The 115343-nt window shown below is 69.0% G+C and carries 89 protein-coding genes and 1 tRNA gene (2 of these 90 only partly in view); 38 read left to right on the top strand and 52 right to left on the bottom strand.

Translation table 11 applies throughout. From position 1 onward, the window contains the following. The 4 genes from LR394_RS03320 to purB all read right to left on the bottom strand — a co-directional run. Positions 1-2067, bottom strand: the 5' portion of a protein-coding gene (locus LR394_RS03320) for a heavy metal translocating P-type ATPase (protein WP_231438826.1). It extends 96 nt beyond the left edge of the window; 2067 of the gene's 2163 nt are visible here — the first part of the coding sequence; the start codon lies at positions 2065-2067; its stop codon lies beyond the left edge, outside the window. Positions 2068-2069: 2 nt separating this feature from the next. Next, positions 2070-2291 (bottom strand): heavy-metal-associated domain-containing protein, encoded by a 222-nt coding sequence (locus tag LR394_RS03315; RefSeq protein WP_231438825.1) that lies wholly within the window; start codon positions 2289-2291, stop codon positions 2070-2072. Between the two features lie 71 nt (positions 2292-2362). Beyond that, the gene (locus tag LR394_RS03310) at positions 2363-2644 is read right to left on the bottom strand and encodes a metal-sensitive transcriptional regulator (RefSeq protein ID WP_231438824.1); all 282 of its coding nucleotides are present in this window, start codon (positions 2642-2644) and stop codon (positions 2363-2365) included. Between the two features lie 139 nt (positions 2645-2783). Then, positions 2784-4166: an adenylosuccinate lyase gene (gene purB / locus LR394_RS03305; RefSeq protein ID WP_407936973.1), complete on the bottom strand. Its 1383-nt coding sequence runs from the start codon at positions 4164-4166 to the stop codon at positions 2784-2786. A gap of 150 nt (positions 4167-4316) precedes the next feature. Between purB and LR394_RS03300 the strand changes: the two genes are divergently transcribed. Then, positions 4317-4763, top strand: a complete 447-nt coding sequence (locus LR394_RS03300; RefSeq protein ID WP_231438822.1) for a cupin domain-containing protein — start codon at positions 4317-4319, stop codon at positions 4761-4763. A 60-nt stretch (positions 4764-4823) separates the two neighbouring features. Here LR394_RS03300 and LR394_RS03295 read toward each other — a convergent pair whose 3' ends face one another. Beyond that, positions 4824-6659 (bottom strand): ABC transporter permease, encoded by a 1836-nt coding sequence (locus LR394_RS03295; RefSeq protein ID WP_231438821.1) that lies wholly within the window; start codon positions 6657-6659, stop codon positions 4824-4826. A 207-nt stretch (positions 6660-6866) separates the two neighbouring features. Here LR394_RS03295 and LR394_RS03290 point away from each other — a divergent pair, with 207 nt between their 5' ends. The 3 genes from LR394_RS03290 to LR394_RS03280 are packed head-to-tail and all read left to right on the top strand — an operon-like array spanning position 6867 to position 11251. Next, a complete protein-coding gene (locus tag LR394_RS03290; protein ID WP_231438820.1) occupies positions 6867-7787 on the top strand; it encodes an AAA family ATPase in 921 nt (306 codons plus the stop codon). A 15-nt stretch (positions 7788-7802) separates the two neighbouring features. Continuing rightward, complete coding sequence (locus LR394_RS03285) at positions 7803-8831, top strand: DUF58 domain-containing protein (RefSeq protein WP_231438819.1); 1029 nt, start codon at positions 7803-7805, stop codon at positions 8829-8831. 5 nt (positions 8832-8836) lie between these two features. After that, complete coding sequence (locus tag LR394_RS03280) at positions 8837-11251, top strand: transglutaminase-like domain-containing protein (RefSeq protein ID WP_231438818.1); 2415 nt, start codon at positions 8837-8839, stop codon at positions 11249-11251. Here LR394_RS03280 and LR394_RS03275 read toward each other — a convergent pair. From LR394_RS03275 to LR394_RS03265, 3 genes are all read right to left on the bottom strand, one after another. Continuing rightward, complete coding sequence (locus tag LR394_RS03275; protein ID WP_231438817.1) at positions 11209-12681, bottom strand: UDP-N-acetylmuramoyl-tripeptide--D-alanyl-D-alanine ligase; 1473 nt, start codon at positions 12679-12681, stop codon at positions 11209-11211. The genes LR394_RS03280 and LR394_RS03275 overlap by 43 nt on opposite strands. Before the next feature lie 42 nt (positions 12682-12723). Beyond that, positions 12724-13590 carry an MBL fold metallo-hydrolase gene (locus tag LR394_RS03270; RefSeq protein ID WP_231438816.1) on the bottom strand — a complete coding sequence of 289 codons (867 nt, stop codon included), beginning with the start codon at positions 13588-13590 and terminating at the stop codon, positions 12724-12726. A 181-nt stretch (positions 13591-13771) separates the two neighbouring features. Next, positions 13772-14548 (bottom strand): GntR family transcriptional regulator, encoded by a 777-nt coding sequence (locus LR394_RS03265; RefSeq protein ID WP_231438815.1) that lies wholly within the window; start codon positions 14546-14548, stop codon positions 13772-13774. A 158-nt stretch (positions 14549-14706) separates the two neighbouring features. Between LR394_RS03265 and LR394_RS03260 the strand changes: the two genes are divergently transcribed. Genes LR394_RS03260 through LR394_RS03245 form a run of 4 tightly spaced genes read left to right on the top strand, consistent with a single transcriptional unit; the run spans position 14707 to position 18717 of the window. Further along, complete coding sequence (locus LR394_RS03260; RefSeq protein WP_231438814.1) at positions 14707-15684, top strand: substrate-binding domain-containing protein; 978 nt, start codon at positions 14707-14709, stop codon at positions 15682-15684. Then, a complete protein-coding gene (locus LR394_RS03255) occupies positions 15684-16739 on the top strand; it encodes an ABC transporter permease (RefSeq protein WP_231438813.1) in 1056 nt (351 codons plus the stop codon). The genes LR394_RS03260 and LR394_RS03255 overlap by 1 nt, the downstream gene beginning before the upstream one ends. Positions 16740-16750: 11 nt before the next feature. Beyond that, positions 16751-17545, top strand: coding sequence for an ATP-binding cassette domain-containing protein (locus LR394_RS03250; RefSeq protein ID WP_269328626.1), 795 nt, complete (start codon positions 16751-16753; stop codon positions 17543-17545). Continuing rightward, positions 17542-18717: a Gfo/Idh/MocA family protein gene (locus tag LR394_RS03245; protein WP_231438811.1), complete on the top strand. Its 1176-nt coding sequence runs from the start codon at positions 17542-17544 to the stop codon at positions 18715-18717. The genes LR394_RS03250 and LR394_RS03245 overlap by 4 nt, the downstream gene beginning before the upstream one ends. 251 nt (positions 18718-18968) lie before the next feature. On the opposite strand, the gene LR394_RS42670 is transcribed toward LR394_RS03245, so the two are convergent. After that, positions 18969-19574, bottom strand: a complete 606-nt coding sequence (locus LR394_RS42670; protein ID WP_231438810.1) for a TetR/AcrR family transcriptional regulator — start codon at positions 19572-19574, stop codon at positions 18969-18971. 97 nt (positions 19575-19671) lie between these two features. On the opposite strand from LR394_RS42670, the gene LR394_RS03235 reads away from it, so the two are divergent. Further along, entirely contained in the window at positions 19672-21081 is a 1410-nt protein-coding gene (locus LR394_RS03235; protein ID WP_231438809.1) for an MFS transporter, read from the top strand. Here LR394_RS03235 and LR394_RS03230 read toward each other — a convergent pair. After that, on the bottom strand, positions 21039-21803 hold the full coding sequence (locus tag LR394_RS03230; protein WP_231438808.1) for a hypothetical protein: 765 nt from the start codon (positions 21801-21803) through the stop codon (positions 21039-21041). The two genes, LR394_RS03235 and LR394_RS03230, sit on opposite strands and share 43 nt — an antisense overlap. Before the next feature lie 331 nt (positions 21804-22134). On the opposite strand from LR394_RS03230, the gene LR394_RS03225 reads away from it, so the two are divergent. Genes LR394_RS03225 through LR394_RS03215 form a run of 3 tightly spaced genes read left to right on the top strand, consistent with a single transcriptional unit; the run spans position 22135 to position 26788 of the window. Beyond that, positions 22135-23352: an ATP-grasp domain-containing protein gene (locus tag LR394_RS03225; protein ID WP_231438807.1), complete on the top strand. Its 1218-nt coding sequence runs from the start codon at positions 22135-22137 to the stop codon at positions 23350-23352. Further along, positions 23349-25133, top strand: a complete 1785-nt coding sequence (locus LR394_RS03220) for an IucA/IucC family siderophore biosynthesis protein (protein ID WP_231438806.1) — start codon at positions 23349-23351, stop codon at positions 25131-25133. The genes LR394_RS03225 and LR394_RS03220 overlap by 4 nt, the downstream gene beginning before the upstream one ends. 35 nt (positions 25134-25168) lie before the next feature. Then, entirely contained in the window at positions 25169-26788 is a 1620-nt protein-coding gene (locus tag LR394_RS03215; RefSeq protein WP_231438805.1) for an IucA/IucC family protein, read from the top strand. Positions 26789-26959: 171 nt separating this feature from the next. On the opposite strand, the gene LR394_RS03210 is transcribed toward LR394_RS03215, so the two are convergent. The 3 genes from LR394_RS03210 to LR394_RS03200 all read right to left on the bottom strand — a co-directional run bounded on the left by LR394_RS03210 (position 26960) and on the right by LR394_RS03200 (position 30941). Next, on the bottom strand, positions 26960-28579 hold the full coding sequence (locus LR394_RS03210; protein ID WP_231438804.1) for a M949_RS01915 family surface polysaccharide biosynthesis protein: 1620 nt from the start codon (positions 28577-28579) through the stop codon (positions 26960-26962). A 161-nt stretch (positions 28580-28740) separates the two neighbouring features. After that, complete coding sequence (locus LR394_RS03205) at positions 28741-29118, bottom strand: phage holin family protein (protein WP_231438803.1); 378 nt, start codon at positions 29116-29118, stop codon at positions 28741-28743. A gap of 164 nt (positions 29119-29282) precedes the next feature. After that, a complete protein-coding gene (locus tag LR394_RS03200) occupies positions 29283-30941 on the bottom strand; it encodes an MDR family MFS transporter (RefSeq protein ID WP_407936972.1) in 1659 nt (552 codons plus the stop codon). Positions 30942-31171: 230 nt separating this feature from the next. On the opposite strand from LR394_RS03200, the gene LR394_RS03195 reads away from it, so the two are divergent. From LR394_RS03195 to LR394_RS03175, 5 genes are all read left to right on the top strand, one after another. After that, entirely contained in the window at positions 31172-31984 is an 813-nt protein-coding gene (locus LR394_RS03195) for a carbon-nitrogen family hydrolase (RefSeq protein ID WP_231438801.1), read from the top strand. Positions 31985-32048: 64 nt separating this feature from the next. Further along, the gene (locus LR394_RS03190) at positions 32049-34091 is read left to right on the top strand and encodes a cytochrome c oxidase assembly protein (RefSeq protein ID WP_231438800.1); all 2043 of its coding nucleotides are present in this window, start codon (positions 32049-32051) and stop codon (positions 34089-34091) included. A gap of 13 nt (positions 34092-34104) precedes the next feature. Beyond that, complete coding sequence (locus LR394_RS03185; protein WP_231438799.1) at positions 34105-36093, top strand: S9 family peptidase; 1989 nt, start codon at positions 34105-34107, stop codon at positions 36091-36093. A 196-nt stretch (positions 36094-36289) separates the two neighbouring features. Continuing rightward, positions 36290-37078 carry a hypothetical protein gene (locus tag LR394_RS03180; protein WP_231438798.1) on the top strand — a complete coding sequence of 263 codons (789 nt, stop codon included), beginning with the start codon at positions 36290-36292 and terminating at the stop codon, positions 37076-37078. Positions 37079-37562: 484 nt separating this feature from the next. Further along, a complete protein-coding gene (locus tag LR394_RS03175) occupies positions 37563-39308 on the top strand; it encodes a hypothetical protein (RefSeq protein WP_231438797.1) in 1746 nt (581 codons plus the stop codon). 93 nt (positions 39309-39401) lie between these two features. On the opposite strand, the gene LR394_RS03170 is transcribed toward LR394_RS03175, so the two are convergent. The 3 genes from LR394_RS03170 to LR394_RS03160 all read right to left on the bottom strand — a co-directional run bounded on the left by LR394_RS03170 (position 39402) and on the right by LR394_RS03160 (position 42822). Continuing rightward, a complete protein-coding gene (locus tag LR394_RS03170) occupies positions 39402-40127 on the bottom strand; it encodes a phosphatase PAP2 family protein (protein WP_231438796.1) in 726 nt (241 codons plus the stop codon). Positions 40128-40494: 367 nt separating this feature from the next. Next, positions 40495-42222, bottom strand: a complete 1728-nt coding sequence (locus tag LR394_RS03165; protein ID WP_231438795.1) for an aldehyde dehydrogenase family protein — start codon at positions 42220-42222, stop codon at positions 40495-40497. Positions 42223-42285: 63 nt separating this feature from the next. Continuing rightward, on the bottom strand, positions 42286-42822 hold the full coding sequence (locus LR394_RS03160; RefSeq protein WP_231438794.1) for a hypothetical protein: 537 nt from the start codon (positions 42820-42822) through the stop codon (positions 42286-42288). 146 nt (positions 42823-42968) lie between these two features. Between LR394_RS03160 and LR394_RS03155 the strand changes: the two genes are divergently transcribed. The 3 genes from LR394_RS03155 to LR394_RS03145 all read left to right on the top strand — a co-directional run bounded on the left by LR394_RS03155 (position 42969) and on the right by LR394_RS03145 (position 46253). Beyond that, complete coding sequence (locus LR394_RS03155) at positions 42969-43244, top strand: GlsB/YeaQ/YmgE family stress response membrane protein (RefSeq protein WP_231438793.1); 276 nt, start codon at positions 42969-42971, stop codon at positions 43242-43244. A 211-nt stretch (positions 43245-43455) separates the two neighbouring features. Continuing rightward, positions 43456-45309 carry an acyl-CoA dehydrogenase gene (locus tag LR394_RS03150; RefSeq protein WP_231438792.1) on the top strand — a complete coding sequence of 618 codons (1854 nt, stop codon included), beginning with the start codon at positions 43456-43458 and terminating at the stop codon, positions 45307-45309. A gap of 125 nt (positions 45310-45434) precedes the next feature. Beyond that, positions 45435-46253 (top strand): MerR family transcriptional regulator, encoded by an 819-nt coding sequence (locus tag LR394_RS03145; RefSeq protein ID WP_231438791.1) that lies wholly within the window; start codon positions 45435-45437, stop codon positions 46251-46253. Between the two features lie 69 nt (positions 46254-46322). On the opposite strand, the gene LR394_RS42665 is transcribed toward LR394_RS03145, so the two are convergent. Next, positions 46323-47390: an App1 family protein gene (locus tag LR394_RS42665; RefSeq protein WP_231438790.1), complete on the bottom strand. Its 1068-nt coding sequence runs from the start codon at positions 47388-47390 to the stop codon at positions 46323-46325. A 148-nt stretch (positions 47391-47538) separates the two neighbouring features. On the opposite strand from LR394_RS42665, the gene LR394_RS03135 reads away from it, so the two are divergent. Then, complete coding sequence (locus LR394_RS03135; protein WP_231438789.1) at positions 47539-48588, top strand: hypothetical protein; 1050 nt, start codon at positions 47539-47541, stop codon at positions 48586-48588. 181 nt (positions 48589-48769) lie between these two features. Here LR394_RS03135 and LR394_RS03130 read toward each other — a convergent pair. Further along, positions 48770-48843 (bottom strand) — tRNA-Gly (locus LR394_RS03130). 122 nt (positions 48844-48965) lie between these two features. Between LR394_RS03130 and LR394_RS03125 the strand changes: the two genes are divergently transcribed. The 4 genes from LR394_RS03125 to LR394_RS03110 all read left to right on the top strand — a co-directional run bounded on the left by LR394_RS03125 (position 48966) and on the right by LR394_RS03110 (position 54571). Further along, positions 48966-50021, top strand: coding sequence for a hypothetical protein (locus tag LR394_RS03125; RefSeq protein WP_231438788.1), 1056 nt, complete (start codon positions 48966-48968; stop codon positions 50019-50021). Between the two features lie 210 nt (positions 50022-50231). Continuing rightward, positions 50232-51827, top strand: coding sequence for a glycosyl hydrolase family 18 protein (locus LR394_RS03120; RefSeq protein ID WP_231438787.1), 1596 nt, complete (start codon positions 50232-50234; stop codon positions 51825-51827). A 92-nt stretch (positions 51828-51919) separates the two neighbouring features. Continuing rightward, positions 51920-53380, top strand: coding sequence for a carbohydrate-binding protein (locus LR394_RS03115; protein ID WP_231438786.1), 1461 nt, complete (start codon positions 51920-51922; stop codon positions 53378-53380). Positions 53381-53416: 36 nt separating this feature from the next. Further along, entirely contained in the window at positions 53417-54571 is a 1155-nt protein-coding gene (locus LR394_RS03110) for a beta-1,3-glucanase family protein (protein ID WP_231438785.1), read from the top strand. Positions 54572-54845: 274 nt separating this feature from the next. Here the strand turns inward: LR394_RS03110 and LR394_RS03105 are convergent, their stop codons facing one another. Next, positions 54846-54998 carry a hypothetical protein gene (locus LR394_RS03105; RefSeq protein ID WP_231438784.1) on the bottom strand — a complete coding sequence of 51 codons (153 nt, stop codon included), beginning with the start codon at positions 54996-54998 and terminating at the stop codon, positions 54846-54848. A 1342-nt stretch (positions 54999-56340) separates the two neighbouring features. On the opposite strand from LR394_RS03105, the gene LR394_RS03100 reads away from it, so the two are divergent. After that, the gene (locus LR394_RS03100) at positions 56341-59571 is read left to right on the top strand and encodes a beta strand repeat-containing protein (protein WP_231438783.1); all 3231 of its coding nucleotides are present in this window, start codon (positions 56341-56343) and stop codon (positions 59569-59571) included. A 187-nt stretch (positions 59572-59758) separates the two neighbouring features. Here the strand turns inward: LR394_RS03100 and LR394_RS03095 are convergent, their stop codons facing one another. After that, the gene (locus LR394_RS03095) at positions 59759-61759 is read right to left on the bottom strand and encodes an HNH endonuclease signature motif containing protein (protein ID WP_231438880.1); all 2001 of its coding nucleotides are present in this window, start codon (positions 61757-61759) and stop codon (positions 59759-59761) included. 777 nt (positions 61760-62536) lie between these two features. Here LR394_RS03095 and LR394_RS03090 point away from each other — a divergent pair. The 11 genes from LR394_RS03090 (at position 62537) to LR394_RS03040 (ending at position 73774) form a co-directional block, all read left to right on the top strand. Further along, on the top strand, positions 62537-63499 hold the full coding sequence (locus LR394_RS03090; protein WP_231438782.1) for a matrixin family metalloprotease: 963 nt from the start codon (positions 62537-62539) through the stop codon (positions 63497-63499). Between the two features lie 163 nt (positions 63500-63662). Next, positions 63663-66095 (top strand): chemotaxis protein CheA, encoded by a 2433-nt coding sequence (locus LR394_RS03085; protein WP_231438781.1) that lies wholly within the window; start codon positions 63663-63665, stop codon positions 66093-66095. Further along, complete coding sequence (locus LR394_RS03080; protein ID WP_231438780.1) at positions 66092-66532, top strand: chemotaxis protein CheW; 441 nt, start codon at positions 66092-66094, stop codon at positions 66530-66532. Before LR394_RS03085 ends, LR394_RS03080 begins: the two co-directional genes overlap by 4 nt. Before the next feature lie 34 nt (positions 66533-66566). Next, positions 66567-66938, top strand: a complete 372-nt coding sequence (locus LR394_RS03075; RefSeq protein WP_269328486.1) for a response regulator — start codon at positions 66567-66569, stop codon at positions 66936-66938. Then, the gene (locus tag LR394_RS03070) at positions 66935-68074 is read left to right on the top strand and encodes a protein-glutamate methylesterase/protein-glutamine glutaminase (protein WP_231438778.1); all 1140 of its coding nucleotides are present in this window, start codon (positions 66935-66937) and stop codon (positions 68072-68074) included. The genes LR394_RS03075 and LR394_RS03070 overlap by 4 nt, the downstream gene beginning before the upstream one ends. After that, positions 68071-68889: a CheR family methyltransferase gene (locus LR394_RS03065; protein WP_231438777.1), complete on the top strand. Its 819-nt coding sequence runs from the start codon at positions 68071-68073 to the stop codon at positions 68887-68889. Before LR394_RS03070 ends, LR394_RS03065 begins: the two co-directional genes overlap by 4 nt. After that, positions 68886-69431, top strand: a complete 546-nt coding sequence (locus LR394_RS03060) for a hypothetical protein (RefSeq protein WP_231438776.1) — start codon at positions 68886-68888, stop codon at positions 69429-69431. Before LR394_RS03065 ends, LR394_RS03060 begins: the two co-directional genes overlap by 4 nt. Further along, entirely contained in the window at positions 69428-69790 is a 363-nt protein-coding gene (locus LR394_RS03055; RefSeq protein WP_231438775.1) for a response regulator, read from the top strand. Before LR394_RS03060 ends, LR394_RS03055 begins: the two co-directional genes overlap by 4 nt. Before the next feature lies 1 nt (position 69791). Beyond that, on the top strand, positions 69792-70283 hold the full coding sequence (locus LR394_RS03050; RefSeq protein ID WP_231438774.1) for a hypothetical protein: 492 nt from the start codon (positions 69792-69794) through the stop codon (positions 70281-70283). A 21-nt stretch (positions 70284-70304) separates the two neighbouring features. After that, positions 70305-71606, top strand: a complete 1302-nt coding sequence (locus tag LR394_RS03045; protein ID WP_231438773.1) for an EAL and HDOD domain-containing protein — start codon at positions 70305-70307, stop codon at positions 71604-71606. Positions 71607-71734: 128 nt separating this feature from the next. Continuing rightward, positions 71735-73774, top strand: a complete 2040-nt coding sequence (locus LR394_RS03040) for an NAD(+) synthase (RefSeq protein ID WP_231438772.1) — start codon at positions 71735-71737, stop codon at positions 73772-73774. An 18-nt stretch (positions 73775-73792) separates the two neighbouring features. Here LR394_RS03040 and LR394_RS03035 read toward each other — a convergent pair whose 3' ends face one another. The 3 genes from LR394_RS03035 to LR394_RS03025 are packed head-to-tail and all read right to left on the bottom strand — an operon-like array spanning position 73793 to position 82348. Next, the gene (locus tag LR394_RS03035) at positions 73793-74089 is read right to left on the bottom strand and encodes a hypothetical protein (protein WP_231438771.1); all 297 of its coding nucleotides are present in this window, start codon (positions 74087-74089) and stop codon (positions 73793-73795) included. After that, the gene (locus LR394_RS03030; protein WP_231438770.1) at positions 74086-80304 is read right to left on the bottom strand and encodes a hypothetical protein; all 6219 of its coding nucleotides are present in this window, start codon (positions 80302-80304) and stop codon (positions 74086-74088) included. The genes LR394_RS03035 and LR394_RS03030 overlap by 4 nt, the downstream gene beginning before the upstream one ends. Then, complete coding sequence (locus LR394_RS03025; protein ID WP_231438769.1) at positions 80288-82348, bottom strand: flagellar biosynthesis protein FlhA; 2061 nt, start codon at positions 82346-82348, stop codon at positions 80288-80290. Before LR394_RS03025 ends, LR394_RS03030 begins: the two co-directional genes overlap by 17 nt. A 328-nt stretch (positions 82349-82676) precedes the next feature. Here LR394_RS03025 and LR394_RS41195 point away from each other — a divergent pair, with 328 nt between their 5' ends. Further along, entirely contained in the window at positions 82677-82808 is a 132-nt protein-coding gene (locus LR394_RS41195) for a hypothetical protein (protein ID WP_269328484.1), read from the top strand. A gap of 88 nt (positions 82809-82896) precedes the next feature. Here the strand turns inward: LR394_RS41195 and LR394_RS03020 are convergent, their stop codons facing one another. The 29 genes from LR394_RS03020 to fliD all read right to left on the bottom strand — a co-directional run. Continuing rightward, complete coding sequence (locus LR394_RS03020) at positions 82897-83553, bottom strand: sortase (protein ID WP_231438879.1); 657 nt, start codon at positions 83551-83553, stop codon at positions 82897-82899. Between the two features lie 45 nt (positions 83554-83598). Next, positions 83599-88173 (bottom strand): beta strand repeat-containing protein, encoded by a 4575-nt coding sequence (locus tag LR394_RS03015; RefSeq protein ID WP_231438768.1) that lies wholly within the window; start codon positions 88171-88173, stop codon positions 83599-83601. A 387-nt stretch (positions 88174-88560) separates the two neighbouring features. Beyond that, a complete protein-coding gene (gene flhB / locus LR394_RS03010; protein ID WP_231438767.1) occupies positions 88561-89739 on the bottom strand; it encodes a flagellar biosynthesis protein FlhB in 1179 nt (392 codons plus the stop codon). Between the two features lie 9 nt (positions 89740-89748). Further along, a complete protein-coding gene (locus tag LR394_RS03005) occupies positions 89749-90510 on the bottom strand; it encodes a flagellar biosynthetic protein FliR (RefSeq protein WP_231438766.1) in 762 nt (253 codons plus the stop codon). Between the two features lie 10 nt (positions 90511-90520). Beyond that, positions 90521-90790, bottom strand: a complete 270-nt coding sequence (locus LR394_RS03000; RefSeq protein ID WP_231438765.1) for a flagellar biosynthetic protein FliQ — start codon at positions 90788-90790, stop codon at positions 90521-90523. 58 nt (positions 90791-90848) lie between these two features. Continuing rightward, complete coding sequence (gene fliP / locus LR394_RS02995) at positions 90849-91697, bottom strand: flagellar type III secretion system pore protein FliP (RefSeq protein WP_231438764.1); 849 nt, start codon at positions 91695-91697, stop codon at positions 90849-90851. A gap of 1 nt (position 91698) precedes the next feature. Then, complete coding sequence (locus LR394_RS02990) at positions 91699-93261, bottom strand: FliO/MopB family protein (RefSeq protein WP_231438763.1); 1563 nt, start codon at positions 93259-93261, stop codon at positions 91699-91701. Beyond that, positions 93258-94031 (bottom strand): flagellar motor switch protein FliN, encoded by a 774-nt coding sequence (gene fliN, locus LR394_RS02985; protein ID WP_231438762.1) that lies wholly within the window; start codon positions 94029-94031, stop codon positions 93258-93260. The genes LR394_RS02990 and fliN overlap by 4 nt, the downstream gene beginning before the upstream one ends. 103 nt (positions 94032-94134) lie before the next feature. Then, the gene (locus LR394_RS02980) at positions 94135-95055 is read right to left on the bottom strand and encodes a flagellar motor switch protein FliM (protein ID WP_231438761.1); all 921 of its coding nucleotides are present in this window, start codon (positions 95053-95055) and stop codon (positions 94135-94137) included. 210 nt (positions 95056-95265) lie between these two features. Beyond that, on the bottom strand, positions 95266-98844 hold the full coding sequence (locus LR394_RS02975; RefSeq protein ID WP_231438760.1) for an nSTAND1 domain-containing NTPase: 3579 nt from the start codon (positions 98842-98844) through the stop codon (positions 95266-95268). Between the two features lie 97 nt (positions 98845-98941). After that, positions 98942-99526, bottom strand: coding sequence for a flagellar basal body-associated FliL family protein (locus LR394_RS02970; RefSeq protein WP_231438759.1), 585 nt, complete (start codon positions 99524-99526; stop codon positions 98942-98944). Between the two features lie 50 nt (positions 99527-99576). Beyond that, positions 99577-100497 carry an OmpA/MotB family protein gene (locus tag LR394_RS02965; protein ID WP_231438758.1) on the bottom strand — a complete coding sequence of 307 codons (921 nt, stop codon included), beginning with the start codon at positions 100495-100497 and terminating at the stop codon, positions 99577-99579. Beyond that, positions 100497-101270 (bottom strand): flagellar motor protein, encoded by a 774-nt coding sequence (locus LR394_RS02960; protein WP_231438757.1) that lies wholly within the window; start codon positions 101268-101270, stop codon positions 100497-100499. Before LR394_RS02960 ends, LR394_RS02965 begins: the two co-directional genes overlap by 1 nt. A gap of 3 nt (positions 101271-101273) precedes the next feature. Beyond that, positions 101274-101588, bottom strand: coding sequence for a flagellar FlbD family protein (locus LR394_RS02955; protein ID WP_231438756.1), 315 nt, complete (start codon positions 101586-101588; stop codon positions 101274-101276). Between the two features lie 302 nt (positions 101589-101890). Beyond that, positions 101891-103093, bottom strand: coding sequence for a flagellar hook protein FlgE (locus tag LR394_RS02950; protein WP_231438755.1), 1203 nt, complete (start codon positions 103091-103093; stop codon positions 101891-101893). Between the two features lie 102 nt (positions 103094-103195). After that, positions 103196-103738, bottom strand: coding sequence for a flagellar hook assembly protein FlgD (locus LR394_RS02945; RefSeq protein WP_231438754.1), 543 nt, complete (start codon positions 103736-103738; stop codon positions 103196-103198). A gap of 15 nt (positions 103739-103753) precedes the next feature. Beyond that, entirely contained in the window at positions 103754-105706 is a 1953-nt protein-coding gene (locus tag LR394_RS02940; RefSeq protein WP_231438753.1) for a flagellar hook-length control protein FliK, read from the bottom strand. Next, on the bottom strand, positions 105703-106686 hold the full coding sequence (locus LR394_RS02935; RefSeq protein ID WP_231438752.1) for a transglycosylase SLT domain-containing protein: 984 nt from the start codon (positions 106684-106686) through the stop codon (positions 105703-105705). The genes LR394_RS02940 and LR394_RS02935 overlap by 4 nt, the downstream gene beginning before the upstream one ends. Next, positions 106686-107138 carry a flagellar export protein FliJ gene (locus LR394_RS02930; RefSeq protein WP_231438751.1) on the bottom strand — a complete coding sequence of 151 codons (453 nt, stop codon included), beginning with the start codon at positions 107136-107138 and terminating at the stop codon, positions 106686-106688. The genes LR394_RS02935 and LR394_RS02930 overlap by 1 nt, the downstream gene beginning before the upstream one ends. Before the next feature lie 19 nt (positions 107139-107157). Further along, on the bottom strand, positions 107158-108483 hold the full coding sequence (locus LR394_RS02925) for a FliI/YscN family ATPase (protein WP_231438750.1): 1326 nt from the start codon (positions 108481-108483) through the stop codon (positions 107158-107160). After that, a complete protein-coding gene (locus LR394_RS42660; RefSeq protein ID WP_231438749.1) occupies positions 108480-109166 on the bottom strand; it encodes a FliH/SctL family protein in 687 nt (228 codons plus the stop codon). The genes LR394_RS02925 and LR394_RS42660 overlap by 4 nt, the downstream gene beginning before the upstream one ends. Then, entirely contained in the window at positions 109167-110186 is a 1020-nt protein-coding gene (fliG, locus tag LR394_RS02915; RefSeq protein ID WP_231438748.1) for a flagellar motor switch protein FliG, read from the bottom strand. Between the two features lie 6 nt (positions 110187-110192). After that, positions 110193-111800: a flagellar basal-body MS-ring/collar protein FliF gene (fliF, locus tag LR394_RS02910; protein WP_231438747.1), complete on the bottom strand. Its 1608-nt coding sequence runs from the start codon at positions 111798-111800 to the stop codon at positions 110193-110195. Further along, the gene (locus tag LR394_RS02905; protein ID WP_231438746.1) at positions 111800-112189 is read right to left on the bottom strand and encodes a flagellar hook-basal body complex protein FliE; all 390 of its coding nucleotides are present in this window, start codon (positions 112187-112189) and stop codon (positions 111800-111802) included. Before LR394_RS02905 ends, fliF begins: the two co-directional genes overlap by 1 nt. 2 nt (positions 112190-112191) lie before the next feature. Next, positions 112192-112590, bottom strand: a complete 399-nt coding sequence (gene flgC, locus LR394_RS02900; RefSeq protein WP_231438745.1) for a flagellar basal body rod protein FlgC — start codon at positions 112588-112590, stop codon at positions 112192-112194. A 1-nt stretch (position 112591) separates the two neighbouring features. Beyond that, positions 112592-112948 (bottom strand): flagellar basal body rod protein FlgB, encoded by a 357-nt coding sequence (locus LR394_RS02895; protein ID WP_231438744.1) that lies wholly within the window; start codon positions 112946-112948, stop codon positions 112592-112594. Between the two features lie 435 nt (positions 112949-113383). After that, positions 113384-113716: a hypothetical protein gene (locus tag LR394_RS02890; RefSeq protein WP_231438743.1), complete on the bottom strand. Its 333-nt coding sequence runs from the start codon at positions 113714-113716 to the stop codon at positions 113384-113386. Between the two features lie 7 nt (positions 113717-113723). Further along, positions 113724-114122: a flagellar export chaperone FliS gene (locus LR394_RS02885; protein WP_231438742.1), complete on the bottom strand. Its 399-nt coding sequence runs from the start codon at positions 114120-114122 to the stop codon at positions 113724-113726. A gap of 117 nt (positions 114123-114239) precedes the next feature. Next, positions 114240-115343: the 3' portion of a flagellar filament capping protein FliD gene (gene fliD, locus LR394_RS02880; protein WP_231438741.1), read on the bottom strand. It continues 801 nt past the right edge of the window; only the last 1104 of its 1905 coding nucleotides appear in the window; its start codon lies off the right edge, out of view; the stop codon is at positions 114240-114242.

Raw genomic sequence — 115343 nt, 5'->3', positions numbered from 1 at the left:
GAACGCCGCCAGCGGAAGGGCCGCCACGTTGTAGCCGAAGGCCCAGGCCAGGTTCTGCCGGACGATCCGCGAGGTGGCCCGGGACAACCGGATCGCCTGCGGCACGCTGGCCATCTCGCCGCGGACCAGGGTGATGTCCCCGGCCTCCATCGCCGCATCGGTTCCGGTGCCGAGGGCCAGGCCCAGCCGGGCGGTGGCCAGTGCGGCCGCGTCGTTCACACCGTCGCCGACCATCGCCACCTGGCGCCCGGCCGCCTGCAGCCGCTCCACCACCGCGACCTTCTCCTCCGGCATCAGCTCGGCGAACACGTCGTCCGGCGCGATCCCGACCGAGGCAGCAACCGCCCGGGCCGTGGACTCGTTGTCTCCAGTGGCCAGCATCGGCGTCAGCCCGAGCGCCCGCAGCTGCGAAATGGCTTCGCGGGCGCCTGGCTTGATTGTGTCCGCGATGGTCAGCACGGCCGCCGGCCGGCCGTCGATCCAGGCCACGACCGCGGTCCGGCCTTCGGCCGCGAGCACTGCCTCGTCCAGAACCGCCGGCCAAACCACGTCCGTTGGTTTCCACGAAGGCCGACCGACCCGCACCCGGTGCCCGTCCACCGTCCCTTCGACTCCCAGGCCTCGCGTGCTGGCGAACTCGGTCACCGCGGGCAGCTGCCCCGAAACCGCAGCCACAACAGCCCGTCCCAGCGGATGCTCCCCGGCGTGCTCGACCGCCGCGGCCAGCCGCAGCACCTCGTCCCGCTCGAACCCGTCGGCCACCGTGACCTCGGCCAGGCTCATCCGGCCCTGGGTCAGCGTCCCGGTCTTGTCCAGCACGATCACGTCCACGTGCTTGGCGTCCTCCAGCGTCTGCGGCCCGCGGATCAGGATGCCCAACTGAGCCCCCCGCCCGGTACCGACCAGCAACGCCGTCGGAATAGCCAGACCCAGCGCGCACGGGCAGGCGATGATCAGCACCGACACCGCCGCGATCCCGGCCGCCTGCCCGTCCCCGGTGAGCACCAGCCACAACACCAGGCTGAGCACCGAAAGCACCAGCACCGCAGGCACGAACACGCTGGAGACCCGGTCGGCCAGCCGTTGCGCCCGGGCCTTGCCCGACTGTGCTTCCTGCACGATCCGGGTGATCCGCGACAGCGTGGTGTCGGCCCCGACCCGGCTGGCCCGCACCACGATCCGCCCGCCACCGTTCACGCAGGCCCCGGTCACGTTCGCCCCGGGCTCCACGTGCACCGGCACCGGCTCACCGGTCAGCATCGACTCGTCCACGTCGCTGCTGCCCTCGACCACCACGCCGTCCGTGCCGATCCGCTCCCCGGGCCGGACCACGAAAAGGTCTCCCACGGCGAGTTCTTCGGCGCGCACCCGAACTTCCTGCCCGTCGCGCAGCAGGTTCACGTCGTGCGCGCCGAGGTCGAGCAAGGACCGCAGGGCAGCCCCTGAACTGCGCCGGGCCCGGGCCTCCAGGAAACGCCCAGTCAGCAGGAAGGTCGTTACCACCGTGGCAATTTCGAGGTAAGGCTCACCGCTGTCGGTCAGCATTGCGACCAGCGACCAGAGCGTGGCCGCGATCACGCCGATCGAGACCAGCGTGTCCATCGTGGCCGCCAGGTGCCGGGCATTGATCCCCGCGGACCGGTGGAACGGCCAGGCCGCCCAGGTCACGACCGGTGCGGACAGCGCCAGCGCCACCCATTCCCAACCCGGGAACTGGGTGGCCGGCACCATCGAGAGGGCCAGCACCGGAACGGTGAGAACGGCCGCCAGAATCAACCGCGGCTTGAGAACCGTTTCCTGGTGGGTGTTCTCGTCGGAGGCCTGGTGCGGCTCGGGCAGCTGGGCGGTGTACCCGGTCGCCTCCACCACCGAGATCAGGGCAGAATCGTCAATCCCCTTGGCCACCAGCACATGTGCGCGCTCGGTGGCCAGATTGACGGTGGCGTCCACCCCGTCCATCCGGTTCAGCTTCTTCTCGATCCGGGTGGCGCAGGCCGCGCAGGTCATCCCGCCGATCGCGAGCTCGACCTGGCGCTGCTGCCCGTCCCGAACCGCTACGTCGGCCATGGTCAGGCCCTCGGGGCGAGCTCGTACCCGGCCTCGTCGACGGCCGCGGCCACCTGGGTGGGATCGAGCTCGGCCGCGCTGGTGATGGTCACCGGGGTGATGCCGCCCGCGTGCAGATCGACCTCGACCTTGGTGACGCCCGGAATGGCCGACAGTTCCGAGGTGACCGCGGAAACGCAGTGGCCGCAGGTCATTCCGGTGACATCGATCGTCGTGGTGCTCATGGCTGGCTTGCTCCTTCAAACTTGGGACGGGGTGCGCACGTCGGTAGGGAACGTCTCGTCGGAGTTGGGCTTCAGCTGCGTACGAGCCGGGCGATCGCGTCCGCGGCCTCGGCGATCTTGACCCGGGCCTCGTCGTCGCCCTGTCGCGCGGCCTCGACCACGCAGTGCGACATGTGATCCTCCAGCAGCCCCAGGCTCACCGCCTGCAGGGCCTTGGTCACCGCCGACACCTGGGTCAGCACGTCGATGCAGTACGTGTCCTCGTCCACCATCCGCTGCAGCCCGCGCACCTGACCCTCGATCCGGCGCAGCCGCTTCAGATAGTCCTCTTTGGTACCGGCATATCCAGGCATGGCATCTCCTCGCGACGAAACCCTACCCCCCTAGGGTATGCCAACCCCCAACGCATACCGGCCGGGGGTATTCCCAGCCTCTACCAAAACCAGAAACGGGCCGGAGTCCAGATGACCCCGGCCCGCCCTGACAAACGTCCTAACGCAGTTGATCCACCAGCTTCGAGGCCACACCCACGTACGTACCCGGGGTCAGCTCGATCAGCTCCTTGGCCACGTCCTCGGGCAGACCCAGGCCGGACACGAACTCGCGCATCACCTCGGCGTCGACCTTGCGGCCGCGGGTCAGCTCCTTCAGCCGCTCGTACGGCTGCTCCAGACCGTGCACCCGCATCACCGACTGCACCGCCTCGCCCAGCACCTCCCACGTCGCGTCCAGGTCACGGGCCAGCGCCGCCGGGTCGGCGTCCAGCCCGGCCAGACCCTTGCGCGCGTTGTCGATCGCCAGCAACGAGTGCCCGAACGCGGTGCCGATGTTGCGCTGCATCGAGGAGTCGGTCAGATCCCGCTGCAGGCGCGAGGTGACCAGGGTGGACTCCAGCACGCCGAACAGGCCGTTGCTGACCTCGAGGTTGGCCTCGGCGTTCTCGAAGCGGATCGGGTTGACCTTGTGCGGCATGGTCGAGGAGCCGACCGTGCCCTGGCCCCGCACCTGGATGAAGTAGCCCATCGAGATGTACGTCCAGACGTCGGTGCACAGGTTGTGCAGCACCCGGTTGAACCGGGCCACGTCGGAGTACAGCTCGGCCTGCCAGTCGTGCGACTCGATCTGCGTGGTCAGCGGGTTCCAGGTCAGGCCCAGGTGCTCGACGAAGGTGCGCGAGACCTCGATCCAGTCGGTGTCCGGGGCGCCGGCCACGTGCGCCGAGAACGTCCCGGTGGCGCCGTTGATCTTGCCCAGGAACTCGGTGTTGTCGATCCGGCGCAGCTGCCGGCCCAGCCGGTGGGCCAGCACCGCCAGTTCCTTGCCGAGCGTGGTCGGGGTGGCCGGCTGACCGTGGGTACGCGCCAGCATCGGCAGGTCGCGCAGTTCGCGGGCCAGGTCGGCGACGTCCTCGTGCAGCGCCCAGGCCCGGGGCAGCCAGACCAGCGCGGTGGCGTCGCGCACCATCAGCGCGTAGGCCAGGTTGTTGATGTCCTCGCTGGTGCAGAACAGGTGGACGATCTCGCCCAGGTCGGCGAGCGAGTTCCCTTCCATCCGCTTCTTCACGTAGTACTCGACGGCCTTGACGTCGTGCAGGGTGACCCGCTCGGTCTCGGCCAGCTCGGCCACGCTCTCGGCGTTGAAGTCGGCGGCGACGCTGCGCAGGTAGGTGATCTCGTCCGGGGTGAGGCGGCGCAGGCCCGGCACCGAGCCGGTCTCGCACAGGTGGATCAGCCACTCGACCTCGACGTGCACCCGGCGCTGGTTCAGCGCGGCTTCGGACAGGTGCTGGGTGAGCGGGGCGACGGCGGCCCGGTAACGGCCGTCCAGCGGCCCCAGCGGCACGTTCTCGCCCAGGACGTTCGGCGGCGCGTTCAGCCGGCCGGGCGCGTGCAGGGACTGTCCGGGGCGCGGGGAGCTGAGCTGGGTCACCCGCCCATGCTCCCACGGCCGCCGACCGCCCGACGCCAGGCCCCAAAGCCCCCTGATCAGGCGCGAAGGGGCATCAGCGGGGATAGCGTGCAGGCCATGCCGACGCTTCCCGAATGGGCCACCGGTCTCAACCTGCAGCAGCATCCCGAGGGCGGCTGGTTCGCCGAGACTTACCGCTCCACGATCGAGTTGCCACCCGAGCACCTTCCCGGCGGTTACGAGGGCCCCCGGTCGCTGGCCACCTCGATCGTCTTCCTGCTGCTGCCCGGTGAGGTCTCGGCCTGGCACCAGGTGCGCTCCGACGAGCTGTGGATCCACCAGCGCGGCGGCCCACTGGCGCTGGGTCTGGGCGGTACCGACGAGGCCGGGCCGGGCGTGGCGGTGGAGTCGATCCTGGGCACCGATCTCGAGCAGAGCCCGCAGCTGCTGGTCCCGGCCGGTACCTGGCAGACCGCCCGCCCAGCCGGTGACCAACCCGTCCTGGTCGGCTGTGTGGTCACCCCGGGCTTCGACTTCCGCGACTGGCGCCTGGCCGCTCAGTAGAACCAAACAGCAGCAGGGGCCCACGGACGTCCGTAGGCCCCTGCTGTTCGTTCAGAACTTTCAGACGGTGGCCGGAGCCTTGTCGTCGTCGAGGTCGACCTCCTGGCGGGCAGCCTCCTCATCGGCCTGGAGCTGCTCCAGCCGCTGGTTGCTGCGGTTCAGCAGCGTGCCCAGAGCCAGCAGCATCAGCCCGACGACGGCCCACATCACCATCACCAGCAGGGCGGCGCGGCTACCCCCGCCCTCGAAGAACGCCATCGAGCGCAGCACCGTCGCGGTCGCACCCGGGGGCAGGATCTGCCCGATCGTGCCCCACGGGTCGGGCAGCCACTCCGGCGGAACGCTCAGCCCGGCCAGCGGAGCGCCGAACACGATGAGCAGCGCCGTACCCACGCCCAGGCCGATCCGCCCGGTCAGCGCGTGGATGCCGAGCAGGATCAGGGTGGTGGCCAGCGTCCCTGCGGCCAGACCGGCCGACAGGAGCACGAAGTTGCCGCCCGCGGTGGAGCCGGAGCCGTAGGTAAGCACAGCGCCGATGGTCAGACCGGTGAACACGGAAGCCAGAACCGCGCCCCCGAGCTGAGCCAGCGGACGGCGCCGGTAGAGCGCGATCAGACCGAAGACCGGCAGCGCGGTGGCGATGGCCAGCGGCAGTGCAGCCGCGGAAAGACCCTTACCCCGCAGGTCGTCGGTGGGCTGCTCGACCACGTCGGTGACGGTGACCGGAATCTGCGCCTGCTGCTGCAGCGCGCTGGCCACGGCCTGCAGAGCGTCCGAGACCTCGATGCCGCCCGCCGTGGCGATCAGCATCTCGGCCTCAGCGGTGTCGACGTTCAGGAAGAAGCCGCCGTAGACCTCGCGGTCCTCGGTGGCCGCCTGAAGCTCGTCCCGGCTGTCGAACTGGCTGACCTTGAAGGTGCCGTCGCCGCCCAGCTGGTCGCCGATCTGCTCCATCAGCGTGGTCAGCTGGCCCCGCAGTTCCTCGTCGGAACCGGCGACGCCGACCGGCACGCCCTCCGGAGCGCTCTTGGCGATGGGTAGGGCCATCGAGCCGATCAGGAGGGCAGCGATGGCGGCCAGGGCCACCAGGGTGCCGACCAAGGGGAAGAGCGTGGAGTGCTTCTCGGTCTGGCCCGCCGGGGGCTCAGAACCAGCGGACGCGGTGGTCGCCTCGTCGGAGGAGATCACCTCAACGCCGTCCGTAGAGTCCGAACCAGCGGTGGTCGCCGGAGCGTCGTTGGTTGCGTCAGAAACAGGGGACGCGGTTGTCGCCTCGGCAGGGGAGGTTGCCGGAGCGTCGTTGGTTGCGTCAGAAACAGCGGACGCAGTTGTCGCCTCGGCGGGAGAGGTCGCCGCAGCGCTGTCGGTCGCGGCAACAGCAGGGGACGCCGTGGTGGCCGCCGCAGCAGAGGTGCCGGTCGTGGCGGTGCCTGCCTGGGAGTCAGCAGCGTCCGAGTCGGCCGCCTTCTGGTTGCCCGGGGCGGTCGGCAGCGGCTTCAGCGTGAGGTCGGGCGACGAGCCGGAGTCGGACGAGTCAGAGCTCGCCGCAGCGTCGGACGAGGTCGTTCCAGCAGCAGCCGCGTCAGCCTTGACCGCGTCGGCGTCAGAGCCGGTCGCAGCAGCATCCCCGGTCTTGGCCTCGCCGGCCTTCGGGTCGGCCGTCTCAGCCGCAGCAACCTCGCTCGCCCCGGACCCAGCGGCGCCCAGCGCACCCTCGTCCGTGGTGTCCTGCGTGTCGCCGGGCTCGTCGCTGGTGGTGTCGACCGCCACCGGCTTCGTGGCTTCGGAGCCCGCAGCGCTCTTGTCGGTACTCGCGTCGGTGGCCTCGGGAGCTTCCGTGACCTCCTTCGCCGGATCGGTTTCGGGTCCCTTGCCGGACGCCGAATCGCGGGTCATCGTCTCTCCTTATTCACCGGTGGATCTCGAAGGCTCGCCGGTCGCGCACCTTAGCCGACTCAGCCATGAGCCCAGCACAGCTGCTTTGCCCGGCTTACCCCAGGTCACACCTGAGACCGGCCCAGGTCACGGCCAGGTCACGCCTTGGTTCACTTCAGGTGACGTCGTTACTTCAAGCAACGCGGTCCGCTGCCGACGCAAGAGTGCATGGACGTCGCGCCCGCCGCCCGCCTGGTGGCCAATATCGAGCAGGTGGTCCGGGGCCAGCACGCCGCGGTGGAGCTACTGTCCATCGCCGTCCTCGCCGGCGGGCACGTCCTGATCGAGGACGCGCCGGGAACCGGCAAGACCACCCTCGCACAGTCGGTGGCCCGAACGGTGGGCGGCGTCTTCCAGCGGGTCCAGGCCACCGCCGACCTGATGCCGGCCGACATCACCGGTTCCGCCGTCTGGGACCCCAGCAGCCGCGAGTTCAGCTTCGTCCCCGGCCCGGTCTTCGCCGACGTCCTGCTGGTCGACGAGCTCAACCGGATGCCGCCGCGCACCCAGTCCGCCCTGCTCGAGGTGATGGCCGAGCGGATGGTGACGGTGGACGGCGTCCGGCACCCGGTACCGCCGAACTTCTTCCTGGTGGCCACCCAGAACCCGGTCGAGCAGCACGGCACCTACCCCCTGCCGGAGGGACAGCTGGACCGTTTCGCCGTGCGCCTGCACCTGAAACCTCTGACCGCGGTGGACGAGTTCACCGTGGTCCGCGAGCAGCTCACCGGCCCGACCGTCGAGTCCCTGGAGGCCGTGCTCGACCCCACCGGCCTGAATCTGCTGCGGGAGGCGGTCCAGGGCGTGTTCCTGGCCGAGCCGGTGCTGCAGTACGCGGTCAAACTCACCCGTTCCACCCGCTCCGACCAGCGCATCCGCGTCGGCGCGGGCTCCCGCGCGGCGATCGCCCTGGCCCGCTGCGCGCAAGCCCGCGCAGTGCTGCACGGCCGGGAGTACGTGACCCCCGAAGACGTCGCCGAACTGGCCGTCCCCGTGCTCGCCCACCGCATCGTCCCGGCGGTGGCCACTGCGGCCGACGTGCTGATCACCGAGCTGGTCCGAGCCCAGCCCGTCCCGGTCCCGGTCTGAGCGGACGGAGATCAGATGGGCATTCTGCGGCCGATCACGCCCGGCGGCTGGCTGGCGATCATGCTGGCGGCGGTGCTGGCGGCGATCGCGGTCCGGGCCCTGAACCCCTGGCTGCTCCTGGTCGCCTTCGCCCTGTTCGTCCCGGTGGTGCTCTCGCAGGTGATGCGCCCGGACCTGAAGTCGGTGTCGGTGGCCTTCCGCTCGCCCGAGCGGATGGTGGTGGACGAACCGGTCGAGCAACTGCTGACCGTACGCAACGACGGCAAACGCCTCCTACCGGGCTTCGCGATCCTGCACGAATGCAAAGGCCTGGCCCCGATCCATCTGGCCGTACCCCCGCTGGCCCCGGGCGACCACGTTCGGCTCGCTTTCCCCCGCAGGCCGGTGCACCGAGGTCAGGCCGAGATCCACGAGGTACACCTCTACGCCCTGGCGCCGTTCGGCATGGCCTCGCACAGCCGAAGGATCCGGGGGCGCGCGGAGATCGTGGTGCACCCGGCCCGGGTTCCGGGGGTAGAGCTGGAGAGCGGACGTAGGTCGATCGAGGACGCCGTCGGGGCCCGGCTTCTACCCCCAGGATCTGAGCCCCACGGCCTGAGGGAATGGCGTCACGGGGACGAGCGCAGGCACGTGAACTGGCGGGCCACCGCGCGTCAGGCCGCGCTGGGCCAGCCCGGACGGCTGATCGTGGTGGTGCAGGAGCCCGAGGTCGAAGTCCGGCTGGTACTGGCGATCACCGGATCGCCGCAGGACGAGGACTGGGAGGAACTCCTCGCCCTGGCCGCCTGGTCGGCCTGCGCAGCGGTCGCCAGCCACGCCGACGTAACCCTCCTGGCCCCGGGCGTACCGGCCTGGACCGGCACCGACGAGCAGCTGATCCTGGACTGGTTCAGCAGCCTGAACAGCGCGAACGCCGAACCCCCGGACGAGGCCGCGATCAGGGAGTTCCGCGAGGCGGTCCAGACCGCCCGCCGGGCCCCGGGCAAGGTCGTGGTGGAGGCCTCGACCATTCCGTTCGGGTTGCAGCGGATCGGGCCCGCGTGAACGACATGAAGAATCCGCCGACCCTGCTCACCCTGATCTCCGCCGCGTTGGCGCTGGGTCTGGCGGGGCTGCTGCCGGCCGTGGTCTGCCTGCTGGTGATGGTGCTCATCGGGCTGGTCGGCACGTTCGTGCCCACGTGGCTCCCGCACCTCACCACCGCTTCCTGGGGGCGCAGCGCGGTCGCCGGGGCGGCGCTCGGCCTGGTGGTGGTGCTGACCGCGCTGACCGGCCCGCAGAACCTGATCACCGGCAACGCCTCCAGCGCCCTAGGTATGGCCGCCAACGTGCTGGCCGTACCGGCCGGGCTACCCCTGGGCCTGCTCGCTGCCCTGGCGGCCGGCTCGCTGATCGCCGTGACGCTGGAGATCGGGCACCGCCGCGGTACCCAGTCAGCCCTGGTCCTGGGCACCGCCGTACTCGGTCTGGCCTGCGTCGCCGCCCCCTCCGGTCTGCGTCTGCTGGTGCCCATCGTGATCGGCTGGCCGTCCGCCCTGCTGGCCCTGACCCGGCTCAACTTCCTGGCCACGCCCAACCCCGAGGTACGCACCACCGTCACCCGCCGCGGGACCGGCCCGGTCGAGTCCACCGAATCGGCGTTGGCCGCAGCCTTCCGCTGGCGGTTGGTGCCGGTGATCCTGGCCATCGCCCTGAGCTCCGGGCTGGCCTTCGTGGCCGGGGGAGCGGAGCTGCAGAACCTGGGCAACGCCAACGCGGCCGGCGCCGCCGCCGACCAGTCCGCCAGCAACAACACCCGAGCCTGGGAGACCAAGTTCCTGGGCGGCCGGATGAACCTGAATTCCCGCGGCCCGCTGGGTGACTACCCGGTGGCCGAGGTGCCGGCCGACAGCCCGAGCCACTGGCGCACCGCCAATCTGGACTTCTACAACGGCGAAGGCTGGCAGGTCACCGGTAACCCGGGCCTGCGCACCACCGTCACCCAGAGCGGCGACCGAGCCCTGCTCACCACCGACGGCGACGACTCGGCCAACACGTCCGGCGAAAACCCATACAGCGAAGACCAAACTGGCCCAGAGACGTCTCAAATTCCGGAACCGAACGCAACGCCACCAGTGAACCCGGACGAAGATCTAACCAACCCCGCTGACCCCGGTGACCTGGGTATCGGAAACGACGACCTCGGGGTAACCGAAGATTTCGGCCTGGACGGCGGAGCCAACACCCTCGACGGCAACACTGTGGACGAAAACGACGCCGACCAGAGCGGAAACACGCGCACCGACCAGGTGGTGATCCGTGGCAACGGTACGTCCCAGCTGATCGCCCCCGGCCGGGTGCTCTCCGCCGACCTGCCCAGCGACTACGCCGAGCGGACGTTCGTCTCCACCGGCGACCGGGTTCTGCTCCCCAGCGAGGACGAGGACTCGTACACGGTGAGCAGCCTGGTCTACCCCGACACCAGCAACCCGGCATCCATCGGCACCGCGTTCAGCGATGACAACACCGGCGTCGACCCTCGCTACCTACAGGTGCCCGAAAACCTGCCCGTACGCGTCCGCGATCTAGGTCAGCAACTGGTCTCCGCCGCCCCCGACCGGCTCGCCGCAGTGAAGGCCGTCGAAGCTCGTCTGGCCGAGACAATGAGCTACACGCTCGACGCCCCCGTACCCCCGCCCGGCCGTGACGCCGTCGACTTCGCCCTCTTCGAATCGCATCAGGGCTTCTGCGAGCACTACGCCAGCGCCGCCGTGATGTTGCTGCGCTCCGGCGGAATTCCGGCCCGGATGGTGGTCGGCTACCTGGCCCAGGGGCAGGAACTGCTGGACGGCGGACGGCAGATGATTCGCCAGGCTCAGGCGCACGCCTGGGCGGAGGTCTGGTTCCCTGGCGTCGGCTGGGTGACCTCCGAGGCCACTCCGCCCGGCGGCCTGCAACGCGGCTTCCTCGACGGCCTGAACCAGACGTTCAACCGCGTGACGAACGACCTGGTCACCCGCGCCTCGGCGTTCTTCAGCGGGGTGCTCGGCCCGGTGCTGCTCGCCGGCGTGCTCCTCGGCCTCTGGCTGTTCCGGCGTTTTCTGCTCCGCCGGATCGCCCAGCTCATCGCCCGTTTCCGCAAGCACGAGCCAATTGGAGACGTCCGCCCGCCTTACGATCCAGCCTTACGAAAAGCGTTCCAGGACTTGGAAACAGCGCTCGCCGCCCAAGGGGCGGCCCGCGCGGACAACGAGACGCTGACCGAACTACGAAACCGCCTGGTCGGCCCGCGTTACTACACCGCCCCGGAACAGAAGGACGCGCTGGAAGGCGCGTTCGACGTCCTCAATCGGGCTCTTTACTCCGCGACCACGCCCGGCAGCGAGGAATGCCGCCGGGCCGCAGCCGTTTTCGAGCAGGAAACCGAGCGGCTGAACCAGGCTCAGCCGGTTGCCAGCTTGGGGCAGTCCGCGCAGTTGATGTAGAGCGGGCACGAGGTCAGCGCGCAGGCCACGGTGTGCCCGGCCAGGCCCAGGTAGACCCGCTCCATGTGCATCGCCCGGGCGCCCTTGGCCAGCACCACAGCCGTCCCGTCATGGTCCTGCAGCACGGCCTTGACCTGCTCGAACGCCTCCATCGCGGAACCCGCGGTATGCACCTGCTCCGCCGCCAGGCCCTTCTCCACGGCCCCGGCCTGCAACGGCGCGGCGTTCGGCCCGACCGTGATCAGGTCGGTGACGCTGGAGGCCGCCTTGTGCCCGACCCGGGTGTGCAGCTCGTGCGAGAAGTCACCGAGCTCGCCCATCTGCCCGAGCACCGCCACCTTGACCTGACCGGGCAGGGCGGCGAGGAGGTCGAGCGAGCCGATCATCGCGTCCGGGCTGCCGTTGTAGCTGTCGTCGATCATCAGCAGCTGGTCGTCGACCCGGCGCAGCGAGGCCCGCCCGGCCGGCGGCTGCACTCCGCGCAACGCCTCGATGCTCTCCGAGGGCGCGATGCCGTAGACCCGGCCGACCGCGACCGCCAGCATCACCGCGTAGCCGAAATGCCGCCCGGCCGCCGCGATGCTGAACGGCAGCGACTGCCCGTCCACCTCGATCACGCCGCGGGTGCCGTGCTCGTCCACCTCGACGTCGACCGCGCGCAGGTCGTTACCGGCCTCGAACCCGACCCGCACCACCGTGGCCTGCGCGGCGCCCGGCAGGGCGAGCGTGGTCCGGGTGAGCAGTTCGTCGTCACCGTTCACGATCCACGTCCCGCCGGGGCGGGTGTGGTTGAAGATGTCGGTCTTCTCCAGCGCCAGTTCCTGCTGGTCGGCGAAGTTGCCCAGGTGGGCGAAGCCGACGTTGGTGACCAGCGCGACGTCCGGGCCGACCAGCCCGGCCAGGTGCCCGATCTCGCCCGGATGGTTGGTGCCGATCTCGGAGATCACGTGGCTGTGCCCGGGCTCGATCTGGGCCAGGGTCAGCGGCACCCCCAGGTGGTTGTTGAAACTGGCCTTGTTCGCCAGGATCTCGAACTTGGCGGTGAGCACCTGCGCGATCAGCGTCTTGGCGGTGGTCTTCCCGGCCGAGCCGGTCACCGCGACCACCGAGGCGGTGCTGCGGCCACGGGCGTGCCGGGCCGCCTCCTGCAGCGCGATCAGCGTGTCCGGCACCCGGATCACCGTGGCGTCGAGATCGGCCAGCTCCGGGGTGTCGGCCAGAGCCCGGCTGATCAGCACCCCGGTGGCACCGGCCCGCACCGCCGCGGCGGCGAAGTCGTGCCCGTCCCGGGTCGGGCCGGGGATGGCCACGAACAGCTCACCACCGGTGATGTCCCGGGTGTCGACGCTCGCCCGGCCGAAAGACTCGGCGTTCCTCCGCACGACCTCGGCATCCTCGATCGCCGCGAGGACGTCGCCCACCTGGATCACAGAACCGTTCCCTCCTGCTTCACGAAGGCACGATCCTACGGTCTACTGGAGCTGGGCCAGTTCCGCCAAGTGCTCCTGAGCCCGGCGCAGCGCGATGAAACCGGCCGCCCCGCCGACCGCCAGCCGGTTGGCGTGCCACTCCAGTTCGGAGTCCTCCAGGCCGGGCGGCAGTTTGCGGGCCAGATCGGCCACCTCGGCGATCTCGGTGCGCTGCCGGCGCACGAAATCCGGGTCCACCGGATTGCCGTGCCCGGGCACGATCACCGGCCCGGCCCGTTCCAGCAGCCGGGTCAGGGTGGCGGGCCAGTCCAGCGGATAGGAGTGGTCGAACGAGGGCGGGGCGCCCTGCTCGACCAGGTCACCGAGGAAGGTGACCCCCGCGTCCGGCACATCGATCACCATGTCGTTGTCGGTGTGCCCACGGCCCGCGTGGTGCAGCACCACCTGCCGGCCACCCAGGTCGAGACTGATGTCGTCGCTGCTCATCGTGCGGTTGGGCAGGATCAGCCGGACCGCGTCGAGCTCGTCGGCCAGCACCTCCTCCCCGGACTCGCGCAGCCAGCCCGAGATCTCCAGCCGCTGCTGCACCCCGGAGACCGCCAGCTCGGCCAGTGCGCGCTCGTGCGACCAGACCTCGCACTCCGGCTGGGCATCGGTGAACACCGAGGTGCCGAAGCAGTGGTCGAAGTGCGCATGGGTGAGCGCCACCGTGTAGGGCGCCGGGGTGATGGAACGGACCGCCCGGTGCAGCTCCTGCCCCTCGCGCTCGCTGCTGCGGGTGTCGATCACCAGGCAGCGCTGATCACCCAGCACCAGCCCGGCATTCACATCGAGTGTGCGGTTGCGCCGCACGAAGACCCGGTCGCCGACCTCGTACCAGCGGCCCCACGGGTTGGTGTCCAGCTTCACCGCAACGGCTCCCTCGTTCCGGCCCTGCACCTGGCGCGCAGGGCTCGCGGCGGTTGCATCTGGCGGAAGCCGGGTCCGGGTTCTCCGGCCGCGACTATCCGCATTGAGCACACAACGCAGCGTACGCCCGTTCTGGCCGAATATTGACACCCGGGGTGACTTGACAATTACGAAGAGTCTGTCATGTGCGCCCCGGTCGCGATGATCCACGGTGGGTCAGCAGGCTCAGCTCGAAGCTGTGCCGCGCGGCCACGTAGATGTGGGTGCCGTACTCCACCGCCCGGCCCCGCTCGTCGAAGGTGAGCCGGTTCATGGTCAGCAGGGCCGCCCCCTTGGCCTCTTCCAGCAGGCGGGCCTCGGCCGCGGTGGCGGTGCGCGCCCCGATGCTCTGCTGCGCGGCCTGCAGGATCACCCCGGCCCCGCGCAGCAACGCGTACAGGCCGTGCTGCTCCAGGGCCGGTGTGCTCAGCCCCGGGAGGTTGCCGACGAGATGGTTGGTCAGCCGGGCGATCGGGCGGCCGTCGGCCGAGCGTAGCCGCACCAGCGACACCACCGGGGTGCCGGCGGGCAGCGACAGGATCTCGGCGATGTCGGGCCGAACCGGCTCTACGGTGTTGGACAGCACGCGAGTCTGCGGTGAACGGCCCCCGGCGGCCAGGTCGTCGTAGAGGCTGGTGAGTTCCAGCGGCCGGCGCACCCGCGGCTGCACCACCCGGGTGCCCACTCCGCGTCGGCGCACCAGCAGCCCCTTGTCCACCAGGTACTGCATCGCCCGGCGCACCGTCGGCCGGGACAGGCCGATCTGGTCGGCCAGCTGGATCTCGTTGGCCAGCATGGTGTTCGGCGCCAGCCGGCCGCTGTCGATGGCCTGTTCCAGGTGCTGGGCGAGCTGGAAGTACAGCGGCACCGGGCTCGCGCGGTCGATCACCAGCGAGCTCAGGGCCGGATCGACCGGCATGGCCGCCACCTCCCCAGACGCCGTTCGGCGCCGGATCCGTCCCGGGGCATTGATCTGGCTGTCGGGCACCCCCGACCGTTATGACTGTAACTACTGACAAGCGAACATAGAAAGATTTGCCCAGCTGAATCCAGACCTGGCGGCGAAGGGGAATTCGCATGCTCAGAACGGGAATTGCGCTGCTCGCGACGGTGGGGCTGGTGGCCTCGCTGGCCGCCTGCAGTGAGGGCGGGCGGGTCAAGGAGCCGGAACGTGAGGCCGGGACGGCGGGGGACAACTCCGGGTACACCATCGCCATGGTCACCCACGAGACCCCGGGAGACTCGTTCTGGGACATCGTCCGGGCCGGAGCCGAGCAGGCCGCGCAGAACGCCGGGATCGAGCTGAAGTACTCCAACGACCCGGATGCCGGCAAGCAGGCCACGCTGATCCAGAACGCGGTGGACAGCAAGGTCGACGGCATCGCCACCACGCTGGTCACTCCCGAAGCGCTGGCCGGGCCGGTGAAATCGGCTGCAGACGCCGGGATCCCGATCGTCGGGCTGAACGCCGGGATCGAGGACTACCAGCGGCTGGGCGCGGACATGTACTTCGGCTCGGACGAGACCCGGGCCGGTGAGGCAGCCGGGGAGCGGCTGGCCTCCGAGGGCGCCCAGCATCCGCTCTGCGTGATCCACCAGGCCGGGTCGGTGTCGCTGGAGGCCCGCTGTGCGGGTGTCGCCAAGGGGGTTCCGGCCACCGAGAACCTGCAGGTCAACGGAGCCGACGACGCCGCCGTGACGGCGACCCTGCAGGCCAAGCTGGCGCAGGATCCGTCGATCGACTACATCGTCAGCCTGGGTGCCCCGATTGCTGCGGATGCGATCAAAGCAAAGGACGCCAGCGGCAGTTCGGCGAAACTGGTCACCTTCGACCTGAATCAGGAGGCCGCTCAGGCGATCCAGGACGGCGAGATCGAGTTCTCCATCGACCAGCAGCCCTACATGCAGGGTTTCATGGCGATCACCTCGCTCTACCTGGCGGTGAAGAACGGCAACGACCTCGGCGGCGGCGAGGCCGTGCTGACCGGCCCGTCGTTCGTGGACAGCGAGAACATCGAGCAGATCCTGCCGTTCGTGCAGAACGGGACCCGCTGATGACCAGCACCCAGGAGGACCTGGTCTCGAGCACCCCCGGCCTGGACGGCTACCTCTCCCGCCGGCTGTTCGCCCGCCCGGAGATCGGCGCCACCGCGGCCGCCGTCGTCATCCTGATCTTTTTCCTGCTCGCCGCCCCGGCCTTCCGCTCCGGCGACTCGTTCCTGACCGTGCTGTACCAGTCGTCCACCATCGGCATCGTCGCGATCGGCGTGGGCCTGCTGATGATCGGCGGCGAGTTCGACCTCTCGGCCGGGGTGATCGTCACCACCGCGGGCCTGGCCAACTCGATGTTCTGCTGGTGGTTCGGCATCGACCTGTGGGTCGGCGCCCTGCTCAGCCTGGCCCTGTGCCTGCTGATCGGCTTCGTCAACGGTTACCTGGTGATGCGCACCGGCATCCCGAGCTTCCTGATCACCCTGGGCACGTTCTTCGTGCTGCAGGGCGCCAACCTGGGGATCACCAAGGCGGTCACCGGCTCGGTGACCTCGCCGGACATCTCGCAGATGGACGGGTACGGCCGGCTGGGGAACGTCTTCTCGTCGAGCTTCGAGATCGGCGGGGTGACGGTCTGGGGCACGGTGATCTGGTGGCTGGCCTTCGCCGCGCTGGCCGTCTGGGTGCTGCAGCGCACCCGCACCGGCAACTGGGTCTTCGCCGTCGGGGGCGGTCAGGACAGCGCCCGGGCGGTCGGCGTGCCGGTGGTGCGCACCAAGATCGGCCTGTTCATGACGGTCTCGTTCCTGGGCTGGTTCGTCGGCATGCACACCCTCTACCGGTTCAACACCCTGCAGGCCGGCAACGGCGTGGGCAACGAGTTCCTCTACATCATCGCCGCGGTGGTGGGCGGCACGCTGCTGACCGGCGGCTACGGCAATGTGATCGGGGTGGCGATCGGCGCGTTCATCTTCGGCATGACCAGCCTGGGCATCGTCTACGCGGGCTGGGACCCGAACTGGTTCAAGGCCTTCCTCGGGGTGATGCTGCTGCTGGCCGTGCTGGTCAACCTGTACGTGAAGTCGCTGGCCGACTCGAGCCGCAGGGGGTTGCTGTGAGCCTGATCCAGATGCAGGGGGTGGGCAAGACCTACGGGCCGATCCGGGCGCTGCAGGGGATCGACCTCACGGTGCCGGCCGGCCGGGTCACCTGCGTGCTCGGCGACAACGGCGCGGGCAAGTCCACCCTGATCAAGATCATGTCCGGCCTGCACGCGCACACCGAGGGCACGTTCCAGGTGCACGGCGAGACCCTGGTGTTCGACTCGCCGCGCCAGGCCCTCGAACGCGGGATCGCCACCGTCTACCAGGACCTGGCCGTGGTGCCGCTGATGGAGGTCTGGCGAAACTTCTTCCTCGGAGCCGAGCTTCGCCATAGATCGTACCCGCTGGCCGGGCTGCGGATCCGCGAGATGCGCCGGATCGCCGACGAAGAGCTGCGCAAGATGGGCATCGCCGTGCAGGACATCAACCAGCCGATCGGCACCCTTTCCGGCGGGCAGCGCCAGTGCGTGGCCATCGCCCGAGCGGTCTACTTCGGTGCCCGGGTGCTGATCCTCGACGAACCCACCGCCGCGCTCGGCGTCAAGCAGTCCGGTGTGGTGCTGAAATATACTGCGGCAGCGCGGGATGCGGGCCTCGGCGTCGTCTTCATCACCCACAACCCGCATCACGCCCACCTGGTCGGCGACCACTTCATCGTGCTGAAACGGGGCCGTACGGAACTGGATTCACCCCGTTCCGAGATCACGCTGGAAGACCTCACCCAGCAGATGGCCGGTGGTGACGAGTTGGCTGCCCTCGCCCATGAGTTGCGTCCTTCTGGTACCCCGACTGCCCCAGCCTCCGAGGGAACGACCGAGTGAAGCAACCGCTGCGGGTGGCCCTGATCGGCTGCGGCAACATCGCCCTGAACGCCCACCTGCCCGCCTTCCTGGCCGATCCGGAGCGCTACCAGGTCGTCGCGGTGGCCGATCCCACCCCGGCCCGGTTGCAGATGGCCGCCGAAGCAACCCACGCGCAGGCCTACGTCGACCCCCTCGAAGCGATTTGCGCCCCAGAAGTGGACATCGTCGATGTCTGCACCCCGCAGCACTTGCGCCGAGATCTGCTGATCGCCGCGGCGGAAGCCGGCAAACACATCATCTGCGAGAAGCCACTGGCCTCCATCCCGGCCGACGCCGAAGCTGCGGTGAAGGCGGCCGAGGCAGCGGGGGTAGTACTCGGCGTGGTGCACAACTACCTGTTCCTGCCCGAGATCACCACTGCACTGCGGATCATTGCCTCGGGTGAGCTGGGCGCCGTACGAGCGGTCACCGTGAACTACCTAGGCGTACTCGATCTCCCCGGTGCCGGCAGTTACCGCCCCCTTTGGCGGCATGACCCGGCCGCAGCAGGGGGTGGCGTACTGATGGACATGCTGCACGCCGTCTACCTGGCCGAGCATCTCCTGGGAGCGCCCTTTGTCCGAGTCTCCGGTTTCGCTGATGCCGACCTACCCGGTTCCCGCGGCGACGGCGTCGAGACCATGGCCCTGGCGCGTTTCGAGGCCGACGTAGGCGAGCGCACCGGCGTGGCGATGGTCAACATGGCCTGGGGGCACGGCCCGGGCGGGGTACAGGTCACCGGCACCGAGGGCAGGCTGATGATCAGCTACGTCGACGACAGCACCCCTCCCTGGGCGCCACTGGCTGGGCTCACGGTCACCACCGTCGAGGGAACCCGCCGCGAAGACGTGCCGACCGGCGTCGAACTCCCGCAGAAGATGTCCGTAAGCATGGCGGACGCCCTGGCTGACATCGCCGACGCAGTGGCTTCCGGGGGCCGCCCGGCCGCGACGGGCAGAGACGCGCTGCACACCCTGGCCTGCACCATGGCCACGTACACCTCGGCCGCGCTGGGGAGAACAGTGCCAATTAAGGACGCCGGTGCCCCCGGAGTCTGGTCCGCGGGGGTAGGTGCCCTGGCCGGTTTGGAGATGCCCGCGCACTCGCCCGTGGCCCGCGGCCGCCTTTTCCGGGGGCAGCAAGTTCGGTGAAGCGGTCCGGCTACCAAAGAAGATCCAGCTGGGCCCGCCCCTGGTAGTCCGGCTGAATCGACCGGTCACGCCACCCAGACCGACCGATCGCGCCGCCTGGACCGACCGGCCACGCCAGTTCGACCGGCCGATCGAGCCGTCTGAACCGACCGGTCACGCCACCTGAATTGACCGAATCGGGCTAGGCCGAGCTGCCGACCGCGCCAGCAGGGCCAACCCATCGCGCCCGGGCCGAGAACCGGGAGGCCGGCTCAGCTCGCGTAGGCCCGCAGGAACGTCTCCACTCCCAGCCGAACTGCCGCCTCGAACTCCTCGGCCGAGATCCGCCGGGTGCCCAGCATCGTCAGATCCGGCAGTTCGGCGTTGACCAGCACCAGGAACTGCCGCCCAGCCCGGGCCGGATCGTCGATCTTCAGGTGGCCGGCGTTGCCCAGCATGGCCATCCGCCCGGCCAGCGCCTCCTGCACCGGACGCACCGCCCGGGTCTGCACCACCTCGTAGATCTCCGGGTCGCGGCCGATCTCGGCGGCGATCATCCGGTCCAGGTACACCGAGCACGGGCTCAGCGAGCAGTCGGCCAGGGCCAGGCCGAGCTGGAACAGGCTCTCGCGCCAGTTCTGAGGGCTCAGGTCGAGGGCCAGGATCGCGCCCAGCGCAGCCTCGTTCTGCTGCCGCGCCGAGTCGGCCACCGACTCCCGGAACAGCTGCTCCTTGCCGCCGAAGTGGCTGTACACCGTGGGCTTGGAAACTCCGGCCCGGCCGGCGATCGCCTCGATGCTGGCTCGTTCGTACCCCTCGTCGCCGAAGATCGGGGCGGCTGCTTCGAGGATGTCGCGCCTACGGTCCCTGGGTGCCACGGAGTTGATTCTAGGTCGAGATTCTTCTGACGCCTAAGGCAGCTGTACCGCACTTAGCGGTTGGATAAATTGAACCAGTGAGTTTAGTTTGGCGGCCATGACAGTAAACAACGTGCGGCCCCACTACCGGCCCGCCGTCGCTGCCGTGGCCGGAGCCGCTCTGCTCGCCGTCCTCGACGGCACCGTTGTGGCAGTTGCCCTGGACACGCTGGCCACCTCGTTCGACGCCCGGCTCGACCAGGTGGTGTGGGCGACGATCGCCTATCTGCTGGCTGTGGCCGCGGTGCTGCCGGTGCTGAACTGGCTCACCACCCGGTACGGCCCGCGCACGATGTTCGTCGTCGGCCTGCTGCTGTTCATGCTCGGCTCCGGCCTGACCGCACTGGCCTGGTCGCTGCCCGCGCTGATCGCGTTCCGGGTGATCCAGGGCATCGGCGGCGGCATGGTCGAGCCGACCGCGATGACCCTGGCCGCCACCTTGGCCCCGCAGAACCGGATGGGCCGGGTCATGGGCGTGATGTCGATGGTGGTCAACGTCGCGCCGGTGGCCGGGCCGCTGGTCGGAGGACTGCTTCTGCAGACCGGCCACTGGCAGTGGATCTTCCTGATCAACCTGCCGCTGGGCCTGCTCGTCCTGGTAGCCGTGCTCGGCGCCACCCGAACGCTGGAGATCCCGGCGCCCACAACGTCCCCAATCAACCGAAGCCGGGCCGACATACCTGGCCTGCTGATGCTGACCGTAGGTTTCGTGGCCGTGCTCTTCGCGCTCAACCGCTCAGGCGAGTCGGGTCCCAGCCTGATGCTGGTCCTGATCGGCCTGCTCGGCGCGCTGCTCCTGGCCGGATACGTGCCCTACGCCCGGCGCCTGACCCGTCCGCCGGCGTTCGATCTGCGCCTGCTCGGCCGCCCGGCCTTCGGGCCCAGCATGGCGATCATGGGGCTGGTCGGGCTGACCATGTTCGCGCTGCTCACCTCGCTGCCGGTCTTCGGCGTCGAGCGCTTCGGCCTGTCCGGGCTGGAGCAGGGCATTCTGGTCAGCGCGCTGGGGGTGGGGCTGCTGATCTCGATGACCTCCAGCGGCCGGCTCAGCGACACGATGGGAGCAAGGCCGCTGGTGATGGGCGGTGCTGCGGTGACCTTGGCCGGCTTGCTGACCTTCGCCCTGGCCCACGACGACCTACCCCTGCCCGCTCTCTACGTCCTCTTCCTGGTCGTAGGTCTGGGTTTCGGGGCCACCGCGGCGCCGACCGTGGCCGGCGCGTACGGGGTGCTGGCGCCAGGGGAGCAAGCGGCCGGGAGTACGGCCTTGTTCATGACCGTGCAGTTCGGGGCCTCAGTGGGAGTGACATTGCTGGGGCTGCTGCAGTCGGTGGCGCAGGACTGGGTGCTTTGGCTGTTCCTGGTGCTCGCGCTGTCTCAGGCCGGTGTTCTGGCCCTGGGGTCACGGCTGGAGCGGGAGGAGGATCACTTGACCAGCGGGCAGCCGCCGCACTTGTCCTTGTCCTGACGGTAGACCAGGCAGCACATACCCCGGACGGGATCGAGTACCGCGCCGCCGGTTTCGCTCTGGGCCGGGCGAACGGTTCCCCGGCGGCGGATTGGGGCCCCCTCAGCAACCAGGGCATCCAGCAACAATTGGCCTATCGAGCGCCCGGCTTCCTGGCTCTGCCCGGCCAGGAGTGGGGCTTTGGTGGCCGGGCTGAGCACCGAGTCGGCGATCTGGTTCCACATCGCGACCCCGCCGTAGCGGGTCTGCGCGTGCACCTCGTCGATCAGCGGGGCGAGCGTGGCGTAGGCACCCCGGGCGGCCCATGAAGCAAGCGCCGCCCGGTCCTCGACAACGGTGACGTCCGGCCGACCGGCCAGCGGATCGTTGGGCAGAACGGCCATTCGCGCCGAGCGCACGGCGATCTGGGCCACCAGCGCGTCTTCGTCCAACCGCAGCATCAGCGAATCCGGGCCGGTGTCGTAGGCCCGGCCGGCCACGGCCATGGCCACGCCCAGCCGCCCAGCTGCCGCGTAGCCCAGGCTTCCGGCCAGGCGCGCACCCATCACGGCCGGCCCGGCCTGGGTGTGCGACGCGCGTGAGGCCAGCATGGCCTGCATCACCTCACGCGGAGTGAACCACTGGGACCCCGGCCCGATCTGGTCGAAGGCGAGTGCCGCATAGCCCGGGTCGAGAATCGTCAACTGCTGGGCCAGCAGCATCACCGGGTTCGCATCGATCACCGCTGGTGACTGACCGGTAGGACGCGAGAGCAGTCGAATGGCACTCTGACCTGCCACTATCAAGCTCCCTTCGAGATGTCCGGGTCACTGCCTGCAGCAACTATAAGGTAAGGCTGTCCTTAATCGCAGGTAGGCCGACGTCGACATTCGCGGGAGATCCGAACGTGCCACGCGTTGTATGCGCCCCCTTCTTCTCGGTGTTCGGGAGCAGCCACTTGAGTAACCCAGAGCAACTTCCGAGTTGCGCTCAGCCAGAGTGGCGTGGGGAGTGCGGTCGCCGTGCACCCGAGCGGCTGTCTGCCGCACAGTGGCTCGTGTTGGAGTGATCCACATGGCCGTGGTGCTGCTTGCCCGAAATCCCACCGACACCGTCACCCACGGGCTGCTCCCCGCCGCCCATGATCTGGGGTTCGCGGTGCGGATCCTGACCGACGAACCGGACGCGCATCGCCGTGCCTACGCAGGTCGCCACGACCGGCTGGGCCGGCCCGAGGTGGTCGGCTGCGCCGTCCAGGACGTCCGCGCCGTGCTGGCCACCATCGAGGCCACCGGCACTCCGCTCGCGGTGATCAGCAACAGCGACCACCTTCAGGTGCAGACCGCTCTGGTGGCGCACTACCTGGATCTGCCCGGCAAGGACTGGCGTTCGGCCCAGCGCGCCCGCGACAAGGGCCTGATGCGGGCGAGTCTGCGCTCGGCCGGCCTGGACGACACCTACTGCCAGCGGCTGGTGCCCGGCAGCGCGCTTCCGGACGAGGCCGAAATCCCTTACCCGGTCGTGCTCAAACCCGCAGAAGGCGTGGCCAGCGAAGACGTCGTGATGGTGCGCGACCGGGAAGAGCTGGTGCAGCGGGTGGCCGACGTCCGCTCCCGCCGCCGGGAGAGCGATCTGCTGCTGGAGGGTCTGCTCGAGGGGCCGCTGCAGACCCTGGAGACCTTCGGCGACGGAACCCGGCTACGCGTTCTGGGCAGCTGGCAAACCCGGGTGTCACCGCCGCCATACTTCATCGAGGAGCGCCTGACCTGGGATCCGCAGCCCGACCCGGCGGTGACCGCAAACGTCCTCAAGCAGTTACAAGTTCTGGGAGCCGGATTCGGGGCCTGCCACACCGAATTCGTGCTCACCGCCGCCGGGCCGCGGATCGTCGAGGTGAACGACCGGCTGATCGGCGACCACTGCGATTTCGCGATGGCCCGCCTGCTCGAGGAGACGCTGTTCCACGACCTGTTCCGGCTCCTGATCGGCGAACCCCTGAAAGAGCCGGATTCAGGACGCTCGACGCACCGGGCGGGGGTGGTGCACTGGGTGCTGGTGGACCGGGGCGGCGTGCTGCACCGGGCGCCGGACGAGTTCTCCGAGGTTCGCGAGTGGCAGGGCCGCAGCTACCGGCTGAACTACCGCCCGATGAAGCCGGTGGGTGCGCAGGTCCAGGTCACCGGCACCAACCGCGACTACCTGGGCTCGGTCACCGTCACCGGTCCGGACCCGGCCGGAGTCGAGGCCGTGACCAGCGAGTTCCTGGCCGGCGGGGATTGGGTGATCGGGTGAGGGCCGCGCGGGCACTGGGCTCGGGGTCGCGGGTCGCGCGCTGGGAACGGGATCTGATCCTGCGGCTGGGCACGGCTCTGCTGCGTGAGGACGTGGCCGGACTGCGCAGCCGGGGCGTACTGCTGCCGGCTGCTGGTCCTCGTCTGGCCGGCTCCCGGCCGCGAATGGCGGGGCGGCGTTCGGCCATTGGCTGGACCCGGCGCACCGAATCGTCGAGCAACGACCTGTGGCTGGCTCTGAACGGCCTGCGGATGCCGGTGCGAGCCGGTTCGGTCGAACGAGGAGACCTGGTCAGCGATCTGGTGATGCGCTCGCCGTTCGTGCTGCAGGTCGGGGTGCGAGGGCGTTCTCAGGCCCGGCAACTGGGGTCTTTCGTGCGCGCGCTGGAGGTTGAACTGCTCACCAGCGTGGCGCCTGAGTTGGGAGAGGAGTTCCGGGCCGGGTTCGAGGCGCTCATGGTCGAGGCCAGGTCCGCAGCCGGGTCTGCTCAGGTGCGGGATCGGCGCCGGGCCACCATTTTCGGACAGCTGCGGGGCAATGCTGATTCTTGGCTTGTCGCCGAGGCTCTCGCCGCCCACCGCGACCACCCGATCTACCCCCTCTCCATCGCCCGCGTCGGGCTCAAACCCGCCGACCTGCCGCGCTGGGCCCCCGAACACGCCCCTCGCTTCGGCCTGCGCTGGGTCAGCGTCCCCACCAGCCACGTCACGGCAGGCGGCGAACTACCCGACTGGTGGCCCGAAGCCGAAGGCCAGCAGGTCTTCCCGGTCCACCCGGCGATGACCAAGCAACTCCTCGCCGAAGCCCTGACCGACGTCCCCTGGCAGCCCTTGCCCGCGCCTAGGCTGCAAGTCAGGCCCACCCTCTCGATGCGCACGGTGGTGCCCGAGGCCGATCAGTCCGTGCATCTCAAGACCCCGCTGCCGATGCGCACTCTCGGCCGGCTGAACCTTCGCCTGGTCAGCCGCGCCTCGCTCGCCGACGGCGCCGTGCTCACCCGCAGCCTGCAGGACCTGCTGCAGCGCGACGAGGAGTTCCGGCACAGCGTGCTGACCGCCGACGAGTCCACCTGGCTGCACGCCGACAATCACCTGGCCGTGCTGATCCGCCGCTGGCCCGACCTGGCCAACGCTCAGGTGCTACCGGTGGCCGCGCTCACCGCCCGCCGCTGGGACGGTCGGTTGCTGGTCGAGGTGCTGGCCGGGCAGTACTTCGCCGGAGACCTCGACGCGTTCCTCGATGCCTACCTGCGCACGCTGCTGACCTGGCAACTCTCGCTCTGGCTGAAGTACGGCATCGTGCACGAGGCGCACCCGCAGAACGTGCTCGTGGTCCTTGACCAGAACTCCGGGCTACGCCTGCTCCTGCGTGACCTGGACAGCTGCCTGGTCGACCCGGATCTGGCCGGACCGGCCCTCGGCGAAGCCGCTCCCACCGGCCTGAGCGATCACCGCCTGATCGCCAAGGACCCGGTGGATCTGGCCGCCATGTTCGTCACCACCACGCTGCACCAGTGCGTGGCCTCGGTACTGATCGAGACCGGCCGGGGACTGGACCGGCCGGTCGGCCCGCTGCTCGCCCGGGTCCGCCCGCTGCTGCAGGAACTCGCCGGCGCGCACCCGCACGCACGCGACACCGCACTCGTGAACTCAGGAATCATCCGGGCGGAGAGACTTCCGGTGAAACGGACGCTGACCGCCGCGACCCTGCTACCCAAATCTCGCACCGGAGCTGCCGACGTGAACAAGTTCTACGGCGCAGACGCGCCCACCTACCTGTGACCGGGCCGATCCTCCAGGGGGAGGGACGTCTGGAAGTGACCGAGCCGGTCAGCGCCGAGGCCGTCACCGTCGTGGCGTTGCTGAACTGCCTGGTCCGCGAGGTCTCCGGCCCGGCCGGCAACGTGGTACCCGACGGCCCGGACTGGGTGATCATCCAGCTGGAGAAATCGGCCCGGTCCTTAAGAGCCCGGCTCCGGCGGCCGATGAGCAATGTTTCCCGTGGAACATTCGAGCCGCCGTTCACCGGCCAGGTGCATCTGGCCGAGGCCCCGGACCCGGCCGGCCTGAGCTGGCGTGAGCTGCTGGCCCTGCTGGACGAGGAACTGGCCGCCATCACCGGAGCCTCGGCCGACCACCTGCCCGCGCAGATCGAGGCCTCGCACGCCCTGATCGCACAGGCGCTGTCCCGGCCGCCGCAGGCCGAGGACGGCTACCTCGATCTGGAACAGTCGCTGCTGACCGGGCACCGGAACCACCCGGCGCCGAAGGCACGTTCCGGTAGGCCGGACGAGGTTCGCCGCTACGCCCCGGAGCTGGGTGCCCGGTTCCAGCTGCACCAGATCGCGGTGCGGGCCGACCTGGTACGTGAAATCCGGATTCCCGAAACCGCTTTGCCCGACGAGGTCAGCGCCCCGGAGGGCTACCGCTTGCTGCCGCTGCACCCCTGGCAGTACGCAATCCTGTCGCGGGGTGAGGAGTTTCCCGCCGCGCTCGCCGACGGCCGGGCGATCGACCTCGGCCCGAGTGGTCCCCTGATGCGCCCCACCTCATCGGTGCGCACCGTCGCGGCCGACGACCGCGAGTTCGTGAAACTCAGCCTCAGCGTGCTGATCACCAACTGTCTGCGGATCAACCCCTGGCACGAGGTGCAGGCCGCGGTCACCCTGGCCGGACTGCTCGAACCGCTGCGCCGCAACCTGGCCACCCGGTTCCCCGGCACCGTGCTGCTGCGGGAAACCTCCGGCCTGACCGCCGATCTCGGCCCAGGCCTGGCCGACCAGCTCGGCGTGATCCGGCGCGAAGGACTGCAGGGCAAGCTGCATCCGGGCGTGCGCGCGGTCCCCGCAGCCGCCTTCACCGAGCCACTGCCCCACCCGGCGCTGGCCCGGCTGCTGCAGCGGATCACCGCCGACCGTGAGCTGCTGCTGGACTGGTGGCAGCGCTACCTGCGCCAGGTGGTGCCGCCGGTGCTGTACGCCTTCGCCCGGCACGGCGTGGTTTTCGAGGCGCATCTGCAGAACGTGATCGTCGGCCTGGACGGTGACGGCATGCCCGCCCAGGTGGTGCTGCGCGATCTGGAAGGCGTGAAACTGGTGCGCGAGCGCCGGGCCGAAGACCTGGCCGCCATGCCCGAGCGGGTGCGGGCCCACGTCGGCACCCCGCGTGAGCGAGGCTGGGACCGGGTGGCCTACTGCCTGCTGATCAACCACGTCGGCGGGATGGTCGCGGCGCTGGCCGACCGCAGCCCGGCGGCGGAGCCTGCACTTTGGGAGGCAGTGCTGGACGTGCTGTCCGGCGTGGAACCGTTCGCCGAGCTGGAGGGCGTGCTGGCCGGGGAACCGGTACCGGCGAAGACGAACCTGCTGACCCGGTGGCGAGGATCCGCCGACCGGGACAGCAGCTACGTGCCTCTGTACCTGCCGCTGCTGCGCTGAAAGCGGCTAGGGCCTGTCCTGCGGATCTTTGCCTACTGCGGGGCACCCGGGGCGCCGTCTGACCGCGTCCGGCGTGGCCCCACGCAAAACCATTGCGAGGGGCCCCACCGGCCACGCCCAGCCGACGCCCCGGGCACCTCCTCGCTACGGCCATGATCCGCAGGACAGACCCTACTGGCTGACCGGGAAGAACTGCTCGGCGTAGCGCTTGCTGACCGTGTCGTAGAACCCGGCCGGCCACTTGTCGATGCCGGGCTCGGGGGTGGTGCTGCCCGAATCGGACTGCAGCACCCCCTCGCCCCGGACGATGTACTTGTCGCCGTTGCTGAGCAGCGCCAGCTTGGCCGTGCTCTCCAGGGTGGCCTTGCGCCCACAGCGCGAGGACCAGCCGACGATCACCTCGGCGTAGCCGTTGCTGTCCAGGTCCTGGATCTGCATCCCGCCCGGGGCGAACTCGGCCGTGCCGCCGCGCTTGTCACAGGCCGGCAGATCCGGATCGGTCATCACCCGCAGCACTCGCGGGTCGCCGTTGTCCTCCAGGCCGACCACGTGGACCACCTTGAGCGTGGTCTTGCGCCGGTCGGCCGCCACCGCGATCGCCGCCACCAGGTTCTTGCCGTTCTTGTCCTGCCACTCGTAGGCCTCGACCACCTGGCCCCCGGGATTGGCGTCGGCCCGCTGCAGCAGCTTGGACGCCGCCACCGCCTTGACCTCGCTCAGGCCGTTCGCCCGCATTCCGCTCAGGCCGGTGGGTGACTCCTCGGGCTCGCTCTCGTCGCCGCTGCTGCCCGGGCCGCCCCCGCTGAGCATCGCGACCAGCATGATCAGCAGCACCACCAGACCACCGGCCACGGCGATCAGCACGAAGCGGGCCTCGGGCACCTGGACGGTGAGGAATCGCTTGAGCGGATTCTGGCCATCGCCGTCACCGCCGGCCTCGGGTTCCGGCCGGGGCGGGGGCGGCGGGGCCGCGGTCTTCTTCTGCGGCGCCTGGCCGCGCTGCGCCAGCACCTCGTCGGGCAGCGGGATCGGGCCGCTGAAGGTTGCCCAGATGTCCCCGTTCTGCGGCGGCGCGTAGGCGTTGCGGTCGGTCGGGACCGCCTTCGGCTTGGCCTGCCGGGCGGGCGTGGCCGGCGGGTCGGGCGCCGCCACCCGGCGGATCACCGGCGGCTTCTTGGGCTTCGGGGGTGCCTGCGGCGCGGGCTGGGTGGCGTCCGGCGACGGCTGACCACCCGGCTCGTCGATCAACGGCAGCGGCATGGTGGCCGCGTTCTGGACCGCCGGATCCTGGGCCACCGGAGCAGCCTGAGGAGGTTGCGGTACCGGAGTCGCGTCCGGCCAGCCGCCCTGCGCCGGAACTCCCGAGTCAGGGGCGCCCGAGGCGGGGGCGCCCGAGGCTGGGGTGTCCGAGCTGGAGGCATCCGAACCGGGGCTGGCGTACGGCGAGGGCTCGTCCGGGGCCGACCGGGCCGCCCGCCGCCCCGACCGGGTGGTGCGGTTCGGCTGGGTCTGCGGCGAGGCCGGTACCGAACCGGTCGGGCCGCCTGGGCCGGCTGGAGCGCCCTGGTCGGGCGATTCCGGCTGGGCGAACCAGGGCGCGAAACCAGGCGCCCCCTCGGCCGCGGAACCAGCCGGCTCGGACGCTGCCGGGCGGTAGATCTCCGTGTCGTACGGGTCGGAGGACTCGTCGTCCTCCAGGGTCGTCTTCGTGTCACGGTCCTCGTCGCGCAGGCTCACCCGCGGACCTGGCTCCGGCGGGCGGGTCCACCAGGGCCCCTGCTCGTCGTCCACGTTGCCGTTTCCCCTTCCACAGCCGTCCGGACCGTCGGCCGCCGGACTCGACTCCGGCAGACGGCTCGCACGGCTCTCGACCGGTCGATCCTCCCACGCTCACCCGGGTCCTGCCGCACACCGCCCGGATCTGCGGCCGGACGCGCTAACTGCAGCTACGTTCAGTCACCGTCCGGGAGAGCCAGATTCAGCACCATGCTCACCAGCGTGACCACCACGGCCGCGCCGATCGCCGACCAGAAGAAGTCGTCGATGGTGAACGAGATGCTGAGCTGGTCCGACAGCCAGGCCACCAGTTCCAGCATCAGGGCATTGACCACAAAAGCGAACAAACCCAGTGTGAGGATGTAGAACGGGAAAGAAAAGAGTTTCACCACCGGTTTGATGACGGCGTTCACCACACCGAAGATCGCCCCGACGACCAGCAGGGTGAGCACGGTCTGCCCGGTGTCCCCACCGGACACCTCGACCCCCGGCACGATCGCGGTGGCGACCCAGATGGCCACGGCGTTGACCACGACTTTGATCAGGATGTTCATCCCGGCAAGCCTGCCAGAGCAAGATGAGGATCACGACGCCCGCATTGTCACGGGCGGTCACCTCTCGGTCATTGAAGACGTTTGCCCGCCCGGTTGGTCGGTTTGATCCAGGTGCGCGCCGCGAGAGCCGCGCCATCACGCTCCGGCGCGCACAACGTCTGCAATTACTCGGCGGCCCGCGCCTGCAGACCCGACTGAGTACGCAGCTTCTCCTCCGGCAGGAACCAGCTGATCGCGAAGGCCAGCACCAGCACTGACGCACCGATCAGGAAGACCAGGTGCATGGACTGCGCGAAACCCTCCAGCACCGGCCGGGCCAGCGCCGGATCGAGCCGGCTCAGGAATGAGGAGTCGTCGATCGAGATGCCTGCGCCCCCGCCGTTCTTCACCAGGTTCACGATCGGTGCGTTGTCCGGGTCGGATGCCACCGCGGGGTCGGCCAGTGCCTTGCTGAAGGCCGAGTCCGGATCCTGGGCCGCCTTGGCGATCTCGTCCGCGACGTTGCCGACCACCGAGCCGAACAGCACCGACAGGAACACCGCGGTGCCCAGCGTCCCGCCCATCTGCCGGAAGAACGTGGCCGAGGAGGTGGCCACCCCCATGTCCCGCGGCGGCACCGAGTTCTGCATCGCCAGCACCAGCGTCTGCATGTTGAACCCCAGCCCCAGACCGAAGAGCAGGGCGAATCCGCCGACCACGACCAGCGGGGTGTCCACGTCCATCGTCGAGTACAGGAACATCCCGAGCGAGAACAGCACCGAGCCGGCGATCGGGAAGATCTTGTAGCGGCCGGTCCGGGAGATGAACTGCCCGGAGACGATCGAGCCGGTCATCATCCCGGCGGTCAGCGGCAGCATCAGCAGGCCGGACTCGGTCGGCGAGTGGCCCTTCACGATCTGCAGGTACAGCGGCAGCGCGGCCAGGCCGCCGAACATCCCCATCCCGATGATGAAGTTCAGGGTGGAGCCGACGGTGAAGGTCTGGTTGTTCAGCAGCCGGATCGGCAGCAGCGCGTCGTCCCCGATCCGCCACTCGGCGCTCAGGAAGCCGATGAAGCCGGACCCCCCGATCACGTAGCAGAGCACGGCGGCGCCGCTGGTCCAGCCCCACTCCCGGCCCTGCTCGGCGACGATCAGCAGCGGCACCAGCATCATCGTCAGGGCCACCGCGCCGGGCACGTCGATCCGGTGCTCGCGGCGGGTGTGCGGGATGTGCAGCACCCGGGCCACCACGCTCAGGGCGATGATCCCGATCGGGACGTTGATCAGGAAGACCCAGCGCCAGCCGCTGACCCACAGGATCTCCTCGGCGCTCGCGAAGAACCCGCCGACCAGCGGCCCGAGCACGCTCGAGGAGCCGAACACGGCCAGGAAGTAGCCCTGGTAGCGGGCTCTTTCCCGGGGCGGGACGATGTCGCCGACGATGGCCAGGGCGAGCGAGAACAGCCCGCCCGCGCCCAGCCCCTGGAACGCCCGGAAGGCGGCCAGCTGGTACATGTCCTGGGCCAGGCCGCACAGCGCGGAGCCGACCACGAACAGCGAGATCGCGGTGAGGAAGAACGGCCGCCGTCCGTACAGGTCGGAGAGCTTGCCGTACAGCGGGGTGCTGATCGTCGAGGTGATCAGGTAGGCCGTGGTCACCCAGGCCTGAACGCTGAGCCCGTCCAGGTCGTCGGAGATGGTCCGGATCGAGGTGGAGACGATGGTCAGGTCCAGCGCGGCCAGCAGCATGCCCATCATCAGGCCGCTGATGATCACCACGATCTGGCGATGGGTCAGCGCGCCGGCGGCGCCGGGCTCCGGCGTGGTGCCCGGATCGGCCATGATCTGGCCGGGTTCGGGCTCCGCAGGCTCCGGTTCGCGGGGTGGCGTGGACATGCAACTCCCTGGGCAGGCCCGGTCCGGCGCACCTGGTCGGTGCCGGACGGGCAGGTTTCCAGGCAAGCATCGGACGAGTCGGGCCGGCAGGTAAGCCTGCGCGCACCAGAGATCAGCCGGGATCGGCCGGGGATCAGCCGGACAGACTGACAGGGGTGCCCCGTACGCTGGCCGTCATGCGCGTACACGTGCTCCAGCTGGCCTATCCGGACGACGAACCGGTTGCCGAGCGGGTGGCCCGCGCCGCCGCACTGGTCGCGGCCCAGTCCGGCGCCGATCTGGTGGTGCTGCCCGAGCTCTGGGCGCCGACCGGTTTCGGCTATCAGGGCTGGTCCGAGGCCGCCGAGCCGGTCGAGGGGCCTACCGTCACCGCGATCTGCCGGGCGGCCCAGGAGATCGGCGCCTACGTGCACGCCGGCTCGATCATCGAGCGGGCCGCCGAGGGCGCCGACCGGGGTCCGCAGGGGCGTGGGCTCTGGAACACCTCGGTGCTGATCGATCGCGACGGCCTGCCCATGGTCAGCTACCGCAAGGTGCACCGGTTCGGGTTCAGTGCCGGCGAGCCCGACCTGATCGAGGCCGGCACCGAGCTGGTCACGGCCGGCCTGCAGACCGGCTCCGGCCACGTCACCGCCGGCCTGGCCACCTGCTACGACCTGCGCTTCCCAGAACTCTTCCGCAACCTGAGCGCCGCCGGGGCCGAGCTGTTCGTGGTGCCCGCCGCCTGGCCGGCCGCCCGGGTGGAGCACTGGCGGGTGCTCGGCCGGGCCCGGGCGATCGAGAACCAGGCCATCGTGATTCAGTGCAACACGGCCGGGACGCACGCGGGCGTCAGAATGGGCGGGCACAGCCAGGTGGTCTCGGCCACCGGCGAGGTGCTGGCCGAGGCCGGCCCGGACGACGAGACCGTTCTGGTGGCGGACGTCGACCTGGAGGCCGCCGCGCAGTACCGGCAGAAGTTCCCCGTGCTGGCCGACCGACGGCTGTGACGATCCGGCCGCTGCGGCGATCGGCGGCCGCGCCGAACGAAGAACAGAAGTGGATGACCACCCAGTGAGCAGCACGACCCAGACCCGTCCCTCGCTCGACACCGGCCGGACCGCCACCATCGGCACCGTCCTGGTGGTGCTCGCCCTGGGCACCGCCGCGCTGGCGGCCGCCGGTTCCGGCGCGGTCAAGCCGAGCATCCTGCAGGACCCGGGCCCGATGGTGCGCTGGGGCCTGATCCTGGCCCGGGTGGTCGCCGACATCGCCGGCGCGCTCACCGTGGGCGTGCTGCTGCTGACCGCGCTGGCCCTGCCGGTGGGCAAGGGCGGCCAGGCGCACCGCCCGGCCTTCCTGATCGCCGCGGCCTCCTCCACCGTCTGGGCGCTGGCCGCGATCGCCCTGCTGGTCTTCAACCTCGCCGACGTGCTCGGCTCACCGATCGACAGCCCGGGCTTCGGCAGCCAGCTGGTCGCCTACACCCGCGACATCGACCTGGGCCGGGGGCTCGGCCTGACCGCCGCCGGTGCCGCGGTGATCGGTCTGCTCGCGGCCGGTGCGGTGAAGACGACGTCGGCCGCCTGGCTGTCCGCCGGGGCGCTGCTGTGCCTGATCCCGACCGCGCTGAACGGCCACGCCAGCAGCAGCGGCGACCACCAGACCGCGGTCACCAGCCTCGGCCTGCACCTGATCGGCGCCGCGGTGTGGGTCGGCGGGCTGTCCGCGCTGCTGCTGCTCGCCCCCACGATCAAGGGCCCGGTGCTGGCCCGGGCCGCGCAGCGCTACTCCACCTTCGCGCTCTGGTCGTTCATCGCGATCGGGCTGTCCGGCCTGATCAACTCCTACCTGCGGATCGGTGGCCCGAGCAGCCTGGGCGAGACCCTGGGTACCAGCTACGGCCTGCTTCTGCTGGGCAAGACCGCGGCCCTGGTGCTGCTCGGCCTGTTCGGCTACCGGCACCGCGAGGCCACCCTGCCCGACCTCGAGGCCGGCAAGCGCGGCGCCTTCACCCGGCTGGCGGTGGTCGAGCTCGGCGTGATGGCGGTCGCCTTCGGCCTGGCCTCGGCCCTTTCGCGCACGCCCCCGCCGACCGCCGGCGAGCGCACCACCGACATCGCCGAGGCGATCACCGGTTACCCGATGCCGCCCGAACCCACCCTGGCCCGCTGGTTCACCCAATGGCAGCCCGACCTGCTGTGGGTCGTGGTGGCCGCGGTCGGCGCCCTGGCCTACTTCGCCGGGGTCCAGAAGCTGCGCCGGCGGGGCGACTCCTGGCCGCTGGGGCGCACCGTCGCCCTCGTCCTCGGCATCGCCCTGCTGGTCTACACCACCTCGTCGGGCCCGGCGGTGTACGGCCGGGTCACGTTCAGCGGCCACATGGTCATGCACATGATGCTGTCGATGATGGTGCCGCCGCTGCTGGTGCTCTCGGCCCCGATCACCCTGGCCCTGCGCACCCTCACCGCCCGCCGCGACGGCAGCCGGGGCCCGCGGGAGTGGCTGCTGATCATCACCGAGTCGCGCTACCTGAAGGTGGTCTCGTTCCCACCGGCGGCGGCCCCGCTGTTCGCCGGCAGCCTGGTGGTCTTCTACTACTCCGGCCTGTTCGAGCTGGCGCTGACCACACACACCGGCCACGTGCTGATGAACGTGCACTTCCTGCTCAGCGGCTACCTGTTCGCCTGGACCATGATCGGCGTCGATCCCGGCCCGCAGCGTTTCGGCTACCCGCTGCGGCTGATCGTGCTGCTGGCCACCATGGCCTTCCACGCCTTCTTCTTCCTGGCGATGATGAACGGCGAGACCGTGCTGCAGGCCGAGTTCTTCGGCAATCTGGGCCGCACCTGGGGCGAGGACCTGCTCACCGACCAGCAGGCCGGCGGTGGCATCGGCTGGGGCATCGGCGAGTTCCCGACCCTGCTGATCGCCGTGGTGCTGATGGTGCAGTGGGCCCGCTCGGACGACCGCGAGCAGCGCCGCTACGACCGCAAGGCCGACCGCGACGGCGACGCCGAGCTCGAGGCCTACAACGCCATGCTGGCCAAGCTCTCCGGCAACAAGAAGATCACGCCTGAAGAGGCCAAGGGGGAGGAGAAGCCCCCGGCTTCGTGATAGGACGAATCGGGTGAATCTGGATCGCTTTCTCGAGCTGTCGAGACTCTCCGGTCTGACCGTGGCCCCCGACGGCAGCCGGCTGGTGGTCGCGGTCTCGGCGCTCGGTCCCAAGCGCACGAGTTTCACCGGTTCGCTGTGGGAGGTCTCGACCGATCCGCAGGGCCCGCCCGCGCGCCGGCTGACCTGGGGCTCGGACAGCGAGAGCGCGCCGGTGTTCCGGCCCGACGGTTCGCTGCTGTTCACCTCGGCCCGCCCGGATCCGGACGACGACGAGGACGAACGCCCGCCCTCGCTGTGGCTGTTGCCGGCCGAGCGCGGTGAGGCTCGCCCGTTCGCCACCCGCCCGGGCGGGATCAGCAGCACCCGGGTCGCCGCCGGCTCCGGCACGGTCGTCCTCACCTCGCCGACCCTGCCCTCCTCGGCCAGCACCGGGGAGGACGAGCGCCGGCACAAGGCCCGCCGGGAACTCAAGATCAGCGCCACCCTGCACGAGAGCGTGCCGTTCCGCTGGTGGGACGAGTTCTGGGGTCCGGCGGCCGATCGGCTCTTCGTGCTGGAACCGGGCGGCACCACCCGCGACCTCACCGGGCCCACCGGGCCGGCCCTGCGCCCTACCCCGCACTACGCGCTTACCCCGGACGGCACCACCGTCGTCTGCGGCTGGAAGGTGGTAGATCCCGGCGGCATCGTGCGCGACACCCTGATCACGATCGACGTGGCCACCGGGGCTCGCCGCACCCTGGTGGACGACCCCCTCGTCGACGTGCTGAGCGTGGCGGTCTCGCCGGACGGTTCCAAGGTGGCGTACCTGGCCGAGGCGCAGAACACGCTGCAGGGGGCGGGCGACCAGCGGCTGATGATCGTGCACCTGGACAGCGGGCAGGTGCACGAGGCCGCCCCGGAATGGGACCGCTGGGCCGTGTCCACCCCGATCTGGACCCCGGACGGCGAAGCGCTGCTGGTCACCGCCGACGACCAGGGCCACAGCCCGGTCTTCCGGATCGACCTGGAGGGCCGCACCGCCCGAAAGCTCACCGAATCCGGCGCTTTCACCGACCTGGCCCTCACCCCGGACGGCGCCTGGCTGTACGCCCTGCGCTCGGCCTTCGACGCGCCACCGGCCCCGGTCCGGATCGACCCGCGCACCGGCGAGGTCACTGCTCTGCGGGGGCCGGCCGAAGAGCTGCCGCTGCCCGGCACACTCACCGAGATCGAGACCACGGCCGAGGACGGCAGCACCGTGCGGGCCTGGCTGGTCCTGCCCGAAGGCGCCGCCGCCAACCGTCCGGCGCCGCTGCTGCTGTGGATCCACGGCGGTCCCTGGAGCTCGTGGAACTCCTGGTCCTGGCGCTGGAACCCGTGGCTGGCGGCCGCCCAGGGCTACGCCGTGCTGCTGCCCGACCCGGCCATGTCCACCGGCTACGGTCTCGGATTCATCAATCGCGGCCCCCTCGGCTGGCCCGAGCCGGTGTTCTCCGACCTGATGGCGATCACCGACGTCACGGTGGCCCGCGAGGACATCGATGCCGAGCGCACCGCCGCGATGGGCGCCTCCTACGGCGGCTACATGGCCAACTGGGTGGCCGGGCACACCGATCGCTTCCGCGGCATCGTGACCCACGCCGGCCTCTGGGACCTGGAGAACTTCCGGGTGACCTCCGACGCCGGCTTCTACTGGCGGCAGATCATGGATGCCCGGATGCGGGCCGAGCACTCGCCGTCCCGGTACGCCGAGGCGATCACCACCCCGATGCTGGTGATCCACGGCGACAAGGACTTCCGGGTCCCGATCGGCCAGGCCCTGGCGCTCTACACCACGCTCGGCGAACTGAACGTCGGCAAGACCGGAACCATGGCGCACCGGCTGCTCGTTTTCCCCGACGAGAACCACTGGATCCTCAAGCCGCAGAACCTGCGGCTGTGGTACCAGACGGTGTTCGCGTTCCTCGCCGAGACCGTCCACGGCGAGCCCTGGAAGGCCCCTGACCTGCTGCGCTGACGCGTGGGGAGGGGTACCGGCGAGGCCCGGACGCACCAGCGGACGCTCGGTGCTCCGGCCGATGGTGCACCGGCGCACCGGACCGAGAAACTTTCCGTTGATTGTGCAACGTTCGACTCCCAGCTGGCGTCTGCCCCGGGGAGGACGCCGACGGGATGCCGGCGCACGGGACCTGAGATGTGAGGAAAGGCGCGCGATGACGGAGCAAGGAGCCGACGACGAGCTCGCAGCGCGACTCGACGTCGCTCTGCACGAGCGGCTGCACGAGTCGTCCGTCGATGTCGGCGCGCTGGCGGCCGGCAGCCGGCGACGTTCGCGAAGACTGCGCTCGCAACGGCTCGGGGCTGCGGTCGGGGCTCTCGCCGTGCTGATCGCGGTGCCGGTCGGCTGGCAGCTGGCCACGGTCGAGAAGAGTCCCACCGGCGACCTCGGGGCGGTGCTGCTGCCCAAGCAGGAACAGCGGGCAGCGGCCGAAGTACCCGACTCGGTGGGGTTCACCGAGTCCGAGCTGCCACCCGGTTCCACCCTCACCGGGGCGGCGGCCGGGGCCAGTTCCGGCTCGGTCGACCCCGAACTGATCGACGGGCTGAGCTGTGCCGGCCCCACCGGTACGGCCGAGCCCGGGGTCACTGACAACGCCCAGCAACGGGAATGGCGCTGGAGCGGAGAGACCGAGGTCTCGCTCACCGTCACCCGCTGGGCCAGTACCGATGCCGCCTCCGACGCGATCACCACGCTGGCCACCAACACCAGTGGCTGCACCTGGAACGACCCGGTCGAGGAGCTGTCCCACGAAGTCAGTGGCTCGCAGCAGACCTGGGCGAGCACCAGCGCCGCGGACGGACGCTCGGTGGTGCGGATGCTGGTCCGGGTGGACGAGTTGGTGGCGGGGGTCCAGATCGCCGGTGACGATGCGGAGGCCGCGGCCGAGCTGGCCGACTCCCTGGCCACCCTCGAGGTGGAGAAGCTCCGGCAGGTCGACTGAAAAACGCCCAGACACAAGCGCAACGCCCTCCTCGGTCCGCCGGGGAGGGCGTTGCGTTTTGGTGCGGAGCGGTGGTGCGTTCACCCTTTCGGAGCAACCACCAAGATGAACAAATGGTGAACGAGGGTTGGCCTCGAAGCGCTTTTTGGTTGCCTCAGGCATCGGTTGCCCGAAGAATTTGTACAGACCAGAGACTAATCCCGACCACTACGAAAGTCGTTAGGTAGAGGTTAATTTCAGGTAAGTCTGGTGGTTTTCCCCGATGCCTGGCCGGTTTTGGATCACTTTTTGGACCAGCGTCCAGTTGCCCGGGTTGCCATGATTCTTGGCTACAAAGCGCGATCGGATGCTCACAACTACCCATAGGTCACGGAACGGCAACAAGCGAATGAGAAGTGAATTGCCACAGCACTCGCTCAGGAAAACCCCAGCGAGGCAGTAACTTCCCAACTCCCTCACAAGAACGAACGAAGGAATCACCTCCGTGCGCAGAGCTCTCGCATGCCTCGGTGCGGCAACGCTGTTGGTTGCCACCCCGGTCGCGGCAAACGCCTTCTCCTCCTCGGACCCCTCGGGTGCCTCGGCCCAGGCCACCGCCGCCGCTTCGGCGAACGTGGACGTCAAGGCCAAGGTGAAAATCCTGACGGACGTGCAGTTCTACGACATCGTCGTGGCCGGTGCGAAGGCCGGCTTCTTCACCGCCGAGCAGCAGGCGCAGCTGGCGACCCGCCCCGACCTGGCGGCCAAGACGCCGGACCCGACCCGGGTCGAGGTGCGCACCACCGCGAAGCTCGTCTACGAGACCGACGTCCGGGCCAAGGCGGCCGCCAAGGCCAAGGTCAGCGCCAAGGCGAAGGCCAAGGCTGAGGCGAAGGTCAAGGCTGAGGCGAAGGCCCAGGCCGAGGTCAAGGTCAAGGTGAAGGCGGACGTCAAGGCCGGCGTCGGCGTTGACGGCAAGGGCGGCGGCAAGGGCCACGGCGAAGGCAACGGTGGCGGCCAGGGTGGCGGCCAGGGCCACGGTGGCGGCAAGGGCAACGAGGGCGGCAACGGTGGCGGCTCCGGCCACGGTGGCGGCAACGGCGGTGGCGAGGGCCACGGTGGTGGTTCCGGGAACGGCGGTGGCTCCGGTAACGGCGGCGGCTCTGGTAACGGCGGTGGCAGCGGTCACGGCGGCGGCTCGGGCGAAGGCTCGGGCAACGGTGGCGGCAGCGGTCACGGTGGTGGCTCGGGCAGCGGCGGCGTTGGCATCGACCTCGGTGCGGGTGTCGGCGTTGGCATCGGTGGCGGCAGCAACGGTGGGCTTGGCCTGGGCATCGGTACCGGCGGCGGCGCTGGTGTCGGCGTGGGCGTCGGTGGCGGCGGCGGTCTCGGTGTAGACCTCGACGTGGACGCCGGTGTTGGCGTGGGCGTCGGCGGTGGCGGCAACGGCGGTGGCAGCGGTCACGGTGGCGGTAACGGCCACGGCGGCGGCTCGGGCGAAGGCTCGGGCAACGGTGGCGGCCAGGGCAACGGCGGCGGCTCGGGTTCGGGCTCGGGCAGTGGCTCGGGTTCGGGTAGCGGTTCCGGCGAGGGCTCGGGTTCCGGCAGCGGTTCGGGTTCCGGCTCGGGCAGTGGTTCCGGCTCGGGCAGCGGCAGCGGCAGCGGCAGCGGCAGCGGTTCCGGCGAGGGCTCGGGCAGCGGTTCTGGTAGCGGCAGCGGTTCGGGCTCCGGTTCGGGCAGTGGCTCGGGTTCCGGTTCGGGCTCGGGTTCCGGCAGCGGCTCGGGTAGCGGTTCGGGTTCGGGCAGTGGTTCCGGCAGCGGCAGTGGTTCCGGCGAGGGCTCGGGCAACGGCTCCGGTCACGGCGGCGGCAAGGGCAACGGCCACGGTGGCGGCAAGCACTCCACCGACCGCTACATCCACGTGCCGACCATCCTGAACCTGGGCGTCGGCTTCGACATCAAGGTCGGCGTCGACTACGCCTGGAAGAACAACAAGGTCAACAAGGTCACGACCGACTGCAGCCTGATCAACGGCAAGGGCAAGTCGCCGGCCGCGCTGTCCATCTCGGCCTGCGCCGACGCCTCGGTGTTCACCCGCGCGAACCACTTCAGCAAGCAGACCGTCGTGCAGACCACCTGGAAGCAGTGCAACATCCCCGGCCACGGCTGCATCACCGGTGGGGCCAACCAGCAGTTCGGCGTCTACGCCAACGGTGACCTGACCGCGTTCGCCAAGGTCCGCGTCCTCTGATCTGATCCGCCCAGCTCGCGCGGATCTGACTGAAACACAAGCGTCGGCCCCACCCTGGAGACCACCGGGGTGGGGCCGACTTCGTCCCCGGCGCTACCGGGCTCCGACCACAACCGAACCGGCACCCACCGGTTCCGTTCGCCGCCGAGCCGACCACCACGTCATCAATCGGGGTGTGAACCAGCAAGCCACGGCGGCCACGGCCAGCCCGGTGACCACGTCGATCACGTAGTGATTGCCGGTGACCACCACCGTCACCGCCACCCCGAACGGGTACAGCCAGCCGTAGCGCCGGGCGAACCGCCCTCCGCTGCGCCGCCAGGCCCAGGCGCACCACATCGCCCAGCCCACGTGCAGACTCGGCACCGCCGCGTACTGGTTGGTGAGGTGCTCGAAGCCGCGCGGGGCACTGGCCCCGCCGCCCCACCAGCCGTAGTCCGACCAGACCTTCAGCATGTCCATCCAGGCGAACCCGGGCAGCAGCCGGGGCGGGGCGACCGGCATCGCGACGAAGACGACCAGGCCGATCGCTGACATCACGATCAGCGAGAACAGCGCCGCCTGGTAGGCCGACGGGTGCCGGCGCCAGAGCCAGACCAGCACCAGCGGAGTCACCAGGTAGTGCAGGCTGGCGTAACCGATCGACAGCGGCACCGCCAGCACACCGTGCTGCAGGGCCCACTCGTTCACGTCGAGCACCCAGCCGAAGCCGAGCGCGTCGTCCAGTCGCAGGATCGCCTGCCCGCGTTCAACTGCGGACTGCACGTCCTGCCCGGAGAACGAGCGGGCCCCCGAATAGGCCAGCCAGGCGCCGACCACCAGAAAAAGCTGGCCGATCACCCCGCCGCGAGGCCGAACTCGTTCCTGTCGTTCGGAAATCCGTTGCCCTGAAGAGATTTCGTCTGGCGAGGCTGGCGAGGCCGACGGTGTGAGAGATTCCGCAGGACAGATCGCCATTACCCGAGCCTGACGTCCGCCGCGCGCAAACCGCTGCCGGTCGGCGTCTTTCCTCGAATGGCCCGCGCACCTGCCCGCATCGGAATGCTCCCGTCCTCGACGAACTACCGCCCTCACCGTGAGGGCAGAAAATCCCTAAGTAAGGTTTATCGCCGAACGGACGTTTTGGCATCCTCCTGGAGTTGTACACCCAGAGCAGTACGGACACGGCCTTTTTGTGAAGTGGGACTCAGCCCTTAAGTGCGGAAAAAACAATCCTCGGCAGCTTGTCCCACGAGGATTTCGCAGCGTAAGAGGTAAGCGCCGCTCCGGTGAGGTGCGCCGTTCGGTTGTTCACGAACCACGGCGGCCGTGACGGCGCAAAAGAGAGCTCCCCACCCAACAATGAGCGAGGCGGGGCCGGGCGGAAAGGCCCGCGGATCACCGAGCGTTCCGGGTTCTGCAGAAACAGCGCGTTGTGCACCATGCCGATTCCGCTGCCCACCTCGGCCAGTTCGTTGCCCGGGAAAGCGCCCCAGGGCACTGCCGGAATCTGGTATCCCAGCCCGATCCAGACATTAACGCCGATGCAGCCGTAACGCATTCTGGCCAGTTCATTCTCGAACTGCGGGCCGAGTGCGCGCCGGGTGGCCGGGTCCACGATCAGGCAGGCACCGAGCGTTCCGCTGATCTTCTCGTTCGCCAGCGTGACCGCCTCCGACAGGAACTCCCGCCCCTCGCCCGGCAGCGTCACCACGGCCAGAGCCGGTCCGAAAACTTCCGCATCGAAAACATATTCGGCTTCGGGCGAGCCAGCCGCCAGCGGGCCGACCAGCACCCGGCCGTGATCGAGGCGCTCGGAGGTGGGGCAGGTGTCCAACACCGCCTGGACCCGCTGCTCACTGCCCGGGTAATAGGCCTTGCGCCGGGGCGCCGCGTTCAGTGCCCGGCGCAGCTCGGCCAGGAACTGATGCTTCTGCGCCCAGTCGGAGCTGATCACCACCACCTGCGTGGCCACACAGTTGTAGCCGTTGTTGTGCAGCCGCTGGCTGACCACATTCTCGGCCTGGAACCGCAGATCGGCCCTGGACCAGCGCCCGGGCAGCACGATCGCCGGCGACACCCCGCCCAGTTCGCTGCTGATCGGCTTGGCCAGCTGCGGGGTACCGGCCTGCTTGCGGGCCGCCCCCTCGGGCCCGGTGCCGAACACGATGGCGTCGTGGGTCTGCGCGCTGCCGGTGATGTGCACGTGTCCGACCAGAGGATGATGCACCAGGTAATGGCCCACCTCGGCGCCGCCGGTCACGATCCGCAGCACGCCGTGCTCGATCAGCGGCCGCAGCACCGCCTGGAACGCCCCGAGCAGCGGGTCCATCACCGGGTTCAGCTTCACCAGGGCCACCCGGTCGGCCGCGAACAGCTCGTGCAGCGCATCCAGCACCGGGATCGAGGAGACGTTGCCCGCCCCCAGCACCGCCCCGATGCCCACCTCCCGCCCGGCCTGGCGTTGCTCCTGCCCGGCCTGAGTACGCACCTGGTCGGCGGAAACCCCCGGCGGCAGCCAGACCTCGGCCGAATACCCGCTCATGATCAGCCGGTCCATGCCGGTCTGCGGCAGCACCCGCAGCGTGGTCCGCCCACCCGGTGCCGTGCCGAAGCGATACCCGTCCACCGGGCTGTGCCCCCGCTGCAGCGCCCGCAGGCTGTCGATCATCGTGGCCAGGCCGGTGAGCATGGTGTACGGCCCGGCCAGCCACTCCTCCCCGGTCAGCGGCGAGTCCTCGGGCAGGCCCTTGATCCCGGCCGCGGCCTGCACCCAGTCGTGCGCGTACAACGCGGTCAGGGCGTGGACCCGGGCCAGTAGCAGACGTCTGGCCGGCAACGACGTACGAGCCCAGATCTCCACGCCCCGGTCCAGATCGGCGAGGGCGGAGTCGACTGCGCTGAACCTCGGGTGCGGGGGCGCCTGGGTGGTCATCCAACCATCATGACCCGGCACTGCACCCGGCCGCGATACTTCCAAAACATCGGCCGCGATACCTCACGAGCTCAGCAGATCGACCAGCTCGTCGGGCCGGGAGGTGCTCAGGACCAGCTCGTTCGCCACCGCGAAACGGCACACGGTGAGCCGCACCCGGGCCGGCCCGCGCAGCGTGACCCGGACGAACGGAACCTGCCCGCCCCGGGTGGCGGTGGCCCGGCCCGAGCCGAACGGCACGTCGATCCCCAGCCCGATCGGGTTCAGCGTGGTGGCCGGGTCGTAGCGCTCGGCCCGGCCGATCAGCCGGCGCGGCACCCGGGCGCCCCCGAGCAGGCCGAAACGCAACGTCAGACCGTTCTGGTCCACCACGATCCGGCCCCTGAGCGCGCTGGCCAGCACCACCAGCAGGACGGCAGAGGGCACCAGCACGAACCCGGTGGCCACCGCGGCGGCATCGTCGGGCAGTACGGCGAAAAGCAGCGCCGCCACCCCCACCACTTCCATGAAACTGATCAGGGCGACTCCGGTGGTCAGGCACCCCCAGGGCAGCCGGGGCCCCAGGTCGAAGACCTGAACCGGATGCCCCGTTTGCTCCATTCAGGGATTATCGCCGTACTTGTCTGCAGAACGTCACTCCAGCAGGGGGTTGACGTCTCAAATTGCAGGCGCCGCCGAGTAGATCAACTCTTGAGTCAGCACCGGGCAGAGGAGCTGCCCGGTTCGGTTCCGGAGGAGTGTCCAGCATGGAAATCGGCGGCATCATTTCCGCGATCATCATCGGATTGGTCATCGGTGCCCTGGGGCGTCTCGTCGTTCCCGGCAAGCAGAACGTGCCGATCTGGATGACCATCGGCATCGGCATCATTGCGGCGCTCATCGGTACTGCCATCGTCGGCCCGATGCGGGACACGAGCGGTATCGACTGGATCGAGATCCTGGCCCAGGTGGCGCTCGCCGCCATCGGTGTCGCGCTGGCCTCTAGCCTGAGGACCGGCGGTCGGGGTCGCAGCATTCGCTGACCCCCACCGGCCCCCGGGCCGGATCCGAAACCGCTTCGGCCGGTTGCCCCCAGGGGCAGCCGGCCGTTCGGTTTTTGCCGGAAACGCCCAGGTCGGTTACGGCACCTGAGGGACACCTCGCGCGATATCCCTGGCCGGGGAGGAAATCCTCCTCTAAAATTATATTACTAAGCAGTAACTTAGTAGGTCTGACGGCCGAGGGGACGCAACGATGAGTCACTACCGCCACAATCTGCGCGACGTCGAGTTCAACCTGTTCGAGGTCTTCGGCCGGGACCAGGTGCTGGGGAGCGCTCCGTTCGAGGACATCGACGGCGAGACCGCGCGCGAGATGCTGCGCGAGATGTCCCGCCTGGCCACCGAGGAGCTGGCCCCGTCCGCCGTCGACAGCGACCGCAATCCGCCGGTTTTCGACCCGGCCACGCACTCCGCCACCCTGCCGCCCGCCTTTGTGGCGGCCTACAACACCTACGCCGACTCCGGCTTCTGGCAGATGGGGGTGCCGACCGAGATCGGCGGCACCTCCGCGCCCAGCTCGCTGCGCTGGGCGATGCTGGAGTTCCTGCTCGGCGCCAACCCGGCGATCCACATGTACGCCTCGGGTTTCGACTTCAGCAACATGCTCTACCGGCTCGGCACCCCGGACCAGCAGCGCCTGGCCGAGCTGCTGATCGACAAGCGCTGGGGCGCCACCATGGTGCTCACCGAGCCGGACGCCGGCTCGGACGTCGGGGCCGGGCGGTCCAAGGCCGTCCAGCAGCCCGACGGCACCTGGCACATCACCGGGGTCAAGCGCTTCATCACCTCGGGCGAGCACAACCTGTCCGACAACATCCTGCACTTCGTGCTGGCCCGCCCCGAGGGCGCCGGCCTGGGCACCAAGGGCCTCTCACTGTTCATCGTGCCGAAGTTCCACGTCGACCTGGCCACCGGCGAACTGGGCGAGCGCAACGGCGCTTTCGTTACCAACGTCGAGCACAAGATGGGCCTGAAGGTCTCCACCACCTGCGAGGTGCGCTTCGGTGAGGTGGACGACGTCCCGGCGGTCGGCACCCTGCTCGGCGACGTGCACAACGGCATCGCGCAGATGTTCCAGATCATCGAAAGCGCCCGGATGATGGTCGGTACCAAGGCCATTGCCACCCTCTCGACCGGCTACCTGAACGCGCTGGAGTACGCCAAGGAGCGGGTGCAGGGCGCCGACCTGACCCAGATGCAGGACAAGACCGCGCCCCGGGTCACCATCACCCACCACCCCGACGTGCGCCGCTCGCTGATGACCCAGAAGGCCTACGCCGAAGGTCTGCGCGCACTGGTGCATTTCACCTCGGTGCAGCAGGACGCGGTGAAGATCGCCCAGGCCCGGGGCGAGCACGACGAGGATGCCGAGCGGCTGAACGACTTCCTGCTGCCGATCGTGAAGGGCGCCGGTTCGGAACGGGCCTGGACTCTGCTCGGCTCGGAAAGTCTGCAGACGTTCGGTGGTTCCGGCTTCCTCCAGGACTACCCGCTGGAGCAGTACGTCCGGGACGCCAAGATCGACACGCTGTACGAGGGCACCACCGCGATCCAGGGCACCGACTTCTTCTTCCGGAAGATCGTGCGGGACAAGGGCCGGGCGCTGTCTGCGGTCACCGAGCAGATCACCGAGTTCGCCAAGGCCGACCCGGGTGACGGCCGGCTGGCGGCGCAGCGCGAACTGCTCGGCAAGGCCTGCGAGGACTTCGGCGGGATGGTGGCGCACCTGCTCAAGGTGGTACGCACGGCCGATACCCGGGTGGAGGGGGCTGACGTCAAGAACGTCTACAAGGTCGGCCAGAACACCACCCGGCTGCTGCTGGCCGCCGGTGACCTGCTGGTCGGCTGGCTGCTGCTGCGCCAGGCCGACGTGGCCCTGACCGCCCTGGAGGGCCGGCCCAAGGCTGCTGACCAGGCCTTCTACCAGGGCAAGGTGGCCGCGGCGTCGTTCTTCGCGGCGCAGGTGCTGCCGCGTCTGGCGGTGGAGCGGGCGATTCTGGAGGGCACCGACAACTCCCTGATGGAGCTGGACGAGGCCGCCTTCTGATCCTCGCCGGGACGGGCGCCAACCGGAAGCGTCCGTCCCGGGTTTCTCCGTTTTCGTCCCTCGGGCGGTGAGTGTGCTGCCAGGCTTGACCCTGACATCGTGTCAGGCCGTAGACCTGGAGCATCATGTTCACCATCGGAGACTTCGCCAGGCACGGCCGGGTATCGGTGCGGATGCTGCACCACTACGACCGGCTCGGACTGCTGCGGCCGGCTCAGGTGGATCCGGTCAGCGGGTACCGGTTCTACCAGGCGGCCCAGCTGTCCCGGCTGAACCGGATCGTCGCCCTGAAAGACCTGGGATTCACCCTGGAGCAGGTCCTTTCGATCATCGACGACCAGCTCGAGGCCGGTGAGCTGCGCGGCATGCTGCGGCTGCGCCGGGCCGAGCTGGAAAGTCAGATGCGCCAGGACGCTGCCCGGCTCACCCAGGTCGAGGTGAGGCTCTCGATCATCGAGAAAGAAGGCATCATGGCTACCGAGGACGTCCAGATCAAGTCGGTCCCGGCCGTTCGGCTGGCCCAGTTGTCCGGCGAGGCAAAGGGTTTCAACCCGGATGAAGTGGGCCCGGTGATCCAGCCGCTGTACGGGCAACTGCACGAGCGGATGCAGAGCGCCGGCGTCGCGATGACCGGCCCGGCGATTGCCTGGTACGAGGAAAAGGCTGACGGAGTACTGGTTCACGCCGGTTGCCCGGTCAATCTGGAGCTCGGCGCGGAGCACGACTTCGAGGTGATCGATCTGCCCGGCATCGAGCAGGCGGCGACCATCCTGCATCACGGCTCGATGGACGGGGTGATGGCTACTGAGCAGCAGCTGGTGCGCTGGATCGATGCCAGCGGGTACCGCGCCGACGGGCTGAACCGGGAGCTGTACCTCAACTACGGCATGGGGGACGAGTCCACCTGGGTCACCGAGCTACAGGTCGCCGTCTTCCGCGACTGACGCAGCCACCGGGCCGCCCACGGCGACACACCCAGAGCAAATTTGAGGACGGTGTGCGCACGTGGGCGCTCAGGTGCCCTTTTCGGGATCTTCGGTTTCGTCGGTGGGGAGCTGCGCGGCCAGGGCCGAACCGTCGGGGCCGCGCAGCCAAAGCACCGGGCTGGGGGCGTTCAGGGCGGCATCCTCCGGGGGCAGCGGCGTACCGTGGGTCAGCACCTGCTCCACCGTGGTCAGCTGACGGATCAGCACCATCCGCAGGGCCTCGGGCACCTCGTCGGCCAGCTCCTCGTACAGCTGCGGGTCGTGCTGGCCGTCGTCGCCGACCAGTACCCAGCGAAGCTGCGGGAAATCGGCCACCAGGCGGCGCAGCTCCCGGTGCTTGTGGTCCCGGCCGGAGCGGAACCAGCTGTCGGTGGTCGGCCCCCAATCGGTCATCAGCAGCGGCCCGCGCGGATAGTCGTGGTGCTCCAGGAACAGCGCCAGCGCCCGGGCCACGTTCCAGGCTCCGGTGGACAGGTAGACCACGAACCCGTCCGGTTCCTGATGCCGCAACCGGCCGTACAACGCCGCCATCCCCGGCACCGGCCGGCGGTTGGTCGCCTTCACCACGAAGGTGTTCCAGAACGCCAGCAGTGGCCGCGGCAGGGCGGTGATCATCACCGTGTCGTCGATATCGCTGACCAGCCCGAACCGCTCGTCCGGGCCGACCACCCGCAGCCGGGCCGTGGCCGGGGGCCGGCCCACCACCGAGACCTGCAGCTCGTGCCAGCCCGGCGTCAGATCGCTGGGCACCACGACGTCCACGTACCCGCCCCGGTCGCTGCTGATCTCGTGGCTGAAACTGCCGACTCGCACCTGAACCGGAACCCCGGAAAGCCCGACCGTGAAGAACTTCCGCCACCAGCGTCCACCGGCGACCTCTTCGGCGGTGGCCCGCTGCGAACTCAGCTTCACCCGGAGCAGAACCCGCACCCAGCCTTCAGACCCGGCCGGGGCGGTGTGGGCCGGCGCCGATCCGTAGGCCGTGAACGGCACCGCCAGCGGGCGCCAGCCGAAGCGGCGCAGCACCCGGGCGAGCCGGGCCATCACCGCATCCTCGATGCGAGCACCACGATGCAGCCGGGTCGAAACGGTCACCTCGTGAATCCTAGATGCGCATCTGCCGCGGTGCGGCTCGAGGCACCCGCTCGCTGCGTCGACCCGCAATCGTGACCCGATCACGGACGTCCCCCATGATCATCTGCCCTACGATCACACCCCTTCATCACGATTTGAGAGGTATGACGTGGCGTCTGCAACAAGGCGACGGCGGCTCCGGCTGCCGATCGCCGTGCTGGTCTCGGGACTTCTGCTGTCGTTGCTCGCCGGTCAGGCCGCAGCAGCGAGCTCCTCCGGGCCCGCACACACCCTGTCCGCCGCGCGCAAGCAGGCTCCGGTCAAGCAGAACTCCTGGCAGAAGGCAGCCCTGGGCAGCAAGAGCCAGCAGAACTGGTACCGCCTGAAAGTGGCCGAGCGCAGCTACCTCTACGCGATGCTCGGCACCCTCCCGGCCGACTACAACCTGCGCCTGTACAACGACGCGGGCAAGCAGCTGAACGCCTCGGACAAGTCCGGTACCAGCGCCGAGAGCATCGGGCGAATGGTGAACCCGGGCACGTACTTCCTCCGGGTGGCCTCGACCAAGGGCTACAGCAAGTCCAAGAAGTACGACCTGCTCGCCCGCGTGGCCCCCGCCTCGGCCGGGGTGAGCATCTTGACCTCGCAGTTCGGCAACCTCCCCTCCAGCACGATCGTCGGCGAGATCGTCAACGCCTCGGACCAGTGGATGTTCGCCGACGCTGTCGACATCGCCTACTACGACGCCAAGGGCAAGCGCCTGCGCAAGTTCGACCGGGAGAGCCTGCGCCCGAACCTGGCCATCGCCCCGGGCCAGCGGGTCCCGTTCCAGACGATCCCCGGCAGCATCCCGCCCAAGGTGTTCGCCAAGGTGAAGTCCTTCAAGCTGACCGGGATCGACACCGACACCACCTCGGCCCAGCCGCAGAAGAGCCTGAAGGTCTCGGGCGTGAAGAAGGTACGCAAGACCCGCAGCGGCCTGGTCTCCTACACCTGGACGGGCAAGGTCACCAGCGCCTCCAGCAAGAAGGCCGCCAACGTGAACGTTGTGGTCCTGGCCCGCGACCGGCGCGGTGTCGTGGCCGGCTACGCGAACGACTGGCTGACCGGCCTGCCGGCCAAGAGCACCCGGAAGTTCGGCCTCAGCTACGGCAACTGGCGTTCCGGCCTGACCTTCAGCGTGAAGGCCTACGACGAGAACGGCCTGAACCGCTGGTGACGCCTGAACCGCTGGTGACGACATTGCGCCAGTAGTAGTAGCAGCGGCCCGGGCCGGAGGGTGCTCCGAGCCGGGCCCGCTGCGGGCTAATGGCACACCAGTGGCACAAGGCGGGGTTCCGGACCCGGAACGACGAAGCACCAGGCAGCGGCTGCGAGCCTCTGACCTGGCGCTTTGCGTGTGGAGCGGGTGACGGGAATCGAACCCGCACTGTCAGCTTGGGAAGCTGATGTTCTACCATTGAACTACACCCGCAGGCCCGAACTGATCGGGCGGACACACAGTATCAAAGTCCGGGCGGCTTGTGGCCAACCCTCCGGCACCCCGTCTCGGTTGCTAACCTTTGCCCCGAGGATCTTCAACGGGAGGCTGCGTTCGTGGCGGGGCGATGGGGACGTGACAAGCAGCAGGCGCCTGCGCCTGCTCCCGAGGTCGAGCAGGGCATCTCGGTTCTGGACCTGGCCGCCCGCCACCTGCTGCTGTGCCCCACCACGGTCGATCTCGAAGTGGTCGACACGCTGGTGCGCGACCGGATCCCGCACAGCGACCTGTACGACAGCGGCGAGGTCCAGCTCGGCCGGCACAGCCAGCTCACCGGCCCCTACCAGCTGTCGATGGAAGACGCGGTGGACGCGGGCGTCCCCATGCCCTGGACGGTCTGTTACTGCCTGGAGGCTCCGGTCGAGCGGGAAGACCCGCCGCTGCCCGGCGTGGACGATCGCGACGGCCTTGCCTACGCCTTCCCCGAAGGTCTGCCCTGGCGCGACGAAGGCCGCGCGCTGCAGCTGATGGTCAGTCTGGCCCGGCGGATCGGCGGCGCGGTGCGCGTCGCGGGCACGCTGCAGCTGATCCAGCCCGACCCGGATCGCGCGGTCGACTACGTGGTGCACTCCAAGACCTGGCTCGAGCCCGACGTCCTGCTCGGCATCGTGAACCGGGAGATGCCGGGGGCGGTGCTCGCGGTCGATGGGGAGGACTGGGCCGGCCCGCCGGCCGAGGCCTACAGCGGGGCGAGCCTGCTGGAGGATGTCGGGCGCAGCCCGCTCAGTCAGCAGGACCTGCAGCGTCTGCACGCCGCCGCCGACGAGCGCGACCGCCGGATGCTCAGCGAGGACGACGTGATCGACGGCTTCGCGATCGTGAACGACTTCGGCCGGCACGGGGTGGTCGAGGTGCTGGTCCACCTCACCGACGCCGACGACCCCACGGTGGCCGGGCAGCCCTGGGCCAACGAGGAACTGGTGACGTACGAGGTGCGCTGGCAGCCCCTCGACCCCTCGGAGCGGGAAATGCGTTACCCGCCGGAGGACTTCCGGACCGGCCGGGCGCACGTCGCGCCGCTGATCGCCCGCACCACCCGCGCGCTGGTCGAGGCGGCCGGTGGAATCGTGCTGGACGAGGACAACTTCGGGGTCGACCGCTACACGCTCTGAGCCGCTCCATCTACCGGCTTTGAGGCGCGGGCGCCAGTCACAACACTGCATCGGCGCTGACACAGGTATGAGCTTCTTTGGCCGTACCTAAATGATTCCTAAACGCTTTCCGGGCGGCGCTCAGGGCCCGATCGGGCTGATACGTTCACGTATCGGCACTTAATTAAAGAGCCTTCATAAATCATGACTCCCGCCCTGAAGGGGATCACCATGAAGCGAGCTCGGATCGCTGCTGCCGGCCTCACGGCCACTGCAGCGGCAGTTGCACTGGTAGCCACGCTCACGCCCTTGGGCGCGAACGCGGTCAACCCTGACAACACGTCCGCCACCACCTGCACCGGCCCCGCCTGGGACAAGGCGTTTGCCTACAACGGCGGCGACGTGGTCACCTACGAGAATCGTACGTACACCGCGAAATGGTGGTCGTACAGCGATGTTCCGGGGGCCAAGGGTGGCGCCGAGGTGTGGGTGGACGGCGGGGCCTGCTCCGGCACCCCCACAGACGAACCCACCGACAACCCAGGCGAACCGACGGACGAGCCCACGGACGTCCCCACGACCGAACCGACCGATGGTTCAAGCGAAGAGCCTACGGACGATTCGAGCACCGATCCCACGGATCCCACCGAGGATCCCACGGGAGAACCCACCGAAGAACCCACTGAGGAGCCCACCGGCGGCACGGGTCCGGCGGCCGGCCAGAAAGTGATCGGCTACTACACCCAGTGGGGCACGTACGCGCGTGACTTCCAGGTGAAGGACGTCGACACCAGCGGTGCCGCCGACAAGCTCACCCACATCAACTACGCCTTCGGCAACGTCACCGGCGGCAAGTGCGTGATCGGCGACTCCTACGCCGACTACGAGAAGAAGTTCCCGGCCGAGCGCTCGGTCAGCGGTGAGGCGGACACCTTCGACCAGGAGCTGGCCGGCAACTTCAACCAGCTGCTGCAGCTGAAGGAGAAGCACCCGGACCTGAAGGTGATCTGGTCGTTCGGCGGCTGGACCTGGTCGGGCGGCTTCGGCGAGGCGGCCAAGGACCCGGCGGCGTTCGCCAAGTCCTGCCACGACCTGGTCGAGGACCCGCGCTGGGCCGAGGTGTTCGACGGCATCGACATCGACTGGGAGTACCCGAACGCCACCGGCCTGTCCACGGACACCAGCGGCTTCGACGCCTACCGCGAGGTCATGAAGGCGCTGCGCGCCGAGTTCGGCGACGACCTGGTCACCTCGGCGATCACCGCCGACGGCACCGAGGGCGGCAAGATCGAGGCCGCCGACTACGCCGGTGCGGCCGAGTACGTGGACTGGTACCTGCCGATGACGTACGACTTCTACGGTGCCTTCAACGCCCAGGGCCCGACCGCGCCGCACTCCCCGCTGACCGACTTCGAGGGCGCCGGTAACCCGGGCTTCGACTCCGAGACGGCCATCGCCAAGCTGAAGAGCCTGAACATCCCGGACGAGAAGCTGCTGCTGGGCGTCGGTTACTACGGCCGCGGCTGGACCGGCGTCACCGAGGACGGCGTCGGCGGCACCGCCACCGGCCCGGCCAAGGGCACGTACGAGGCCGGCATCGAGGACTACAAGGTGCTCAAGGAGTCCTGCCCGGCCACCGGTGAGGTTGCCGGCACCGCGTACGCCAAGTGCGGCAGCGACTGGTGGAGCTACGACACCCCGGAGACTCTGGCCGGAAAGATGGCCTACGCCAAGGAGCAGAACCTCGGCGGCGCCTTCGCCTGGGACCTGTCCGGTGACACCGCCGACGCCGAGCTCACGAAGGCTGTCTCCAACGGTCTTTCCTGATCGGCGCATCCCCTAGACCCGGCGCCCGGCCTGCCCTGATAGGGCCGGGCGCCGGCCCTTCACGTGAACCTGCCCTGAAGAGGATCACTTTCATGTCACAGAAACGTCTTTCGCGTACCCGCAGGACGGCCGTCATCGCTTCCGGAGCGGTCGCATTGGCCGTAGCGGCCGCTCTGGCCGTCGCCTCCCCAGGCAACACCGCCCCCGCTCCCGAAGGATTCAGCACGGTCTGGCAGGACGACTTCGACGGCGCCCAGGGTTCCTCACCGTCGTCCGAGAACTGGCTGTTCGACATCGGCCACAGCTACCCGGGTGGCGCCGCCAACTGGGGTACCGGCGAAATTGCCGCCCACACCGACAGTCCCGAGAACGTCAGCCTGGACGGCGAAGGCAACCTGAACATCACCCCGCGGCGTGATGGCAACGGTGGCTGGACGTCGGCCCGGATCGAGACCCAGCGCAGCGACTTCGCGGCTCCCGAGGGTGGGGTGGTCCGGTTCGAGAGCCGGATCAAGCTGCCCGACGTGAGTGGCGCCGAGGCGCAGGGCATCTGGCCGGCCTTCTGGTCGCTGGGCGAGCCGTTCCGCGGCGTCTACAACAACTGGCCGGGCATCGGCGAGATCGACGTGATGGAGAACGTCAACGGCGAAAACACCCTGCACGGCACCGTCCACTGCGGCACGGCCCCGGGCGGGGAGTGCAACGAGCACACCGGCCTGGGCAACAGCAAGACCGGGTTCAGCCCGAGTCTGCAGGCCGACTTCCACACCTACGCGGTGGAACTCGACCGCAGCACCTCGCCCGAGCAGATCCGCTGGTACGTCGACGGCGAGAACTACCACACGGTCAAGGCCGACCAGGTCTCCGCGGACACCTGGTCCAAGGCCACCGACCACGGCTTCTTCCTGATCCTGAACGTCGCCGTGGGTGGCGGCTGGCCGGGGATGCCGACCGAGCAGACCGCCGAGGGCCGGCCCATGGTGGTTGACTACGTGTCGGTCTCGCAGAAGGGCGGTTCCGAGTCGACTGAGGACGCCGGGCAAACCGAGGAAGCCGGGCAAACTGGAGACGCCGGGGAGACTACGCAGCCCGAGGAATCGAGCGAGCCGGTCGAGTCCGAGGAACCCGTCGACACCCAGGAACCGGGCAACCGCGACGCGTTCAGCACCATCCGGGCCGAAAGCTTCGACACCGAGCGCGGGATCAAGACCGCGGCCAACGGCAACGCGAAGAAGCTGGGCAACATCGCCGACGGTGACTCGGCCGTGTTCAAGGGCGTGAACTTCGGGCAGCAGCCCGCGCACACCTTCGTCGCCCAGGCCGCTTCCGGAGCCGAGAACGGTGTGAGCGGCCTGATCGAGGTCCGGCTGGACAGCGAAAGTGCCGAGCCGGTCTCGACCATCTCGGTCGCCAACACCGGCGGCTGGGACAAGTTCAAGGATATTCCGGGCGAGATGTCCGCGATCACCGGCACGCACGACGTCTACCTGACCTTCACCTCAGGCCAGCCGTCCGAGTTCGTCGACCTTGACTCGTTCACCTTCGTTCGTTGAGTCCCGTTTAACCCTCACACTTTTAGGAATAGAGCCATGCCCTCGTTGAACCGTCGCACCCTGATCCGCGGAGCCATCGGCGGCAGCGTCCTGGGAGCCGCAGGCTTCTTCGGCCTGCCCCAGCTCGTCCACGCCGCCAACGGTCTGCCGCTGAAGATCGTGAACAACACCGGCAAGAGCAGCGACCAGATCTGGGTGCACGCGGTCGGGACCCACCTGAGCACCGGCAAGATGGGTCACATCAAGAAGGACGGCAACTTCGCCGAGATCGCGCTGTCCGACAACAGCAACAACGGCTTCACCAACTACGGCATCCGGCTCAGCGAGCTGAACACCTTGCCGCTGGCCACCCTTTCGGGCCGGGTCTACATCTCGATCGGGCAGCAGCTCAAGTTCAAGGTGGTCGGCACCGGCAGCGGCGTGGGCCTGCAGTACCCGGCCGGCTGGGTCAGCAGCGACCCGTCCTACAACATCGTGCACGACTTCATGGAGTTCACGAACAACGACGCGGGCATGTTCTGCAACACCACCATGGTGGACATGTTCGGCCTGCCCATGTACATCACGCTCGGCGGCAGCAAGACCCAGTCGATCGCGCAGTGGAAGGACGGCGGCCGCGCGAAGGTCTTCGAGGCGCTGAAGAAGCAGGCCGGTTTCGAGAAGCTGGTGCAGGGCAACCTGCGGGTGATCGCCCCCGGCCACGGCATCGACGCCGGCCTGTTCTCCAAGACCTACTTCGACGCCGAGATCGACGGCCGCTGGCAGCACTACAGCACGCGAGACCTGAACATGACGGCCAACAACCAGAAGTACGTCGGCCGGGTCGAGGGCAACAACTTCGTCTTCCGGCAGAACGGTGCGGTCAAGGCCACCTTCGCCAAGCCCACCACCCGCGACGTCTTCTTCTGCAACGGTGCCCTGGTCTCACCCAACGACGGGGTCAGCGGCCCGATCGGCGCCATCCTGGCCGCCTCGCTGAACCGCAGCGTCCTGCTGCAGAACAACCAGCCGATCACCACGCCGGCCTCGTACTACCGCAACAACATCACCAACCACTACTCCCGGGTCCTGCACGAGAACACCGTCGACGGCAAGGCCTACGGCTTCGCCTACGACGATGTCTGCGAACAGGCCTCGTACATCCAGGACAACGCGCCCAAGAACGTGACGCTGACGCTTCAGCCGTTCTGAGATAGGACAATGGGCCCGGTGGTCGTTGCTGACGACCGCCGGGCCTTCCCAGACTCGGCCCCACTCCTACGGGTTTGCGGGAACAACCAGGGATGTACTCGGCCTCGACACCGCCGACGTCGGGATAGCCGCCCCTGGGCCGCCAAAGGCGTAACCCCGGCGATATGGCCTCTGCCAGGGATCGTTCCGGGGTCTTCGCACCTAGAGTGACGGCGTTAGAACCGGATGTCAACTGAGGTTTCCTGCATCTTCTCGTTGGTGACTGACACAGGCGTCAGGGCCAGACAGATGTCATCAGCTGGGCTGATTCGACATGGCTCACGATGGAAAGCGCATACTTGCGCACCGTTTCTGCAAGCATCTCGAGCGCGCTGGCCACCGTTGAACCGGGCTCGACCTCTGCCCAGACCGCGATTCGATCTTCCACGACGACTGCGACTGCTTGGCCTGGGCGCCGGCACCGTGACCACGCTCCGTACCGCGTTGGGGCGCCCACCCGGTAACGCGTAAACAAAGTGTCTCTGACAGCACTTTGTTTACGCGTTAATGGCTTTGGTGGAGTGCAGCTGTCCGGCGCCAGGGTGGCGGAAGCGAGCATGGCGCGTCCTGGATGACTCGGCCTCGACCTCCACGACGCCGCCGACTGCGACGTGGCTCCCTGGGCATTGACGCAATGAACCAGCACTGCACCCGACTTCGGCACCTCTGGTTAACGACTGGGCATGTCGAACCGTCCGAGCCGGAGCAGCGTTCTGTTTTCCTAGCGCACTGGTGACTTCGCTACGAGTTGGCGGCGCAGGGCGATCACCAGCTGGCCTTCGGGCTCTACGAATGGAACGTCGCTACGGCGGCGGCCGTGATGACCACGACCGCGATGGTGGAGGTTGGCTCTTCGTCCGCAACCGCGCCGCCCATCACGAACCCATCCACCGACGCGACCTGATGGCCGACCACCGCTCAGCGGTCCGGGGAGGGCCGGCTGGATCTCGCCCGACTGCGCGGCCTGGATCGCCGACCGATCGCCGATCCCGGCGGTCGTCTCGGCCCGCCCCTGCTGATACACCGCAGCTCTACTTTTGTTGAACGAAAACTCAAATGGGGGACGCGTGCGGGCACCATACGCGTCTGCCATCTGGTTTGCGCTGGATCCGGTTACGACCGGGTAGACCGTCTGGCGTAACCCATTGGGGCTAAGGCGTTCTGCGGAGATTGGAACACCCTACGGCTACTTGATCGCCTCGGGCGTTCGGCCTTATTCGGCCCCGCTGCGGCATCGGAGTGAAGGACGACACGGCCGATCGGGTGACGTCACCTCCCGGAAACGCCCCTCAGATGAGGGGACACTCCGCGCGAGAGTCCTTGAGAAACCACCCGCGCTGATCTTGAGAATCTCTTTTCCAGAGGATCTTTCGTGGCGAAACAGTGCAGGTGGGCGTGCTTACCAAGGCGTACTGCGAAACTTCAAGCCGTTGGCGGCGACTGGCCGGTGATGTCCCGATTCTCGGGTGTTATTCGTGATGCGCCCGACGTCTGCTGATGCGGGTGACACGTCGGGACAAGCCCAGAGCCATGCCCGTCGGTAGTCCTTCCCCTACATTCTGTGTCGGGTCGCAGTCGTCGATCCGTGTCTGATCTCAGTGACAGCCCGGACCCCGCCGAACCCTCCGCGTTAGAAGTGGCGCGGTTGGGGGACGGGAACTTTCACGGTCACGGGTCAAGGAAGCGGTCGCCGCCGTGGGGTGCCGATCGCAGAGGAAGGAACTCGCTTCATGAACCTCAACAGCAAAAAGGCGCGGATCCCGATCGCCGCGCTGGGCGTGACCGCCCTCTGCTCCGCCGGTTTTAGTGTCCTTGCCTCGCCGGCCTTCGCGGCAGGCACGGAGATCGGACTCAACAGCGGCGCGACATCGATCGGCGTCGGCAACTTCGGATCTGCTTCGGCCGCGGCAGCGAACGCGGCCTACGCGATGAAGATCCAAGAGACATCACTGACCAACATGGTGCTGGCGGTCGACAGCGCTCCAACTGGTGGTCACGTTTCGTACCAGAAGGCGGCGAGCAACGCCGCTGCCTCGACCGGCTTTACTCAAGTCGGTGCGGCCGTGAACGTCAGCGAAGTACAGACACTGACCCGCAGCGCCACGCCTACCACGGGTGCCTATACAGTGTCGGTTGACGGTGTTAGTACAGCATCGATTACCACCTATACAGACACCGCACTCGCAGCTGCGCTGAACGCCGTCGTGGGAGATGGCAACGATGTGACTGTCGCGCTGTCAGGGCAGGTCTACACGATCACCTACGGTGGCTCGCTCTCGGGGACGAATGTCGGTCCGATCACTCAGGTTGCGAACACGCTGAAGGACGCGGGAAGCGTCGATGTCACACTCACGTCAGCCACGTCTACTCCGGGGAGTAGCACCCCCGGCGCTGCAGCCGCTTCCCTGGCTACGGTCGCCCAGACCGACAACCTGTACGTAACCGGTGACGTGCCGGGTACCTACAAGCTCCGGCTCTTCCAGGACATCAACGCGAACTCGGTGTACGACTCGGCCGACGAGCGGACTTCGGCCGTGGTCACCCTGAATGTCTTCGACACGGGCGGCACCGGCACCACAACGAGCACCAGCGACGACGTCGACCCGGTCATTGCGGCGACCTCTCCGGCCTCGGCCGGTGATGCCATCCCGGCGGAGATCACCTACAACAAGACCCTTTCCATGTCGGATGCCCGAGGTGGAGTGGCCACCGGTCTCGCTGGTCGGCTCAAGGATCTGACCTGGCTCGATGTAGCTCAGACTGGTACCACCGGAATCGCGGCAGCGTCGGGCGTCCACCCCGACTACTCCACGACCACCAACAAGATGACGTACGCGGTGGGCACGCCGACTGGAGCGGGCTCGGTCACGGTGAAGGGCGACCTTGCGGCCACGGCGCCAGCGAGCTCCGCAGCTTACCCCGCCAGTACGGCGAAAACGGTCACGGTGACGGCCAGCACGGTGGCCGCACTCGCCCTGGCAGCGCCTGCCGTGGACGGCAAGGTGAAGGTCACCGGCTCGGCGGTGGCAGTGAAGGCCGGGACAAACACCGTTGAGTACACTGTTACCGCTAAGGACGGACCGACGCCGGCGGCTCTGCCAGTGGCTGGAGCCAAGGTCACCTTTACGCTGGGTGGCACCGACGCCAACGTCGCCAAGCTGACTGCTGACGGCACTGCTGGCGCGGCGACGACAACCAGCAAGGCCTACACCGCCACGACCGATTCAAAGGGTGTGGCCACACTCAAGGTTACGTCGAGCGATCCGTCCGCAGGCAGCTACACCGTGGCGGCCTCTTCTAATAGTGTCAACGCTACCCAGCTGACCACGACATACGCTGCGGCCGCGGCCACCACGATCGACACCACAAGCACCTCAGCCGAACTCACACCGACAGTTGGCACAACAACGGTTGTGCTCAAGGGTGAAATCAAGGACCAGTTCGGTGGGGCCTTCGTTCCCGGCAGCAGCGACTCGACCCAGGTGACGGTGCAGGTTCCGGACGGTACTCAGGCCGGCTTCGCGCCGCTGAGCAGCACCGGCACCTTCAGCTACACCTACACGGCGCCGACCACGCCGGCTCCGGCCGTTGGCGACACCACCACGTTCGACTTCGTGTACGGCACTATTCCGGATGCGAGCTCCGCGGGCGGCACCATCCGCTGGGCGAGCGCGGCCGCCGTCTCGAAGATCACGCTGACGGCTCCGGCTGCCGGTGCCAAGAGCGTTGGTCTCCTGGGCAATGCGGCCCCGGTTCCGGCGCAGGCCAACACGGGTACGCCGCCGTTCGGTAACACGACGGGCGCCGTCACCGGCACGGTCTACGACGCGGCGAACGCCGTCCTGGCCTACAAGGCAGTCACTCTCAAGGGTGACGAGGGCGTGTGGTTCTCCAAGACCGCTACGCCGGGCGTCGGTTCGGACAAGCTGGTCAAGACCCTCGACGTGGTGAGCGACGCGTCCGGTGTCATCTCTGGCGCCTACGTGTACTTCAGCAAGTCCGGGGACCTCAAGGTCTCGGCCACCTCGGGCAGCACCACGCAGGACACCACGGTCACCGTCAACCCGCCGGCTGCGGCTGCCGGCTGGGAAGTGAGTGTGAACGACGTGTCTGGCGCCCCCGGGTCGACCCTGATCGTCACCGGCAAGGTCATGGACATCTTCGGAAACCCGGTCCCGTCGGCTGTTGTCAACCTGACGGGTGACCCGGCCACGGTGGGGGCTCTGGGCGCTGCTCAGGTCACGACCAACTCGGCCGGTGTGTTCAGCACGACCTTCGTCACTGGCACGAACTCCAGCGGTGACGTCAAGCTCACCGCTGAGATCAACAACAACCCGGCCACTCTGACGCCGAACGCAACCCTCGTCGCAGCTGGCTTCACGGCTCCTGCGTCGAAGGACACCGCGGACAGCACGATCTCGATCGCGGCCAAGAAGCTGACGATCAGCTCGACGGCCAACGTCACGGCCGGCGGCTCCGGTGGGACGGCGAAGCTCTCCGGTACGTTCCTGCCCAACTCCTCGGTCGATGTCTACGCCAAGGAGTCGGGCGAGAAGTCCTACGGTCTGGCCGAGACCGTGGAGACTGACGCCGAGGGCGAGTGGGGCATGGCGATCAAGGTCGACAAGTCGACCCGGTTCCTCGTCCGTTCCAACGGAATGAGCAGCCCGTCCACCCTGACCGAGGTCTGGTCGAAGGTCAGCCTGAGCGCCAAGGCGCTGGGCAAGGGCCGGGTGCAGCTGTCGGCCAACGGTGACCCGAACGTCAAGGCGCCGCTGAACTTCTACCGTGACGTGGCCGGCAGCAAGGACCCGCTGGTCAAGAAGGTCACCTCGAGCAGCACCGGGGTCGCCAAGGTGACGGTGAAGGTGGCCAAGGGCACGCGCTCCTTCTACGTGACCTACAAGGCGCCCGGGACCACGATGGGCAAGAGCAAGGTGGTCAAGCTCAAGGTGAAGTGATCGGTGGGCCGATGGCCCGCTGAAATCCTGAACCGGAAGGCTTGAGCAAGCTCTCACGCCGAAAGGTATGGCACCGAAAGGTGTTGCACCGGCGAAGGGCCGGCATCCCAGAAGGGGTGTCGGCCCTTCGCCATGTCTCGGTGCTTCCCAGCAACGGCTCTCCACAGCAAGTCTCCGTACGATCAGTTCAGAACGGCGGTTCGCCCAGGCCGGGAACTCGTCCTCTTCCTTCGCCCCAAGGTGCATGACGGGGCCTGGGCAGTGGTGGCGGGTTTTCCCGGGCCCGCTGTTCGGCTTGTTGACGCATCTTCGTCTTGTAGCTCGTCCACCAGTCCAGGCCGCTCTGCCACTTGCGGGTGCGTCGGACGGTGCGTTCCTCGGCAGGCATGAGATCGACTCTGGACAGTGGTGAAGGTGCGGGGTCGGAGGGTACGGAGGAGAGTGCCCAGCCAGGCATACCCGGTAGACAAGGTGACGGCGTGTGGTGCTGGCTCCCGTTGGGTGCCGTCCAGACCGTCGAGCCAAATGGATAGGGCTCGTCCGGCCCGGAGGCTCGGGCACTCCAGCTTCCAAACGTCTTCAAGCGATGATGGCTGCGACAGCACGGGCGCATATTGCAGGGACAGGTAACGCCGCCCTGGTCAAAGGGTTTGAGATGATCTAGGTCGCAGCGTGCGGCCGGGGTGGAGCAGCCAGGAAACACGCAGGTCGGGTAGAGAGCGGTGAGCATGGCGGTGAGAGCTCTCCCGGGCCGGTAGCGATTGACTCCAGGCAGGGTGTGATCCAGACCGGCCGGGCAGGGCGCTTCTGACGGGGATCTCCGACGTGCCTTCTCGGCCTGGTCCGAGTTGTGTGCCGGAGGATGAGTGCAGGCATCGGGCAGGACAATCAGGTTGACCTGAGCGGGCTTGATGCCCAGACGGCGCGCCAGGCTGGCCGCAACCGGGCCATGGCCTTCGAGGAGGCCGGGGGTGTTGTCCAGGCCGAGCAGAGTGGCATCGGTGATCGTGACGTTGAGGAGAGTCTTGCGGCTGCGGCCACCGTTCATGGACAGGATCTGCCTCCACGCCTGAACCACCTCGGCGGGCGGAACCGTCGGATTTGGCTGGTCGGCTGCCGGAGGTCGTTCTGACGTAGCGCTCTCGCCGGTTTCCGAGTCGGTAGCCAGCGGAATACGCATGCCGTTGGTTACGGCCTGGACCAGCGAGGCCAGTGCATCGGCACAGCGCTGATCATGCGTGCGGGGATCGACATTGCCCGCCGCCCGGGCACTGTCACGTTCGGCGTCCGCAACGGCGTCAAGAAAGCCGTGCAGCAATTGCGCGATGTCGGCCGGGACCATGGCGCTGATCAGAGCCATGCCATCGTCCAGAGCCTCGAACTGCACGTGACGGCTGCGGCGGGCCTCTTCGTGAGCCGGTACGCCGGCGTCCGGCTGCAGTTCGAGCAGGAGCCGGTTGATCAGCCTTTCCAGTTCCAGGGCGGTGAGGCCGGGGGCCTGGCTGGCGATCATCGTCTCGGTCATCACCCACCGATTGCTGCCGGGTTCGAAGTCATCGATCTTCTCGGTGGCCTGGTGCAGCATCTTGGTGATCAGGACCGCCCGGGCCTGGTCCAGTCGCGCCTGGCCGAAGAGGTTCATGATCGTGGGCAGATCCTCGACCAAGCCCCGGGCATGTTCCAGCAGCGTGGTGGTGCTCCGGGGATGGCAATTCACCTCGGGCGCCACCCGGGCCGAGATCAGCCGCAGCGGAGAGATCCGGGTGGCGGAGTCGACATCTTGCTCAGGGCCCGCAGGCTGGTTGGAGTCTGCAGCCTGGTCGGTATCCGCAGTTCGGTCAGGATGCCTGCCCTGGCCACTGCCGCTGGACTTTCGGGCGAAGCGGCGGGCTGGGGGCATCACTTTGACTGCCTGCGCCAGCGTCCTGACTCGCTGGGCCTGGATCGAGCGGATCATCCACTCCTGCTGAATAGCTAGTTCTACCAGTACATCAGCGTCAGCAGCCGGGGATTCGGATGAGAACACCGCCGGATCCAATTCGTCCAGCAACCACTCGGCCAGCGCTGCCAGCTCTTGTGGCGTGCGCCGGTGCAGACGCCCTTCGGCCAGGTCTCCCACGCGAATCACCCCGTCCCCCAACAGGATCGGTGGCTCTCCCACCGACGAAACCATCATATGCCTCACCACCGACAAAATGGGACGCGAGCTCTACCGGCGGACTCGACGGGCGGCTCGGTGGGGCGGGGTGGGTGCGTGGGGACAAGGCGGGCGGGGATGTCGGTGGGAAGTGAGTACGAGAGGCAGATGGGAGGGGTTGATGGGGAGCCGTGTAGGGAAGGGGCGGCGGGTGAGGTGAGTGGTTCGGAGGGGTTGGTGGGAAAAGTCGGTGGGGGTGAGCGGGGGAGTTGGTGGAAAGGGGCGGTGGGTGATGTGGGCGGGAAGGGTTGGTGGGTGAGGCGAGTGGGAATGGTGGGTCGGAGGGGTTGGTGGGAAAGGTCGGTGGGGGCGAGCGGGGGAGTTGGTGGAAAGAGGTGGTGGGTGAGGTTGGTGATGTGAGCGGGAGGGGGTGGTGGAGGGCGTGGGTGGGAGTGCAGTGTTTGGTGGGTGCGATGGTTACTTGTAGTCAGTTCCGGGTTGTCACTGCTCCGAATGGGTCGAGACTTCAAGATCGGCGCTGAGTTAGCCACGCTGGGTCACCTTCATGCCCTCGGCGCAGTCCCAAAGTCCTTATCGTCCCTCAACTTCCCCTTCTGTCGGCGGCCGAACGAGACGGTGACCAGAACCGTCCGTCATTGAATCGCCCCCTGCAGCAAGGGCCTTCACCCGATCGGCAGGTCCCCCTCGACACCGTGCGTCAGCGAACCTCAAGTCACGGGTGGTGACCACGTCACCCGGACGGCAGCCCCCGCAGGTCCTGGCGAAGAACCGGCCTTGCAGGTGGCTTGAGGGAATGAGGGATGCGGTTTGGCCACCGGTGCACACCGTCGACGCGCAGGGTCCTGGCTGGGCCTGACCATCGCCGCCATCGTTGCTGTGATCGCCATGGTCGCCGCGCAGCTGGCGGCCGAGCGCATGGACCAGGGCTCCTCCTCCAAGAGCCTTTCCAAGTCCGCGTCCTCGCAGCTGAAGATCAGGAACGGCGCCGGTAAGGACACCCCGCCGCTGAGCAGCCCGCTGAGCCTGAGCGACCCACTGAACCTGGGGATCGGGCCTTCGTTCGGTGCGTCCGGCCGGGCCAGCCAGTCGGTCAGCGGCTCCAGCCGCACGATCTCCCGGCCCAGCTCGTACGCGCTGATGAAAGTGCGCCTGAACAGCGGCAAGACGGTCAACGCGCGCTGGAACCCGTGCCAGCGGGCGATCACGTACCAGGTCAACCTCAGCGGTCTGCCCAAGCACAAGCGGGCGGCCATGCTGCGGACCATCAAGACCTCGTTCAAGAAGCTCAGCGCCGCCACCGGGATGACCTACCGCTACCAGGGCACCACCGGTTTCGTGCCGCGGCAGGACAACCTGTCCTGGCAGCCCGCCGAGATCGTGGTGGCCGCGGTGAACAAGAAGCGCACCGACTTCCCGATGACCGACATGAGCCTCGGCTACGGCGGGGTGCTGTGGTCCACCTGGTACGGCAGCCAGGGCGAGGGCGCCGCGGTGATGCGCGGTTACGTGGTGCTCGAGGCCAAGGCGATCCAGAAGCTGAAGACCGGCTTCGGGACGGGCAAGCGGCAGAGCAACGTGATCCTGCACGAGCTCGGCCACGCCAGCGGCCTGAACCACGCCGGCAGCCGCCGCTCGCAGATGTACCCGACGCTCACCGACTCCTCGCCCAGCGGCTTCGCCAAGGGTGACCGGGCCGGCCTGGCCAAGGTGGGCAAGAAGTCCGGCTGCATCAAGATCCCCAGCTACGTCAGCCTGATCGACCTCAACTAGCCGGCCCGACAGCCAGAGCCCAAGAACCGCCAACCAGAGCCCAAGAACCGACAGCCAGAGCCCGAGAGACCGGCATCCCCCGTGGGCCTCCTCAAGAGTGAACCCGGGATGCCGATGGAAAAGCCAACGTCCGGACCCCGTGGTTGTTCTTGAAGGAGAGTCGATGGAGGCGATCGACGAGATCGTTGCCGAGTTCCTGGTCGAGTCACACGAAAACCTCGACCAGCTCGACACCGACCTGCTCGCGCTCGAGCAGGACCCGACCTCGCGTGATCTGCTGGGAAGCATCTTCCGCACCATCCACACGATCAAGGGCACCAGCGGTTTCCTTGCGTTCAACAAGCTGGAGAAGCTCACCCACGTCGGTGAGAACTTGCTCAGCCGGATGCGTGACGGACTGATCCAGCTCAACGAGGAACGCGCCAGCGCCCTGCTGGCCATGGTCGATGCGGTGCGTGGCCTGCTGTCGAACATCGAGGCCACCGGCGCCGAGGGCGAGGTCGACCACACCGAGCTGGTGACCCGTCTGGGTGCGCTGCTCGAGGACGGTGCCGCGGCTCCCGCCCCGCTGATCCCGGCCCAGGCCGGCAGCCCGGACGAGCCCGCAGCCGAGGCCCCCAGCACCGAAGAGGTGGTGGAGGCGGCCGCCCAGGCCGCCGCCGAGCAGGCCATCGAGGCCGCGCACGAGCTGGCCGAGGCGGCCAAGGGGCACCCGGAAGAGATCCCGACCGGTGCCCAGGTGGTCACCGCCGAGGTCTCGATCACCAACGTCCCGGAAGCCAAGCCCGAACCCGCAGCCGCCGAGGCCCCCGCGGCGAAGCCGGCTCCCGCTCCGCCCGCCGACCCCGGCGAGGGCGGTGAGCAGAAGCGCTCGGTGGTGGAGTCGTCCGTCCGGGTCGACATCGGCCTGCTGGACACGCTGATGTCGATGGTGGGCGAGCTGGTGCTCTCCCGCAACGCGCTGGTCTCCGAGCTCGACGAGCAGAACGACAGCGCCCTGGCCCGTTCCGCCCAGCGGCTCTCGCTGATCACCAGCGAGCTGCAGGAACAGGTCATGAAGACCCGGATGCAGCCGGTCGACACGGTCTGGTCAAAACTGCCCCGAGTCGTCCGTGACCTTTCCCGCCAGCTCGGCCGCAACGTCAAGCTGGAGATGGAAGGTCGCGACACCGAGCTCGACCGCAGCGTCCTCGAGGCGATCAAGGACCCGATGACGCACCTGGTGCGTAACGCCATCGACCACGGCATCGAGCCGCCGGACGTGCGGACCGCCAAGGGCAAGAACCCGGAGGGCACGCTCACCCTGCGCGCCTACCACGAGGCCGGCCTGGTCCACCTCGAGATCATCGACGACGGTGCGGGTATCGACCACACCATCGTCGGGGCCAAGGCGGTCGAGCGCGGTCTGGTCACCCAGGCCGGGCTGGAGAAGATGACGCCACGGGAGATCACCCAGTCGATCTTCCTGCCCGGCTTCTCGACCGCGGCCAAGGTCACCAACGTCTCCGGCCGTGGCGTCGGGATGGACGTGGTGAAGACCCGGATCGAGGCGATCGGCGGTTCCGTCGACGTCGTCTCGAACAAGGGTGCCGGCTCCACCTTCCGGCTCAGCATCCCGCTGACCCTGGCGATCATCCCGGCCCTGACCATCGGCTGCTACGGCCACCGGTACGCGGTGCCGCAGGTGAGTGTGCTGGAGCTGGTGCGCCTTTCGGGGGAACACGCCCGGGGCGGCATCGAGCACATCTCCGGTGCCCCGGTCTACCGGCTGCGCGGGGCCCTGCTGCCGCTGGTGCAGCTGGACGAGCAGCTCGGCCTGGTGCCGTTCGGCACCTCCAGCGGCGGCGGCAAGAACGGCGACGGCCGCGGCGGTTTCATCGTCGTGCTGCAGGCCGAGCAGCACCGTTTCGGCCTGGTCGTGGACGACGTCCTGGACACCCAGGAGATCGTGGTCAAGCCGCTGGGCCGGCACCTGAAGTCGCTGCCGATGTACCAGGGCGCCACCATCCACGGCGACGGCAGCGTGGTGCTGATCCTCGACGCCACGGCGATCGCCCGGCAGTCCGACGTGCTGTCCAATCCGGCCGGGGCAGCCAGCTCGGCGGTCACCGAGGAGACCACCTCGATCGACCCGGTGCTGGTGGTCGAGCTGTCCGGGGGCCGGCGCACCGCCATCCCGCTGGACATGGTCACCCGGCTGGAGGAGATCCCGACCGACACGATCGAGCGGGTCGGCGGCCGCGAGGTGGTCCAGTACCGGGGCCACATCATGCCGCTGGTCCGGCTGGCCAACCTGCTCGGCGCCTACGGCGAGGAGGTCGATGCCGAGCGGCTGCAACTGGTGGTCTACACCCGCGGTGAGCGCAGCGTCGGCTTCGCGGTCGAGCGGATCATGGACATCGCCACCGAGCGGGCCGGTTCGCGTTCGGACATCGACGACCACGCCCTGCTGGGCTCGATCGTGGTCGGGGACCGGGTGGTCGAACTGCTCGACGTGCAGGCCGCGGTGCTGGCCGCTGACCCGGCGTTCTACCAGGACTCGGCCGGCGCCACCACGATGCAGCAGCTCGGTGACATGTACGAGGAGGCACGATGAGCCAGTTGTCCACGTTCCACGTCGGTTCCTACCTGTTCGGGGTGGAGGTCGCCCTGGTCCAGGAGGTCGTGCGGATGAACGCCTCCACCCCGGTGCCGCTCTCGCCGCCCGAGGTGGCCGGGCTGATCAACCTGCGCGGTGAGGTGCTGACCGCGATCGACGTGCGCGCCCGGCTCGGCCTGCCGCCCAGCACCAGTGAGAAGCCGCAGGTGAACGTGGTGGTCCGGGTCGACGACGAGCCGGTCAGCCTGCTCGTGGACGAGATCGGCGGGGTGGTCGAGGTGTCCCAGATCCCGTTCGAGACCACCCCCTCGACCGTGGACGCCCAGGTCGGCTCGCTGCTGCTGGGGGCCTACACGATGCCGGAGAAGCTGCTGCTCGCGCTCGACGCCCGGGCCCTGCTGGCGATCAACGAGAGCCAGACCTCCGCGGCCTGAGCCGCATCGGGGGCCGGACGAGAGGGGCGAGCGAATGAGGGCACTGGTGATCGATGACTCGCGTGCCATGCGGGCCATCCTGACCAGGCAGCTCAGCGCTCTCGGCTTCGACGTGGCCCAGGCCTTCGACGGCCGGGACGCGCTGGACCTGCTCGGCACCGGTTACGTGCCGGACGTGGCGCTGGTCGACTGGAACATGCCACGGCTGGACGGCCTGAGCTTCATCAAGGCGGTGCGGGCCCGGCCGGAGCTGCGCGAGGTGACGTTGATGATGGTCACCACCGAGAGCGAGCACGACAAGATCGTCCGGGCCCTGGCGGCCGGCGCGCACGAGTACGTGATCAAGCCGTTCACCGATGAGGTGATCGCCGACAAGCTGGCGCTCCTGGGATTGGTGGGGGTATGAGCGCGACTCGTGTGCGCGTCCTGGTGGTCGACGACTCGGTGGTGATCCGCCGGCTGATCAAGGAGATCCTGGACGCGGACCCCCGGATCGAGGTGGTCGGGGTGGCCCAGAACGGGCAGGTCGCGATCGCCAAGGTCGGGGAGCTGAAACCGGACGCGGTGACGATGGACATCGAGATGCCGGTGATGAACGGCGTCGACGCGGTCCGGGCGATCCGAAAGACCCAGCCCCGCCTGCCGATCGTGATGTTCTCCACGCTGACCGAGCGCGGCGCGTCCGGCACCATGGACGCGCTCGCGGCCGGGGCCAGCGACTACGTGACGAAACCGGCCAATGTCGGCAGCGTGATGGAGAGCCGCAAGAACATCTCCGAGCAGCTGATCCCCAAGCTGGTGGCGCTGACCGGCGCTCGCCGGCTGGCCGGGGCCACCCGCACGGCACTGCCGCCCGCCCAGCCTCCGGCCGGAATGGCCCGGAACGGACCGAACGTCCGGCGTACCCAGCCGTTCGGATTGCTGGCGATCGGCAGCTCGACCGGTGGCCCGGACGCCCTGGCCTCGGTGCTCACCTCGCTGCCCGGCGATCTGCCGGTGCCGGTGGTGATCACCCAGCACATGCCGCCGGTGTTCACCAAAATGCTGGCCCAGCGCCTGGACTCGTCCTGCCGGCTGAAGGTCACCGAGGCGGTGGAGGGCGACACCGTGCAGCGCGGCCGGGTGCTGATCGCCCCGGGCGGTCATCACATGGAGCTGAGATCGCGCGGGACCAGCGTTTTCGTGCACCTGAGCGACGCGCCGCCGGAGAACTTCTGCCGGCCCTCGGTGGACGTGATGTTCCGCTCGATCGCCCCGGTCTACCGAAACCGGGTGCTGGGGCTGATCCTGACCGGGATGGGCCGCGACGGCGCGGCCGGGGCCGGGATCCTGCGGACCTCCGGCGGTGAGGTGTTCGTCCAGGACGAGGCCACCAGCGTGGTGTGGGGAATGCCCGGGGCCACGGTGATGGCCGGGCAGGCGGACCGGGTGCTGCCGCTGGAACAGATCGCGGCGACAGTGACGGCGGCGTTGAGTCAGAACCAGGGTGTTACGTCCATGCGTCAGGCCACCGGCCCGGTTTCGGGCGGAGTGAGGGCATGAGCATTGCGGACGCCGACTTCACCTACGTAGCGACCCTGGTGCGCAAGATCAGCTCGATCGATCTGCACCCGGGCAAGGAGTACCTGGTCGAGTCCCGGCTGACCCCGGTGGCCCGGCGCTTCGGCGACCGGGACGTGGGGGCGCTGGTGTACCGGCTGCGGCGCAACGACCGGGCCGCCACCGAGGCGGTGATCGACGCGATGACCACGAACGAGACCTCGTGGTTTCGCGACCAGGAGCCGTTTGACGCGTTCAGCAAGATCATGCTGCCCGAGCTGAAACGCATCGGTGGCTCCAGCCTGAACATCTGGTCGGCGGCCTCCTCCAGCGGGCAGGAGGCCTATTCACTGGCCATGCTGATGCTGGACTGGCTGCCGATGCACCCGGGCAAGACCGTGAAGATCCACGGCACCGACATCTCCCCGACGATGGTGGCCCGGGCCACGGCCGGCCGGTACAGCCAGATGGAGATCAACCGCGGTATGCCGGTGAAGTACCTGTTGCGGTACTTCACCCAGGCGGGCCGGGACTGGGTGATCAAGCCGGAAGTACGGGCGCTGACCAGCTTCCGGCAGGGCAACCTGGCCGAGCCCCCGGCCGGCCTGCCCCCGATGGACATCGTCTTCCTGCGCAACGTGCTGATCTACTTCGACCAGCCGACCAAACGCCAGGTTCTCGGACACGTCCGGCGGGTGCTGCGGCCCGGCGGGTTCCTGGTCCTGGGCGGCGCCGAGAGCACGCTCAGCCTGGACGACAGCTTCGAGCGGGTCGAGGCCGGGAAAGTCATGATCTTCCGCAACGGAGAGGCGATATGAGCGTCTTCACCGGCCTGGACGACGGCCTGCGCGAGGAGCTCGGCGTGATCCTGACCGACGTCCTGTCCTCGGTGCTGCGCCAGGAAGCGATCGTCACCACGAACCAGCTCCCGCACGGCTCGTCGGTGACCTCACGCCTGGCAATTCATGACCGATCGGACGAAACCCCCGGATCGGAAGGGGAGTTCGCCGTGATCGAGGTACGCGTGGGTATCGGCCTGGCCCGGGTGATGGCCGCCCGGATGATGTCGATGAGCACTCCAGATACGCCAGATCTGGTCGATGCAATTGCTGAGATCAGCAACATCGCCGGAGGGAACGTGAAAACGCTGCTGTGCCACCACGCCCGGCTCTCCCTGCCGTCGGCGCAGATCTCGGACGTCGAGGAGTTCGCGGCGGCCAGGCCGGCCGACGCCAGCACCTACGTCCGCGCAATCGTGCTGGGTCACGTGGCGCAACTGGCCATCCATCCGGATGCCCCGGTGGCGGACCTTCTCTGGCCGCCCACGAATTCCGATTCAACCTTGGAGCCGACCGCATGAAGATCCTGATCACCGACGACAGCGCCGTGATGCGCAAGATCGTGACCCGTACCATCCGCCAGGCCGGCCTGGGCAAGCACGAGATCGTCGAGGCGGAGAACGGCCGGCACGGACTCGAGCAGGTCAAGGCCCTCAAGCCCGACCTCATTCTGTGCGATTGGAATATGCCGGAGATGAACGGCATCGAGTTCCTGAAGGCCCTGCGGGCCAGCGGGGACAACACGCCGTTCTGCTTCGTCACCTCGGAGGGTGGCGACGACATGGCCGAGACCGCCCAGGCAGCGGGCGCGATCGGCGTGATCGTCAAGCCCTTCACCGCGGAAGCATTCATGGACAAGCTCGGATCGGTGGTTTCCTGAAATGACTGTAGAGACCCAGAACCAGTCCCCGTTGCCCAGCCGTCACTCGGTGCGTAACTGCATCGAGGGCCTGGTCGGCCGCGACGTCGACCTCGACGACGGCATGCCCCCGCCGGCCAAGTCCACCAACGCGGTGGCGGTCTACGTGACCGACCAGCTGAAGACGTCCGCCCTGGTGGTCGTCGACCTGGAGTGCGCGGCCCGGATCGGTGGGGCGCTCGGGATGATCCCGCGCGGCGTCGTCGACGAGGCGATCAAGGCCCGCACGTTCTCGCAGGACCTCGAGGAGAACTGCTACGAGGTGCTCAACGTGATGGCCTCGGTGTTCAACCTGCCGAACCACCCGCACGTACGGCTGTACGAGCTGTACGCGCCGAACGCGGCCGTCCCGGCGGACATCGCGCAGCTGGCCGCCACGGTCGGCAACCGGATGGACGTCAAGATCAAGATCAGTGGCTACGGCGAGGGCACCCTCTCGGTCGTGATCAAGTAGCCACGGCAAGGACGCACGTCGATGTCGGACACCCCGTCCGAGACCGTGGCAGCTGCGCCGGTACCCCGGGACACCCCGCGGGTACCGGCGCAGACGCGTGCCCCGGCCGATGCGATCCGCAACGTCCGGGTGGGACGGCAGGGGCTGTACGACTCGCGCCGCGCCCTGGTGGCCTACGAGGTGCTGTTCCACTCCGGGCCCCGCGAGAGCGACCCCGAGCGCGGTGACCGGGCGACTTCGCAGGTGATCGCCTCTACCTTCGGCACTTTCGGGGTGGACCGGATCGCGGGCGGGCGCCCGGTCTTTATCAGTTTCACCCGGGCCTTCCTGACCGGGATCATCCCGGTCCCGGTGGAGCCCGCCGGGGTGGTCGTCGAGATCTCGGCGACCATGCTCGTCGACACCGAACTGCTGGCCGGGGTGGAGCAACTGCGCACCGACGGCTACCGGATGGCGCTGTGCGACTACCGGGGCCAGCCGGAGAGCGCGGTGCTGATCGACCTGGTCGACTACGTCCGGATCGACCTGGCCGAGCACGCCGGACAGCAGCTGGCCGAACTGACCGCCTGGGTGGCCGAGCGCGGTCGCGAGCTGATCGCGGCGGGTGTGGAGGACCAGCCCACCTTCGAGCGGGCGGCGCGCCTGGGCTTCGGGCTGTTCCAGGGGCCGTGGCTGGAGAAGCCGTCGGTGCTGGAACGACGGACGCTGACCCCGACTCAGCTGGTCTGCGTGCGGCTGTTGCGCGAGCTGGCCGACCCGGATCTGAACATCGTCCGCCTGGAACCGGTGATCGGCAGCGACCCCGGCCTGGCCATGCGGCTGCTGCGCACCGCCAACTCGGCCCTGGCCGGCGCCAGCCGGCAGATCTCCTCGTTGCGCCAGGCCCTGGTGATCATCGGCCCGGTCCGCCTGCGCTCGTGGGTGGTGCTGATGCTGCTGGAGGGCCCGTCGGCGACCTCCCCGGCCGACCGCCTGTGGAAAGTGCTGGCCCGCGCGCACGCCTGCCGCACGCTGGCCCCGGAATCGGCCGCTGACCTGGCCTTCACGGCTGGGCTGCTGTCCGGCGCGGCGGAACTGCTGGGCACGGCCCCGCAACAGGTGGCCGAGTCCGCAGGGGTGACCGAGGCGGTGCGGGACGCCCTGGTCAGCGGGCTGGGCCCGGCCGGTTCGGTGTTGTCGGCGGTGCTGGCGCACGAGCAGGACGATGACGAGGGGGTGCTGGCCAGCGGCCTGTCGCTCTACGACGTCTCGGCCACCTACCTGGAGTCGCTCAGCGAGGCGTTGCGTCTGGTCGAGGAGATCGCCGGGACGCGCAGGAACTGAAAGCAACGGACGTTGTGGGGGACGAACGTCCATAGGTTGGCTTTTGGTTCTGATTGAGGACATTTGTGGCGCCTTGTTCCCGGACCGGGGACGAGCGTCCGCACTTGGGGTTTGAGACACTGGCCCACGTGAGCCAGCGCTTCTACTCCGCGTACCACCAGGGATTCCTGCGGGTCGCCGCGTGCACCATGCGCACCGCGATCGCCGATCCGGACACCAACGCCGAATCGGTGCTGCGGATCGCCCGGGACAACCACGACGAGGGCGTGGGCCTGGCGGTCTTCCCCGAACTCACCCTCACCGGGTACTCGATCGAGGACCTGCTGCTCAACGAGACCCTGCTGGACGACACCGAGGCGGCCCTGCTGAAGGTGATCGAGGGCTCGGCCGGACTCGTCCCGGTCCTCGTCGTCGGTCTTCCGCTGCGCCACCGGCACCGGATCTACAACTGCGCCGCGGTGATTCACAACGGACGCCTGCTCGGCCTGGCCCCCAAGTCGTACCTGCCGAACTACCGCGAGTTCTACGAGGCCCGGCAGATGGCCTCGGGCGCCGAGATCGAGGGTGGTCAGAGCATCGTCTTCGCCGGCACCGAGGTGCCGTTCGGCAACGACCTGCTGTTCACCGCCGTCGACGTGCCCGGATTCGTTCTGCACGTGGAGATCTGCGAGGACATGTGGGTGCCGGTGCCGCCCAGCGCCCTCGCCGCTCTGGACGGGGCCACCGTGCTGGCCAACCTCTCCGGCAGCCCGATCACCATCGGCCGCGCCGAGGACCGGAAACTGCTGAGCCGCTCGGCCTCTTCACGTTGCCTGGCCGCCTACGTGTTCGCCGCCGCGGGCGAGGGCGAGTCCACCACGGACCTGTCCTGGGACGGCCAGACCATGATCTACGAGAACGGCGTGCTGCTGGCCGAGGGGGAGCGCTTCCCGACCGGCGACCGGCGCACCGTGGCCGACGTCGACCTCGACCTGATCCGCTCGGAACGGCTGCGGATGGGCTCTTTCGACGACAACCGGCGCAATCACGAGTACGAGTTCACCCGGATCGAGTTCGAGCTGCAGCCCCCGGCCGGCGACATCGGCCTGCGCCGCGAGGTGGAGCGTTTCCCGTTCGTGCCGGCCGACGAGTCCCGGCTGGAACTGGACTGCTACGAGGCCTACAACATCCAGGTGGCCGGTCTGCGGCAGCGGCTGCGGGCGATCGGCCAGCCGAAGATCGTGATCGGGGTCTCCGGCGGCCTGGACTCCACCCACGCCCTGATCGTGGCGGCCAAGGCGATGGATCTGGCCGGCCGGCCCCGCACCGACATCCTGGCCTTCACCATGCCGGGTTTCGCCACCAGCGACCGCACCAAGAACCTGGCCTACGGGCTGGGCAAGGCGCTCGGGGTGACGTTCGAGGAGCTGGACATCCGGCCCGCGGCCGAGCAGTTGCTGACCGACCTCGGCCATCCCTTCGCCGGGGGTGAGCCGGTCTACGACATCACCTTCGAGAACGTCCAGGCCGGCCTGCGCACCGACTACCTGTTCCGGCTGGCCAACCAGCGCGGCGGTATCGTGCTGGGGACCGGCGACCTGTCCGAGCTGGCGCTGGGCTGGTCCACCTACGGTGTGGGCGATCAGATGTCGCACTACAACGTCAATGGTGGCGTCCCGAAAACCCTGATGCAGCACCTGATTCGCTGGGTGATCTCGTCCGGGCAGTTCGACGCCGAGGTGAACCGGCTGCTGCAGGACGTGGTCGGCGGCGAGATCAGCCCCGAGCTGGTGCCGGTCGGCGAGGACGGCGTCACCCAGAGCACCGAGGCCAAGGTCGGGCCGTACTCGCTGCAGGACTTCTCACTGTTCTACACGCTGCGCCACGGGTTCCGGCCCTCGAAGATCGCCTTCCTGGCCCACCACGCCTGGTCCGAGGCTGGTAAGGGGGACTGGCCGCCGCATTTCCCGCCGGAGAGCCGGATCGAGTTCGACCTGCCGGAGATCCGGCGCTGGCTGCAGGTCTTCGCGCAGCGGTTCTTCGCGTTCAGCCAGTTCAAGCGCTCGGCCCTGCCCAACGGGCCGAAAGTCACCGCGGGCGGATCGCTCTCGCCCCGCGGTGACTGGCGGGCTCCTTCGGACGCCTCGGCCCGGATCTGGCTGGCCGAGATCGAGCGCGAGGTGCCCTGAGTTCCTAGGCTCGAGTTCTCAGGTGGGCTGGCCTGAGCGGCGGGCCTCGGCTTCTTCGGCGGCCCGCCGGGCGTCGGCTTCGGCCGCGCTCTGGGCCGCCTCCCGGGCCTCTTCCTCGTCCTTGGCCTCCCACTCCTTCTGGTACCGCGCCATCAGCATCAGGATCAGCGCGGCGCCGATGGAGCAGAACACGGCCATGATCAGATAGCGGGTGAGGGCGGTCTCGCCGTCGAGTCCGCCCCCCGCGTACTGGGCATAGAGTGACGGGCCCGCCAGCACGGCCGCGATCGCGCAGCCGACCAGCAGCGGCTTCACGAGGTCGCGCCACCCACCGCGAGCTGGGTGCACAGCAGCGCGGCCCAGCCGATCCGGTCGACGGGCGTGCCGTCCAGGCGGACCACGGGAATGCCCAGGGCCATCACCGCGGCCGGCGCGCCGGAGTGCAGCACACCGTCCACGGCAACTGCGTCGACCTTGCCCAGATACTCCATCCAGCGCTGGTTGTCGGCCATCGACCGGGTGCCGTCGAGCACCGCGATCACCGCCTCGGCCTTGACGTTCTGCACCACGCCGCGGATCTTCTCGGCTTCTTCGGCACTCTCGGCAGTGATCGGGATGCTGACCACCACCGGACGGATCGCGGCGACCAGGTTCATCGCGTCGAGCCGGTCCGGGCCCACCTCGTGCGGGATCGTGACCACCATCCGCGGGCCACCGTTGTGCGGCAGATCCACTGCGGTGCGGGCGGCTTCGAGGCCGACCACCTCGGGCGGGCCGACCACCGCGACCACCTCGATGTCCTCGGAGATGCTCACCTCCGGCATCTCGGCGAGCATCTCGACCACGGCCATGAACCGGTCTCCGAGCGGCAGGTTGGCGGCCCAGTCGGCCGGCACGCCAAGATTGGTCAGGGCCAGCTTGTCCGACGCCAGGGCCAGGCCCGCGGCGATCCGCTCGGCGGTCTCCAGACCGGCCTGGACGCCCGCGCGCACCTGCTCGAAGTCGAAGGCATGGTCGAACTCGGCCGAGCGGTCGCTGATCTGGTGTTCTTGCTGCTCGGTGGGGGTTGGGTTGTTGGGGCTCTCGGGGTTCTCGGGGCTTTCGGGGTGGCTGGTGGCGTGGCTGATCAGGAAGTCGGTCAGGGACAGCGGGGCGGTCGGGACGGGCAACGGCGGTTCGTGCTCGAACGTCTCGGGGCCGGGGTGGTCCGCTTCCGAAATTGAGGACGCCGGGGCCGGGTCGGGCTGGAACGCCCAGGCGGTCACGGGCTGGTTCTCGTCGAACTCCGGGTTGGCCGGTTCAGCGGGGTTGGCTGAGTTGGCTGAGTTGGCTGGGTTGTTCGTGTCGGTCGGGTTGGCCCAGGCGGGGTCGTCGTCGGTCGGGACGTCCCAGGGCGAGACGCTCTCGGTTGTTGCGGTTTCAGCCGTCACGGTTTCGGCAGTCACAGTTTCGGCCGTGATGGTTCCGGATGGAGCGTTTTCGGTCTCGGGCGCCCCGGGTTGGGCCGGAACGATGGCCTGCGCAGGAACGATGGACTGCGCGCTCATGTCGGTCACCTCTGCGCTGGGACTCTCGGTCGGTCGGGCGGTGTCGAGCTGAAGGCCGGCGGTCTGGCTCTGTTCCGGGGAGGTGCTTGGGGCGGGCAGACTCGGTGCGAGGAACTGGACTTCGTGGTCAGCGAAGACGGGCTGAGGGGTGGTGCTCGTCTTCGCTGCCGCGCTCTGATCCGGCGCAGCGGTTGGAAGCGCTTCTGCGAATGGGTAGTTCGGGGCATCTTCGCCCGCGGCGAGACCAGCATCCGTTCCGAAGCTGGCGCTTGTCTCGGCGCTCACATCTGCCTCGGTGTTCGTAGCCTTTTCAAGGCCAGTGCCGTGCTCCGAGCCTGGACCTGCTTCGTAACCGAGGTCCGCTCCGTAGCCCAGGCCCGCTTCGTAACCAGTACTTGCTTCGTAGCCCAGGTCTGCTCCGTAGCCGAGGGATGCCTCGTAGCCCAGACCAGCTTCGTAACCCAGGTCCACTTCATAACCCAGACCAGTCTCGGAACCCAGACCAGTCTCGGAACCCAGACCAGTCTCGGAACCCAGACCAGTCTCGGAACCCAGACTTGTCCCGGAACCCAGGCCTGTACCGGAGCTTATGCCTGCCCCGGCACCCAGGCCTGTTTCGGAGCCCGTGCCTGCTCCGGAACCCAGGCCTGCTCCGGAACCTAGGTCTGTACCGGAACCTAGGTCTGTACCGGAACCTAGGTCTGTACCGGAACCTAGGTCTGTACCGGAGCCTGTGTCGGCGCTGGAACCCAGGCCTGTTTCGGAACCTGTGCCTGCCCCGGACCTCAGGCCTGTTTCGGAAACTAGGCCTGCCCCGGAACCCAGACCTGCCTCGGAACCCAGGTCTGTTTCGGTGCTCAGGTGCGCTTCGCCGACGGGACCAACATCGGCGCCCGGAGCGTCTGCTGTCTGGTTCGCGGCCATTACCGCCTCGGCTGCGGACACTTCACCAGCGGTGGCGGCACTGCTTGCCCGGGCCGCCATGACTTCCCACGCGGGTGGATGGCCGGCGGCGGCCTCGCTGGACGCGTCGGGTCGCGGCATGGGCGCCGACGTCTCGTGGCCTCCGATGGCCGGGTTACTTGTCGTGGGACCAGCCACCGCCGGATTGCCCAGGCTGTTACTGGCGGACGGAGCACCAGTGGCCCCGGCACCCGTGGACGGATCAGCGGCAGGTGCCGTGCCCCAGTTCGAGTTGCCTAGCGTCGGGTCACTTGTAACCGCGCTGACCGTGCCCGTTTTGGCCGTTTCACTGCTTGCCAAGGGTGCGTTCCCGACGGGCGGAGTGCCCGTACTGGAGTTGCCTTCATCGGAGTCGCCCTCGCTCACGGGCTCTCGGGCCCAGGCCGCGCTGGCCATCGCCGGGTTGCCCAGGCCCGTGCTGCCCGGGTACTGCGCCGGGATCGGGGCGGCTGCCGGGTTCGCTGAGCCCTCGACCGCCGATGTGTGGGCTTGGAACGATTGGGGAGTTGATGCGTCCTTTGTTTTCTTCTTCTTGCCACCGAAGCGAATGCCGAACAGCTTGAACCCACCCTCGGCCGGTGTCTCTACCTCCGCGCGGGCGGCCGACAGGGGCGCAAGCGGACTGGCCCCGTCGGGAGAACCCAGCGAGGGGTCAGTGCCCGGACCGGTGTGGCGAGCGCGGCTGCGGTCGCGCCGCGGACGGTGACGGCCGGACTCTTCCCCTGGCGTGGTCTCAGCGGGGACGGCCTGCTCGGGCGGCGTTGCGGGAGTTGGCACGTTCTGCGCGGCAGGTTGGAGCGGCGCGGGGTTGACCACTTGTGTTGTCCTTTGGATCGGCACGTTCTTCTTCGAGCGGCGGGTCTTGCTCTTGGGTAGGACCGTCGTGGCGCGCGGGGCGGTGGCGGCCAACGCGCTGAGCTCAGTCGACGGACTTGTGGGGACGGGGCTGGCCGGTGCGGTGTTGACGGGTGTTGGGTTGGCCGGGGTCGCGTTGGCGGGCGGCGCGTTGAACGGCGTGGGGTTTGTTGCCCCCGGGGACGCCGGTGTGGCCCACGGAGACGTGATCGCCGAGTCGCCTTGGCCGGGAAGAGGCGCGGCCCAGCTTGCGGGGGCGACCTGGTTGTAGGGCTGGGCTGAGTCAGGCTGGGCTGAGCCGGGCTGGGCGAATTCGGGCTGGGCTGAGTCGGCTTGGGCGAATTCGGGCTGGGCGGAATCGGGCTGGGTGAAGGGGGAAGGCGCCTCGAATCCGGCGAACGGGGACGGCGCATCCGGCTGTCCGTAGGCCAAATCCGATTCGGGACGAGCAGCACCAGAGGACGCGTCGGGCTGGCTGAACTCGACCGCACCTTCGTACGCCCCGAACTGCTCAGGCGGTAGTGGCTGGGCCTGCTCGGCCAGTGCTTCCGGTGCGAAGCTCGGCACGGCCGGGATCGGCGGCATCGGTGCGACCGGTGTTGCCGGGGCCAGCTTCGGGATTTCGAACTGCGGGTCTGCGGCCGGCGGCTGCGCCCAATGCGCTGTCGCATCGGGCTGGTCGCTGGGCGGGTAGACCGGAGCAGCTGAGGCGTCCGGCGCCGTCGAGTCGGCGGCGCCCAACCAGTGAGCCGGTGCCGTCGAGTCAGCCAATGCCGTCGAGTCGGCCGCGCTCAGCCAATCAGCCGGAGCCGTCGGACTGGGCGCAGTTGTCGGGACAGGCGCAGTTGTCGGGTCGGCCGCCGTTGTCGCAGTGGCTGCAGTCGCCCAACCGGACGGCGCCGGCGGGCTGACCGGAGGTGTCGAACCGGTCGGAGCGGTCGTGGTGTCTGGGGCAGTCGACGCAGCCTGAGCGGTCGGATCGGCCGGGACGTACGGAGCCGGAATTGCTGGCACAGGCGGGGTCACCAGGCTGCCCGGGCCGGTGGGGTCTGCCCACTTTGCGATGAGGTCTGCCTCGGAGCTGTCGGACTCGGCTTCCGCGGGAGGCTCGTCGAAGGGGGACACGGGCTGGGTCGGGATGGGGGTGGCCGAGGCAGGTGCGGCAGCCTGGTCTTCACTGGGCGCCGCAGTGTTCCCCTGCCCGGAGTTGCCTGATGACGATTCGGAGGACGCCCCGGTGGAGTCACCCGCAGACCCGCGGCCGGTATCGCCGGAGCGGGCCTTGGGGGGAAGCGGGAGAAGCTTTGGAATGTCCCTCACGGTCGATGGATCGGAAGAAACCTCGTCGGTGTTGAGCGGCGGCGCCGCGTGGGCTTGAGCGGACTGTCCCCCGAACGGCGGCTCAGAGGTCACTTCCACCCGGATGCCCGGCCGATCGTCGGTGAGCAGGTCGTTGAACAGCGACCGCTTTCGGGCGGAAGGTCGTGAGTTGCGTGGACGTGTCCAGGCCGGGCGCAGTCGGCTGAAGTCGAGTTCGGCTCCGGCACTGTTGTTCTCGTCGGCCATCGGCGCCGCGGGCTCGGGGATCTCGATCTGGCGGGCGGCCTTGCGGGCAGCCTTGCGTGGGCGGCGCTTGGCCATTTCGGTGGACGGGACAGCGGGGACCGGGGCGACGGGCTTGGCGGCTTGGGGTTCCTGGTCCGTCGAGGTGGCGATCCAGACGCCCTCCACCTCGTCGACCTCGATCGCGTTGGGACGATTCGGGGCACCGGAAGTGCGGACGCTGATCCCTTCGAGGTCGACCACCCGGTCGGCACCCGGCTGGGCCGTTACGTCTGCTGCCCTGCCCTCGGCCGACCGCGCCGCCGCTTCCTTCTCGGCCTTCTTCGTCGCCACGGCCTGCTTGCGGGCCGTCTGACGGGCAACCTTCGCCGCCGACCGAGCTGCAGCCCGGGCCGCCGCCTTTGCCGCCTTGGCCTTGGCCGTGCGAGCTGCCTTTGCTGCCCGCTCGGCCCGGATCTCCTCGGCACGGGCCGCGATCCGGGCTTCCCGCTCCAGCTCGGCTTCCTCAGCCCGCCGCGCCGCCTCACGCTCGTCGGCCTCCGCAGCGCGCGCAGCTTCTTCAGTCTGCAAGGCTTCCTGTGCCCGCAAGGCTTCTTCGGCCTTAAGGGCCTCCTCGGCCTTCAGCGCTTCTGCGGCCAGCAGAGCTTCCTCCGCGCGCAGGGCTTCGTCGGCGCGCAGGGCCTCTTCCGCACGCAGCGCTTCTTCCGCCCGCCGCGCCTCCTCGGCCTGCGCAGCCTCGTCAGCTCGCCGCGCTTCCTCGGCCTGCAAGGCTTCCTGCGCCCGCAAGGCCACTTCGGCCTTAAGGGCCTCCTCGGCCTTCAGCGCCTCTTCGGCATGTAAAGCTTCTTCAGCCCGGAAAGCTTCCTCCGCCCGGGATTCCTCGGCCAGGCGGGCCACTTCGGCAGCTTGCTCGGCCTCGATCTCGGCCAGGCGCGCAGCCCGAGCCGCCCGCCCACCCGCAGCAGGATGCGTGGCCTCAGCGAAGGCATCGGCCTCTCTCGCCGACCGACCAACTCCCCGGCGGCCACCCCGAACGGTGCGGCCCCGCGTCCTCTGGTTCTGCTCTTGCCCTTGATCGGCAAGACGCTCGTCCCAGTCCTCGGAAGAGGAGCCGCGAGTGCCTAGAACCTCGGTCAGATCCAAGGTTTCGCGGAACTCGTCCTGCCCGTACGGGTCGAACGACGGCCCCCGACGCGTCGCCACCGGCAGATCCAGGATCGGCGAGTACTCGTCGGAAGCCATTGCGGCCTCGAACGCAGCCTGCCGGGCCATCGCCAGCGCGGTCTCCTTGTCCACCGAACTACCCTGGCCGCCAATATTTTTCCGTCCCGCGGCCAGCTGTGCCAGGGTAAGGAGGTCGCGTGCCCCGGAGCGTTCGGGCAGCATCCGGGCCGGTGGCAGGCTGGCCGGCAACGACAGCTCATCGTCGTCGAGCCCGCCCGGGGCCTCGACCACCACCTCGAACGCCTCTTTCGCGAAGAAGCCGAATATCCCACCTCTGCGAACTTTTTCCGCACGGACGATACGGGCGAACGGCCCACCCTCGCGGCGTGCCCGGATCAGCAGGGCCTCGAGGTCGTCACCTTCAAGAAGCAAATTCATGACTACTACTCACCTGTCCGACGGTCTCGATCTGGTGAATGCCGGTCGCCTCGGTGAAGGCGATGACGGGCAGCTGGGGCAGCGAACCGCGCAGCAGCCGCCGCATGGGCAGCCGCAGGGGTCCGGAGATCAGCAGGACCGGCAGCTCACCACGCTGTTCGGCAGCGGTCTGCAGAGAAGAGATGTCCGCGACCAGGCGCTGGGCCTGGACCGGGTCGAGCGCGATCACGACGCCTTGCTCACCGGCGCGCAGGGCCTCGCCGATCTGGGTCTCGACCGCGGGTTCGAGGGTGATCGCACGCAGCACGCCGTCGCGTACGTACTGCGCCGCCAGGGCCGGGCCGAGGGCCGAGCGGGCGGCCTCGAGCAGGGCGTCCGGGTCGTTGGAGGTGCGCGCCCGCTGGCCCACGCCCTCCAGCACCCGGCCGAGGTCGCGGATCGAGACCTGCTCGTCGAGCAGGCCCTGGAGCAGCCGCTGCACCGCCGAGAGCGGCAGCACGGCCGGCACCAGTTCCTCGACCGCAGCCGGCCGGTCACCCTTGAGCACCTCGAGCAGGTCGCGGGTGTCGTCCAGGCTGAGCAGCCGGGACGCGTTCTGCCGGACCATCTCGGCCAGGTGGGTGGTGACCACAGCCGCACGCTCGACGATGGTGGCGCCGGCCAGTTCAGCCGAGGCGCGGTACTCGATCGGGACCCAGACCGCGGGCAGGCCGAACACCGGCTCGGTGGTGTGGCGGCCGGGCAGGCCGTCCATCGAGTCGCCGATCGCCAGCAGGTGCCCGGGCGGGGCCTCGCCGGTGGCCACGCTGCTGCCACCGATCCGGATCTCGTAGGTGCCCGGAGCCAGCATCGCGCCGTCCCGGGTACGCACCGGCGGCAGCACCAGGCCCAGGTCCAGGGCGGTCTTGCGGCGCAGGGCCCGCACTCGGTCCAGCAGGTCTCCGCCGCGGGCGGTGTCGACCAGGTCGACCGCGTCGGGGGAGAGCAGCAGTTCCAGCGGGTCGACCCGGAGCGAGTCGGTGACCGGGTCCCCGGTGCCCGTGCCGGCCGGCATCGCCACCTGCCCCGAGGGCATCGCGATGGCACCGGAGGCGGCCGAGGTGGTGGGCTCGTCGTCCATCGAGGCGTCGTTGGCCCGGAAGGCCAGGAACAGCACCAGGCCGCCGACGATCAGGAACGGGACCTTGGGCATGCCCGGGATCAGGCACAGCCCGATCAGCGAGCCGCCGCCGATCATCAGCGCCTGGCGGTTGCGGCCGAGCTGCTGGATCAGGTCGGTACCGACATCCCCGGCCCCGGTCGAGCGGGTCACGATCACACCGGTGGCCACCGACATCAGCAGCGCCGGGATCTGCGAGACCAGGCCGTCACCGACGCTGAGCAGGCTGTAGGTCTGGATCGCCTCCCCGGCCGGCATGCCGCGCTGCAGCATGCCGATCGCGAAGCCACCGATCAGGTTGACCAGGGTGATGATGATGGCGGCCATGGCGTCGCCCTTGACGAACTTGGTGCCACCGTCCATCGCGCCGTAGAAGTCTGCCTCGGCCGCAACGTCTTTACGGCGCTGACGGGCGGTGTCCTCGTCGATCAGGCCGGAGTTCAGGTCGGCGTCGATCGCCATCTGCTTGCCCGGCATCGCGTCCAGGGTGAACCGGGCGCCGACCTCGGCGACCCGGGCCGCACCGTTGGTGACCACGACCAGCTGGATGATGATCAGGATGGCGAAGATGACCAGACCGATGATCAGGTTGGACCCGATCACGATGTGACCGAAGGCCTCGATCACGTGCCCGGCGAAGCCGTCGCGCAGCACCAGCCGGGTCGAGCTGACGTTCAGCGCGAGCCGGAAGATGGTCGCCACCAGCACCACGGTCGGGAAGATGGCGAAGTCGAGAACCCGCTTCACCTGCAGCGCGACCAGCAGGACGATCAGGCTGACCCCGATGTTCAGGGCCAGCAGCACGTCCAGCAGGGCGGCCGGCAGCGGCACGACCATCATGAGCACGACGATCACGATCGCCACCGGGATGGCGATACGCGTCAACCGATTGGACGGCACGGGGGCGACCTCCGGCGAGGGGTGCAGACGAGGGGGTGGTTCGGCCATCCGTGGCTGTTGCTCACATCGGCCCTGGCTTCCGGGCACTTGAGCCGATCGGGGGAACGCTGCGGTTCGTCGCCGTGCTGCGACGCTCTGCCGACCGGGCGAACCTGCGGCGATTGCTGAGCGGCCAGGTATCACCGTCTGGTTGCCTGCTGTCCATCACCTGTCAAAGTCGCTGGGACACCGTTGTTTCGGGTGGCCTTTGGCCATCCTGGTGTAACCGTTCCCGGTTCGAGTGAATTGCACCGCCTTCGGGCGGAGGAGCGAAATGTCCGTTGTCCTGGCCGCGATCGCGGTCTTCCCCTTCCTCACCCTGCTGATGATCGGCCTGGCCAAGGCCGAGAACGTGCTCTTCGGTCCGAAGGCAACTCCTGCGCCGTCGGAGGAAGTGCCTTCGTAGGACCCGCCAAAAGCCATGAGGCCCGGCTCTTCTCGAGTTGCTGAGAAGTGCCGGGCCTTCTGGTTCCTTGAATTGAAGGACGGTGTGGTCAGGCGGGTGCGGATCTCGCCTTCGCGGGGGCGGGGAGCGAGTCGGCCAGAACGGCGTGCACGTACAGCCGCTCGGTCGCCGAGAACTCGGGGTGGCAGGTGGTCAGGGTGAGCATCGCCTGGCCCCGGGCGGTCTTCTGCTGGATCACCGAGACGTCGGCCGGAACCGTGATCCCGGTGTCGGTGACCTTGTAGTCGAACCGGCCCTGGGTGGTCCAGACCTGGATCAGGTCTCCCCGGGCCAGCGTGTTGATCTCCTTGAAGGGTGCTCCCCAGGTGGTGCGGTGCCCGGCGATCCCGACGTTGCCGCGCTTGCCGACCGCCGGGCTGCTGTCGTACATCCCCAGCCCCTGGCGCAGGATCTCGGTCCCGGTGCCCCGTTCGACCGGCATCCGCCAGTCCACGCCCAGCTTCGGGATCTTGACCACGGCGACCACCGGACCGCTGACGCCCTTCGGGATCACAGCCGTACGCGGGCCGTGCTCGATCGGGGAGGTGAACGCCTGGGTGGCCCGGTCGGCCAGCCCGTGGGCGGTGCTGCGGGCCTGATGATTCGTCCACCACCAGCCGCCTCCGACGCCGGCCGTCAGCAGCACGCCGACGACCAGGGTCAACAAACCGATGAGGCGGACCCGCGATCCGCGGGCCCGCCTCATCGATGTCACTCCGGCATCCTTTCGGTTCTCTTGGTCAGCGGCTGGTTACGCCGCGTCGTCAGGTGAGGGTTTGGGGCCGTCCTCGTCGCGCAGACGGTCCTGGTCCTGCGATTGCGGGCCGAACAGGCCGGCCGGCATCAGCTGCCGCCCGTCCTCGTCGGTGGCCGGCTCGCGCAGGCTGCCGCCGCGCCGGATCCGGAACCGCTCGGCGCCGAGCAGGCCGGCTCCGATCAGGACCAGCACCAGGCCGAGAGCCAGGCCGGGGATCAGCAGCAGCGGGGTACCGGTGAAGGCCAGGCCGCTTCCGGTGTCGTTGCCGCCCTCGCCACCGGAACCGGTGCCGCCGTCGTCACCGTCGCCGGAGCTGTTGCCGCCCCCGTCGCCGAGGTCGGTGCCGCCGTCGTCACCGTCGCCGGAGTCGTTGCCGCCTCCGTCGCCAAGGTCGGTGCCACCTTCGGCAACGATCTCGACGTTCACGGTCTGCTCCGCGGTCTGACCCAGGTCGTCGATGACCGACATCACGAAGCTGTCGTCACCCTCGTCGTCCGGAGCCGTGTACAGGCAGGTCTTCTCGTCGTCCGAGATCCGCACCGAACCCTGGCCTTCCGGCGTGGTGCAGTCGGTGACCTCGATACCGGAGTACGACGGGCCCCGCGGAGTGATCCGCTTGCTGGCGCCGACCTCCACCTGGGTGTTGATCGTGCTGGTCGCGGCCAGCACCGGGATGAAGGTGAACGACTGCAGGAAGCTGATCGAACCTGCGGAGTTGGTCACCACCACCGTGGTCGGGCCACCGGCGTGCGGCGGGGTGGTCACCTTCAGGGTGTTGGAGGCGGCCGCCTTGATCTCGCCGACCGCGCGCTTGGCCAGCGCCGGCTTGTAGGCCACCGCCTTCAGGCCGGCGTCCTTGGTGACGGCCTGGCTCACATCACCGGACGTCTCCAGGGCGGTGCCCGGGCCGTCGATGTCCACACCCAACTCCAGGTCGGTGCCCTCCACCCCGTCGAAGGAGACGGTGGTGGCCGAGTCGAACCCGGTACCGCTGATCGTCACCACGGTGCCACCGGCGACCGGCCCCACGTTCGGGGTCAGACCCGACACCGTCGGCAGACCCGACAGCGGCACGTAGGTGAACAGGTACGAGCGGCTGGCCCCATTGGCGTTGGTCAGGATGACCGGGACGCCGCCGGCGGTGTGAGCCGGGGTCTTCAGCGTCAGCGTGGTGTTGTCCACAACCGTGAGGTCGGTGGCCGCCGTGCCGTCGAAGGTGACCCGGTTGACGCCGGTCATGCCCAGGCCCCGGAAGACCACGGTGGTGCCACCGCCGGTCGGGCCGCTGCGTGGCGTCATGGTGTCGACCACCGGCACGCCGTTGGCCGCCACGTAGGTGTACTTCGAGTCAGCACTCACCGAGCTGCTGCCCACCGGAGTGGTGACGACGACGTCCACCTCACCGACCGCGTGGGCCGGAGCGTTCACCACGATGGTGTTCGTGTTGATCAGCGAAGTGATCGTCGCGGCGGTGCCCCCGAAGGTGACGCCGGTGGCGAGCAGGAAGCCGCTGCCGGAGATCGTCACCTGGTTGCCACCGGCCACCGAGCCGAGGGCCGGCGTGAGACCGGTGACTACCGGGCCGAGGTTCGCAGCCAGGTAGGTGAACAGCGCGGTGCTGGTGCTCGCCGCGCTCCCGTTGGTGAGCGCCACGTTGACCAGACCGGCGGCCTTGGCCGGGGTGGTCACGGTGACCTGGGTACCGGCCGCGTTGACGTTGAAGCCGGTGCCCGGCGTACCGCCGAACGTGGCTCCGGTCGCCCCGGTGAACCCGGTACCGGTGATGGTCACCTGGGTGCCGCCGGTGGTCGGCCCGGTGATCGGCGAGATGCCGAGGATCAGGGCCGAGTCGAAGGCGCTGTAGGTGTAGTTCACGGTCACGATCCCGCCGGCGGTGGCGATGATCACCGGGACGGTGCCCGAGATCAGGCCGGACGGCATGGTGAAGGTGAGCGTGGTGTCCCCGGTGACGGTGTAGTCGGAGGCGGGGACCACCTTGCCGCCGACGGTCAGGGCCAGGAGCGAGCTGAACCCGGTACCGGTGATGGTGACCTGGTTACCGCCCTGGATCGGACCGCTGGTCGGGTTCACGGTGGCGGCGCCGGCCGCGATCGGGGTGTAGACGAACGTGCCCGGGGTGAGCGCGGTACCGCCGCCCGAGACGTTGAAGGTGATCAGCGAGGCCCCGGCGCTGTTCGACGGGGTGTCGAACGAGAAGGCCCCTGCCGAGCCACCCGAGTTCTTGTTCACCGTCTTGCTGCCGACCTGGATCGTGCTGATCGCGGTGAGGTTGCTGCCGGTGACGTTGACCGTGGTACCGCCGGTCACCGGGCCGGTGAGCGGGTTGATGGTCAGGACGACCGGAATGGCGTTGGATGTGAAAGTGGCACCGTTACTGGCAGTTCCGCCGTTCGTCCGAACCGTCACGGTGTTAGTGCCGGTTCCGGGCGGGGTGGTGAACTTCAGAGTGGTGCCGTCCACGTAGGTCGTCACCATGGGGATGGCGCCCCAGTAGATGACGGACCCGCTGGTGAATCCCGTTCCCGTGACGGTGACTTCGGTGCCGCCAGTGGAGGGACCATTGGTCGGTGAGAGGCTGCCAACCGTAGGTGTAGCGGCGGTGTAGGTGTAGGTGTTGGCCAGGCTGATCAGGCTGCTGGATCCACCGTTGCTGACCACCACGGGGGCGGCTCCGGGGGCGTCGCCCTGCGGGACCGTCACGGTGATCGTCCCCGTCAGCGCGCCGGGAACCTCGTTGGTGACCGGGGCGTTCTTTCCACCGATCGTCACGGTGTTGCCAGCGGTCAGGAAGGTGCCTGTCAGCGTCGCTGAGCCGCCTCCCGCCAACGGCCCGCTGCTCGGGGCCAAGCCGGTGACGATGATCGCGCTGGGCGCAGCTGTCGAGGTGTACAGGAACACACCCGCCGGGGCCGTACCGCTTGGGCTGGTCAGCGACACCGTCACTGCTCCGGCCGCATGAGCCGGGGTGGTGAACTGGAGTGAGGTGGCGGTGACGTTGGACGGCGTTGCCGAGTTGCCGCCGATCGTCACGTTGGTGACGTCGGCCAGGCCGGTGCCGTTGACGGTCACCGTCGTGCCACCTGTATCCGGACCAGTCGCCACGCTGAGGCCCGTAACCACTGGGACGGCGTTGTACGTGAAGACCTGCGGGCTGGTGGCCGGCTGGGTCCCTCGCTTGACGGTCACGTTCGCTGTACCGGTACCTGCCGGCGACACCGCGGTCAGCTTCGTGTCGCTGACGTAGGTGGTCGACAGGGCAGTGGTACCGAACTGGATCACTGAGTCAGCGGTGAATCCGGTACCTGTCGCGGTGACCGTCGTACCGCCGGTGATCGGGCCCGATGTCGGAGCGATCGAGGTCAGCGCCAGCGCGTCCTGGTAGGTGTACTGGTTCGCAGTCCCCTGGGCCGACGTCCCGGCGTTGGTGGTCACCGTGACGAACACCGTGCCGGTCCCGGCCGGGGCGTTGGCGGTGATCGAGTTAGCACTGTTCACAGTCACGCCGGTGGCGTTGGTGTTGCCGAACTTGACTGTCGGCGTCCCCACTCCCGTTCCGCTGAAGCCGGTTCCGGTGATGGTCACCGAAGTCGTGCCGCCCGGTGGACCGTTCGATGGAGCCACGCCCGTCACCGTCGGCGCGCCGACGTAGGTGAAGTTGTTGGTGCCGGTGTTGGTCCCACCGGTGGTGCCCGGCGTGGTCACCGTGACGTTCTGCGCGCCGCTGCCGGCCGGGGAGAACGCGGTGATCTTGGTCGTGCTGTCGATCGTGTAAGCAGCTTCCGTGCTGCCGAACTTCACGCTCGAGGTGCCCCGGAAGTTCGTCCCGGTCAGGACCACGCTGGTGCCGCCGGTGGTCGGGCCGGTGGTCGGCGCGATGCCGGTGAGGGTCGGCACCAGTGCGTCGGTGGTGGTGCACTCGGTGTGCCCGGCGATCACGTCGCCCGTGCCGACCGCGCTCAGCGCGCCACCGAGCAGTTCCAGCCGCAGGGCGTTGGTGACCAGCGTGGTCTTGCCCCCGGCGGTGCTCTTGGTCTGCTCGTTCAGGTGCAGCTTGCCGATCGCGATGTCCAGCACCGTGTTCGGGGCCGGGTTGGTCGGGATCGTGGTGTTCGCGACCCCGGCGAGCTTCAGCCCGGTCACGGTCGAGGTGGCGGTGACCCCGGCGGCGGTGCCGATGCAGGTGGAGCCGATCACGTCGGCGGTCACACCCTGCAGGCCCTGGAGACCGGTGCCGGTACCCAGTCCGGCGACCGAGGAAGTCGCCTTCGAGGTGTCCTTGAGGTCGTCGCCCTCAGCGGTGGTGGTCACCTCGCCGGTGCTCAGCAGGTTGGGCACCCCGATGTTGGCGGTGGTGGCCTGAGGTGGTCCGGCCGGCCAGGCGGACTTCGGCGTCTCGTTGACGTTGACCAGTGGTGCCCCGAGCAGGGACACCGTGGTCTTCACGCCGTAGGCCAGGGCCCCGGTTGAGCCGTCCGCCGCGGCCCGGATGGTCTTCTTGCTGAGCCTGCTGTCCTTCTTGTCCTTGTCGTCCGTCGCACTCTTCTTCACCGTCGACGGCTTCCCCACCGCCGAGAACGCGGAAGAGGCAGGGACCGTCGTGGGTGATGCGGATGCCGAGGTGGCGGCCATCGGCAGTCCACCTCCGGCGACGAGGAGGCCGGCGACGACCTGCGCAACCCCTCGTCGGTGCCGGAATCGGGCACGTCCGCCGAAAGGCGAACCCCCGTCCGGGTTCGAGCTAGTTCGTGACAAGACACGCATTGAGGCGCCCCCGCTACCTGACTGCCAGGATCCATGTCGATCCGGTCGATCGGGAACTCTAGGTAGCCGTGTAATTACACGGTTGGGATTACCGGCGGCGTGTCACAAAGATCTATCAGGGAACTTGGCGAAAATGGGCTGCGGTGACCGATTCTGAGGCCTGCAGAGGGGACGTCAGACGGTCCGGCGCGGCGTTTTGCGCGCCTCGCTGATCTCTCTGCGCCGACGTGCGTTGAGTTGCGACCGGCTGGGCAGGACGTCCGGAACCGGCGTCTTGATGTGCGGCTTCCGGATTGCCGCGTTGCGGCCCGGCTTTCCGGCCTGCATCACGAACGCGAGGATCCGGGCCACCGCCATGTACAGCTCGGCCGGGATCTCCTCACCGATCTCGCAGACCCGGAACAGCGCGCGGGCCAGCGGTTTGTCCTCGACCACCGGAATCCGGTGTTCCTTGGCGATCTCGCGGATCGCCGCGGCCACCGAGTCCGAGCCCTTGGCCACCACCTTCGGCGCGCCCTTGCCCTGCTCGTACTTCAGGGCGATGGCCAGGTGGGTCGGGTTGGTGAGCACGACGTTGGCGTTCGGGATCTCGGCCATCATCCGATTGCGCGACATCGCCATCTGCTTCTGCCGGATCGCGCCCTTCAGCTGGGGGTCGCCCTCCTGCTGCTTGTACTCGTCCTTGATGTCCTTGGGCGACATCTTCAGCTGCTTCATCACCTCATAGCGCTGGTAGGCGTAGTCGGCCAGGGCCAGCACGAGCCCCGCGCCGGCCGCGGCGAACACCAGCTTGCGGATGTCCTCGGCGGCCATCTCGGCGGTGGCCATCAACGGCAGCACGCCCTGGCCGATCAGCTGGGCCACCAGGTCCTTGCCGATCACCCAGACCACGGCGGCCAGGACCACCACCTTCAGCAGCGCCTTGAGCGCCTCCCAGGCGGCCCGCGGGCCGAACATCCGTTTCACTCCCTGCAGCGGGTTCATCCGGCTGAACTTCGGCTGCAGGGCCTTGGCGCTGGGGTAGAAACCCTGCAGCGCGGTGGACAGGAAGGCGGTGAGCACCCCGGCCAGGCACATCGGCGCGGCCCCGATCAGCACCGTCATCGGGATGTCGTTCATCACGCTGAACGCCTGGGCCAGGCTCGGGTCCCGGCCCACCTCGGGCAGTCTCGCCAGCATCACCCGCAGCCGCTCGTTGGTCAGGTCCACGCTGAACGGCATCACCGCGATCGCCGCGGCGATCGAGGCCCAGGTGCCGAGGTCCTGGGTGCGCGGGAACTGCCCGTCCTTGCGGGCGTCCTTGATCTTCTTGGGTGTCGGCTTCTCTGTCTTGCCGTCCTTGTCACCGGCCACGTCCCGTCCTCACCCCCCGACCAGCCGGATCATCGCCATCCCGGCGGTGTTCACGAACTGCTCCAGGGCCCCCGGGATCTGCACCAGGATCAGCCCGATCAGGAACAGGCTCATGATGATCTTCAGCGGGAAGGCCAGGGCGAAGGCGTTCAGGGCGGGCGCGGCCCGGGTGAGCAGACCCAGTGCGACGTCGGCGATCAGCAGGGCGGCGAGGATCGGCGCGGTGATCTGGATCGCCGAGACGAACATGGTGGCCAGCATCTTGGTCAGGGTCTCGGCCACCTCGGAGAGGTCCATGGTGGCCACCGCGGCGATCTCGAACGTGCGCGAGAGCCCGCGCAGGATGACCAGATGGCCGTCGGCGGCGAACAGCAGCGTGATCGCGACCAGCTGGTGCAGCCGGCCCATCACCGAGCTCTGCACCATCGACAACGGGTCCAGGCCCTGGGTGATGCTGAAACCACCGGCCAGGTCGATGAAGTCACCGATGGTCTGGATCGCCGCCACCGCCATCAGCACGAAGTAGCCCATGGCCAGGCCGAGCAGCATCTGCAGCAGCATCTGGCCGAGCATCGCCCCGGAGCCGAGCGGCGGGGCGCTCGGGGTGGTCCAGACGGACGTCGGGATCGCCAGCGTGAAGGCCGTCACCGCGCGCACCTGCCGGGGGATCGCCCGGGTGTTGAACGGCGGGGAGACCAGCACGAAGCCGACGGTCCGGCCCAGCGCGAGCAGGTAGCCGGACAGGGTCAGCGCGGCGAGGCTCAGGTCCACGGGAAAAGGCTCAGCTGTTCAGCAGATTCGGGACCATGGTGAACAGTTCCCGGGTGAAGCCCTCCAGGGTCTTCAGGCACCAGTTCCCGGTGAGCACCAGCACCACGGCGGTGATCACCAGCTTGGGCACGAAGGTCAGGGTCTGTTCCTGGATCTGGGTGGCCGACTGGACGATCGACAGCAGCAGGCCGATCCCCAGGGTGGCGCCCAGCACCGGGCCGGCCACCTTGGTCGCGGTCAGCAGGGCGGCCGCGACGATCTGGATGATCGCGTCTTCCATGGCGGGCCTTCCGGTCTCGGCGGGTTGATCGGTGCGAAAGGGGTTCTCGCGGCGGCAGCTAGCGGTAGCTGCCGATCAGCGTGGTGACGATCAGGGTCCAGCCGTCGACCAGCACGAACAGCAGCAGCTTGAACGGCAGGGAGACCAGCGCGGGCGGCAGCATGACCATACCCAGCGACATCAGGATGGCGCTGACCACGATGTCGATCACCAGGAACGGGATGAAGATGACGAACCCGATGATGAACGCGCCGCGCAGCTCGCTGAGCACGAAAGCCGGTACCAGGGTGCGCAGGTCGACGCTCTCCCGATTCTCCGGGAAGGGTAGGTCGGCGGCCTTGGTCATCAGCGCCAGTTCCTCGTCGCGGGTGAACCGCAGCATGAACTCGCGCATCGGGTCGGTGCCGGCCCGGTAGGCCTCGGTGATGTTCATGTCGCCGGAGCTGTAGGGCTGGATCGCCGCGTCGTTGATCGCGTCGACGGTGGGGCCCATGATGAACAGCGACAGGAACAGCGCGAGCCCGACCAGCACCTGGTTCGGCGGGACCGAGGGGGTGCCCAGCGCGCTGCGGGTCAGCGACAGCACCACCACGATCTTGGTGAACGAGGTGCACATCAGCAGGATCGAAGGCGCCACGCCGATCAGCGTGACCATCAGGATGATCGAGAGCACCTGACTGCGCTGCCCGGGCACGCTGACCGAGATCTCCTGGTCACCGGGCTGAATCGTGTTGGCCTGAACCGTGCCTACCGCTGCCGCGATCGGGGCCGTGGCCGGGTTGGTGGCCGGGGCCGGAGCCGCCTGGGCGGTGCCGGACGACAGCATCAGGAAGGCCACGCCGAGCATCAAGCCGGCGAGCAGCCGGAGTGCGGGTCGCAGGCCCTTCCGTGGGGAGTGGCCATCCATGTCAACCCCGCCGGACGGTCAGGTCGCGCAGCGCGTCGACACCCTGTCGCCAGGTCCTGGGTGCGGCCGGGGCGGATGACTGCCTGGCCGTCTTCCGCGAGGGCTTCGCCGCCTTGTGCGACTTCTGGGCCTGCTGCGCCCGCCGCGGTGAGGCCTGAGCCGGCAGCACCGACTGGGCCCGCGGAGCCGGGGTGGGCCGAGGCTCCGGAGTCTCTTCGTCAAAGCTGGGCGTAGGCGTTCCCGGGTAGGCCTCGGCCTGAAAAGCAGCCACCTGTCGGGCAGTACGTTCCGACAGTGATTCCTCGGCGGGCGCCCGAAGCCGCTGCTCGGGCCGGATCTGCGGAGCCCGAGGGGCCCGCTTGGGTCGCTGCAGAAGCGCAGCCGACTCGTCCGGCACGAACGAACTGTCAACGCTGGCACGCGGTTCGGGCACCGGCGGGAACTCCGGCTCGAGCTTGGGTTCCGGGGTGGGCTCAGGTTCGGCCGAGGTCCGTCCGGCAGCCCGCAGAGCGCTGGCCAGATCGGGGAACTCGTCCACGTTCAGGCCGTGCGGCAGGGGCGTGGGGTCGTCCTCCGGGGCGGCCTCGCGCAGCAGGGCCCGGTTCTCGGCCCGGGTCCGCGGCGCATCCTTCGGCGGGCCGGCGGCCCGGCGGCCAGAAGCCCGGACCGGACGGTCGAGGTCGATCGTCACCGTGGGCTCGTCGTCGTAAGTATCGACCGAATCGCGGACGTCGATCAGCAGGGCGTCGACCGGTGCCGGGGCGGCTTCGGGCCGGGTTCCGTCCAGCTCCGGCGTGCCGTAGTCCGACGGATCGTATTCGGGTGTGCCGTAGTCCGGCGTGCCGTAATCAGTTTCGGCGTAGTCGTCGTCGGCCACGTCGAGTTCGGTCGCGTCGTGCTCCGGAGCCGGGGAACCGAACGCGGCGGCCAGTTCCTGGGCCATGTCCTCGTGCTCGCGCAGTTCGTCGGCGTCGATGTTCTCCGGCTCGCTCACCGGTCCGGCAGCAGCGCCGAAACCGGGCACGAAACCGGGTTCACTACTTGGGACGCTCGTGGGCACGGTGACCCCGAAACCCTTGGAACGCTTACCTCGTCCAGTCCGCCGGCTGGGGCGGGCCGAAGTGTCGTCCGACTCGGAAGACCGGTCAGAAGGCTTGAGTCCCAGCTGACGGCGCAGGCTGTCCACCACCGCGCCGGCCACGGCCGGGTTGCGCCGGTTGCGTCGACGGCTGTCCGCGCGCCGGGAACGGGCCACCGGCTGAGTGCCGCGGTGCTCCTCGACCGCAGCCGCCAGACCCTCGCTCGCCGAACCCTCGGCGTCGTTGAAGTCGGCCAGCATGGTCACCCCCTGCGAGGTGACTCCGAGCAGCATCTTGCGGTCGGAGATCTCGACCACCGCCAGGTTGGCCTCGCGGGAGAGCCCGATGCGCTCCACGACCTTAAGGCCGCTGCCGCCGTTCTCGCCGTGCGCGCGCCGGGCCACGCGGGCCACCAGGGCGATCGTCATCAGGACCACGATCAGGCCGCCGACCACCCGGCCCAGCTGGTCCAGGTCGCCGCTCATGTCGCGTCCCGGGTGACGATCTCGGTGATCCGCAGGCCGAAGCTCTCGTCCACCACGACCACTTCGCCGCGGGCCAGGAGCGTGCCGTTGACCAGCAGATCGGCGGGTGAACCGGCCAGCCGGTCGAGCTCCACCACGTCACCGGGGGCCAGCGCGAGCAGCTGCCGCACCGACATCCGGGTGCGGCCCAGCTCGCAGGTCACCTCCATCTCGACGTCGCGCAGCATCTCGATGCCCCAGCTGGCGGGTTTGGGTGCGGGCGCCGCCGCAGCGGCCGGGCCCGAGGGCGCCATCTGCGTGACCGACAGGCCGACCAGCGCCGCAACGGCGCCGTCGCCCCCGCTCAGCGGCACGATCACGGTGGTGCCGCCGGTCAGCACCTGCAGGCATTCCTCGACCGGGGTGGCGGTGGGATCACCGTCCAGCCGGCCGCCCATCGAACTGGCCAGCGAGTCGAGCGCCGGGCGCAGGGCCTGGGCCGGTTCGAGGGCGCCGAATGGGGTGCCGGCCAGGGCGTCCACCAGCTCCTGGCCGACGACCAGCAGCACCTTGCCCTCGACCCCGCCGGAGAGGAAGGCGGTGACCGCGGCGCCGGCGGGGTCGGGCAGGGTGGCCTGAGCCGGGTCCGACAGCGGCTCGCCGAGGTTGAGCGGCGAGGCGGAGGGGATCTGCGGCAGGGCCTCCCGGACGGCCCCGACGGCGGCCTTGACGGTCGCATCGCGGTCGCCGGACCGCTGATCGGGAACCATTGGTGAGGCAGAGAAAGACATGAGGGGTCCTCGGTGTGCGATGAGTCAGAAATCGAGGTGGCGTCCCTGCCTTCTCGGCCGCGTCCCTGCGTCGGTTGAGCCGTCCGAGTGAAAAATCTGTGCGCTACTGCTGCTGCGGTTCGACGATCAGCGCGGCCAGCTGCTTACCGCTGGCCCCCGGGATCGCGTAGCCGAAGGTCGAGCCCGCCGAGGTGACCTCGAGCGGGTTGGAGGTGCGGTGGCCCAGGCTGATCACGTCGCCGACGGTCAGCCGGCCGATCTGCGAGGAACTCATCCGCAGGGAGTCGAAGCGGATCGAGACGTCGACCTCGACGTCGTTGAGCCGCTGCGTGGTCTTGGCGGTCGCGGCGCTGCGCAGGCGTTGCTTCTCGCCGCGGTCGGCCGAACGGGTGGCCTGCTCCAGCGCGGGCTGCAGCATGGCGTAGGGCAGGCACAGATCCATCGTGCTGATCCGCTCACCCACGGCCAGCTGCATCCGGGCCACCACGACCGGGTCGGTGGCGGCCGCGGCCTGCACGAACTGCGCGTTGCTCTCAAGCGTGAGCAGCTGCGGCCGGGTCACCGCGATCGGTTCCATCGCGTAGGCGAGCTCGCGCAGGGCCCGGCCCAGCAGGTGCCGCACCAGGGTCTGCTCGATGTCGGTGAGCTGCCGCTCGGGCTGCTCGTCGACCCCGCTACCACCCAGCAGGTGGTCGATCATCACCATCAGCGTGCTGAGATCGAGACTCAGCAGCGCCTTGCCCTGCAACGGTTCCAGCGACATCACGGCGCAGACGTTGGCCTCGGGCAGCCCGGACAGGTACTCGTCGTAGCTCATCTCCTCGACCTGGATGAGACTGAGCACGCTGACCGCTCGCAGGCTGGTCGTCAGCACGGTGGTTGCCTGCCGGCCGAAGGTCTGCATCGCGACCTTCAGCAGGTGGGCATCCTCCCGGGCCAGTCTGACCGGCCGGCGGAAGTCATAGGTGCGAGCACCCGCCCGTGGGCGTCTGCCCGTGCTGGTCGCCTGATTGGAGTAGCCCACGAAAGGACCATCGGAGGGCAGCCTCAGATCCTTTAACGCGATCTTCGCGAGGGCCCCAGGCCGCCGTGAAAGCCCAGGTCACAGGGTGCCGGAGCCGGATCCGCGGCCGGCCGCCCCCTCAACGGCCGGCCGAGCGGCCCGATCATGTCTAGCAAGTGCGCGGCTGTCCGGAGGCGGTTACCGGCCCGGACGACAAAGCCCGGACAAACCTCAGCAGACGTTCGCCCGGTCCTGCCCGGGCCCGAACTGGTCGCGCTCCTCGGTGCTCAGGTCCCGGCCCAGACCGGCGCAGATGCGCCCGGCCGCCCGCTCGGCATCGGTGTCCCAGAACCGCACCGCCGGCTCCAGCTCCGAGCCCGCACTGACCAGCGTCGAGGAGTCCGGGCTGAACGTCAGGGCGCGTACTTCACTGGTGTGCCCGGAGAGCCGGGCCCAGGTCTGCCGGGAAGCCAGATGCCACAGCGAGATCGTCGACTCCCCGCCGGTGAACGCCAGCAGGGAGCCGTCCGGGCTGAACGCCACCCCGCTGAACTGGGAGTCCAGATATCCCGTGAGGGTCTGCTGCGGTTCCCCGGAGGTCGCGTCCCACAAGCGCACCGTCAGGTCGCTGGCGGACGAGGCGATGGTCTTGCCGTCGGGGCTGAACGAAACCGTACGTACCCAGCCCGTGTGCCCAGTCAGCCGGATCTGCGGGGACCAGCCCTCCACGTCCCAAAGCACCACCGCGCTGTCGTGCCCACCGGTGGCGACCCGCTTCCCGTCCGGGCTGAACGCGACCCCGTTGACCGGGCCGTCGTGGGCAGCCAGCGTGGTCAGGCGCGTCTTCTGGTCCACGTCCCAGACCAGCGCCAGGGTGTCCACGCCGCCGGAGACCAGCATCTTGCTGTCGGGGCTGAAGGCGAGATCCAGTACGGCGAGCTCGTGCCCCTCCAGGCGGGCCACTTCGGTGTTGTCGGACAGATCCCAGAGGACGATCGCACCGTCCTCGTGCGCGGTGGCCACGAGTTCACCGTCCGGGCTGAACGCCACCGCGTACACCAGGGAAGGCCCGGGCAGCTCGGCCCGGCGCAGCCGCTGCCGGGCGTCCCACAGGATCGTCCGGTTCCCGGTCGCCTGCGCCAGGGTGCGCCCGTCCGGACTGTAGGCCAGGTCGATGGTGCCGTTGGGCTCGAGCTCGGTGGGGGAGGCCCGCGCGATGTCCCAGACGATCACCGAACCGCTCTCGCCGGACGAGACCAGCTGGGTGTTGGAGCTGAAGGCCAGGGTGTAGACGTTGTTGGTGTGCCCGGCCAGCCGGGCCTGGCGCACACCCCGGGCGACGTCCCACAGCAGGACGTCACGGTCGATGCCCGCGCTGGCCAGGACCGTCCCGTCCGGGCTGAAGGCCAGCGTCCGCACCTCGTCGGTGTGCCCCGCCAGCACCAGGGGGTCGGCGTAGTCCTCGACGTTCCAGAGCTTGACGGTCAGGTCCCCGGCCGAGGCCAGGTAGCGGCCGCGGGGATCGAAGAGCACCTCGCGGACCTCCCCGGAGTGGCCGGTGAACTCCCGAACCCTTCGGTGCCCACGGACGTCCCAAATTTCGATCGTGCCCTTCTGCCCACCGACCGCCAGCAGCGAGCCGTCCGGGCTGAACGTCACCGTGCCGATCGAGCCGACGTCGGGGGACAGCCGCGCCGACTCACTGCGCCGGGTGACGTCCCAGAGCACGACCTCCCCGTCCTCGTCGGCACTGGCCAGCAGGGAGTTGTCCGGGCTGAAGGCGACGTCGCGAACCCCGCCGCTGTGCCCGTTCAGTACGGCGCTGCGAACTCGCGTACGTAGGTCGCGCAGAACGACGGTGTGGTCGTCGCCGCCCGTGGCCGCCATCGTTCCGTCGGGGCTCACAGCTACCGCGCGCAGCCAGGTGCGGTGATCCGTCAGGGAGGCGGAACGCGGGTACCCCGGGGCGGACAGGTCCCACACCCCCACGGTGCTGTCCCGGCTGGCCGTCAGCAGCGTCTTGCCGTCGGGGGTAAGCGCCACCTCCGAGACCGCCGCCTCATGCGCGGTGAACTCGCCGCGGTACTCCGAGCGTGAGGAGAGGCTCAGCAGGGCGCCTCGAGCCTCGGCGGTCGGCGCGGTCTGCCAGGCCTGCACCGCCAGCAGCATCGCGGTGTCGGGACGGGAGTTGGCCAAGGTCGGCGCCTGGATCGCCAGCTGCCGGGAGATCGCGATCTGCTTGGCCTGCACCGCTTCTCGCCACTGCAGCACCGCGACCAGGCTGACCGCCAGCACCACCACCAGCGAGACCACCAGGCCGGCGCTCAGCCGGCGCAGCAGCAGTTCCCGGCGCCGCAGCGACTCCTTCTCCCGGGCCGCCAGGTCGATGCTGGCCTGAACGAAAGCCTGTTCCTCGGGCGAGAGTTCGGTATCGCGCTCCGGCAGCTCCCGGGCGCTGAGCAACCGGGCTCCGCGCAGCAGCGCACCCTCGTCCTGGCCGTGCGCCTTCCAGATCTGCACGGCGTTGGTCACGGCGCGGTGGGTGCGCAGGTCGTCCCGGTCACTGGCCAGCCAGCTGTGCAGCCGGGGCCAGGCGGTGATCAGCGCCTCGTGGGTCAGCTCGACAGTGGACGCGTCCAGCGTCACCAGCCGGGCCTCGGCCAGCCGGTGCAGCACCGCGTCGGTGTCCGCGTCGGCGGTGTCCAGCTCGTCGCGGCGGATCCGGCGGCGGGTGTCCTGGGCGCCGTCGCCGAAGGTGATCAGGCGCAGCATCAGAGCGCGGGTGAGGCGTTGCCGGCGGGGCGTCAGCGACGTGTACAGCGTCTCGGCGGTGCGGGCCAGCGCCTCCTCGATGCCTCCGGCCTCTCGGTACCCGGCCAGGGTCAGCGTGCGCCCGGAACGCCGCTGCCAGGTCTCCCGCAGGGCGTGCGAGACCAGCGGCAACACCCCCGCCCGGCCTCCGGCCGCGGCCACCACCTCGGCCACCAGCTGACCCTCGACCGTGCAGCCGGCCCGCTCGGCCGGACCCACCACCACCTGCCGCAGCTCGTCGGCGGTCATCGCCCCGACCAGCACCTGCCGGCCGTACAACGCCTCGCGCAGCTCGGCGTGGTCGGCGCAGTGCGCCAGGAAGTCCAGCCGCAGCCCGAGCAGAACCCTGGGCCCGGACGGCTCGGTCACCAGCCGGATGAACTCGGCCCGCTGCCCCGGGTCCGGGCACAGCGTGAAGACCTCCTCGAACTGGTCCACCACAACCAGGAGGTCGGCCTCGCTGCGGCCGGCGACCCGAGACGTCCATTGTTCGACCGGATGTTCCCCCGGACTCAGCACCACCACCGGCCGCTCGGTGCCCAGCCGGGCCATCACCCCGGCCCGCAGCAGCGACGACTTGCCCACTCCGGAAGCACCGGTGACCGCCAGGAACCGCTCCTGGCCCAGCCGCGAGACGATCTCCTCGACCAGGGCGCTGCGTCCGAAAAACCGGTCGGCGTCCTCGGCCTGGAGCGCCGCCAGGCCCGGATAGGGTGCGGGAGAGTCGTTGTCGGCCGGTTGGCCGGCCAGTTCCCGCCAGCGCTCTTCCCACTCGGACACGTTGCCGCCGCAGGCCCGGACGAAAGCCTGAACCACCGCCAGGGTCGGCAACCGCCGCCCACCGGCCGCGTCCGACAACGTCGTGGCCGAGTAGTGCGCCCCCTTGGCCAGTTCGCGATAGCTGGGCCGGCCGGCCTTTTCCCGCAACTGCCGTAAGTCGCTCGCGAACCGGACGAGTTCGGAGTCCTCCCCGCCCAGCGGACGGTCGGTGCGGGGCATGTTGCTCCTACGCAGATATGACACTTATCGGCGCAGAATAGCGAAATGACCGAAAGCGGTGGCGGCTCACCGGAGCCGCCACCGCCAGGGTCCGGGCCTACTGCATCACGAACTCGGTGAAGTAGACGTCGTAGACCAGCGGCTGCACCTTCAGTTCGGCCGCGCGCTTTTCCGCCTCGGCCGCGCTCAGGTCGTTGGTCTCCTTCACCTTGCCCCCGCTGACGTCCTCGTTCGCCTTGACGATCTCTTCCTCGGTGATCTCTTCCTCGGGCAGGTAGGCGAGCTTGATCCGGGCCACGAGTTCCTTCTTGGCCGCGTCCTTGCCCTCCGGCTCGCTCAGGCTGTCGATGGTGTCGTTGCTGAACACGGTGATCAGCTGGTCGAGCGCCTTGGAACCGTCCACCTCGGTGGCGTCCGCCGTGGGCTGCAGGGCGATGCCGACCTTGAGGAAGTGGCTGGCAGCCAGGTTCACCGTGATCGACTCCAGCGGGACGACCGTGCCGGGCTTGGGGGCGGGCAGGGCCGCCGCGGCGCCGGCGCTGTCGTCCTTCGGCTTCAGTACCAGGAACCAGGCGGCGGCGGCGACTACCAGGACGACGACGGGAAGCGCGATGATGATGAGCCTCTTCCTGCCTCCGCCCTTGGCATCGCCTTCAGCCTCCTTCTCGTCTTCCTTGGCCATGTTTTCTCCTTCGGTGGTCAGTTCTTCCCTGAAGTGGTGCGGTACTACGGCTAGCTGCCGCTGCGGCCCGTGGACTGCTTCTGGTTGCCCAGCTCCTCGACCGCCCGGCCGGCGGAGTCGTCCACCCGGGCCTCGACGATGATCTCGACCCGCCGGTTGACCACCACCGAGCGCGGATCGCTGTCCGGCAGCCGGGGCTGGGTATCGGCGTAACCGGTGAAAGTCATCCGGCTGTAAGGAATCCTGTCCCGGTTGTGCATGTAGACCAGGACGTTCGAGGCGCGTTTGCCGGACAACTCCCAGTTGTTGCGGAACTGCGAGGTGCGGATCGGGATCGAGTTGGTGTGGCCGTCGATGCTCAGCTGGTTGGGCAGGGCCCGCAGCGTCGGGCCGAGGGCGACCAGAATCCGCTCACCGCGCGGCTTCAGCTCGGCGCTGGCGTTCTCGAACAGCACGTTGTCGGTGGCGATGGTGACCACCAGGCCGCGCTCGTCGAACCGGAAGTTGGCGCCGTTCTTCAGCCCGGCCTTGGTGAGCGCCCGCTGCAGATCCTTCTGCGCCTTCCGGAGGTTCTCCACCTCGCCCCTGACCTGGGCCTGCTCGGTGGCCTCGGCGAGCTCGGCAACCTTCTGCGGATTGACGTCGGTGACCTGGTTGGGAGCCTGCTGCGGGCTGCGGTTACCGGCCGCCCCGGCCAGGTTCGGGTCGTCCGGGGCCACGCCGCCGCCCGGGTCGAGCAGCTGGTCACCGCCGGTGAGGATCTCGACCGGGGCCCCGAAACCGGAAGAGAGGCCGTTCTTCAGGGCGGCGAACTTGCGCGAGTCCACCTGGCTGATCGCGAAGAGCACGATGAACAGCACCATCATCAGGGTCATCATGTCGGCGTAGCTGACCAGCCAGCGTTCGTGGTTCTCGTGTTCCTCGTGCTCCTCCTCGTGCCCGCGGCGCTTACCGCCGCCCCCGCCGCTCATCAGGCCGCCTCAGCCACGACGTTCGGCCCGGCCGGAGTCATCTTCGAGCGCAGCTTGGTCGCCACCACACGCGGGTTGGAGCCGGCCTGGATCGCCAGCACGCCGTCGATCACCAGTTCCATCTTGGCCGCCTCCATGGCTGCGAGGTACTTGATCCGCTTGCCCCAGGGCAGGAAGAACACGTTGGCCGAGAGCACACCCCACAGGGTGGCGACGAAGGCCGCAGCGATCAGGTGGCCGAGTTTGTCCGGCTCGCTGAGGTTCTCGAGCACGTGGATCAGACCCATGACGGTACCGACGATGCCGATGGTGGGGGCGTAACCACCGGCGTCGGTCCAGAAGCTCGCCCCCACGGCCGCCGAGGCCTTCTTGGCCCGCACCTCGGCCATCAGGATGTCGTACAGGTCGTCCGGGTCGGTGCCGTCCACCGCCATCTGCAGACCCCGCTGCATGAACGGGTCCTCGACCTCGTCGATCGCGGCCTCCAGCGACAGCAGCCCTTCCCGCCGCGCCTTGTCGGCCATCTTCACCAGCGGGTCGACGATCTCCTCCGGATCCGACGGCTTGGCCCGGAACGCGAAAGCCAGCCAGGAGAAGGCGGTCTTCATCGAGGGGATGGTGCCGCCGGCCATACAGGCGCCGAAGGTACCGACGATCACCAGCAGCATCGGTGGGATCAGGAAGATCGACATCGGGCTGCCGCCCTCGAGGATCATGGAGACGAAGATCGCCGCCATGGCCACCACGAGCCCGACTATCGTTGCCACATCCATGGCTCACACCTCCCGTGAGGGCAGCCGCAGGACCCGGCCGAAAGACGATTCATGAGCGGTGCGGTCGGCCGTGGAGGCCTCGTCCGCACCGTGGGCGTCGGCGGCGTTGCCGTACCGGGCCAGGGTGATCGCCTCGGCCGCCACCGAGGCCCGCCAGGCGCGCACCAGCTCGACCAGACGCGGCAGCGGCTCCTCGATCACCAGCTTGTGGCCGTCGACCAGAGTGACGACGGTGTCCGGGGTCGCCTCGGCGCGCTCGATCAGATCGGGATTCACCGCAACGGCTATCCCGTTACCCAGTCGGGTCACAATGATCACGCGAGATCCATCCTTGGAGTTGAGTGGCCCGTCCTTTGACCACAGGTTTGTCGGTCGGCATCGGCGGCCCCGGACTGAGACGTTCGGGCGCGAGCTGAGCCGGTCGGACTACGGCCGCAGGTGCGACCGGCGAGGTTTCGCCCGGCCTGCGCCGGATTCGGGCTCACCAGGCACCGTTCGGGCGACAGCCGAACGAGGGTCACCCATCGGTACCCACACCGTGGGTGACCCGTCCGGGCGACATGGCAGAGGGTCACCGGCCGCCTCGCGGCTGCCGATGACCCTCTTCAGGCGGGTGCGGACTACCTCTTGATGTTGACCAGTTCCTGCAGGATCTCGTCGCTGGTGGTGATCACCTTGGAGTTCGCCTGGAACCCGCGCTGGGCGATGATCATGTTGGTGAACTCGGCGGCCAGGTCGACGTTCGACATCTCCAGCGCCCCACCGGTGACCAGGCCGTGGCCACCGGCCCCGGGGATGCCGATCTGCGGGATGCCGGAGTTGGCGGTGTCGCGGTAGACGCTGTCGCCCTGCTTCTCCAGGCCGCTCACGTTGTTGAACGTGGCCAGGGCGAGCTGGCCCAGGGCCTGCTTCTGGCCGTTGCTGAAGATGCCGGTGATGATGCCGTCAGTGCCGATCTGGAACTCGTTCAGCGTTCCGGCCGCATAGCCGTCCACCCGCTTGGGGGTTGGCGAGCTCAGCCCGGCGAACCCGGTGAACAAGGACAGGTCGATGGTCATGTCGACGCCGTTGATGTTCAGCGTGGGGGCGGTGGAAGCGCCTGCGTCGTAACGGCCGGCGGCGTCGAAGGCCACCGTGCCCGCGGTGCCCAGGTCGGCGGTGTTGTCGGCCGGGTCCTTGGCCTGCACGCCGTACGAGCCGTCGCCGTTCGGGGTCAGGATGATCGGCACCGCGTAGGCGGCACCGCCCTGGTCGTAAACGGTGGCGGTGACCTGAAGCTCGCCGGTCCCCTTGGGGTCCAGGTTGCCGCCCAGGGAGATCGTGCTGGTCGGTGAGCCCGGGATGCTCAGACCGGCCTGCAGCTGCAGCCGGGAAAGCTGGCCGTAGGCGGTGATAGCGCCGTCCACCGCCTGGTACCCCTGAACGTACATACCGTTCGGGTTCACCAGGTAGCCGTCGGTGTCCAGAGTGAAGGCGCCGGCCCGGGAATAGACCTGCTCGCCGCCGTCGTCCAGGACGAAGAAGCCGTCACCGTTGATCATCAGGTCGGTGGACTTGTTGGTGATCTGGGTCGAACCCTGGGCGAAGTTCTGCTGCACCGCGGCCAGTTTCACGCCCAGGCCGATCTGGGTCGGGTCCAGCCCACCGCTGGTCGCGGTGGAGGCGCCGGCCGCCCGCAGCAACTGGCTCAGGGTGTCCTCGAACACCACGTTCGAGGTCTTGAAACCGGCCGTGTTGACGTTGGCGATGTTGTTGCTGACCACGTCCATCATCTGCTGATGGCCTTTCAGGCCGCTGATTCCGGAGAAGAGCGAGCGGAGCATGCCGGACCTCCTGGGTCGGTCACTACTGCGGTCGGCGTCCGTGCCGGGAGGATCGGGCGCATCCTGCGCCCGGAAATGGGGGAGAGGTCGAGTGGACCGGGATCAGATCGTCCCGGTGTCGTCGGTCTTGCCGGGATCGCTGGAACCGGAGGCGGCGGGGGACTTCTCGTCCTCTTCCTCCTCCGGCGCAGAAGCGGTCCCGGCCGCCTTCACGCTGGTGATGTCGATCAGGGCCACCTTCTTGGTGCCCTTGGCGTCGGTGACCAGCAGCTGCGGGACGCCGTCGACCATGGTGAGCCCGGTGACCGTGCCGCTGCCCTTCTTGTCACCCACGCCGTACTCCACGGTGGCCCCGACCATGTTCAGCGAGGACTGCATCTGGCTGGCGGTGAGCAGGCTGGCGGTGTTGTCGGCCAGCGTCTCCAGCTTCTCCACGGTGGTGAACTGCGCCATCTGGGAGAGGTACTGGGCCGAGTCGGTCGGGTTCAGCGGGTCCTGGTACTTCATCTGGGCCAGAAGAAGTTTCAGGAACATGTCCTTGTCGGAGGTGGTGCTGTTGGTGGCCCGGGAGACGTCCTTGACGTTGATCTCCTGGCCGGCCTTGACGGTGTCGGCGATGTTGCCGACCGGTCCGGCGGTGGGCATCGGGACCTCCTTCGGTCAGATGGACAGGTCGAGCGCGTCGTCACTGAGCGCGGCCCCGGTCATCGGGGTGCCTGAGGTGGCGGTCGGGGCCGCGGTGCTGCCGGTGCTCATCGAGGGGACCGAAGAACCGGAGGAACCGGGCTGGTAGCCGGGCTGCCCGGACTGCCCGGACTGCTGGGCGCCGGAGCCGGCCGAGTCACCGGAGGAGGGGTCCGGGCTGGCGTCCATGGTGACGTCGGACAGGTTCAGCCCGGCCTGCGACATCTGCTCGCGCAGGTCACTCAGCCCGGCCTGCAGCTGGCTCAGCGCGGCCGGGGCGGCGATCAGGTCCATCCGGACGTCACCGTTGTTGACCGAGAGCGTGACCTTCACGTCGCCCAGCTCCTCGGGCGAGAGGTGGATCACCGCGCGGTGGCTGCCGTTCGGCAGGTTCCGCAGCTGAGCCGACAGCTGGGCGCTGACCTGCTCGGCGACGCTCTCACCGGCGGCCGCGCTGAACCCGGTGCCGGTCAGATTGCTGGCCTGCTGAGTCTGCCCGGACTGCTGGGTCTGCTGGGCCTGGCCGAGCTGGCTGGCGAAGGCGTCGTTGCTCCCGGTGGACTGCGACTGCGCGGCCTCGTCGCCGGCCGAGTTGGCGGCCTTGGCGGCGGCGGTGCTCTGGGCGCCGGCGGGGTCACCCTGCTCGGAGGTGGCCGCGCCGTTACCGCTGCTCTTGGCGCCCTCCACGCCCTGGGTTCCCTGAGCAGGCTTGGCGCTCTGGGCGGCGAACTCCTCACCGGTTATCCACTGGCCGTTGACCATGATCCGATCCGGCAGCGGAGCGGTACCGGTCGTGGTGGTGTCGGTGCTGCCGGCCTCACCCGCCGGCGCCTTGCCGCTCAGCTTGGCGGCCGCGTCGGCACCGCTCAGCCACTCGCCGTTGACCATGATCTGGCTCGGCATCGAGCCGGGATCGAAGGTCTGGGTGATGCCCGCGGCGGCGGCCTTGGCCACGTCCGCAGCCACTCCGTTAGCGGCCGACTCGGCGGTGTTCTTGGCGCCCGTCGTGGTGCTCATCTGGGTGCCCTCGGGCAAGGTCTGCTGCTTGTTACCGGTGGCGGTGGCCGGGGTCTGGGCCGCAGGAGCGGTCTCCTGCTCGTCGGTCGCGGTCGGGGTCATTCCCTGGGTCCCGGTAGCCGCGTCCACCTCGGCCGAGTTCTTGTTCAGCAGGGCGGCGAGGATGCTGTTCTCCTCGGCGGTGAGCTCAGCGGCTTCCGTACCGGCCAGGTTGTTCATCGCCATCTCGATCGAGAGCTTGGTGCTCAGCCCGTCCGGCCCGGAGACCGTCTCCAGCGAGGTCACCATCGGCATCTTCGCTGAGGCGTCACCGTCCAGCAGAGCTTCGGCCATCTGCTGGGCCATCGCCGCCTGGGCAGCCAGAACCTGCGCCAGAGCTGACATCTCGGCCGCATCCTCAGCCACAGTGGCGTTCGTGGCCGCGATCTTGCTGACGGCGGCGTCCGGCGCCGGCTCGGTCGGCTGAGCACCATCAGCCATACGCAGCATCGCCGCGGCAGCCAGGGCGTCGGTACCGGTCAGCTGGTCGGCCTGCAACTGGTCGGCCTGCAGTTGACCGGCTCGAAGCTTGTCGGCCCGCGCGGCCCGGTCCGCGGCTCGATCAGCAGCCTTGGCGCTGGCCGCCTTGTCGTCGGCGGCCCGGTCGTCCGCAGCTCGCTCCGCCGCAGCCTGGGCCCGGTCGTGGGCAGTTGTGGTGCGCCGCCGGGCCGCATCCTGCGCGGCTCGTTCGCCGGCGTTCTGCCGTTCCAGGGCGCGGTCGCTGTGCGTGCGTTCCCGGGCGTCCGACAGTTGCTTGTCGAACGCCAGGCCGCGCTCGGCGGCCAGCGCGGAGTCGTTACGGAAGGTGGAGCGGCCGGAAGCCGGCTTGAGCAGGGCCTCGATCGCGCTCTGCAGGTTGGTCGACGTGCTCATCGCAGTTGCCCCCAAGCATTCTGCACTCGTCTGACGTAGTTCTCGGTTTCGTTGTAAGGCGGTACTCCGTCGTACTTCCGGACCGCTCCCGGTCCGGCGTTGTAGGCGGCCAGAGCCAGATCGACCCGGCCGAAGGTGCGCAACTGGTCGGACAGGTAGCGGGCCGCACCGTCCACCGCCTGGGCCGGGACCATCGGGTCCACACCCAGCTCGCGCGCGGTGCCCGGCATGATCTGCATCAGGCCGAGGGCGCCGGCCGGGCTGCGGGCCGAGGCGTTGTAGTTGCTCTCGGTCCGGGCCACGGCTGACAGCAGCGCCGGATCCAGGCCGTACTTCTTGCCCGCGGCCTCGAAAATCTTGGCGTAGGGGGTGGAACCGAGCTCCGAGGAGCCGTTGAGCTGAGCCAGGGTGCGGGCCAGCGGGTCCGGGCCGGACGATTCTGGCGCGTTCAGCACCCGGCGGATCTGGCTCGGGGTCTCGTAGACGTCGCGAATGCGCACCACGTCCCCGGCCTTGGGCGCGTCGATCATCTTGCCCTCGCCCAGGTAGATCCCCACGTGCGAGACCGGTGAGTTGAAGAACAGCAGATCGCCGGGCCGGGCGGCGGCCAATGAGGACACCTTGGTACCGACGGTAGCCTGGGCCGCGCTGGTGCGGGGCAGTTGCACACCCAGTTGGCCGAACACCAGCCTGGTGAAGCCGGAGCAGTCCAGGCCGGTCTCCGGGTCGTTGCCGCCCCACTTGTAGGCCACCCCCAGGTACTGCTTGGCGATCGAGATCGCCTTGTCGGCCAGGCTTTCGGAGGCCGGGGCGCCAGTCCTGGACTTGGTGCCGTTCACCAGATCGACCAGGTCGTCGAACTCGGTGGTCTCGGCCGGGGCCGCGGTCGAGGTGGTCGGGGCGGCACTCACCCGCTGCGGGTTGATCAGCGACTCGATCTGGCTGATCCGGCCGAGCACCGCGCTCATTCCCTCGGACATCAAGCTCCCCCAGAGTCGTCACCGGTCCGGGCGACCGGCATCCGCCGGCCGGAACCGGCCCGTTCGTCCATTTCCTTCTGCTCGGCGCGCATCAGCATCTCGGCCCGCTGCTTGCGGTACCGGTCGTGCAGCGCGGCCACGGCGTGCACCTCGGCCCGGGCCTGCAGCCAGGCCTCCCGCCGTTCGGCCAGCTTGGCCAGGAGCTTGTGCAGTTCGTGATCCACCTCGGCCAGGTCACCGCGCAGCCGGAACCGGTACACCGACTCCAGTTCCAGCTCGTACGGTGTGTTCTCGCCGTGCCGTTGCGCGCGCAGCCGTTCCACCAGATCGTCGCGCCGGGCCTGGGCCTCGCGCACCGCGGCCTGCGCCTCGTGCAGCGCCTGGGCCGCATCCTCCAGGCGCTTCTCCCGCAGCCGTTCCACGGTGGCCAGCCGGAATCCCTTCTTGCTCATGGCATTCCCCGTGAAATCCTCATCGCTTCACCTGCAGCAGGCCGGCCAGCTCGGTCCAGGACTGCTGCACCGCAATTGCCTCGTCCGGGCGCTGCCGCAGGAAGTTGTCGATCGCCGGGCGCAGCCGGATCGCCGCGTCGGCCACCGGGTCGCTGCCCTGCACGTAGGCGCCGACCTCGACCAGCTCGCGCACGTCGCGCCAGGAGGCCATCAGCCGGCGCAGGGTGAGCGCGAGCTGCCGGTCCTCCTCGGACAGGATCGCCCGCTCCACCCTGGACACCGACTCCAGCACGTCGATGCTCGGGAAGTGCCCGGCGGTGGCCAGGTCCCGGGAGAGCACGACGTGACCGTCCAGAATGCCTCGGACCGTGTCGCCGATCGGGTCCTGCAGGTCGTCACCCTCCACCAGAACCGTGTAAAGCGCTGTGATGGAACCGTTCTGGCCCGGTCCGGAGCGTTCCAGCAGCCGAGGCAGCATGGCGAACACGCTGGCCGGGTAGCCACGGGTGGCCGGCGGCTCACCGGCGGCCAGGGCGACCTCCCGCTGGGCCATCGCGGTCCGGGTGACCGAGTCGACCACGAGCAGCACGTCCTCGCCCTGGTCCCGGAACCACTCGGCGATCCGGGTGGCGGTGAACGCGGCGGTGACCCGCAGCAGCGCCGGATCGTCGGCGGTGGCGACCACCAGCACGGTCCGGCTGCGCGACTCGGCGTCCAGCGTGTCCTCGATGAATTCCCTGACCTCACGGCCACGTTCACCGACCAGGGCAACCACGCGCACCGGGGCGACAGTGCCCCGCACCGCCATGCCCAGCAGCGTGGACTTGCCCACACCGGAACCGGCCATGATGCCCACGCGCTGGCCGGCGCCGACCGGGATCAGTGTGTCGATCGCCCGCACCCCGGTGGGCAGGGCGTTCTCCACCCGTCGGCGCAGCAGCGGGTTGGGTGCCGAGTTCTCCACCGGAACCCACTGCGCACCGGAAGGTTTGGACTTGCCGTCGATCGGTCGCCCGAGCGGGTCGATGATCCGGTCCATCATCGCGTAACCGGCCGGGATCCGGAGCTGGTCACCGGTGCGCCGGACCGGGTCGCCGGCCGCCACTCCGGCGGTCGCTCCCAGCGGCATGACGGTGACCCCGTCCCGCTGCACCGCGATCACCTGTGCCGGCAACTGCCCGACGGAGGTCTCGATGGTGAGCAGTTCGTTCACGGCCGCGGTCAGTCCCCGTACGCCGATGCCCAGGCCGACCACCTCGCCGACCCGTCCTTCCGGGCGCGGCGCGGCGGCCCCGGCGGCAGCGCTCAGCCGTTGCTTCAGATCGGCTGCCAGAGAGGAGCTCACGAGCGCAGCACCTCCTCGGCCGCCTCCAGGGCGGAGGGCAGGTCCTGGCGAAGCCGCTGGGTGGGCGTGACCACCGTGACCCCGCCGGCCGCGACCGACGGATCGGCCACGATCGTGACCCCCTCGACGGCGTCCTCCTCGAGCACCTCGGCATCGGCCGGGTTCAGGTGCACCACGGTCTCTTCCGAGGCGGCCACCTGCTTGAGCGCCGCCTGAACCGCCAAGGTGACCTGATCGTCCGTTGACTGCAGTTCCCGGCCCAGCGCCGCCTGGGTGAGCCGCAGGACTCCCTCGACCAGCACGTCCGAGATCTCGTTCCACTCCGGCAACTGATCCTCGCGAACCTGGCGGACCGCGTCCCTCAGGTTCGCGAGCAGTTCCTGGGCCTCGGTCGTCAGCTCCTCCCGCAGGCGCTTGAGTTCTTCCTGCATGGAGGTTTTGGTGGCCGCGTTCTCCTGGGCAGCGGCCTGCCGCCCCTGCGCCCAGCCGGCCAGGTACCCCTGGGCCAGCGCCCCTTCCCGGGCCTGTTCGGTTGCGTGGCGGACCATTTCGTCGAGCCGCGGGTCGGTGTACTGCGCCTCGGGCGTACCCCGGTGCAGCGGCCGGTCCAGCTGGGCCGGCCGCACCCGGCTGGCCAGCGCCTGGGTGTCGGTGCCGGAGAGGATCTCGTTGGCCTCGGGCACCTACTCCACCATCGCTTCTTCGTCGCTGCGCTGGATCAGGATCTGACCGGTCTGCTCCAGGGCCCGGATCTCCTGGACCACCTTGGCCTGGGCCTCCTCGACCTGCTTGATCCGGACCGCACCGAGCATGTCGATCTCCTCGACCAGGTTCTCCGCCGCCCGGCTGGACAGGTTCTTGGTGATCTTCTCCTTGACCATCGGGCTGACCCCCTTCAGGGCCAGGGCCAGTTCGCCGCCCTCGACGTTGCGCAGCACCAGCTGGATCGCCTTGTCGTCGAGGGTGAGAATGTCCTCGAAGATGAACATCTGGGCCCGGACCGCCTCGGCCAGCTCCTGGTCGACCGTCTCCAGGCCCTCCAGGATCATCCGCTCGGTCGAGCGGTCGGCCCGGTTGATGATCGCCACCAGCGGCTCCACGCCACCCACCGACGACATCTCCTGCGGGCCCAGCACCGTGGTCATCCGGCGCTCGAGTTCCCTTTCCACCAGCCGGATCACGTCCGGGCTGGCCGGTTCCATCGAGGCGATCCGGTAGGCCACCTTGGCCTGCAGGGTCTGGGACAGGCCGGAGAGCACCACCGCCGACTGCTGCGGGGCCAGGTGGGCCAGCACCAGGGCGATGGTCTGCGGGTGCTCGTCGGCGAGGAACGAGAGCAGCTGCCGGGCGTCGGCCCGGCGGATGCCCTCGAACGGCATCTCGGCCAGCGAAGCGCCCAGGCGCTCCATGATCTCCTCGGCCCGGTCGCTGCCCAGACTCTGGGCCAGCAGCTGCCGGGCCATGTCCATACCGCCGCGGGAACCGGACTGCGCCGCCAGGTTGTCGTGCGCCTCGGACAGCACCGCCTCGGCGTCGATCGCGCTGACCTCGTTCAGCCGCACGATCTCGCCGGTGAGTTCCTCGACCAGGTCCTCGGGCAGCAGACTGAGGATCCGCCCGGCCTTCTCGTGGCCCAGCTGGACCAGGAAGATCGCGGCCTTGCGCAGGCCGCTGAGCGGCTCGTTCGAGGTTGCGAGAGACATCGGTGGCTACTTCCTGTCCGCCAGCCAGCCCTGGAGCATCGCGGCGACGTCGTCGGGCTGGTTGTCGACCATGGCGGAGACCTCGTCCCGCATCCGGTCCCGGGAAAGGTCGGCCTCCCTGGCCAGGGCCAGCTGCTGGGTGTCCCCGATGGCCTGTTGCTGCTGCATCACGTAGCCCTCCGGCAGGTCCGAGGCGGTGGCCTCGATCCGGGCCTCCTCTTCCTCCAGCTCCTGCTGCTTGCGCCGGCGCCGGATCAGGAACACGATCGCGGCGATGATGATCAGCAGAGCCAGCGCGACCTGCTTGGCCAGGCTGATGTAGCCGGCCGTGCGCTCTTTGCTCGCGGCCTCGTCCAGGGCCTTCTGCGCCGCGGTGGCGGCCGAGGTGTCGAACGGCAGCACGTTCACCTGCACGGTGTCGCCCCGGGCCGGGTCCAGGCCCAGCGCGTTGGTGACCAGCTGGGAGGCCTGGCCCGGAGTGATGGTGTTGGGCGCGCCACTGTTCAGCACCACCGCCGCGGTCATCCGCTCCACCTTGCCCGGAGCCTGGTTGACCTTCGAAATGGTCTCGTTGACAGCATTGTTCACGGTCGACTGCTCACGGTTGTAGGTGCCGTTGCCACCGGCGCTGGCCAGCGGGGTGGGCACCTGCTGGCCCAGAGTTCCGCCGTTGTTCGCGCCGCTGCCGCTGTATTCCTCGCTCACGGTGGCCTCTTCGAGCGGTTGGGGCGGCGGGTCTTCCTGGTTGTAGTTCTTGCTCGTGGTCTGCGTCTCGTCGAAGTTCAGCGTGGCGTTGACCTGGACCTTGGAGTTGTTCGGGCCGACCACCATGTTCAGGACGTCCTCGACGGCCTTGTTCATCCGGGCCTCGAAAGCCGCTCGCTGGGTGTCGGTCGCACCGGCGTCGGTGGCCGAACCCCCGACGCCCCCTCCGGATCCGGACAGCAGTTCGCCGCTCTGGTCGGTGACCGTCACGTCGTCCGGGCTGAGGTTCGCCACCGAGCCGGCGACCAGCTGGGTGACCGACTGCACCTGGCCGTCGGTCAGCTCGGTGCCCGGCTTCAGCTTCAGCAGCACCGAGGCGGTCGGGGTGTCCTCCTCCTCGGAGAACACGCTCTGCTCGGGGATGGCCAGCTGCACCACCGCGTCCTCGACCCCGGACATCGCCTTCAGGGTCTTGGACAGCTCACCCGAAAGAGCGCGCTGGTAGGCCACGTTCTGCTGGAACTCGGTGGCGGTGATGCCCTGCTCGTCGAGCAGTTCCCAGCCCGGGCCGTTACCGTCGGTACCACCGGTCAGGCCGGCCGCGGCCAGGTCGATCCGGGTCGAGTAGACCTGTTCCTGCGGCACCAGGATGGCGGTGCCGTTGTCGGCGAGCTGGTACGGCACGCCGCTGGAGTCGAGTTGTTCCGTGATCGCACTGGCGTCCTCGCCGGACAGCCCGCCGTACAACGGCGCCCAGTCCGGTTGTGAGAGATACCTGCTCAGGGCGAAGGCGCCCAGCAGCAGGCCGAGGACCGCCACGATCACGACAGCGCGCTGGCCGGTGGTGAAACCATCGGCGAAGGTGCGGGCCTTCGTGGTGATCGTCTTGGCGTTGAACTGAGGACTCATTAAAGCTGCATCCCCATGATCTGCTGGAACGACTCAAGTGCCTTGTTGCGCACGGTGGTCGTCAGCTCGACGGCGGTCTGCGCCTCGACCGCGGCGATCACGTAGTCGTGCACGTCGTCGAGTTCGCCGGTGGCCGCGCTCATCGCCTTGTTCTGGGCGTTGGTGTCGAGGTTCTCGACCTCCTGCAGCCCCCGGCTCAGCGCGTTCCCGAACGAGTCGCTGCGATTCGCGGTGGCCAGGTCCGAGTCGATCCCGGGGATCGAGACGTTCTCGATACTGGCGGTGTCGCCGGTGCCGAGACCGGCCACCATCTGGTTGTAGAGGGCGTCGATCGACATCATCTGGGCGGGATCGGCGGTGCCGGCCGCCTCGATCGGTGAGATGCTCATGATCAGCTACGTCCCATCTGGATGGCGGCCTGGTAGGCGGCCCGCACCCGGTCGAGGTTGGCCGAGTTCGCCTGGTAACCGCGCTGCGCCATGACCATCTGGGTCATCTGCTCACCCATGTCGATGTCCGGCCGCCGCACGTAACCCTGGGCATCCGCGTAGGGGTGCTCCGGGCTGTACACCAGGCGCCCTTCCGGGCTGCCGAGTTCCACTCCGGCCACCCGCACGCCGGCGCCGACCCGCCCGTCCTCGATCGACTGGGCGATCAGGTAGCGGGCCTGGAAGGCGTCCTGATTGCTGGGACGCACGGTGTTGACGTTCGCGATGTTGTCCGAGACGGCGTCCATCCAGTTCTGGTGGACGTACATGCCGCTGCCGGAGATGTTGAGGGAATCGAACATGTCAGTTGCTCCTGATCGCGGCACGCAGCAGGCTGAAACGGTCACCGGTGGCGCGCAGCGCCAGCTCGTAGCTCATCTCGGTGCGCACACTGTTGACCGTGGCGCTGCCGAGATCGACGTTGTTGCCGGTGGTGTCGCCGGGCGCGAACGAATAGACCACGGACGGGGTGACCGACTCCATCGGGTCGTCGCCGTTCATCAGGGCGCGCTTGAGCTGCCCCTCGAAATCCACCGAGCGGGCCCGGTAGTACGGCGTGTTGACGTTGGAGATGTCGTCACTGACCGCCTGCTGCCGCTGGGACAGACCGTCCAGGGCGGAGTGCAGGGCGTCGATCGAGACGTCGTCGAGCATGGACATAACGCAGCCCTTCTGCGGAGAACTCGCGGGGCACAGCCGACAAGGGTCACCCGGCTTCGCGGCCGATGACGGGGGTGCGCCGATCCGTGGCGCTGGCGAGCGGTCCGTGCTCAGATGGAGGCTTCGACCCGGCTGCGGCGAGTCTTGAGGGATGCTCCATTCCTGTGAACCGGGTTCATCCGAAAGTACTAGCCCGGCTTGAGATCCGGGGCCGGATGAGTACTTGAGGACGATTCGCCCGACTACGTACGGCTGTCCGGGTGGCGCCCGGAAGAGTTGTCGGGGACCGGGTGGGTCACCAGGGCGCGGACGTGACCCATAAGGATCATTGATTGTGGACGTCGGCCCGCGGCGCTCGCGCAGCGGGGCGCCAAACGCAAGAGCACGGTCTCCCCGCGAAGGGTGACCGTGCTCCGGGTTCTGAGAGGGTTTTCGCTAGCCGTTGATGTCCAGGGTGGTGCCGACCCGCGAGTCCGAGCGGCGGGCGGCCTGAGGCCGGATCCGGGTGATCTCGGCGCGGAACTCCTCGCGCAGGAAGCGGGCGCGGAACTCCAGTTCGGTGATCCAGCGCTGGAGTTCGTCGCTGCGGTGCCGGAAGTCCTCCGGAGGGCGGCCCTCGGGCGGCACGATCGGCTGCAGGTTGTAGACGTCGTGCCGGCTCAGGGCCCCTTCGAACTCGTGCATCGCGTGCTCGACCTCGTCGAAGTACTCGGCCCAGGCGGTGACCGCGGACAGATTGGCGGTCTGGATCGTGTGGGTGGTGGTCATGATCTCCTCAGCCCACCGGGAAGGGGGTGTTCGAGGACTCCAGGGTGAGCGCCTGCTTCCAGGTGTCGCGCAGGGGTTCCAGCATCTCCCGCACGGTCAGGATGCGCTCGGGCTGGGCCGGGATCCGGCTGCTGTTCAACTCCGTGACCATCCACAGATAAAGACTCTTCAGGCCCTCGCCCTCGGGCCAGGCCTGGGTGTCCAGGCTGCTCCAGAGTTCCATCAGGATCTCCTGGGCGTGCTGGAGGCGATTACCCACGGTGGCGTAGTCGTTGGTCCGCATCGCCGCCTCGGCGACCGCGAGGTCGCCGATCAGCCGGTCGTAGAGCATGGTCAGCAGTCTTTGCGGAGAAGCCGTGTGTGCGGTGTCGTCCGCATAGCGCGACCTGGCCAGTCCGTTCGGCATCGGTGCTCCTGCCCTCGCGACTCGTCGTTACCCGGCCTCGGGTTCGGCCGGTGGTGCGGTTCCATCAGCTCCAGCCCGTGAGGCCCGCACCGGTCGGTACGGGCCTCACGGGTGGGATCAGGCCTTCGAGTTGGCCTCGGCGGCGCTGAAGAAGCTGCTCAGCGAGGTCTGCTGGGCCTTGAGGCTCTGCAGCGAGGTCTCCATCGCGGTGAACTTGGCCGTGATGGTGGCCCGGTAGGCCTCGAGCCGGTCGGTCCAGGCGTCGATCTGCGTCTGCAGGTCCTTGGCCTGGTTCTTGGCCGTGGTCTGGGCCTGCACCAGGCTGCCGGACTCGGAGTCGCTGACCTGGGAGAGCAGCTGGCTCAGGCTCTGGGCCACGCCCGGCTTGTAGTCCAGGGTGCCGACGTTGCCTGCGCCGGAGGCGGTCACCGCGACCGACAGGCCCTTGGCCGGGCTGTCGGCGTCGACCGGCAGGGTGAGCAGGTTGCCGCGGCCGGTTGCAGCGATTCCTTCGATGGTGCCGGCCACGTCGGTGCCCGCCTGGATCTGGGTGGACGCGGTGCCGCTGTTGTTGGTGGCGGTGAAGGCGCCGGCTGCGCCAGGGTTGAGCGCGCTGACGACGATGCCGGTGCCACCGCTGTCCACGCTCGCAGTCATGCCCATGTTCTTCTGCGCCAGAGCGGTGTTCAGCCGGGCCGCCTCGGCCGCCATGTCGTCGGACTCCAGGGTGAAGTCCAGCTTGCTGCTGCCACCGGCCCGCATCAGGGCCACAGTCCGGCCCACCACGCCGGTCCCGGGCGGGATGACCTGCCACTGCTCGGGCTTGGCGGGGGTGGAGACGGCCACGTCGTAGGAGCCGGCCTGGGTGGCGGTGCCGGCGCTGACGAACCGCGCGCTGCCGACCGAGCTGGAGGCGGCGGTGAACGATGAGTCGGCACCCCAGGCGGCCATGGTGGCGGCCGGGTCGGCCTTGAACGCGGTGTCGAACGCGGCCTTGTCGAACTGCACCTGACCGCCCTGGGTCACCGACAGACCGGGGGCGTTCATCGACGAGACGGTGCTCAGCACCTGCTGCTGCAGGTTGCGGACCGTGCTGTCGCCCAGCAGCGGCCCGCCCTTCTTGGTGGCCGGGTCCCAGGCGGTGTTCGTCTGGATCGAGGACAGCAGGTTGTTGAGGTTGGTGACCACCCCGGAGATCTGGTCGGTGACCTTGGTGGTGTC

The sequence above is a fragment of the Kineosporia babensis genome, assembly GCF_021129305.1.
GTDB classification, from domain to species: Bacteria; Actinomycetota; Actinomycetes; order Actinomycetales; family Kineosporiaceae; genus Kineosporia; species Kineosporia babensis.
Note: the sequence above shows the minus strand (reverse complement) of the source record. Positions and strands in the feature narration are given on the sequence as shown.

Coding starts and splice junctions, on each gene's coding strand:
- LR394_RS03315 (WP_231438825.1), bottom strand. CDS start 2,291: ATGAGCACCACGACGATCGATGTCACCGGAATGACCTGCGGCCACTGC.
- LR394_RS03310 (WP_231438824.1), bottom strand. CDS start 2,644: ATGCCTGGATATGCCGGTACCAAAGAGGACTATCTGAAGCGGCTGCGC.
- LR394_RS03300 (WP_231438822.1), top strand. CDS start 4,317: ATGCCGACGCTTCCCGAATGGGCCACCGGTCTCAACCTGCAGCAGCAT.
- LR394_RS03295 (WP_231438821.1), bottom strand. CDS start 6,659: ATGACCCGCGATTCGGCGTCCGGCAAGGGACCCGAAACCGATCCGGCG.
- LR394_RS03290 (WP_231438820.1), top strand. CDS start 6,867: ATGGACGTCGCGCCCGCCGCCCGCCTGGTGGCCAATATCGAGCAGGTG.
- LR394_RS03285 (WP_231438819.1), top strand. CDS start 7,803: ATGGGCATTCTGCGGCCGATCACGCCCGGCGGCTGGCTGGCGATCATG.
- LR394_RS03280 (WP_231438818.1), top strand. CDS start 8,837: ATGAAGAATCCGCCGACCCTGCTCACCCTGATCTCCGCCGCGTTGGCG.
- LR394_RS03265 (WP_231438815.1), bottom strand. CDS start 14,548: ATGCCGGTCGATCCGGCCCTGAGCTCGCTGGTGATCGACCGCGCGAGC.
- LR394_RS03260 (WP_231438814.1), top strand. CDS start 14,707: ATGCTCAGAACGGGAATTGCGCTGCTCGCGACGGTGGGGCTGGTGGCC.
- LR394_RS03255 (WP_231438813.1), top strand. CDS start 15,684: ATGACCAGCACCCAGGAGGACCTGGTCTCGAGCACCCCCGGCCTGGAC.
- LR394_RS03250 (WP_269328626.1), top strand. CDS start 16,751: ATGCAGGGGGTGGGCAAGACCTACGGGCCGATCCGGGCGCTGCAGGGG.
- LR394_RS03235 (WP_231438809.1), top strand. CDS start 19,672: ATGACAGTAAACAACGTGCGGCCCCACTACCGGCCCGCCGTCGCTGCC.
- LR394_RS03225 (WP_231438807.1), top strand. CDS start 22,135: ATGGCCGTGGTGCTGCTTGCCCGAAATCCCACCGACACCGTCACCCAC.
- LR394_RS03205 (WP_231438803.1), bottom strand. CDS start 29,118: ATGAACATCCTGATCAAAGTCGTGGTCAACGCCGTGGCCATCTGGGTC.
- LR394_RS03200 (WP_407936972.1), bottom strand. CDS start 30,941: ATGGCCGATCCGGGCACCACGCCGGAGCCCGGCGCCGCCGGCGCGCTG.
- LR394_RS03195 (WP_231438801.1), top strand. CDS start 31,172: ATGCGCGTACACGTGCTCCAGCTGGCCTATCCGGACGACGAACCGGTT.
- LR394_RS03180 (WP_231438798.1), top strand. CDS start 36,290: ATGACGGAGCAAGGAGCCGACGACGAGCTCGCAGCGCGACTCGACGTC.
- LR394_RS03165 (WP_231438795.1), bottom strand. CDS start 42,222: ATGACCACCCAGGCGCCCCCGCACCCGAGGTTCAGCGCAGTCGACTCC.
- LR394_RS03160 (WP_231438794.1), bottom strand. CDS start 42,822: ATGGAGCAAACGGGGCATCCGGTTCAGGTCTTCGACCTGGGGCCCCGG.
- LR394_RS03155 (WP_231438793.1), top strand. CDS start 42,969: ATGGAAATCGGCGGCATCATTTCCGCGATCATCATCGGATTGGTCATC.
- LR394_RS03150 (WP_231438792.1), top strand. CDS start 43,456: ATGAGTCACTACCGCCACAATCTGCGCGACGTCGAGTTCAACCTGTTC.
- LR394_RS03145 (WP_231438791.1), top strand. CDS start 45,435: ATGTTCACCATCGGAGACTTCGCCAGGCACGGCCGGGTATCGGTGCGG.
- LR394_RS03120 (WP_231438787.1), top strand. CDS start 50,232: ATGAAGCGAGCTCGGATCGCTGCTGCCGGCCTCACGGCCACTGCAGCG.
- LR394_RS03115 (WP_231438786.1), top strand. CDS start 51,920: ATGTCACAGAAACGTCTTTCGCGTACCCGCAGGACGGCCGTCATCGCT.
- LR394_RS03110 (WP_231438785.1), top strand. CDS start 53,417: ATGCCCTCGTTGAACCGTCGCACCCTGATCCGCGGAGCCATCGGCGGC.
- LR394_RS03100 (WP_231438783.1), top strand. CDS start 56,341: ATGAACCTCAACAGCAAAAAGGCGCGGATCCCGATCGCCGCGCTGGGC.
- LR394_RS03085 (WP_231438781.1), top strand. CDS start 63,663: ATGGAGGCGATCGACGAGATCGTTGCCGAGTTCCTGGTCGAGTCACAC.
- LR394_RS03080 (WP_231438780.1), top strand. CDS start 66,092: ATGAGCCAGTTGTCCACGTTCCACGTCGGTTCCTACCTGTTCGGGGTG.
- LR394_RS03075 (WP_269328486.1), top strand. CDS start 66,567: ATGAGGGCACTGGTGATCGATGACTCGCGTGCCATGCGGGCCATCCTG.
- LR394_RS03070 (WP_231438778.1), top strand. CDS start 66,935: ATGAGCGCGACTCGTGTGCGCGTCCTGGTGGTCGACGACTCGGTGGTG.
- LR394_RS03065 (WP_231438777.1), top strand. CDS start 68,071: ATGAGCATTGCGGACGCCGACTTCACCTACGTAGCGACCCTGGTGCGC.
- LR394_RS03060 (WP_231438776.1), top strand. CDS start 68,886: ATGAGCGTCTTCACCGGCCTGGACGACGGCCTGCGCGAGGAGCTCGGC.
- LR394_RS03055 (WP_231438775.1), top strand. CDS start 69,428: ATGAAGATCCTGATCACCGACGACAGCGCCGTGATGCGCAAGATCGTG.
- LR394_RS03050 (WP_231438774.1), top strand. CDS start 69,792: ATGACTGTAGAGACCCAGAACCAGTCCCCGTTGCCCAGCCGTCACTCG.
- LR394_RS03045 (WP_231438773.1), top strand. CDS start 70,305: ATGTCGGACACCCCGTCCGAGACCGTGGCAGCTGCGCCGGTACCCCGG.
- LR394_RS03030 (WP_231438770.1), bottom strand. CDS start 80,304: ATGAATTTGCTTCTTGAAGGTGACGACCTCGAGGCCCTGCTGATCCGG.
- LR394_RS41195 (WP_269328484.1), top strand. CDS start 82,677: ATGTCCGTTGTCCTGGCCGCGATCGCGGTCTTCCCCTTCCTCACCCTG.
- LR394_RS03020 (WP_231438879.1), bottom strand. CDS start 83,553: ATGAGGCGGGCCCGCGGATCGCGGGTCCGCCTCATCGGTTTGTTGACC.
- LR394_RS03000 (WP_231438765.1), bottom strand. CDS start 90,790: ATGGAAGACGCGATCATCCAGATCGTCGCGGCCGCCCTGCTGACCGCG.
- fliP (WP_231438764.1), bottom strand. CDS start 91,697: ATGGATGGCCACTCCCCACGGAAGGGCCTGCGACCCGCACTCCGGCTG.
- LR394_RS02990 (WP_231438763.1), bottom strand. CDS start 93,261: ATGAGCGGCGACCTGGACCAGCTGGGCCGGGTGGTCGGCGGCCTGATC.
- fliN (WP_231438762.1), bottom strand. CDS start 94,031: ATGTCTTTCTCTGCCTCACCAATGGTTCCCGATCAGCGGTCCGGCGAC.
- LR394_RS02975 (WP_231438760.1), bottom strand. CDS start 98,844: ATGCCCCGCACCGACCGTCCGCTGGGCGGGGAGGACTCCGAACTCGTC.
- LR394_RS02970 (WP_231438759.1), bottom strand. CDS start 99,526: ATGGCCAAGGAAGACGAGAAGGAGGCTGAAGGCGATGCCAAGGGCGGA.
- LR394_RS02965 (WP_231438758.1), bottom strand. CDS start 100,497: ATGAGCGGCGGGGGCGGCGGTAAGCGCCGCGGGCACGAGGAGGAGCAC.
- LR394_RS02960 (WP_231438757.1), bottom strand. CDS start 101,270: ATGGATGTGGCAACGATAGTCGGGCTCGTGGTGGCCATGGCGGCGATC.
- LR394_RS02950 (WP_231438755.1), bottom strand. CDS start 103,093: ATGCTCCGCTCGCTCTTCTCCGGAATCAGCGGCCTGAAAGGCCATCAG.
- LR394_RS02945 (WP_231438754.1), bottom strand. CDS start 103,738: ATGCCCACCGCCGGACCGGTCGGCAACATCGCCGACACCGTCAAGGCC.
- LR394_RS02940 (WP_231438753.1), bottom strand. CDS start 105,706: ATGAGCACGTCGACCAACCTGCAGAGCGCGATCGAGGCCCTGCTCAAG.
- LR394_RS02935 (WP_231438752.1), bottom strand. CDS start 106,686: ATGTCCGAGGGAATGAGCGCGGTGCTCGGCCGGATCAGCCAGATCGAG.
- LR394_RS02930 (WP_231438751.1), bottom strand. CDS start 107,138: ATGAGCAAGAAGGGATTCCGGCTGGCCACCGTGGAACGGCTGCGGGAG.
- fliG (WP_231438748.1), bottom strand. CDS start 110,186: ATGTCTCTCGCAACCTCGAACGAGCCGCTCAGCGGCCTGCGCAAGGCC.
- fliF (WP_231438747.1), bottom strand. CDS start 111,800: ATGAGTCCTCAGTTCAACGCCAAGACGATCACCACGAAGGCCCGCACC.
- LR394_RS02905 (WP_231438746.1), bottom strand. CDS start 112,189: ATGAGCATCTCACCGATCGAGGCGGCCGGCACCGCCGATCCCGCCCAG.
- flgC (WP_231438745.1), bottom strand. CDS start 112,590: ATGTTCGATTCCCTCAACATCTCCGGCAGCGGCATGTACGTCCACCAG.
- LR394_RS02895 (WP_231438744.1), bottom strand. CDS start 112,948: ATGTCCATGCTCGACGACGTCTCGATCGACGCCCTGCACTCCGCCCTG.
- LR394_RS02890 (WP_231438743.1), bottom strand. CDS start 113,716: ATGACCACCACCCACACGATCCAGACCGCCAATCTGTCCGCGGTCACC.
- LR394_RS02885 (WP_231438742.1), bottom strand. CDS start 114,122: ATGCCGAACGGACTGGCCAGGTCGCGCTATGCGGACGACACCGCACAC.